This is a genomic window from Streptomyces monomycini, assembly GCF_022271435.1.
Taxonomy (GTDB): domain Bacteria; phylum Actinomycetota; class Actinomycetes; order Streptomycetales; family Streptomycetaceae; genus Streptomyces; species Streptomyces monomycini.
Genome location: NZ_JAFIQY010000004.1, coordinates 1 through 113,391 on the forward strand (window position 1 = coordinate 1; position 113,391 = coordinate 113,391).

At 72.7% G+C, this 113,391-nt stretch carries 98 protein-coding genes and 4 pseudogenes; 54 read left to right on the forward strand and 48 right to left on the reverse strand.

The window, feature by feature from the left end:
- A pseudogene (locus JXZ78_RS06430) lies at positions 1–167 on the forward strand (2-hydroxy-3-oxopropionate reductase); the annotation flags it as partial.
- 319 nt (positions 168–486) lie between these two features.
- Positions 487–1,956, forward strand: coding sequence for a catalase (locus tag JXZ78_RS06435; RefSeq protein WP_030018769.1), 1,470 nt, complete (start codon positions 487–489; stop codon positions 1,954–1,956).
- A gap of 347 nt (positions 1,957–2,303) precedes the next feature.
- Here the strand turns inward: JXZ78_RS06435 and JXZ78_RS06440 are convergent, their stop codons facing one another.
- Positions 2,304–5,918, reverse strand: a complete 3,615-nt coding sequence (locus JXZ78_RS06440) for an nSTAND1 domain-containing NTPase (protein ID WP_078624075.1) — start codon at positions 5,916–5,918, stop codon at positions 2,304–2,306.
- A 293-nt stretch (positions 5,919–6,211) separates the two neighbouring features.
- Between JXZ78_RS06440 and JXZ78_RS06445 the strand changes: the two genes are divergently transcribed.
- On the forward strand, positions 6,212–6,946 hold the full coding sequence (locus JXZ78_RS06445; protein WP_030018771.1) for a hypothetical protein: 735 nt from the start codon (positions 6,212–6,214) through the stop codon (positions 6,944–6,946).
- A gap of 102 nt (positions 6,947–7,048) precedes the next feature.
- On the opposite strand, the gene JXZ78_RS06450 is transcribed toward JXZ78_RS06445, so the two are convergent.
- The 7 genes from JXZ78_RS06450 to JXZ78_RS06480 form a co-directional block, all read right to left on the reverse strand.
- Positions 7,049–7,282, reverse strand: a complete 234-nt coding sequence (locus JXZ78_RS06450; RefSeq protein ID WP_063726042.1) for a ferredoxin — start codon at positions 7,280–7,282, stop codon at positions 7,049–7,051.
- Positions 7,283–7,286: 4 nt separating this feature from the next.
- Positions 7,287–8,579 carry a cytochrome P450 gene (locus JXZ78_RS06455; protein WP_078624063.1) on the reverse strand — a complete coding sequence of 431 codons (1,293 nt, stop codon included), beginning with the start codon at positions 8,577–8,579 and terminating at the stop codon, positions 7,287–7,289.
- Between the two features lie 86 nt (positions 8,580–8,665).
- Positions 8,666–9,457 (reverse strand): ABC transporter permease, encoded by a 792-nt coding sequence (locus JXZ78_RS06460; protein ID WP_030018774.1) that lies wholly within the window; start codon positions 9,455–9,457, stop codon positions 8,666–8,668.
- On the reverse strand, positions 9,457–10,461 hold the full coding sequence (locus JXZ78_RS06465) for an ATP-binding cassette domain-containing protein (protein ID WP_030018775.1): 1,005 nt from the start codon (positions 10,459–10,461) through the stop codon (positions 9,457–9,459). The genes JXZ78_RS06460 and JXZ78_RS06465 overlap by 1 nt, the downstream gene beginning before the upstream one ends.
- Before the next feature lie 42 nt (positions 10,462–10,503).
- Positions 10,504–11,394: a DUF4097 family beta strand repeat-containing protein gene (locus JXZ78_RS06470; RefSeq protein WP_030018776.1), complete on the reverse strand. Its 891-nt coding sequence runs from the start codon at positions 11,392–11,394 to the stop codon at positions 10,504–10,506.
- Positions 11,395–11,500: 106 nt separating this feature from the next.
- Positions 11,501–12,034 (reverse strand): type II toxin-antitoxin system HicB family antitoxin, encoded by a 534-nt coding sequence (locus tag JXZ78_RS06475; RefSeq protein WP_030018777.1) that lies wholly within the window; start codon positions 12,032–12,034, stop codon positions 11,501–11,503.
- 267 nt (positions 12,035–12,301) lie between these two features.
- Positions 12,302–14,293 (reverse strand): endo-beta-N-acetylglucosaminidase, encoded by a 1,992-nt coding sequence (locus JXZ78_RS06480; RefSeq protein WP_050502216.1) that lies wholly within the window; start codon positions 14,291–14,293, stop codon positions 12,302–12,304.
- Positions 14,294–14,733: 440 nt separating this feature from the next.
- On the opposite strand from JXZ78_RS06480, the gene JXZ78_RS06485 reads away from it, so the two are divergent.
- Entirely contained in the window at positions 14,734–15,438 is a 705-nt protein-coding gene (locus JXZ78_RS06485) for an ABC transporter ATP-binding protein (protein ID WP_030018779.1), read from the forward strand.
- Positions 15,435–17,117, forward strand: coding sequence for a DUF6297 family protein (locus JXZ78_RS06490; protein ID WP_030018780.1), 1,683 nt, complete (start codon positions 15,435–15,437; stop codon positions 17,115–17,117). Before JXZ78_RS06485 ends, JXZ78_RS06490 begins: the two co-directional genes overlap by 4 nt.
- A gap of 137 nt (positions 17,118–17,254) precedes the next feature.
- Here the strand turns inward: JXZ78_RS06490 and JXZ78_RS06495 are convergent.
- Positions 17,255–17,632, reverse strand: a pseudogene (locus JXZ78_RS06495) (aminoglycoside phosphotransferase family protein); the annotation flags it as partial.
- A gap of 367 nt (positions 17,633–17,999) precedes the next feature.
- Here JXZ78_RS06495 and JXZ78_RS06500 point away from each other — a divergent pair.
- The 4 genes from JXZ78_RS06500 to JXZ78_RS06515 all read left to right on the forward strand — a co-directional run bounded on the left by JXZ78_RS06500 (position 18,000) and on the right by JXZ78_RS06515 (position 20,449).
- Positions 18,000–18,173, forward strand: a complete 174-nt coding sequence (locus JXZ78_RS06500) for a hypothetical protein (protein ID WP_238782713.1) — start codon at positions 18,000–18,002, stop codon at positions 18,171–18,173.
- Positions 18,174–18,253: 80 nt separating this feature from the next.
- Positions 18,254–18,778, forward strand: a complete 525-nt coding sequence (locus tag JXZ78_RS06505) for a GNAT family N-acetyltransferase (RefSeq protein ID WP_030018783.1) — start codon at positions 18,254–18,256, stop codon at positions 18,776–18,778.
- A 196-nt stretch (positions 18,779–18,974) separates the two neighbouring features.
- Positions 18,975–20,018 carry a CopD family protein gene (locus JXZ78_RS06510; RefSeq protein WP_078624064.1) on the forward strand — a complete coding sequence of 348 codons (1,044 nt, stop codon included), beginning with the start codon at positions 18,975–18,977 and terminating at the stop codon, positions 20,016–20,018.
- Between the two features lie 56 nt (positions 20,019–20,074).
- Positions 20,075–20,449 (forward strand): MmcQ/YjbR family DNA-binding protein, encoded by a 375-nt coding sequence (locus JXZ78_RS06515; RefSeq protein ID WP_030018785.1) that lies wholly within the window; start codon positions 20,075–20,077, stop codon positions 20,447–20,449.
- A gap of 71 nt (positions 20,450–20,520) precedes the next feature.
- Here JXZ78_RS06515 and JXZ78_RS06520 read toward each other — a convergent pair whose 3' ends face one another.
- Both JXZ78_RS06520 and JXZ78_RS06525 read right to left on the reverse strand, forming a co-directional pair.
- Entirely contained in the window at positions 20,521–22,269 is a 1,749-nt protein-coding gene (locus JXZ78_RS06520; protein ID WP_030018786.1) for an AMP-binding protein, read from the reverse strand.
- Positions 22,266–24,005, reverse strand: a complete 1,740-nt coding sequence (locus JXZ78_RS06525; RefSeq protein WP_050502217.1) for an AMP-binding protein — start codon at positions 24,003–24,005, stop codon at positions 22,266–22,268. Before JXZ78_RS06525 ends, JXZ78_RS06520 begins: the two co-directional genes overlap by 4 nt.
- Before the next feature lie 177 nt (positions 24,006–24,182).
- Here JXZ78_RS06525 and JXZ78_RS06530 point away from each other — a divergent pair, with 177 nt between their 5' ends.
- Positions 24,183–25,067, forward strand: coding sequence for a helix-turn-helix transcriptional regulator (locus tag JXZ78_RS06530; protein WP_030018788.1), 885 nt, complete (start codon positions 24,183–24,185; stop codon positions 25,065–25,067).
- Between the two features lie 19 nt (positions 25,068–25,086).
- Here JXZ78_RS06530 and JXZ78_RS06535 read toward each other — a convergent pair whose 3' ends face one another.
- Positions 25,087–25,482, reverse strand: a complete 396-nt coding sequence (locus JXZ78_RS06535) for a MerR family transcriptional regulator (RefSeq protein ID WP_033037297.1) — start codon at positions 25,480–25,482, stop codon at positions 25,087–25,089.
- 124 nt (positions 25,483–25,606) lie between these two features.
- On the opposite strand from JXZ78_RS06535, the gene JXZ78_RS06540 reads away from it, so the two are divergent.
- The gene (locus JXZ78_RS06540; RefSeq protein WP_078624065.1) at positions 25,607–26,530 is read left to right on the forward strand and encodes an alpha/beta hydrolase; all 924 of its coding nucleotides are present in this window, start codon (positions 25,607–25,609) and stop codon (positions 26,528–26,530) included.
- A 97-nt stretch (positions 26,531–26,627) separates the two neighbouring features.
- Here JXZ78_RS06540 and JXZ78_RS06545 read toward each other — a convergent pair whose 3' ends face one another.
- The 4 genes from JXZ78_RS06545 to mgtA form a co-directional block, all read right to left on the reverse strand.
- A complete protein-coding gene (locus tag JXZ78_RS06545) occupies positions 26,628–26,975 on the reverse strand; it encodes a PRC-barrel domain-containing protein (protein WP_030018791.1) in 348 nt (115 codons plus the stop codon).
- A gap of 149 nt (positions 26,976–27,124) precedes the next feature.
- Positions 27,125–28,336: a GNAT family N-acetyltransferase gene (locus JXZ78_RS06550; RefSeq protein ID WP_030018792.1), complete on the reverse strand. Its 1,212-nt coding sequence runs from the start codon at positions 28,334–28,336 to the stop codon at positions 27,125–27,127.
- A 33-nt stretch (positions 28,337–28,369) separates the two neighbouring features.
- Complete coding sequence (locus tag JXZ78_RS06555; RefSeq protein WP_050502218.1) at positions 28,370–29,248, reverse strand: MgtC/SapB family protein; 879 nt, start codon at positions 29,246–29,248, stop codon at positions 28,370–28,372.
- A gap of 69 nt (positions 29,249–29,317) precedes the next feature.
- Positions 29,318–32,053 carry a magnesium-translocating P-type ATPase gene (gene mgtA / locus JXZ78_RS06560; RefSeq protein WP_030018794.1) on the reverse strand — a complete coding sequence of 912 codons (2,736 nt, stop codon included), beginning with the start codon at positions 32,051–32,053 and terminating at the stop codon, positions 29,318–29,320.
- A 631-nt stretch (positions 32,054–32,684) separates the two neighbouring features.
- Here mgtA and JXZ78_RS06565 point away from each other — a divergent pair.
- A complete protein-coding gene (locus tag JXZ78_RS06565; protein ID WP_030018795.1) occupies positions 32,685–33,683 on the forward strand; it encodes an endonuclease/exonuclease/phosphatase family protein in 999 nt (332 codons plus the stop codon).
- Positions 33,684–33,785: 102 nt separating this feature from the next.
- On the opposite strand, the gene JXZ78_RS06570 is transcribed toward JXZ78_RS06565, so the two are convergent.
- The 5 genes from JXZ78_RS06570 to JXZ78_RS06590 form a co-directional block, all read right to left on the reverse strand.
- Positions 33,786–35,060 carry an XdhC family protein gene (locus JXZ78_RS06570; protein WP_030018796.1) on the reverse strand — a complete coding sequence of 425 codons (1,275 nt, stop codon included), beginning with the start codon at positions 35,058–35,060 and terminating at the stop codon, positions 33,786–33,788.
- Between the two features lie 34 nt (positions 35,061–35,094).
- The gene (locus JXZ78_RS06575; protein WP_030018797.1) at positions 35,095–36,552 is read right to left on the reverse strand and encodes an NCS2 family permease; all 1,458 of its coding nucleotides are present in this window, start codon (positions 36,550–36,552) and stop codon (positions 35,095–35,097) included.
- A 168-nt stretch (positions 36,553–36,720) separates the two neighbouring features.
- Positions 36,721–39,105 (reverse strand): xanthine dehydrogenase family protein molybdopterin-binding subunit, encoded by a 2,385-nt coding sequence (locus tag JXZ78_RS06580; RefSeq protein WP_030018798.1) that lies wholly within the window; start codon positions 39,103–39,105, stop codon positions 36,721–36,723.
- A 2-nt stretch (positions 39,106–39,107) separates the two neighbouring features.
- The gene (locus JXZ78_RS06585) at positions 39,108–39,764 is read right to left on the reverse strand and encodes a (2Fe-2S)-binding protein (protein WP_030018799.1); all 657 of its coding nucleotides are present in this window, start codon (positions 39,762–39,764) and stop codon (positions 39,108–39,110) included.
- Positions 39,755–40,642: an FAD binding domain-containing protein gene (locus tag JXZ78_RS06590; RefSeq protein WP_030018800.1), complete on the reverse strand. Its 888-nt coding sequence runs from the start codon at positions 40,640–40,642 to the stop codon at positions 39,755–39,757. The genes JXZ78_RS06585 and JXZ78_RS06590 overlap by 10 nt, the downstream gene beginning before the upstream one ends.
- A 316-nt stretch (positions 40,643–40,958) precedes the next feature.
- On the opposite strand from JXZ78_RS06590, the gene JXZ78_RS06595 reads away from it, so the two are divergent.
- The 3 genes from JXZ78_RS06595 (at position 40,959) to JXZ78_RS06605 (ending at position 45,018) form a co-directional block, all read left to right on the forward strand.
- Entirely contained in the window at positions 40,959–42,638 is a 1,680-nt protein-coding gene (locus tag JXZ78_RS06595; RefSeq protein ID WP_030018801.1) for a PucR family transcriptional regulator, read from the forward strand.
- Positions 42,639–43,105: 467 nt separating this feature from the next.
- A complete protein-coding gene (locus tag JXZ78_RS06600) occupies positions 43,106–43,975 on the forward strand; it encodes a hypothetical protein (protein WP_275127542.1) in 870 nt (289 codons plus the stop codon).
- Positions 43,976–44,142: 167 nt separating this feature from the next.
- A complete protein-coding gene (locus tag JXZ78_RS06605) occupies positions 44,143–45,018 on the forward strand; it encodes a hypothetical protein (protein ID WP_030018802.1) in 876 nt (291 codons plus the stop codon).
- A gap of 67 nt (positions 45,019–45,085) precedes the next feature.
- On the opposite strand, the gene JXZ78_RS06610 is transcribed toward JXZ78_RS06605, so the two are convergent.
- Complete coding sequence (locus JXZ78_RS06610) at positions 45,086–46,003, reverse strand: GntR family transcriptional regulator (RefSeq protein WP_030018803.1); 918 nt, start codon at positions 46,001–46,003, stop codon at positions 45,086–45,088.
- A gap of 130 nt (positions 46,004–46,133) precedes the next feature.
- Here JXZ78_RS06610 and JXZ78_RS06615 point away from each other — a divergent pair, with 130 nt between their 5' ends.
- The gene (locus JXZ78_RS06615) at positions 46,134–46,973 is read left to right on the forward strand and encodes a (2Fe-2S)-binding protein (protein ID WP_050502228.1); all 840 of its coding nucleotides are present in this window, start codon (positions 46,134–46,136) and stop codon (positions 46,971–46,973) included.
- A gap of 196 nt (positions 46,974–47,169) precedes the next feature.
- Positions 47,170–48,294 (forward strand): DUF2637 domain-containing protein, encoded by a 1,125-nt coding sequence (locus JXZ78_RS06620; RefSeq protein WP_030018805.1) that lies wholly within the window; start codon positions 47,170–47,172, stop codon positions 48,292–48,294.
- A 126-nt stretch (positions 48,295–48,420) separates the two neighbouring features.
- Here JXZ78_RS06620 and JXZ78_RS06625 read toward each other — a convergent pair whose 3' ends face one another.
- From JXZ78_RS06625 to JXZ78_RS06635, 3 genes are all read right to left on the reverse strand, one after another.
- Positions 48,421–48,879, reverse strand: coding sequence for an ATP-binding protein (locus JXZ78_RS06625; RefSeq protein ID WP_372498402.1), 459 nt, complete (start codon positions 48,877–48,879; stop codon positions 48,421–48,423).
- A 196-nt stretch (positions 48,880–49,075) separates the two neighbouring features.
- On the reverse strand, positions 49,076–50,818 hold the full coding sequence (locus tag JXZ78_RS06630) for a pyruvate dehydrogenase (protein WP_030018807.1): 1,743 nt from the start codon (positions 50,816–50,818) through the stop codon (positions 49,076–49,078).
- A gap of 212 nt (positions 50,819–51,030) precedes the next feature.
- Positions 51,031–52,554 carry a protein phosphatase 2C domain-containing protein gene (locus JXZ78_RS06635; protein ID WP_238782715.1) on the reverse strand — a complete coding sequence of 508 codons (1,524 nt, stop codon included), beginning with the start codon at positions 52,552–52,554 and terminating at the stop codon, positions 51,031–51,033.
- Positions 52,555–52,849: 295 nt separating this feature from the next.
- Here JXZ78_RS06635 and JXZ78_RS06640 point away from each other — a divergent pair.
- Positions 52,850–53,326 (forward strand): annotated as a pseudogene (locus JXZ78_RS06640) (DUF456 domain-containing protein); the annotation flags it as partial.
- Here JXZ78_RS06640 and JXZ78_RS06645 read toward each other — a convergent pair.
- The 3 genes from JXZ78_RS06645 to rsgA all read right to left on the reverse strand — a co-directional run bounded on the left by JXZ78_RS06645 (position 53,209) and on the right by rsgA (position 56,630).
- Positions 53,209–54,801 (reverse strand): DNA-3-methyladenine glycosylase 2 family protein, encoded by a 1,593-nt coding sequence (locus tag JXZ78_RS06645; RefSeq protein WP_050502219.1) that lies wholly within the window; start codon positions 54,799–54,801, stop codon positions 53,209–53,211. The pseudogene JXZ78_RS06640 and the gene JXZ78_RS06645 overlap by 118 nt on opposite strands.
- A 103-nt stretch (positions 54,802–54,904) precedes the next feature.
- The gene (locus tag JXZ78_RS06650) at positions 54,905–55,102 is read right to left on the reverse strand and encodes a hypothetical protein (protein WP_030018811.1); all 198 of its coding nucleotides are present in this window, start codon (positions 55,100–55,102) and stop codon (positions 54,905–54,907) included.
- A 394-nt stretch (positions 55,103–55,496) separates the two neighbouring features.
- Positions 55,497–56,630, reverse strand: a complete 1,134-nt coding sequence (rsgA, locus tag JXZ78_RS06655; protein ID WP_030018812.1) for a ribosome small subunit-dependent GTPase A — start codon at positions 56,628–56,630, stop codon at positions 55,497–55,499.
- A gap of 345 nt (positions 56,631–56,975) precedes the next feature.
- On the opposite strand from rsgA, the gene JXZ78_RS06660 reads away from it, so the two are divergent.
- The gene (locus tag JXZ78_RS06660; RefSeq protein ID WP_030018813.1) at positions 56,976–58,022 is read left to right on the forward strand and encodes an LLM class flavin-dependent oxidoreductase; all 1,047 of its coding nucleotides are present in this window, start codon (positions 56,976–56,978) and stop codon (positions 58,020–58,022) included.
- A 48-nt stretch (positions 58,023–58,070) separates the two neighbouring features.
- Here the strand turns inward: JXZ78_RS06660 and JXZ78_RS06665 are convergent, their stop codons facing one another.
- Positions 58,071–59,417, reverse strand: coding sequence for a nucleotidyl transferase AbiEii/AbiGii toxin family protein (locus JXZ78_RS06665; RefSeq protein ID WP_030018814.1), 1,347 nt, complete (start codon positions 59,415–59,417; stop codon positions 58,071–58,073).
- A gap of 8 nt (positions 59,418–59,425) precedes the next feature.
- Entirely contained in the window at positions 59,426–60,214 is a 789-nt protein-coding gene (locus JXZ78_RS06670) for a hypothetical protein (protein ID WP_030018815.1), read from the reverse strand.
- 198 nt (positions 60,215–60,412) lie between these two features.
- On the opposite strand from JXZ78_RS06670, the gene JXZ78_RS06675 reads away from it, so the two are divergent.
- Both JXZ78_RS06675 and JXZ78_RS06680 read left to right on the forward strand, forming a co-directional pair.
- Entirely contained in the window at positions 60,413–60,814 is a 402-nt protein-coding gene (locus JXZ78_RS06675; protein WP_050502220.1) for an STAS domain-containing protein, read from the forward strand.
- Positions 60,811–61,212, forward strand: coding sequence for an ANTAR domain-containing response regulator (locus JXZ78_RS06680; protein WP_078624068.1), 402 nt, complete (start codon positions 60,811–60,813; stop codon positions 61,210–61,212). The genes JXZ78_RS06675 and JXZ78_RS06680 overlap by 4 nt, the downstream gene beginning before the upstream one ends.
- A gap of 105 nt (positions 61,213–61,317) precedes the next feature.
- Here JXZ78_RS06680 and JXZ78_RS06685 read toward each other — a convergent pair whose 3' ends face one another.
- Positions 61,318–62,274, reverse strand: coding sequence for an LLM class F420-dependent oxidoreductase (locus JXZ78_RS06685; RefSeq protein WP_030018818.1), 957 nt, complete (start codon positions 62,272–62,274; stop codon positions 61,318–61,320).
- Between the two features lie 324 nt (positions 62,275–62,598).
- Between JXZ78_RS06685 and JXZ78_RS06690 the strand changes: the two genes are divergently transcribed.
- The 8 genes from JXZ78_RS06690 (at position 62,599) to JXZ78_RS06725 (ending at position 72,495) form a co-directional block, all read left to right on the forward strand.
- On the forward strand, positions 62,599–63,789 hold the full coding sequence (locus JXZ78_RS06690; RefSeq protein ID WP_030018819.1) for a zinc-dependent alcohol dehydrogenase: 1,191 nt from the start codon (positions 62,599–62,601) through the stop codon (positions 63,787–63,789).
- A gap of 55 nt (positions 63,790–63,844) precedes the next feature.
- Positions 63,845–64,843: an SDR family NAD(P)-dependent oxidoreductase gene (locus JXZ78_RS06695; RefSeq protein WP_030018820.1), complete on the forward strand. Its 999-nt coding sequence runs from the start codon at positions 63,845–63,847 to the stop codon at positions 64,841–64,843.
- Positions 64,844–64,941: 98 nt separating this feature from the next.
- Positions 64,942–65,619, forward strand: a complete 678-nt coding sequence (locus JXZ78_RS06700; protein ID WP_030018821.1) for an HAD family hydrolase — start codon at positions 64,942–64,944, stop codon at positions 65,617–65,619.
- Positions 65,616–68,708, forward strand: coding sequence for an FAD-binding and (Fe-S)-binding domain-containing protein (locus tag JXZ78_RS06705; RefSeq protein ID WP_050502222.1), 3,093 nt, complete (start codon positions 65,616–65,618; stop codon positions 68,706–68,708). The genes JXZ78_RS06700 and JXZ78_RS06705 overlap by 4 nt, the downstream gene beginning before the upstream one ends.
- Before the next feature lie 147 nt (positions 68,709–68,855).
- Positions 68,856–70,661 carry a thiamine pyrophosphate-requiring protein gene (locus tag JXZ78_RS06710; RefSeq protein WP_030018823.1) on the forward strand — a complete coding sequence of 602 codons (1,806 nt, stop codon included), beginning with the start codon at positions 68,856–68,858 and terminating at the stop codon, positions 70,659–70,661.
- A 78-nt stretch (positions 70,662–70,739) separates the two neighbouring features.
- Complete coding sequence (locus tag JXZ78_RS06715; RefSeq protein WP_030018824.1) at positions 70,740–71,372, forward strand: hypothetical protein; 633 nt, start codon at positions 70,740–70,742, stop codon at positions 71,370–71,372.
- 127 nt (positions 71,373–71,499) lie between these two features.
- Positions 71,500–71,832: a hypothetical protein gene (locus JXZ78_RS06720; protein WP_030018825.1), complete on the forward strand. Its 333-nt coding sequence runs from the start codon at positions 71,500–71,502 to the stop codon at positions 71,830–71,832.
- 15 nt (positions 71,833–71,847) lie between these two features.
- Positions 71,848–72,495, forward strand: coding sequence for a DNA polymerase ligase N-terminal domain-containing protein (locus tag JXZ78_RS06725; protein ID WP_030018826.1), 648 nt, complete (start codon positions 71,848–71,850; stop codon positions 72,493–72,495).
- On the opposite strand, the gene JXZ78_RS06730 is transcribed toward JXZ78_RS06725, so the two are convergent.
- The 7 genes from JXZ78_RS06730 to JXZ78_RS06760 form a co-directional block, all read right to left on the reverse strand.
- Complete coding sequence (locus JXZ78_RS06730; protein WP_238782716.1) at positions 72,492–73,772, reverse strand: 4-hydroxybenzoate 3-monooxygenase; 1,281 nt, start codon at positions 73,770–73,772, stop codon at positions 72,492–72,494. The genes JXZ78_RS06725 and JXZ78_RS06730 overlap by 4 nt on opposite strands.
- Before the next feature lie 5 nt (positions 73,773–73,777).
- Complete coding sequence (gene pcaDC / locus JXZ78_RS06735; protein WP_030018828.1) at positions 73,778–75,028, reverse strand: bifunctional 3-oxoadipate enol-lactonase/4-carboxymuconolactone decarboxylase PcaDC; 1,251 nt, start codon at positions 75,026–75,028, stop codon at positions 73,778–73,780.
- On the reverse strand, positions 75,025–76,464 hold the full coding sequence (gene pcaB / locus JXZ78_RS06740) for a 3-carboxy-cis,cis-muconate cycloisomerase (RefSeq protein WP_050502223.1): 1,440 nt from the start codon (positions 76,462–76,464) through the stop codon (positions 75,025–75,027). The genes pcaDC and pcaB overlap by 4 nt, the downstream gene beginning before the upstream one ends.
- Positions 76,451–77,188, reverse strand: a complete 738-nt coding sequence (gene pcaG / locus JXZ78_RS06745; protein ID WP_078624069.1) for a protocatechuate 3,4-dioxygenase subunit alpha — start codon at positions 77,186–77,188, stop codon at positions 76,451–76,453. Before pcaG ends, pcaB begins: the two co-directional genes overlap by 14 nt.
- Positions 77,188–78,051, reverse strand: a complete 864-nt coding sequence (gene pcaH, locus JXZ78_RS06750; protein ID WP_078624070.1) for a protocatechuate 3,4-dioxygenase subunit beta — start codon at positions 78,049–78,051, stop codon at positions 77,188–77,190. Before pcaH ends, pcaG begins: the two co-directional genes overlap by 1 nt.
- Positions 78,052–78,123: 72 nt before the next feature.
- Positions 78,124–78,906 (reverse strand): CoA-transferase subunit beta, encoded by a 783-nt coding sequence (locus JXZ78_RS06755; protein ID WP_030018832.1) that lies wholly within the window; start codon positions 78,904–78,906, stop codon positions 78,124–78,126.
- The gene (locus tag JXZ78_RS06760) at positions 78,906–79,736 is read right to left on the reverse strand and encodes a CoA transferase subunit A (RefSeq protein ID WP_030018833.1); all 831 of its coding nucleotides are present in this window, start codon (positions 79,734–79,736) and stop codon (positions 78,906–78,908) included. Before JXZ78_RS06760 ends, JXZ78_RS06755 begins: the two co-directional genes overlap by 1 nt.
- Before the next feature lie 190 nt (positions 79,737–79,926).
- Here JXZ78_RS06760 and JXZ78_RS06765 point away from each other — a divergent pair, with 190 nt between their 5' ends.
- Both JXZ78_RS06765 and JXZ78_RS06770 read left to right on the forward strand, forming a co-directional pair.
- Entirely contained in the window at positions 79,927–81,642 is a 1,716-nt protein-coding gene (locus tag JXZ78_RS06765) for an IclR family transcriptional regulator domain-containing protein (protein WP_030018834.1), read from the forward strand.
- Between the two features lie 165 nt (positions 81,643–81,807).
- Positions 81,808–82,617 (forward strand): bestrophin-like domain, encoded by an 810-nt coding sequence (locus JXZ78_RS06770; protein WP_030018835.1) that lies wholly within the window; start codon positions 81,808–81,810, stop codon positions 82,615–82,617.
- Positions 82,618–82,657: 40 nt separating this feature from the next.
- Here JXZ78_RS06770 and JXZ78_RS06775 read toward each other — a convergent pair whose 3' ends face one another.
- Both JXZ78_RS06775 and JXZ78_RS06780 read right to left on the reverse strand, forming a co-directional pair.
- Positions 82,658–82,858 (reverse strand): DUF397 domain-containing protein, encoded by a 201-nt coding sequence (locus tag JXZ78_RS06775; RefSeq protein WP_078624071.1) that lies wholly within the window; start codon positions 82,856–82,858, stop codon positions 82,658–82,660.
- Complete coding sequence (locus JXZ78_RS06780; protein WP_030018836.1) at positions 82,855–83,691, reverse strand: helix-turn-helix domain-containing protein; 837 nt, start codon at positions 83,689–83,691, stop codon at positions 82,855–82,857. Before JXZ78_RS06780 ends, JXZ78_RS06775 begins: the two co-directional genes overlap by 4 nt.
- A gap of 450 nt (positions 83,692–84,141) precedes the next feature.
- On the opposite strand from JXZ78_RS06780, the gene JXZ78_RS06785 reads away from it, so the two are divergent.
- Positions 84,142–84,558: a hypothetical protein gene (locus tag JXZ78_RS06785; protein WP_030018838.1), complete on the forward strand. Its 417-nt coding sequence runs from the start codon at positions 84,142–84,144 to the stop codon at positions 84,556–84,558.
- Positions 84,559–84,708: 150 nt separating this feature from the next.
- On the opposite strand, the gene JXZ78_RS06790 is transcribed toward JXZ78_RS06785, so the two are convergent.
- The 3 genes from JXZ78_RS06790 to JXZ78_RS40665 form a co-directional block, all read right to left on the reverse strand.
- Positions 84,709–85,473 carry a restriction endonuclease gene (locus JXZ78_RS06790; protein WP_208870120.1) on the reverse strand — a complete coding sequence of 255 codons (765 nt, stop codon included), beginning with the start codon at positions 85,471–85,473 and terminating at the stop codon, positions 84,709–84,711.
- A gap of 42 nt (positions 85,474–85,515) precedes the next feature.
- The gene (locus tag JXZ78_RS06795) at positions 85,516–85,683 is read right to left on the reverse strand and encodes a hypothetical protein (protein WP_157851502.1); all 168 of its coding nucleotides are present in this window, start codon (positions 85,681–85,683) and stop codon (positions 85,516–85,518) included.
- A gap of 167 nt (positions 85,684–85,850) precedes the next feature.
- Positions 85,851–86,054, reverse strand: a complete 204-nt coding sequence (locus JXZ78_RS40665; RefSeq protein WP_308280986.1) for a hypothetical protein — start codon at positions 86,052–86,054, stop codon at positions 85,851–85,853.
- A gap of 301 nt (positions 86,055–86,355) precedes the next feature.
- Here JXZ78_RS40665 and JXZ78_RS41235 point away from each other — a divergent pair, with 301 nt between their 5' ends.
- The 3 genes from JXZ78_RS41235 (at position 86,356) to JXZ78_RS06810 (ending at position 87,420) form a co-directional block, all read left to right on the forward strand.
- Entirely contained in the window at positions 86,356–86,421 is a 66-nt protein-coding gene (locus JXZ78_RS41235; protein WP_443735634.1) for a hypothetical protein, read from the forward strand.
- Between the two features lie 110 nt (positions 86,422–86,531).
- The gene (locus JXZ78_RS06805) at positions 86,532–87,071 is read left to right on the forward strand and encodes a YcxB family protein (RefSeq protein WP_063726043.1); all 540 of its coding nucleotides are present in this window, start codon (positions 86,532–86,534) and stop codon (positions 87,069–87,071) included.
- A 16-nt stretch (positions 87,072–87,087) separates the two neighbouring features.
- Positions 87,088–87,420, forward strand: a complete 333-nt coding sequence (locus JXZ78_RS06810; protein WP_030018842.1) for a hypothetical protein — start codon at positions 87,088–87,090, stop codon at positions 87,418–87,420.
- Positions 87,421–87,466: 46 nt separating this feature from the next.
- Here JXZ78_RS06810 and JXZ78_RS06815 read toward each other — a convergent pair whose 3' ends face one another.
- A complete protein-coding gene (locus tag JXZ78_RS06815; protein ID WP_030018843.1) occupies positions 87,467–88,666 on the reverse strand; it encodes a YihY/virulence factor BrkB family protein in 1,200 nt (399 codons plus the stop codon).
- 18 nt (positions 88,667–88,684) lie between these two features.
- Between JXZ78_RS06815 and JXZ78_RS06820 the strand changes: the two genes are divergently transcribed.
- The 18 genes and pseudogenes from JXZ78_RS06820 to JXZ78_RS06900 all read left to right on the forward strand — a co-directional run bounded on the left by JXZ78_RS06820 (position 88,685) and on the right by JXZ78_RS06900 (position 106,871).
- A complete protein-coding gene (locus JXZ78_RS06820) occupies positions 88,685–90,355 on the forward strand; it encodes an acyl-CoA dehydrogenase family protein (RefSeq protein WP_030018844.1) in 1,671 nt (556 codons plus the stop codon).
- 441 nt (positions 90,356–90,796) lie between these two features.
- Positions 90,797–92,077 carry a GAF domain-containing protein gene (locus JXZ78_RS06825; protein ID WP_106968715.1) on the forward strand — a complete coding sequence of 427 codons (1,281 nt, stop codon included), beginning with the start codon at positions 90,797–90,799 and terminating at the stop codon, positions 92,075–92,077.
- Between the two features lie 217 nt (positions 92,078–92,294).
- Positions 92,295–92,540: pseudogene (locus JXZ78_RS06830) on the forward strand (LLM class flavin-dependent oxidoreductase); the annotation flags it as partial.
- Positions 92,541–92,670: 130 nt separating this feature from the next.
- Positions 92,671–93,237, forward strand: coding sequence for a GNAT family N-acetyltransferase (locus JXZ78_RS06835; protein ID WP_030018847.1), 567 nt, complete (start codon positions 92,671–92,673; stop codon positions 93,235–93,237).
- Between the two features lie 183 nt (positions 93,238–93,420).
- The gene (locus JXZ78_RS41010; RefSeq protein WP_331785330.1) at positions 93,421–93,504 is read left to right on the forward strand and encodes a putative leader peptide; all 84 of its coding nucleotides are present in this window, start codon (positions 93,421–93,423) and stop codon (positions 93,502–93,504) included.
- A 204-nt stretch (positions 93,505–93,708) separates the two neighbouring features.
- Positions 93,709–95,406 carry a nitrite/sulfite reductase gene (locus tag JXZ78_RS06840; RefSeq protein WP_238782717.1) on the forward strand — a complete coding sequence of 566 codons (1,698 nt, stop codon included), beginning with the start codon at positions 93,709–93,711 and terminating at the stop codon, positions 95,404–95,406.
- Positions 95,403–95,615 (forward strand): hypothetical protein, encoded by a 213-nt coding sequence (locus tag JXZ78_RS06845; protein WP_030018849.1) that lies wholly within the window; start codon positions 95,403–95,405, stop codon positions 95,613–95,615. Before JXZ78_RS06840 ends, JXZ78_RS06845 begins: the two co-directional genes overlap by 4 nt.
- Positions 95,612–96,316 carry a phosphoadenylyl-sulfate reductase gene (locus JXZ78_RS06850; protein WP_030018850.1) on the forward strand — a complete coding sequence of 235 codons (705 nt, stop codon included), beginning with the start codon at positions 95,612–95,614 and terminating at the stop codon, positions 96,314–96,316. Before JXZ78_RS06845 ends, JXZ78_RS06850 begins: the two co-directional genes overlap by 4 nt.
- A gap of 71 nt (positions 96,317–96,387) precedes the next feature.
- Positions 96,388–96,921, forward strand: coding sequence for an adenylyl-sulfate kinase (gene cysC / locus JXZ78_RS06855; protein WP_030018851.1), 534 nt, complete (start codon positions 96,388–96,390; stop codon positions 96,919–96,921).
- The gene (cysD, locus tag JXZ78_RS06860; protein WP_030018852.1) at positions 96,918–97,889 is read left to right on the forward strand and encodes a sulfate adenylyltransferase subunit CysD; all 972 of its coding nucleotides are present in this window, start codon (positions 96,918–96,920) and stop codon (positions 97,887–97,889) included. Before cysC ends, cysD begins: the two co-directional genes overlap by 4 nt.
- A complete protein-coding gene (locus JXZ78_RS06865; protein WP_030018853.1) occupies positions 97,889–99,256 on the forward strand; it encodes a sulfate adenylyltransferase subunit 1 in 1,368 nt (455 codons plus the stop codon). Before cysD ends, JXZ78_RS06865 begins: the two co-directional genes overlap by 1 nt.
- Before the next feature lies 1 nt (position 99,257).
- A complete protein-coding gene (locus JXZ78_RS06870) occupies positions 99,258–99,395 on the forward strand; it encodes a hypothetical protein (protein WP_106968716.1) in 138 nt (45 codons plus the stop codon).
- Positions 99,396–99,497: 102 nt separating this feature from the next.
- Positions 99,498–100,601: an ABC transporter substrate-binding protein gene (locus tag JXZ78_RS06875; RefSeq protein ID WP_030018855.1), complete on the forward strand. Its 1,104-nt coding sequence runs from the start codon at positions 99,498–99,500 to the stop codon at positions 100,599–100,601.
- Between the two features lie 30 nt (positions 100,602–100,631).
- Positions 100,632–101,474, forward strand: coding sequence for an ABC transporter ATP-binding protein (locus JXZ78_RS06880; RefSeq protein WP_030018856.1), 843 nt, complete (start codon positions 100,632–100,634; stop codon positions 101,472–101,474).
- The gene (locus tag JXZ78_RS06885; protein ID WP_030018857.1) at positions 101,461–102,501 is read left to right on the forward strand and encodes an ABC transporter permease; all 1,041 of its coding nucleotides are present in this window, start codon (positions 101,461–101,463) and stop codon (positions 102,499–102,501) included. The genes JXZ78_RS06880 and JXZ78_RS06885 overlap by 14 nt, the downstream gene beginning before the upstream one ends.
- A 3-nt stretch (positions 102,502–102,504) precedes the next feature.
- The gene (locus JXZ78_RS06890; RefSeq protein WP_030018858.1) at positions 102,505–103,272 is read left to right on the forward strand and encodes a sirohydrochlorin chelatase; all 768 of its coding nucleotides are present in this window, start codon (positions 102,505–102,507) and stop codon (positions 103,270–103,272) included.
- Positions 103,273–103,398: 126 nt separating this feature from the next.
- The gene (locus JXZ78_RS06895; protein WP_238782718.1) at positions 103,399–103,728 is read left to right on the forward strand and encodes a trypco2 family protein; all 330 of its coding nucleotides are present in this window, start codon (positions 103,399–103,401) and stop codon (positions 103,726–103,728) included.
- Between the two features lie 26 nt (positions 103,729–103,754).
- Positions 103,755–106,871 carry a tetratricopeptide repeat protein gene (locus JXZ78_RS06900; protein ID WP_238782719.1) on the forward strand — a complete coding sequence of 1,039 codons (3,117 nt, stop codon included), beginning with the start codon at positions 103,755–103,757 and terminating at the stop codon, positions 106,869–106,871.
- Here JXZ78_RS06900 and JXZ78_RS06905 read toward each other — a convergent pair.
- The 3 genes from JXZ78_RS06905 to JXZ78_RS06915 all read right to left on the reverse strand — a co-directional run bounded on the left by JXZ78_RS06905 (position 106,839) and on the right by JXZ78_RS06915 (position 110,865).
- The gene (locus JXZ78_RS06905; protein ID WP_030018861.1) at positions 106,839–107,381 is read right to left on the reverse strand and encodes a metallophosphoesterase family protein; all 543 of its coding nucleotides are present in this window, start codon (positions 107,379–107,381) and stop codon (positions 106,839–106,841) included. The two genes, JXZ78_RS06900 and JXZ78_RS06905, sit on opposite strands and share 33 nt — an antisense overlap.
- A 91-nt stretch (positions 107,382–107,472) precedes the next feature.
- Positions 107,473–109,506, reverse strand: a complete 2,034-nt coding sequence (locus JXZ78_RS06910; protein WP_030018862.1) for a CocE/NonD family hydrolase — start codon at positions 109,504–109,506, stop codon at positions 107,473–107,475.
- A 60-nt stretch (positions 109,507–109,566) separates the two neighbouring features.
- Positions 109,567–110,865: an ATP-grasp domain-containing protein gene (locus JXZ78_RS06915; RefSeq protein ID WP_030018863.1), complete on the reverse strand. Its 1,299-nt coding sequence runs from the start codon at positions 110,863–110,865 to the stop codon at positions 109,567–109,569.
- 246 nt (positions 110,866–111,111) lie between these two features.
- Here JXZ78_RS06915 and JXZ78_RS06920 point away from each other — a divergent pair, with 246 nt between their 5' ends.
- Positions 111,112–111,306, forward strand: coding sequence for a DUF2795 domain-containing protein (locus tag JXZ78_RS06920; RefSeq protein WP_030018864.1), 195 nt, complete (start codon positions 111,112–111,114; stop codon positions 111,304–111,306).
- Positions 111,307–111,396: 90 nt separating this feature from the next.
- Here JXZ78_RS06920 and JXZ78_RS06925 read toward each other — a convergent pair whose 3' ends face one another.
- The gene (locus JXZ78_RS06925) at positions 111,397–112,665 is read right to left on the reverse strand and encodes an MFS transporter (protein ID WP_050502232.1); all 1,269 of its coding nucleotides are present in this window, start codon (positions 112,663–112,665) and stop codon (positions 111,397–111,399) included.
- Between the last annotated feature and the right edge of the window lie 726 nt (positions 112,666–113,391).

Below are 113,391 nucleotides of genomic sequence, written 5' to 3' on the forward strand. Positions count from 1 at the left end.
ACATGGGCATCGTCACCGACGCCGCCCGCACCGTCGGCGCCGCCCTGCCCACCGGCACCCTCGTCGCCTCCCTGGTCGCCGCCCTGCGCGCCCAGGGCGACGGCGCCCTCGACCACTCCGCCCTCCTGCGCGGCGTCGAACGCCTCTCCGGCCACACCACCGGCTGACACCGCGCCCCTCCACGGTGCTTCGGCGCCCCCGGCGCCGCTGCACCTACGCAGGCACTCCTCACGCACGCCCCGCAATCGCGCGTCCCACCCGAGGCGTAAGCCTCCCCGAGACTTCCCGGCGGCGGCGCCGACACCTGTCCTGTCGCGCCCAGGCGCCACCGCCGGGAACACCACCCGAGCGCGCCCAAAAGCCGCTCCCGCGCCCCCTCCGAGCACCGCCCGGCAACTTTTCAACAAAGTGTTGACGGAGGTGGGGGTGCTCCCTACGCTCCAACCTGCGGAAGCCGACTTCCGCGCTCTCGTACGGAAGGTCACCATGCCGAAGCCCACGACGACGCGCCGCCTCACCACGGAAGCCGGCGCTCCGATCGCCGACAACCAGAACTCCGCCACCGCCGGCGTCGGCGGCCCGCTGCTCCTCCAGGACCAGCACCTCCTGGAGAAGCTCGCCCGGTTCAACCGCGAGCGCATCCCGGAGCGCGTCGTGCACGCCCGCGGCTCCGGCGCGTACGGACACTTCGAAGTGACCGACGACGTCACCGGGTTCACCCGCGCCGACTTCCTGGGCGCGGTCGGCCGGCGTACCGACCTGTTCATCCGCTTCTCGACCGTGGCCGACAACCTCGGCGGCCCGGACGCCGCCCGCGACCCGCGTGGCTTCGCCGTCAAGTTCTACACCGAGGAGGGCAATTACGACCTCGTCGGCAACAACACCCCGGTCTTCTTCATCAAGGACCCGCTGAAGTTCCCGGACTTCATCCACTCGCAGAAGCGCGACCCGTTCACCGGCAAGCAGGAGCCGGACAACGTCTGGGACTTCTGGGCCCACTCCCCCGAGGCCACCCACCAGATCACCTGGCTGATGGGCGACCGCGGCATCCCGGCCTCCTACCGGCACATGAACGGCTACGGCTCGCACACCTACCAGTGGACGAACGCCGCCGGTGAGGCCTTCTTCGTCAAGTACCACTTCAAGACCAACCAGGGCATCCGCTGCCTGGACGCCGCCCAGGGCGCCGAGCTGTCGGGCAAGGACCCCAACAGCCACCAGACCGACCTGCTCCAGTCCATCGAGCGCGGCGTGTACCCCTCCTGGACGCTGTACGTGCAGATCATGCCGGCGGCCGAGGCGGCGGACTACCGCTTCAACCCGTTCGACCTGACCAAGGTGTGGCCGCACGCCGACTACCCGCTCCAGCGGGTCGGCCGCCTCGTCCTGGACCGCAACCCCGACAACGTCTTCGCCGAGGTCGAGCAGTCCGCGTTCTCGCCCAACAACTTCGTCCCCGGCATCGGCCCGTCCCCGGACAAGATGCTCCAGGGCCGGCTCTTCGCCTACGCCGACGCGCACCGCTACCGCCTGGGCGTCAACCACACCCAGCTGCCGGTCAACGCGCCGAAGGCGACCGTCGTGGACAACTACGGCCGGGACGGCCTGATGGCGTCCAACGCCTACGACCGGCACGCCAAGAACTACGAGCCCAACTCCTACTCCGGTCCCGCGCAGTCGGACCAGCCGCTGTCCGCGCCGTTCGCCCTCACCGGCCACACCGGCACCCACGCGGCCCCGGCGCACACCAAGGACGACGACTTCTTCCAGGCCGGCGAGCTGTACCGGCTGATGTCCGAGGACGAGAAGAACCGTCTGGTGGCCAACATCGCCGGGGGCCTCGCGCAGGTCTCCCGCGACGACGTGATCGAGAAGAACCTCGCCCACTTCCACGCGGCCGACCCGGAGTACGGCAAGCGCGTCGAGGCCCGGCTGCACGAGCTGCGCGAGGACTGACCCCAGGTCAGCGCGAGGGGCCGACGGGAGGTCTGCCCCTCGCGCGTCCGTACCGGCCGGTCCGCTGAGGGGTGGCCGGCCGGTACGGAACGGCGGCGCGGAGCTCCGCGGCGCGGAGTCAGGGGACCGACAGCCCGCACGGCCCGGTTCCCGGGAGACACCGGTGCGGTGGTCGTGCCCGTCCGAAGGAAGGACAGGCCGTCTCCCCGACAACGCCTCGGAGCCCGCGTCCCGCCCCCTCCGGCCCTACCTGAACTCCGCCCGGCGGTGCGATTGTCCTGTCGCGCCCAACTCCCGTGCCGCCGGGCGGTACCCCTGCCTGGCCTCCAGTGGAACGGACCGGCTGCCTACGCCGGGCACAGGCCCCGCACCGGCTGGTCCAGGAGGAGTTGTGCCCAGTGGTGCTCCGCGACGAGGCGGCAGAGACGCGTGGTGATGTGGTCGCTGTCGGTACTCCAGACGTTCAGGGCTGCTCGGGGGCCGAAGAGGGTCAGGGCCTGACCGTCGGGGGAGAAACGAAGGGTCTGCGTGTCCACCTCGTGGGACATTTTGAGAATGGCGCGCACGCTGCCGTCACGGGAGTCCCACAGTCGTACGCTCTGGTCGTTGCTGGCCGTGGCCAGGGTGGAGCCGTCAGGGCTGAACATCATCCCGCTGACGACGCGGGTGTGACCGGTGAGGACGGCGGTGACACGGCGGGCGGCGACGTCCCACAGCTGCACGGCGCCGTCGTTGCCGCTGACGGCGATGGTACGGCCGTCGGGGCTGAAGGTGAGGGACCCCCAGGGGTTCTGCGGGCCGGACAGGGAGGTGACGGCCCGTCCGGATCCGGTGCTCCGCACACGGGTGATGCCGTCGGCACTGGTGGACGCCAGTGCGCGGCCGTCGGGTCGCAGGGCCAGAGCGTTCACCGCGCGGGATCCGCGCACGACGGTGGTGGTACGGCGGGTGGCGACGTCCCACACGCGGATGGTGCGGTCGCTGTCGGCGGCGGCCAGGGTCTGCCCGTCCGCGGTGATGGACAGACGCTGAACCGTGCCGGTGGCTCCGGAGAGGGTGGCGGTGAGTCTGCCGGTCGCCAGGTTCCACACGCGTACGGCACGGTCGTCGGGACCGGCCGTGGCCAGCACGCGACCGTCGCTGCTGGTCACCGACGCGGTGACGGGTCGCGGCAGGTGGAGGGGGGCCGGGCGGGTGCGTGGCACGACAGGGGACCAGCGGGCCACCGCGTTGTCGTGGTCGACGGTCAGGACGGCACGGCGGTCGGCGAAGGACGTCTGCTCGGTGACGGTGCCGGAACGCCCGCTCAGTGTGGCGACCAGGCGGCGCGAGGCCACGTCCCACAGACAGACGGTGGAGTCCTTGCCCGTGGAGGCAAGGGTGCGGCCGTCGGGAGAGAACGCCACGGCATAGGCAGGCTTTCCCGCGCTCAGCGTGGTCAGAAGCACTCGGTTCCGCGGCTGCCACAGACGGACGGTGCCGTCGAAGCTCGCGCTGGCCAGCATGCCGCCGTCCGGTGAGAACGTCACCTGCTGCACCACGTCGGTGTGGCCGCTCAGGGTCGCGAGCAGACGGTGGGAGCGTACGTCCCACAGCCTCACGCCGTTGAGGTTACCCGTGGTGGCCAGGGTGCGGCCGTCCGGAGAGAACGCCACGGTCCGGACGGCGCCGGTGCGGTCGGTCAGGACGGCAATGGGCTGGTGGGAGGACACGTCCCACAGGCGGGTCGTGCGACCGGTGTCCGCGCTGGCCAGCATGCGGCCGTCCGGCGAGAACGCCAGGCGCGCCACCCTATCGGTGTGCCCGGTCAGGACCGCGCGTCCCCGGTATGTGCGTACGTCCCACAGCCGCACCGTGCGATCACCGGAGGAGCTGGCCAGGGTACGGCCGTCGGGAGAGAAGGCGACTCCTTCCGCCATGTCGGTGTGGCCGGTCAGGGTCGCCAGCAGACGGTGGGAGCGGGCGTCCCACAGCTTCACGCTGCGGTCGTTGCTCGCGGTGGCCAGGGTGTGGCCGTCGGGGGAGAACGCCACCGTGTTGACCATCTCGGTGTGCCCGGTCAGGGTCGCCAGGAGACCGTGGGAGCGGACGTCCCACAGCTTCACGCTGTGGTCCGCGCTGGCCGTGGCCAGCGTCTGGCCGTCCGGTGCGAAGGCCAGGCTTGAGACCGGGCTGCTGTGGCCGGTGAGCTGATTGGCGTAGAAGCGGGAGTAGGCGTTCAGCAGGCTGCTGCGCGCTTCCGCGGTGGGTGCCTGCCGGTACGCCCGCAGCGCGAGAACCATGGCTGCCTCGGGTCGCCGCTCGGTCATCTGGTCGGCGCGCACTGCCTGTTCACGGGACACGGCCAGGCGTTGCTGCGTCTCGGCAGCGGTCGTCTTCCGGACAGCGATGGCCGTCGCGGTCAGAGCCAGCACCAGCAGCACACCGAGAGCCGCCATGAACTGACGCCTGCGACGGGACCGCCGCGCCTCGGCACGTACGGACTGCTGGAGGAACTCTTCCTCCAGTGCGGTGAGTTCGCCTGGTTGGCCGGGGGCGTGGAAGGACTCGCGGGCTTCGATGAGTTCGACGCCGCGCAGCAGCGCGCCGGTGTCGCGGGCGCGGTCGTGCCAGTTGCGCGCGGCGTCGGTCAGGCGCCGGTGACGGCGTAAGCGCTCGCGGTCGCCCTCGATCCACCCGAGCAGGCGGGGCCACGCGGTGATCAGGGCTTCGTGGGCCAGCTCGGCGGTGTCGCCGTCCAACGTGACCAGTCGGGCGTCGGCCAGCCGGTACAGCACGGTGTCCGGGTCAGCGGCGGCCCTCGGGCCGGCGCCGGTGGTGGCAAGTTCGGCCCGGTCGACCGGGCGGCGGGTGTCGGGGGTGGTGCCCTCGCCCGGGGTGATCAGGCGCAGCAGGATGCGGCGGGCCGCTTCGGCATGGGGCGGTGCGAGCCGGGAGTAGAAGTGCTCGGCCGTCTGGGCGATGGCGCCGTGGATGCCGCCGGTGGCTTCGTAGCCTTCCAGGGTGAGGGTCCGGCCGCGGCGTCGGCGCCAGGTCTCCAGCAGCGTGTGCGAGACCAGGGGCAGCCCGCCCGGCTCCTGACCGGCCGCTTCGATGAGGCGGGCGGTCAGCGCCCGTTCCACGATGAGCCCTTCGGCGGCCGCGGGCTTGACGATCGCCTCCCGCAGTTCGTCCGGTGTCATCGGCCCGACCGGCAGGCTCGCCTCCCCGAGAACCGCCGCCAGGCCGGCGTGTTCGAGACAGCGGGCGTAGAAGTCGGCGCGCAGGCCCACCACCACCCGCAGTCCGCTGTCCGGGTCCTGGGCCGAGAGCAGCAGGCCGATGAACGCCCGCCGCTCCCCCGGGTCCTGGCAGAGGGTGAACACCTCCTCGAACTGATCGACGATCAGCCAGGTGTCGCCCCTCCCCTCGGCCGGGGTGAAGCGCTCCCGATGCTCGTGCGCCGGCCGGGGACCGGGGGTGAGGATCCGGATCGCCGCCGGACGCAGGGCCGGATCCGCGGTGTCCCGCAGCCGGGGGACGAGGCCGGCGCGCAGGAGGGAGGACTTCCCGCTGCCGGAGGGACCGAGCACCATGACGCACCGGTGGGACGAGGCCAGCGCGGTGAGGGTGTCCGTGAGGCGGGCGCGACCGAAGAACCGGGCGTGGTCGCCGGGTTCGAAACGGGCCAGGCCACGGTAGGGCGGGTCCGTCGCCTCCGCGTCCAGAGCCTGCTGCTGGTGTACCGCGTCTTCCTCGTGGACCGCGTTCCAACGCCGTTCCCACTCCGCAGGGTCCGCGCCGCAGGCTCTCACGTAGGCGAGTGTCAGATTCAGGGACGGCAGCGTTTCCCCGGCTGCCGCCCGGGACAGAGCGACACTCGAATAGCCCGCTCCTTGCGCCATCACCCGGTACGTGGGGCTGCCCGCCTCCTGGCGCAGCTTGCGCAACTCAAGGGCGAAGCGCTGCGCCGGCCCTGCCATGGGATCGATCGGTTTCTCACGGCGCCCCACCGCGGCTCAGCCCCTTCCCTTCGGATCCGACCGCCCACCTCAACACGGTCGTCACGAGATCGACAAGACAGGCTCCGGCCAACCCCCGGCCTCCGACGATCTTCTGGAGAAGCTGGTCGACGGCATTTCGGGAAACCCGGGCCCGCGCGCATATGTCCACGGTAAAGTCAGCCTCGTATGGGGAAATCCCCCGGCGTGAAGCCGCTGGAGGGACCATGGACGGCGGGGGAAACCACCTGCCGACCTACCTGCCAGGAGCCGCCATGGCCGACAGCGTGCCGGTGCGCTGCCCGACGTGCCGCCGCGAGAACGCGTTCACCCCGCCCACCTTCCCGTGCGCGTGCGGCGCCCCGCTGACCCTGCCGGTGCTGCGCGGCGGCATACCCGTGGAGATCCTGCACCGCACCTGGCAGAGCTCCTGGGTGGAAGTGCGCTGCGAGACCTGCGGCCGGCTCGACGAGTGGCCCGCGCCGGAGTCCGGCTGCGCGTGCGGGACGGTGGTACGCGTCCCCGTCGTACCGGTACCGACCCCGCCGCCGCCCAACCTCCCGGCCCCCGGCAGCACGGCGGCGGCACCGCCCAACGGGCCGCCCCGCCGGCCGCCGGTGCTGCGTCCCGCCTTCCGGCCGGTCACCATCCGTACGGCCGGCGACTGCGTCACCGCCGCCGCCCAGTACCTGAAGTGGCTGGGCTTCACCGACATCGCGCGGGTGCCGGAACGCACCGCGTCGGGCGTGGACCTGCGCGGCTCCGGGGTGGTGGCCCAGGTCGACCCGACGACCCGCGCGACCAAGCTGCGGGAGATCGAGTGCCTGTGGCTCAACGCGCTCAACGACTCCGCGGTCGCCGTCTGCTTCTCCCTGGCGGGCTACTCCCGCGACGCCCGCGCCCGCGCCGACGCCCTGCACATACCGCTGTTCGTCATGGACCTCACGGGCACCCCGCAGCCGGTCAACGACCCGGCCGACGAGCTGATCAGGGACGGTACGGGGCGATAGGGCGGCCGCCGGCCCGGTGTCCGTGGCGACGGCCGTCGCACACACGAGAGCCCCCCACCGGCGCGCGGTGCGGGGTTCTCGGTCCGGGACGCGCCCCGGTCACTACGCGCCCGTGCCCTCCGCCGAGGTGAGGGCGACGGCTCCGGCGGGGCAGAGGCCGACGGCCATCCGGGCGGCGGCTCGGTGCTCGGCGGCCGGTGCGGCGTCCAGGACGACCACCAGGCCCTCGTCGTCGTCCTGGTCGAAGACTCCGGGCGCCGTCAGGGCGCACATGCCGGCGCCCACGCAGCGGTCACGGTCGGCGCTCAGGCGCAGCGGTTCGCGGGGGTCGCTCATCGGGCTACTCCTTGTCCCAGGTGACGGGCAGGCTGACCACGCCGTAGATGTTGGCGCGGTCGCGCAGCGGGACCTCGTGCGGCGGCACCGCGAGACGCAGGGTGGGGAAGCGGGCGAGGAGCGCCGGGAACGCGACGGTCATCTCGACGCGGGCGAGCTGCTGGCCGAGGCACTGGTGGGCGCCGTGGCCGAAGGCGAGGTGCCCGGTGGCCTTGCGGTGGATGTCGAGCCGGTCGGGGCCGGGGAACTTGCGCGGGTCGCGGTTGGCCGCCTGGACGGAGACCGTCACCGTTTCGCCGGCCTTGATCAACTGGCCTTCGATCTCGACGTCTTCGAGGGCGGAGCGCAGGATGGGGTCGGCCACGCTGAGGTAGCGCAGCAGCTCCTCGACGGTCTGCTCCGCGAGGCCCGGATCGGCGCGCAGGGCGGCCAGTTGGCCGGGGTTTTGGAGCAGGGCGAAGGTACCGAGGCCGAGCATGTTCGCGGTGGTGTCGAGTCCCGCGGCCAGGAGCACCCCGCCGACCCCGATCAGCTCCTCCTCCGTGAGGTCGGAGGTGGTCAGGTCGCTGAGCAGGTCGTCGGTGGGCGCGGCGCGCTTGGCGGCCACGAGTTCCGCCATGAGCCGGCCGACGGCCTCGAACGCCTCGCCCTTCGCCGCCACGTCCGCGGCCTGGTCGAAGAGGGTCGCCACATGCTCCTGGAAGCGGTCCCGGTCGGTGTAGGGCACGCCGAGCAGTTCGCAGATCATGAGCGCGGGTATCGGCCGCGCGAACGCCTCCACCAGGTCGACGGTGGGTCCGGCCTGCTCCATGGCGTCCAGGCACTCGCCCGTGAACTGTTCGACGCGCTCGGCGAGTTGCCGCATCCGGCGGACCGTGAACTTGCCGGTGAGCAGCCGCCGGAAGCGGGTGTGCTCGGGGGCGTCGAGGCCGAGGAAGTCGCCGACCGGTGCCGGTGACATCTCCGTCACCCCCTCCAGCCCGGCCAGTGGCATCGGCAGGTGCAGATGTTCGTAACGGGCGCTGAAGCGCGGGTCGGACAGGACCGCGCGGGCCGCGGCGTGTCCGGTGACCAGCCGGCCGGTGTGCCCGTCGACGTAGCGCAGGCGGCGCAGCGGCTCGTCGCTCAGCGCGGTGAGTTCGGCGGGCGGGTCGAAGGGGCAGCCGGTGCGGCGGTCGGTGGGCAGGGTGGGCAGCTCTTCGGCGGCGGTGGTGATGGTGGTTTCGGTGGTTGTTTCGGCGGTTGTTTCGGCGGTGCCGTCGGACAGGGTTCCGGCGGTCGTCGGGTCGTGCGGCATGGAGTTCTCCAGTCATGGTCGGTTCTGGTGAACGTGCTGATGGCTGCGGCAGGTCACCGCTCAGTTCCGGTGGTGCGGGGGCCGCGTCACCGCTTGGCCCCGGTCTTGAAGGTGCGGCGCGCCCAGACGTAACCGACCAGGGTGAGGCCGACGCACCAGGCGAGGCCGACGACCGCGCTGCTGCCGATCTCCGTACCGAGCCACAGGCCGCGCAGCGTGTCGATGATCGGCGTGAACGGCTGGTACTCGGCGAACCAGCGCAGGGCGGTCGGCATCGACTCGGTCGGCACGATGGCGCTGCCGAGGAACGGCAGGAACGTCAGCGGCATCGGGATGTTGCTGGCCGTCTCGGGGTTCTTGGCGACCAGGCCGATACCGGCGGCGAGCCAGGTCAGGGCCAGGGTGAGCAGGGCGAGCAGGCCGACGGCGGCGAGCCATTCGACAAGGGTGGCGTCGGGGCGGAAGCCCACCAGGAGCGCGACGGCGACGACGAGGGCGATGCTGGCCATCGTCTGGATCAGGCTGCCGACGACATGGCCGGTCAGGAAGGAGGCGCGGGAGACCGGCATCGTACGGAAGCGGTTGACGATGCCTTCGGTCTTGTCCATGCAGACGCTGATCGCGGTGGTCAGGGCGCCGGACGTGGCGGCCATCAGGATGATGCCTGGCGCGAGGTAGTCGATGTACGCGCCGCCCCCGGCGGCCGACGCCCCGATGCCGCTGCCCAGGGCGGTGCCGAAGGCGTAGTTGAACAGCAGCAGCATCATGACGGGCATGATGACGACGGTGAGGGTCAGGGACGGGTAGCGCAGCGCCTTCTTGAGGTTGCGCCGCAGCATCGTCCTGGAGTCCCGGGCCGCGTAGGACAGGGTGGCCATCAGACGTTCTCCTCGGTCGGTGCGGCGGTGCCGGCGGGGCGGGGCTGACCGGTGAGGGTCAGGAAGACGTCGTCCAGGTCGGGGGTGTGCACGGTGAGCGACTCGGCCCGTACGGCAGTGGTCTCCAGGGTGTCCAGGACGGCTCGCAGGGTGCTGACGGAGCTGTCGCCGGGGATTTGCAGAGTGAGGGCTTCCTCGTCCCGCGTGGCGAGGCCGAAGAGGCCCGCGGCGGTGTCCAGGTCCCGGGCGTCGGCGAACCGCAGCCGGATGTGGCCGCCGGGGATGCGCTGCTTCAGCTCGTCGGCGGTGCCCTCGGCGATCAGTCTGCCGTGGTCCAGTACGGCGATGCGGTCCGCGAGCTGATCGGCCTCCTCCAGGTACTGGGTGGTGAGGAAGATGGTCACGCCGTCGTCGGCGACCAGGTTGCGGATGATCTCCCACATGGTGCGGCGGCTGCGCGGGTCGAGCCCGGTGGTGGGCTCGTCGAGGAAGATGATCCGCGGATCGCCGACCAGGGTCATCGCCAGGTCCAGCTTGCGCCGCATGCCGCCGGAGAAGGTGGCGGCAGTCTTGCCCGCCACCTCGGACAGGTCGAAACGGCGCAGCAGGTCCCTGGCCCGCCGTTTGCCCTCGCGCCGGTCGAGGTGGTGCAGGTCCGCCATGAGCAGGAGGTTCTCCTCGGCGGTCAGCAGGTTGTCGACGGCCGAGAACTGGCCGGTCACACCGATCGCGGAACGCACCGCGTCGGCGGCCCGGGTCAGGTGGCGGCCCGCGACCCAGGCGTCGCCCGCGTCGGCGTCGATGAGCGTGGAGAGGATCTCCACGGTGGTGGTCTTGCCGGCGCCGTTGGGCCCGAGCAGGGCGAAGACGGTGCCTTCGGCGATGTTCAGGTCGATGCCGTCGAGCACGAGCTTGTCGCCGTAGGACTTGCGCAGTCCGGTGGCGGCGATCGCCGGCGCCGTGGTGTCCACGGCGCTCGGCGGGGCGGTCCGGGTGACGGTCATGCCGCTGTCCCTTCGGGTGCGGTGCGGTGGGGGTACGGCCGGTCAGGCACGGCGGACGACGACATCGCCGGTCGCGGTGCGGGCGTGCACCTCGACGGTCTCGTCGGAGTCCTCGGGGCCGGCGGCCGCGCCGAGTTCGTTGCGCACCACGCCGTACTTGGTGTTCAGGTCGAGCCAGGCCGCGGTGCCCTCGTGGATGCCCACGTCGAGGTCGCCGACGGAGGTGCGCAGGTCGATCCGGCCGCGGACGACGTCACCGATGCGGATGCCGCCGTTGGAGGAGGCGGCGTCGACCCCGGCCAGGGCGACGTCGATGTCGATGCGGCCGTTGGCGCACTTGGCGCCGACGCTGCCGCGCGCGGTGCCGACGGAGATGTCGCCGTTGGCCGCGCCGGCCTTCAGGTCTCCGGCGACCTCGGCGATCCGGGTCGCGCCGTTGCCGTTCTTCACGGTCGCCGTACCGGCGACGGCTCCGACCTCGATCCGGCCCGCGCCGGTGATCTCGACGTCCCCGGCCGAGCGGTCCAGGCGGATGTCGCCGAGGTCGGTCTTGAGGTCGCCGCCGGCCATCTCGCCGATCTGGAGGTCGCCGAGCGAGGTCTTGAGCGTGACGTTCCCGAAGCGGCCTTCGCACTGGAAGTGGCCCAGACCCGTGGAGCCCCGGACGTCCGACCCCGCGGGCAGTTCGACGCTCACCTCGACGGCGCCCGGCTTTCCGAACAGGGACCGCTTCTTGGGCGTCTTGACCGAGAGGCGGCCTCCCGAGCAGGTGACCTGGGTCTGCTGCACGGCGCGCATGTCGTTGTCGTCGGCGCCGTTGCGCGGCAGCACCTCCACGACCGTGTCGGTGCGCTTGCCCGCGGTGATGCGGGCGGTGCCGCACTCCAGCTCCAGGGTGGCGATGATCGGGTCCGGGGTCTCGAACGTAGGCATGGCTGTCCTGTCCTCTTGGCGTGGGTGGTTGTTCCCGCTGGTGAGGCGGGTGGTGAGCAGGGTCGGCGGGGCCGGTGGCCCGCCGGTGGAAGTGGGGTGGGGCGGGCTAGCGGACCCATCCGACGAGGCCCCGGCCGCCCGGGTCCGGGTCGCGGACCGGCGGACCGGCGCGCTCACCGCCGTCGAGAGCGGCGGACACGGCCCGCACCAGCCAGGCATTGACCGACAGCCCCTCCGCGGTCGCGGCGCCCTCGGCGCGGGCCTTGAGGTGGGCGGGGAGACGGAAGTTGATCCGCGCCACGGTGCCGTCGTCGCCGTCCGCGGACGGCGGTGCCGGTACGGCCCCCGCGCCGGGACCCGCGACCGGCTCCCCCGCCGCCCGGAACGGCTCGGCGACGGGTGGCGCCGTCACCACGAACTCCGGGTCGATCCCGCGCAGCCGTACGTCGACCGAGCCCGGCGCCAGTTCCCGCGTGACCTCGCCCATGGCTGCGGACAGCGCGTCGAGGAGGGTCAGACGGGCAGCGGACTCCAGGGGCGCGGCGAGCCGCTCGGCGAGAGCACGGGCATCGTCGTCACCGGTTTCCGCGGCGACTGCCAGCTCCTGCCGGAGGTTTTCGACGTAGGGCGTCAGATCCATGGCGTCATCATGGCACATCAATGGCGCCACGGCGAGCCAGATTGGCATTCCTTCTTCGCGCAGGCCCTTCACCAGCAGGTTCACCCGTAAAATCGCTACGCCATGACGCCGCGCCGGAGGAGTGCGGCAAGCGGTGGCGCCACAGCGATGGCGCAGTGACACCACTTGGGCAGAGGGGGATACGGCAGCGCGCCACGACTACGCACCACGGAAGCGCCACCATGGCGCCACCCCGACATCCCGACGGCGGGGCAGCGGTCGGCGAGGTCACCAGGTGATGTCGGCAGTGGCCGTGGGGGAATGGGCACCGTCGTGGCCGACGGCAGTGACGGCGATGCGGGCGGCGGCCCGGTCGCGCGGGGCCAGCTGGGGGAGGTAGAAGACAGGGTTGAGGCCGGCTCCCAGGAAGGTCTCGTCCGTGCCGGCGGTCGTCTCGTAGATCTCGTAGTGGTGCACGGCGGACTCATCACTCGGAGGCTGCCAGGCCAGGCGTACGGAGAACCCGCCGGTGATGGTGCGCTCGGGTGCCTGGAATGCCAGACCTGTGGGGGCCGGCGGCGTGCCGAAGACCGCGTCGTGCACGGTGATCTGTCCGACGGCGAGCGGGCCGCGCACCGGCAGGTCGCCGGCGGTCAGGCGCAGCCCGAGCTGCGCCAGCGTGCGGACGTGGTCGGGCAGGTAGGCGGTGTAGGTGACCCAGCCGGCCGGGGACTGGCTGCCCCGGGTCAGGGCGACGGCGCCGAGTGTCTCGGGGTCGTGGGCGTCGGCGATCAGCATCTGCACCGTGCAGTCACTGTTGTCCTGGTAGGGCGTCTTGGCGCGCACGGTGATCTGGGTACCGGGTGTGACCGGCAGGTCGAGCTGGTACAGCCGTACCCACGCCGAGCCGCCCGGCAGCAGGCGGGTGTCCAGCATCAGGCAGGAGCCCCCTTCCCAGGCGTCGCGGAAGGACAGGCCGGCCTTCACGGCGCAGCCCGGGTCGGCGCCGGTGAGCCACCGGTAGGTCGGCAGGACGTCCTGCAAGGAGAGGTTGGCCCACCCGCCGCGGCGTACCACGGTTCCGGCGTGGTGGTAGGCGTGCCCGTGGCCGGTGTTGAAGTGGGTGACGAACGGCAGGGTGCCTTGGGGGCAGGCTTCGGCGACGTAGTGGGCGATGCCGGGGAATTCATCGACTGGACCGGTGGAGACGTGGTCGGGAGCGGGACCGGTCCAGAAGGCCGCTTCCTTGACGTAGAGGTGATCGGTCCAGGTGGTGTCGTCGACTCCCTTGGGCGGGGTGGAGACGGTGTGGGCCTTGTACAGGGCCAGGGAGCCGCGGTGGGCGTCCTCCTTGAGGAACAGAAGGTCCAGACGCTCTTTCCAGTTCTCCTCCAGGACCAGTTCCAGTCCGAAGTACAGGTCGTGGACCGGGCGTTTGATCTGGTCGGCCTTGGTCTTGGAGTTGGTCAGACCGGAGTCGTCCCAGTAGTAGTCCACGAAGAGCGAGTCGCACACACGCTGGTTGTCGTGTTGCAGAAACTGAGCGTTGTGGTCGTTCAGACTCCGTTGCTGCATCTCGTACCAGGTGAAGTCGACAGAGCCCGGCTCGCCGGGTACGGAGAGCGAGCGGCCGTGGGCCAGGGCGGCACGGACGGCCGCGTCCCCTTCGCGGATCGTCTCGTAGTTGATGAACCAGCCGTCGAAGCCGAAGTACCGGGCGACGCTGACCAGCTTGTCCACGACCGGGTAGGTGGTGCCCTTCTTGGTGGTGAAGTCGCGCACCCAGGCCTCTCGGCCGCCCCAGCCCGTGGGGGGAAAGAAGACGCTGCCGTACACCTTGACGCCGTTGCGGTGCGCGGCGTCGGTCACGTGCCCGTTGGGCGGGCAGATCAGACCGGTGCCGGCCACCCCGGCCCAGAAGACGAGGATCTGCACGTACTGCCAGTACCCGAAGGCGTAGTAACGCGAGGAGGCCAGGCCCTGAGGCGGATTGTCCCCGGTGCCCCAGAACTCGGCGCACGACATCACCTGACCCTGATCGGCCCGCGCCTGCGGATGGGACTTCAGGCGATCGTTCTGCTGCCGCTTTCGCAGCGGAACGCGCGACCGGTGGAAGACGCCGTCCCGGTCCTGGTCCTTGGCCGGGTCCCAGTCCAGCAGGGGGCGGCCTCCGGAGGGCAGCTCACTGTGGCCGGGATGCCAGTACGGCACATACGGCGCCCCGTACAGTTGCAGTACCTCTTTGGCCTCCCCTGATGATTGCGTACGGTCCGTGGCCATCGTCTGCTCCCTTCACGAGCAGGTGCTGAGCTTGACCGGCACCACGCCGACGGCTCCGGTGGCGGCCAGGACCGCACCCGGGAACACGAGCGACACGTACGGGCAGCGCACTCCCGGCGCTCGCGGCGCGAGCGCCTCTGTGCGCTGATGCGCTGCCGGCCCAGCCACGCGCTCTGTCCGGCGGACGGCCCCGGCTCCGGGTGCCAGGCCTCGAAGAGGCTGCCTGTTCTCATCGTCGTGCATCGGCGCGGCCCCAGCATCTTGCGTCCGGTCCGGGCCCCGCCCGCGTCGGCAGCAGGCTCTCCTCCTCGAAGCTTGCGCAACCGTGATGGCGGCCGGTCCCGACCGCGTACACCGGTCCTCCGGCAGGCGCCCGCCGGAGGACCGGACGCGGGCTCTAAGGTCGGACCCGACCCATCCTGCGGACGGAAAGCACTCCCATGAAGGCCAGGACCGGCGCGAACGCGCTGCTGCAACTGCGCGGTGTCAGCCGTCGCTACGGCGACCGGCAGGCGCTGCACCCGATCGACCTCGACCTGGCCGCCGGCAGTTGCACGGCCCTGTTCGGCCACAACGGGTCCGGCAAGTCCACCCTGCTGCGCATCGCGTGCGGCCGGGACGCGCCGACCACCGGCACGGCACGGTTCGCGGGCCGCAAGGTCGCCGAGGACGACCCGGAGGTACGGGCGCGGGTCGCGGTGGTCGGCGACAGCGTCGCCTGCTACCCGGACCTGACCGTCCGCGAGCACCTGGAGCTCGTCACCGTCGCCCACGCCGTGGACGACGCCGAGGCCTGGATCGACCAGGTGCTCGCCGACCGCCGGCTGGCCGGGCACGCCCACGCGCTGCCGGGTTCCCTCTCCTCCGGCCAGTTGCAGTCGCTGTTGCTGGCCGCCGCGCTGGTACGACCGCGTGACCTGCTGGTCCTCGACGAACCCGAGCAGCGGCTGGACCCCGATGCCCGCGCGCGCCTGGCCGACCTGCTGGTCGCCGAGAAGGCGGACGGCGTGGCCGTGCTGCTCGCCACGCACCAGGCGGAGCTGGCCCTGGAGGTCGCCGACCGCATGATCGCGCTGGAGGACGGCGAGGTCGTCGAGACCGGCAGCCCGGCCGCGGTACTGGCGAAGCTGGGCGTCCGCTCATGACCGCGCGCGATGTCGAGGAGGAGGCCGGGGAACAGGCCGCCTGGAGCGAGGCCGACGACGACCGCACCGCCGAGACGCTGCACTGGCTGCGCGCCAAGCGCCGCGCCCACCACCGGCAGCGCCGCCGCGACCGGGCCGTCCTCGTCTACTGCGTCGTCCTGGCGGCCCTGGGATACGGCAGCGGCTACGCCCACCGCTTCCTGCGCGAACTGAAGCTCGGCGCGGACCACGGCAGCCTCGGCGCCGACCTCCAGCGCACCCTGCCGGCCGCCTTCGTCGCCGTCACCCTCGGGCTGGCCGTGCTCGCCGCGCGCGACGCGCTGTGGCGCGGGCCGGTCGTGGTGCCCGGGCCTTCCGTCGGGTGGCTCCTCGCCCAGCCCGTACGGCGCGGAGCGGTGCTGCGCCCGGCCTTCCTCCGTTCCGCCGGGCTGGCCGTGGCGGCGGGGCTGCTGGTGGCGGCGGCCGTGGCCGTGGTCCTCCAGGTCACCGGTCAGGCCTCGTTGGGCGGCGGGTTCCCGGCTCTGCTCCCGGCGGCGGTCTGTCTGCCGCTGCTGGCCGTCTCACTCGGCATGGCGGTGGAGCGCAGGCCACACCTGGCACGGTACGTACGGCGTGCGACCGCGCCCGCGGCCCTGCTGCTCGCCCTCGGCGCGGGCCAGGCAGCCCTGGCGGGTGCCGGTCACCGCTGGGCGCCCCTGGAGCTGGTCGAACTGTGGTCCGGCCCATGGGGCTGGGCAGCGCAGCCGGTCGTGTCCGTGACGGGCGGGCCGGCGCACGGATGGCCGGTTGCGACCGTACTCCTCGTTGCCGTCACCGCTGCCGCCGCCCTGTACGCCCACCGGGACGCCGCGCACGTACCCAACACCCAGCTGCGCAGCCGCGCGGCGACGGCCACGGCCGTCACGTCCGGGGTGTTCGCCCTGGAACTGCGGGCCGCGAAACTGGCGGTCCTGGAGGCCGGCGGCGACGAACCGAAGCGCTGGGTCCGACTGCCGTCCCCGCCGAACCGGCACCTGATCGTCGTGTGGCGCGATGCGCTGGCCCTGCTGCGCGCGCCCGGCCGGCTGGGCCGCGCCGTCGCCTGGACGGCCGCTGCCGCCGCGTCGGCGGGACTCGGGGCGGCGACGGCGGGCGAGAAGCGCGTCCTCGGCCTGGCCGTGGGGCTGTTGTGCGGGTACGCGGCGGTCGGCGCCCTCGCCGAACCGGCCCGCCTGGAGACCGACAACATACGGCGGGCGGCCTGGTCGCCGTTCCGGCTGCGGACGCTGATGCTGCATCACACGATCGTGCCCGCGGTGCTCGGCGCGCTGCTGGGCCTGCTCGCGGCCGTACCGTACGCGCTGGCCGGCGCGGCGTGGACGCTCCTGCTCATGCCGCTGTGCGCGGTGCCGTTCGCGGCGGCGGCGGTCTTCGGCGCGTGCCGCGGACCGGCCCGTACCGACCTGCTGTTCGTCGGTGGCGCCACTCCGATGGGCGGGCCGGGGCCGTTCGTGTTCGCCGCGTGGTACGCCGCCGGACCGCTGGTGTCGGTCACCGGACTCGTCCTCGTACTGAACGCGGCCCTCGGCCATGGCCTCGACGCACGGGCCGTGACCTCCGTGGCCGCCGTGGCCGCCCTGCTCACGGCCGGTCTGCTGTTCTTCGTGACCCGCTCGGCGGACCGCCTCGTCAGACACTGACCCGGCGGGAGACAGCGACCCGGCGGGCTCGGCTGACCCGGCGGGCTCGCTGACTCGGCGGGCTCGGCTGATTCCGGCGCCTCGCTGGCCGCACTGGCCCACTGGCTCCACCGGGCCTACTGGTTCCACCGGCTTCGGTAACCGACGACGACGTCACCGAGGTGCTCCCCGCGTCCGAGCGTCAGGGTGGCGGGGGCGAACAGGGCATCTCCCCGGCCCTCCTCGGACCGGTCGATGATGCCCGTGATCTCGTCGCCGTCGGTGAAGACGCGGGTGATCTGCAGATCGCCGTGTGGGAACACCGGAGTCCGCGGCCGGAGCGCGGCCTCGGCGACCTGGCGGTTGCGTTCGACCAGGCCGGCGGGCAGGACGCCCTGCGTCACGAGCCACACACACTCGCCGTCGAGTTCCGCCGCCAACGCGTGGAGGTCCCGGCCGGCCCAGCCGGCCCAGGGCGGCAACGGCGCGTCGTGCACCTTCCGGACGGCCGCGCCCGCCACCGCCCACGCCGCCGGGATCATCGCGTGCACGGCGAGCCCCGAGTCCGTTTCTCGGAGCCGACGCGGACGGTAGAGTCGCGTACGTGAGCAGCGAACGCGCGACCGGGCCGGCGGGCTTCAAGTAGCCCGCCAGGAAACACCTGGCGGTCGTTACCGACGGAGTCCCGTGGCACGTACCGCTCATCACTTTCCCCGTACCCGAAGCCGTCATACGGACGCCCGCCTGCCGGACGGCGCCTGGCATTCCGTGGTCGTCCGCGATCTCCGGTACAGCGCCCGCAGCTTGGTCGCATCGGCGCGCGAGCCCGGGAAACCTCGGCCGTTCGCCGTGCGCCGCCAGGTGGACGTCTATGCGTTCCCCCGGCATCAGCGGGACCGTTCCGTGGCCCGGTGGTCCGCCGTGGAGGAACGCCGGGCGCGTCAGCGTCTGCGGGCTCAGACCGGAATGCTGCTGCGCCGGGTGAACTCCGCCGGCGAGGAAAGCGCGCTCGACCTCGCGGACACGGTGGACGTGCTGCCGGCGCGCCATCGGCGGAGTTCGCTCTGGCTCGCCTAGGGAAGCCCCAGGGCGTTACTGAGCGGCCGAGCACCCGGAATTGGGCTGCCCTGCGCCAAGGCATCTGCGACGGTACTCCCATGAACGTCATCGAGACCCGCCCCGTCATCCGCGCGGCCCTACCCCGCGATCTTCCCGGGCTGCGGGACGTCGAGCGTGCGGCCGGGGAGGCGTTCCGTGCCGTGGGCATGGGCCCGATCGCCGACGACGAGCCGCCGTCGCTGCCGGAGTTGGCGCGCTACCAGGAGGCGGGGCGGGCGCTGGTCGCCTGTGCCGGGGCTGCACCGGGCGACGCGCCGCTCGCGTATCTGCTCTGGGAGCCGGTCGACGGCTGCGCGCACATCGAGCAGGTGTCGGTCCACCCGGACGGCGCGCGTCGCGGGCTCGGCCGGGCGCTCATCGAGCGCGCCCAGCAGGACAGCGGGCTGCCGGTCACCCTGACCACCTTCGCGGACGTGCCGTGGAACGCCCCGTACTACGCCCGGCTCGGCTTCCGCGTCCTGGACGACGCCGACCTCACCCGGGGCCTGCGCGAGATCCGTCGCCGGGAGGCGGAGCTGGGACTGGACCGGTGGGAGCGGGTCTGTATGCGGCGGGACGGCTGACGCGGACGGCGGGGCGGACGGCGGAGGGGGACGGACTGCGGGGGACGGCGGGACGGACGGCGGGGGGCGGCGTAACAGCTGGCACGGACGGCCCGCGCGGGCCCCGCACTGCCGGGGAAGCGCCGGTGGCCTGGTTGCGTGACCCGCCGGCGCCCTCCTGTTGCCCGGCGCTTCGGCCGCCGGGGACCATCGCGGGATGCATCCACGTCAACCGGCCTCTCCGCCCACCCCCGAGCCCGTCGCGACGGGCGTCGGCAACGGCGATGCGTCCAGCGCGGACCGGACGGTCACGCACCTCTCCCCCGCGCGGCGGGTCTGTGCCCTCGCCGCGGCCGGCTGCGTCGTCGTTCTCGTGCCGCTGCTCGGTACGGGACTCGTGGTCGACGAGTCGTACGAGATCCGATTACCCGGGGACGGGGCCACCGCCCTGCTGCGGGCGGTGCTGCTGGCCGCGCTGTGCGTGCAGGTCGGCGAGCTGGCCGGGGCGCGGCTCGCGCGGGGTGTGCGGGGCGTGCCGGCCGGGTTGCCGCGGGGCTGGTCGAAGCGGGCCGCGTGGGTGGGAGTGGCGGCGGCCGTGGGGCAGTTGCTGCTGGTCGCGGGGAGCGGGTCGCCTTTGGCGGGGTTGTCGGGGCCGGCTCTGGTCGACGCGTACGCCACGCGTCCCGGCCTGCTGGCCCTCCTGGAGGCCAACGCCTTTCTGCTCGCCGCCCTGTGTGCCGCTTCCAGCCGCCCGGGGTGGGCCGGCGTTCCGCTGGCCGCCGTCGTCTTCGGCGAGGCGCTGCGGGCCCACCCCGAGACGGACACGCCGGAGATCGGCGTCGCGCTCACCCTCGTCCACCTGACGTCGACGGCGCTGTGGGCGGGCGGCCTGCTGCACGTACTGCGGACCCGGTGGCGCTGGCGGCACGACGCGGCGGCGGGGCGGGAGCTGCTGCTGCGGTATGCCCGGCCGGCGGCGCTGCTGTTCGCCGCGATCACGGTGACCGGCGTGTGCAGCACCCTGCGCCGGCTGCCGCTCGCGGAGACGTTCAGCACGGCGTACGGGCGTGTCCTGCTGGCCAAACTCGTGCTCGTCCTGGTGGTGAGCGGGCTGGCGCTGGTCGCCCGCAGGCGGTTGCGGCGGGAGGTGGCGCTGCCGGGGGCGGCGACCGGACCGGCCCGCGCGGAGGTGGCGGCGCTGGCCGCGGTGGTGCTGGTTTCCGCCGTTCTGACCGCCGTACCGCTGCCGCCCGCGCCGTGAGGCCGTGTCGGCACCGCACCGGAACCGCCGTGCCCCTCACGCGCGATAATGGCCGCATGTTCGATGCGAAGCGGCTACGGGCCGTCTGCCTGGGCTTCAACGGGGCGGTCGAGGAGTTTCCGTTCCCCGGGAACCAGGAGGTGTGCACCTTCAAGGTCGGCGGGAAGATCTTCGCGTTGAGCAGCCTGGACGCCGGGCCGCTGAGTGTGAGCCTGAAGTGCGACCCGGACCTGGCGGAGCGACTGCGGGCCGCGCACCCCGAGATCGTGCCGGGCTACCACCTCAACAAGCGGCACTGGAACACCGTCTCGCTGACGGGTGCGCTGGAGGACCGGCTGGTCCTGGACATGGTCGAGGACTCGTACGACCTCGTCGTCTCGCGGCTGCCGCGTGCGCAGCAGCTCGTACTGGACTGGCCGGGCCGCGCCTGATCCCGGGGCGCGCGGCCCGGCCGTGCCCATCGCTGCGTCTGACCGCAGCGTCTGAGCGCTGCGTCTGACCGCTACGTCTGAGCCGCTTCGACGGGACCGGACGGTTCCGGAGCGGCGGCCCGTCCGGCCGCGCCTTCCGGTTCCGGCGTCAGCCGCGCCGCCAGCCGCTCCCGCAGTTCGACCTTCCTGACCTTGCCGCTGACGGTCATCGGGAAGGCGTCGAGGACGTGCACGTACCGCGGCACCTTGTAGTGCGCCAGGCGGGAGCGGCAGAAGCGGGCCAGCTCGTCACGGGTGAGCCCGTCCGCGGTGTCGCGCAGGATGACGCAGGCGGCGATCTCCTCGCCGTACTTGGCGTCCGGGACGCCGACCACCTGTACGTCCGCGATCTTGGGGTGGGTGTAGAGGAACTCCTCGATCTCGCGCGGGTAGACGTTCTCCCCGCCCCGGATGATCATGTCCTTGATCCGGCCGACGATCCGCAGGTACCCGTCGTCGTTCATCACCGCGAGATCGCCGGTGTGCATCCAGCGCTCCGCGTCGATCGCCTCGTCGGTGCGCTCCGGCTCCTCCCAGTAGCCCAGCATCACGCTGTAGCCGCGGGTGCACAGTTCGCCCGGCTCACCGCGCCGTACGGTCGCGCCGGTCGCCGGGTCCACCACCTTGACCTCGATGTGCGGCAGCACCCGCCCCACCGTGCCGGTCCGGTGCGCCAGGTCGTCGTCGCGCCGGGTCTGGGTGGAGACCGGGGAGGTCTCGGTCATGCCGTAGCAGATGGAGACCTCGGCCATGTGCATCTCGGAGACGACCCGCCGCATCACCTCCTCGGGGCACGGCGAGCCCGCCATGATGCCGGTGCGCAGCGACGACAGGTCGTACGTGGCGAAGTCCGGGTGGTCCAGCTCGGCGATGAACATCGTCGGTACGCCGTACAGGGAGGTGCAGCGTTCCTCCTGGACGGCCCGCAGGGTGGCCGCCGCGTCGAAGGCGGGGGCCGGGATGACGATGCAGGCGCCGTGCGTGGTGGCGCCGAGGTTGCCCATGACCATGCCGAAGCAGTGGTAGAAGGGCACCGGCAGGCAGACCCGGTCGTGCTCGGTGTAGCCGACCGTCTCACCCACCCAGAAGCCGTTGTTGAGGATGTTGTGGTGGGAGAGGGTGGCGCCCTTGGGGAAGCCGGTCGTGCCGGAGGTGTACTGGATGTTGACCGGGTCGTGCGGCGACAGCTCCTTGGCGCAGGCGGCCAGCTTCGCCTGCGGCACCGCGGCGCCGGCCGCCAGCAGGCCGTCCCAGGTAGGGTCGTCGATGTAGACCACGTCGCGCAGGGCCCGGCTCTCGGCCCGTACCTGCTCGATCATCCGCCGGTAGTCGCTGCTCTTGTGGGCGACGGCGGAGACCAGCACGCTCATCCCGGCCTGCTTGAGCACATACGCCAGTTCGTGCACACGGTAGGCGGGATTGATGTTGACCATGACGGCGCCGATGCGGGCGGTGGCGTACTGCACCAGCACCCACTCGGGACAGTTGGGTGCCCAGATGCCGACCCGGTCGCCCTTGCGGACGCCCTTGGCCAGCAGTCCGAGCGCGACCTCGTCCACCGCCCGGCCCAGCTCCGCGTAGGTCCAGCGGCGCCCGCCCGCCACGTCGACCAGCGCCTCGCGGTCGCCGAACCGGCCGATCGCGCGGTCCAGGTCGGCGCCGATGGTGCGGTCGAGCAGCGGCCGGCCGGTCTCGCCCCGTGTGTACGCCTCCCGGCGGTGCTCCGCGCCGCTCTCCCGTGGTCCCGGCGGGTGGCTCGGCGGCCTGCTCATGTCGGTCATCGGTGGTCTTCCTCTCGGTACTCGGCGGCGCCGCCGCCCTCTTCGGCGGTGCGCTCGCGCAGTTCCACACGGCGGATCTTGCCCGAGACCGTCTTGGGCAGGTCGGCGAACTCCAGCCGCCGCACCCGCTTGTACGGGGCGAGCACCGCGCGGGAGTGCGCGAAGAGCTCCGCCGCGGTCTCCGGGCCAGGCTCCCAGCCGGCCGCCAGCACCACGTACGCCTTGGGCACGGCCAGCCGTACGGGGTCGGGCGCGGGCACCACGGCGGCCTCGGCGACCGCTTCGTGCTCCAGCAGTGCGCTCTCCAGCTCGAAGGGTGAGACCTTGTAGTCACTGCATTTGAAGACGTCGTCCCGCCGGCCGACATAAGTGACATAACCGTCGGCGTCGCGCGAACCGATGTCGCCGGTGCGGTAGTAGCCGCCGGCCATCGCCTCGGCGGTGCGCTCCGGGTCGCCGTGGTAGCCGGTGGTCAGGCCGACCGGCCGGGCCGACAGGTCCAGGGCGATCTCGCCCTCGTCGGCGGGCCGGCCGGTGACCGGGTCCAGCAGGACGACCTCGAAACCGGGGGTGGGGCGGCCCATGGAGCCCGGTTTGAGGGGCTGGCCCGGGGTGTTGGCGACCTGGACGGCGGTCTCGGTCTGTCCGAAGCCGTCGCGGATGGTGACGCCCCAGGCCTCCCGTACCCGTTCGATGATCTCCGGATTGAGCGGTTCGCCGGCCGCGACGATCTCGCGCGGCGGGTTCTTCAGCGCCGTCAGGTCGGCCTGGATGAGCATCCGCCACACGGTCGGCGGTGCGCAGAAGCTGGTGACGCCGGCCCGGTCCATCTCGGCCATCAGCCGGGCCGCGTCGAAGCGGGTGTAGTTGTGCAGGAAGACGGTGGCTTCGGCGTTCCAGGGGGCGAAGAGATTGGACCAGGCGTGCTTGGCCCAACCGGGTGAGGAGATGTTCAGGTGGACGTCGCCGGGCTTCAGGCCGATCCAGTACATCGTCGCCAAGTGGCCGACGGGGTAGGACGTGTGGGTGTGCTCGACGAGCTTGGGGCGGGCCGTGGTGCCGGAGGTGAAGTAGAGCATCAGGGGGTCGTCGGCGCGGGTGGGCCCTGTGGGCTCGTACGTCTCGGGGGCGCTGTACGCGTCCTCGTAGGCGAGCCAGCCCGCGGCGGCCGTCGCGGCGTCCCCGCCGACCGCGATGCGGGTGTAGTCGCCGGGTACGGCCGCGAACTTGCCGGTGTCCGCCGCCCGTACGAGAACGTGCCGGGCCCGGCCGCGTCCGACGCGGTCGGCCAGGTCGAGCGGGCCGAGCAGCGGGGTGGCGGGGATGACGACGGCCCGCAGCTTCATCGCGGCGAGGGCGGTCTCCCACAGCTCGGCCTGGTTGCCGAGCATGACCACGATCCGGTCGCCGGCGCGTACGCCCTGTGCGGCCAGCCAGTTGGCGGCCCGGTTGGAGACGCGGCGCAGCTCGTCGAAGGTGCGGCGGGTGTGGGTGCCGTCCTCCTCGACGAGGTGCAGGGCGGTACGGCCGTTGCCGTCGGCGATCCGGTCGAACCAGTCCAGCGCCCAGTTGAAGTGCGCGGGGCGGGGCCAGGTGAAGCCCCCGCGGGCGGCGTCGTAGTCCTCGCGGTGGCGGAGGAGGAAGTCCCGCGCCGCGCGGAACTCCGCGGTGGGGTCGGGGGCGCCGCCGGGGCCGGGGGTGGGGGCGCCGGCGCCCGTGCGGCTCGCCGCATCCACCGCTTTCGTCACTTCCGTATCAGGAGCAACCTCCCCCATACCGTCCGTACCACCCGTCGCACCTGTCGTTCCCGTGTCCGCCATGTGTCCTCCTCATTGCCGCACCGCCTACCGCCATCGTGTAATCAGTGACGCAGGTCTCACCACCCCCGAACGGGGGGAAGCGGAGGTTTCGGCGTGCGGGTCGAATCGGAGTGCGGCGGGTCCGCCGACGTACGGGCGGCGCTGTCGCGGCTGCGGCGGACGAGCGGGCTGCCGGTGGCGTTCGGCGGACTGCGGTACGGCACCGGCCGCTACCGCATCAGCGAGCTGACGGGCGCCAGGACCGCCGCACTGCACGGCCTGGCCGTCCGGCACGGCAACGGCCTCGGCGGCAAGGCGGCCGTGCTCACCCGCCCCTTCGCGGTGACCGACTACCACGCGTCCGCCGTCATCAGCCACGAGTACGACGCCGCCGTGGCGGCCGAGGGGCTGTGTTCCGTGCTCGCGGTGCCGGTCGTCGTACGGCGGCGGGTGCGCGGGGTGCTGTACGGGGCGCTGCGCCGTCCCGTACAGCTCGGCGACCGCTCGCTGTCCGCCGCGATGGAAGCCGCCCGCGAACTGGAACAGGCCCTGCTGCTCCAGGACGAGGCGCAGCGGCTGCTGTCGGTCGCCCGGCAGCCCGCGGCGGCCGACCCGGCGGCCTGGGAGGAGGTCCGGGAGGCACACGGCGACCTGCGGGCCCTGGCGCAGCGCGTCGCGGACCCGGTGCTGCGGCACGAGATGCTGGCGGCGTGCGGTCGGCTGGCGGCGGCGTCCGCTCCCGGGCGGGGCCGGACGGACGACGGACACGGCCGGACGGACGACGGGCGCGGCCGGGCGGACGGCACGGTGCTGGCTCCGCGCGAGGTGGACGTCCTGGCGTGCGTGGCTTCCGGCGCGACCAACGCGATGACGGCGGAACGCCTGGGCCTGCGCCCGGAGACGGTCAAGAGCTACCTCCGGTCCGCGATGCGCAAGCTGGGCGTGCACTCGCGGCTCCAGGCGGTGGTGGCGGCACGGCGGGCGGGGCTGCTGCCGTGAGCCGGGTGGGCCGGGCCGTTCAGCCTCGCCCCCGCGCGGCCTCGGACCGGCGGACCCGCATGCCCCGTACCGTCTCCAGATAGCCGGCGATCGCGTCCCGGTTGCGGGTCAGGCAGTCGATGCGCCGGGTCAGCTGATCGTGCTCATGTTCCAGAACGTCCGTCATCTCCGGCGTCAGATCGTCGAAGTGGATGCTTGGGGGCCCGTCCAGGCAGGGCAGGATCTGCCGGATGATCCGGGTCGGCAGCCCGGCGTCGAGCAGTCCCTTGATCTGTAGCACGCGGCCCACGTGCGCCTCCTCGTACGCACGGTAGCCGTTGCCGCACCGTCCGGGCGTGAGCAGCCGCTGTTCCTCGTAGTAGCGCAGCAGACGCCGGGAGGTGCCGGTGCGCTCTGCCAACTCTCCGATCCGCATGCGCTTGAGCCTACGACTCCGCTTCCGGCCCCTCCGCTTGACCTTCCCATCAATGTGAAGGCCGGAGACTCGCGGGGCGGCCGGGACGCGGCCGCGGTGCGACTGCGCAGGAGGAGGACCAGTCATGGTCACGATCGATGTTCCCGCCTTCTACCGGGATTGGGCGGCTCGCAGCGGCGACGTCATCGACGCCGCCGCCGGGCGGGGGCCCGACAGCCTGGACGACGCCCGGCTCGCCTACCGGCGGTTCTTCCAGGACTGCTTTCCGGCGCCGGACGGAGTGACGTTCACCCCGGTGGACGCCGACGGGGTGGCCGCCGAGTCGGCGGTCCCCGCGGCCGCCGTCCCCGGACGGCACCTGGTCTACCTACACGGCGGTGCCTACCTCGTCGGCGACCCGCGGGGCTACCGTGGCCTGACCGGCGAACTCGCCCGGCGGCTGCGCGCCCGCGTCCTGGTGCCGGACTACCGGCCGGCGCCCGAGGCGGTCTTCCCCGCCGCCGTCGACGACGCCGTCACGGCCTACCGCTGGCTGCTGGAACAGGGTGCCGCGCCCGAGAACGTGGTGTTCGCCGGCGACTCGGCCGGCGGTGCGATGGCGGTCAGCGTCCTGGTCGCGGCCCGCGACCAGGGGCTTCCCCTCCCGGCCGCCTCGATCGCCGTCTCGCCCTGGGCCAACCTCGAACACACGGGGGCGACGATGTTCACCCTCGACGGCGTCGATCCGTCCGTCAGCCGCGCGGGGCTGCGCCGTGCCGCGGACGTCTTCCTGGGCAGCGCCCCGCCGAGCAGCCCGCTGGCCTCCCCCGTCTTCGCCGACACCCGCGGGCTGCCGCCGGTCCTGATCCAGGTCGGCGGTCACGAGGTCATGCTCAGCGATGCCGTCCGGCTGGCCGCCAAGCTGGCCGAGGACGCGGTGGCCGTCCGTCTGGACGTCGCGCCGGGGATGGGACACGTGTGGCATCTGCTCGCCGGTCACCTGCCCGCCGCGGACCGGGCCGTCGCCGATGCCGTGGCCTTCGCCGAGGCACATCTGCCGGCCGCTTGAGCGTGTCACGGCAGGCGGGAAGGGGGCAGGGCACGACACGGCCGAGGACGGGCCCGGGAGCCCCGTCCTCGGCCGCGGAAGGTCAGGCCGCGCCGGTCTACTTGTGGTGCGGCTGGTAGTACGAGCCGAGCTGCTGGTGGTAGTCCGGGTTGTTCAGGTGCTTCTCCTTGTCGAACTCCGGCGAGTTCTTGATCTCTTCCTTGGTGCGGGAGACGTAGATCTTGCGCTCGGCGGTGTCCACGGACGCGATGACGCCGGCCGGCAGCAGGACGTGCTTGCCGAAGATCCAGACTCCGGTGTCGACCACGATCCAGGCGGAGCCCACCTCGTCGGAGTGCTTGTCGACCTTGCCGATACCGCCGTCCGTGGCCTCGACCTTGTAGCCCGCGAGGTCCGTGCCGGCCGTGTGGCCGGCGCCGGCCGGGTAGCCCCAGATGTCGGTCATGGAACGCTCCTTCGCACGATCGGGACTCGGAACACGGCGCCGGGTGCCCGGCCGCGCGGCACCCAAACGGCGGAGTGCGGCACGGTGCTCCGCTTCCGGCCACCGCGCGCCCCCAGCGGTCCTCAGCGGTCCTCAGCCGTCCTCGCCCCTCAGGTGCCTTCCCCGGCGAGCGGCAGGTGCTCCGTCTCCAGCGCGGCGTCCAGCATCCGGGCCGCGCCGGGCGTGTGCTCCTCGGCCAGCCCGGCCTGGACCAATCGCCGCACCAGGACGCCGCCGAGGTAGCAGGCCGACAGGTCCCGTACGTCCAGGGCCAGGTCGGCCGGGTCGCCGGTGGGCCCGTAGGCGGCGCCGGACGGGCCCGCCGTCAGCCGGAAGCGGCCGGCGTTGGCGGGCAGGGTGGCGTCGCGCACGTCCAGTACGAGATCGACGGGCGCGGCCCAGGAGCGGGCGGTCAGCGCCCGTTCCGCGTCCACCAGCCGGAGCCACATCGCGGGCCACTGGCCGGTGACGCGCACCTGGTCGCGGTCGGCGGCGAAGTGCAGCAGCGGATCGTCGGGGGCGACCGCCCAGGCCTGCACCTTGCGCGTCAGGTCGATGGAGGCGAGGTAGGACCAGAGGGCGGCGGCCGCCGGCGCGTCGTCCGCCTCCAGTTCGTCCACGGTGACGGTGCCCTTCTCCCCCACCCGGTAGACGACGTATCCGGCGGCGGGAGCGTCCTTGTCGCCGAGGACGACGACGCGCGGCGGACCGTCCTTCGCGTCGTCACCGGCCTCGTCGTCGGTGCGCGCCGCGCGCCGCCACCACGCCTCGTCGCGGGAGAGCCGTCCGCCGCGCCGCGCCCGGCCCGTCTCGTACAGCGGCGCGAGGACGGTGAAGGTGTCCGCCGGGGCGATCAGCCGCAGCGGGCGCGGGTCGGGCGTGACGCGCAGGGCCAGGGGCCGGGTGGTGTTGATCTCGACGGCGTACGCCTCGGTGGCGGGGCCGAAGCCGAAGCGGCCGTAAATCGCCTCCTCCGACGCCCACAGGCAGGCCAGCGGCCGGTGGCCGGCGGCGCAGCGGCCCAGCAGCTCCCCCATCATGGCTGTCAGCACACCGCGCCGCCGGTGGGTGGGCGCGACCGAGACGAAGTCCAGCTCGGCCACGGGCAGTTCGCCGCCCGGCACGGAGAGGCCCAGGCGGTGCGCCGCGGCGAAGCCGACGATCTCCTCGTGGTCGTAGGCGCCCACCCGCTCGCAGTTCAGCAGCAGTTCACGCTGGCGCTTGCGGGTGGCGTCGCCGGCCGTCACATGGAAGGCGAGGTGCGCGAGGTCGAGTGCCCGGTCGACGTGAGCTTCAGGGATGTCCCGTATGTCCGTGGTCACCTGAGGGACGGTAACGCCGGGCCCCGCGCGCCGTCACCCGCTTTTACGCGACGGGCCGCCGGGCCCGGCCGGTCCGCCCGGCCCCGAGAAGAAGTCCCGCACCCGGTGGCGGCGCCCGTGCTGCCCGCGGTCGCCGTAGTCCGCACCGTACGGCTCGCCGTAGTCGCCCTCGCCGCCGTCCGGGTTGTTCAGCACGGTCCAGCTCACGGCCGACACCGCGGGCTCCAGCGACAGCCGGCTGACCGCCTCTTCGAGGAGGCTGTCGTCGCGCCGCTCGGTGGTCAGCTCGGCGGCGACGGTGACCTTCGGCGGCGTCCCGTCGTCCGGCCGGGCGGCGCCGTCGTCGCGGCTGTGCACCGCCCGCAGCCGGAAGCCGGACCGGGTGACGGCCTGCACGACCAGCGTCCTGATGTGCGCCTCCTCGGTTTCCAGGCACACCGCCTCGAAGTAGTAGTCGGTCGCGACCTCCGCGCCGCCGCCCGGCTCCCGGTCCATCCGCCGGCCGAGCGGCCGCAGCACCAGGTTCGCGCCGACCACCCCGGCCGTGCCGAGCGCCGCGACCACGTACAGGCCGGTGCCCGCCAGAGCGCCGACCGCGGCCGAGCACCACAGCGTGGCCGCGGTGTTCAGGCCGCGTACGTTCAGTCCGTCGCGCATGATGACACCGGCGCCGAGGAAGCCGATGCCGGAGACGATCTGCGCGGCGACCCGCGATCCGTCGTAGCCGGTGGTGCTGGTCGCGGCCGCGAAGCCGTACTGGGACAGCAGGACGAACAGCGCGGCACCGGCGGCGACCAGCGCGTTGGTGCGCAGCCCCGCCATCCGGGCGCGCCACTGCCGTTCCAGGCCGATGACCGCGCCGAACCCCAGGCCGGCGGCGATGTTGCCGGCCAGCTGCCACTCGTTCACCATGATCCGCGCTCCTCCTCGATGCGCCGGTGCGGGGCCGCCCGGAGACGGCCCCCTTTCTCCATCGGCGGCTCACAGCCAGGTGTTGAACCGGCGGATGTACCAGGCCTTCACGCCCTGGGTCAGCAGGCAGTACGCCAGCAGCGTCCCGGCCAGCCACGGGAAGTAGCCCAGCGGCAGCGCCGTCAGGCCGAGCGCCGGGGCCAGCGGCGAGAACGGCAGGCCGATGCCGAACGCCATGACCAGGGCCGTCATCATCAGCACCGGCCAGGTGGCCCGGGACCGCACGAACGGGATCTTGCGGGTGCGCAGCATGTGCACCACGAGCGTCTGCGTCAGCAGCCCCTCGACGAACCACCCGGACTGGAACAGCGCCTGGTGCGCCGCGCTGTCCGCCCCGAAGACGTGCCACATCAGCAGGAAGGTGGTGATGTCGAAGACCGAGCTGGTCGGGCCGAGGACGAGCATGAACCGCCCGATGCCCCGGGCGTCCCAGGTCCGCGGCTTGCGCACGTACTCCTCGTCCATCCGGTCCCAGGGCGTGGCGAGCTGCGAGATGTCGTAGCAGAGGTTCTGTACGAGCAGCTGGGTGGCGAGCATCGGCTGGAACGGCAGGAAGGCGGAGGCGGCCAGTACCGAGAAGACGTTCCCGAAGTTGGAGGAAGCCGTCATCTTGATGTACTTGATGGTGTTGCCGAAGGTCCGGCGGCCCTGGAGGACGCCCTGTCCGAGGACGGTCAGGTCCTTCTCCAGCAGGATGATGTCGGCGGACTCCTTGGCGATGTCCACGGCGGTGTCCACCGAGACGCCGACGTCCGCCTCGCGCAGCGCCGCGGCGTCGTTGATGCCGTCGCCGAGGAAGCCGACGGTGTGCCCGGCGCCCTGGAGCGCGCGGACGATCCGGGCCTTCTGTACGGGGTTGACCTTGGCGAACACGGTCGTCGTGCGGACCAGGGCGGCCAGCTCCGGCTCGTCGAGCAGATCGAGGTAGGGGCCGGTGACGACGGTGCCCGCCTCGATACCGACGTCGGCGCACACCCGCGCCGCGACCAGCTCGTTGTCGCCGGTGACGACCTTGACGGCGATACCGCTGCCGGCCAGGGCCCGCAGGGCCTCGGCGGCGTCCCGCTTCGGCGGGTCGAGGAAGGCGAGGAAGCCGCGCAGGGTCAGCCCTTTCTCATCGGCGACGCCGTACGTCTCGCGGGTGGCGGGCAGCGTGCGGGTCGCCACCGCCAGGACCCGCAGGCCCTGCCGGTTGTGGTTCTCGGCGGTCAGGGCGACCTGCCGGCGCAGTACGTCCGTCAGCTCCACCCGCCGGCCGCCGTCGCCGAGATGGGTGCACAGCGCCAGGACCTCCTCCACGGCGCCCTTGGTGACGAGGAGGTGTTCGGTGGCCGGCCCGTCGAGGCCGTCGCGCCGCAGCACCACCGACATCCGGCGCCGCGCGAAGTCGAAGGGGACCTCGTCGACCAGCGTGAACCGCGCGTCGACGACCACCTCCTCGGCCTCGTGCATCCGGTCGACAACGGCCTGGTCCATGAGATTGCGCAGCCCCGTCTGGAAGTGGCTGTTGAGGTAGGCGTACTCCAGCACCTCGCCGTCCTCGTGGCCGTGTACGTCGAGGTAGCGGTCCAGGACGACACGGTCCTCGGTCAGCGTGCCGGTCTTGTCCGTGCACAGCACGTCCATCGCGCCGAGGTTCTGGATGGCGTTCAGGCGCTTGACGACGACCTTGCGCTTCGCCATGGCGACCGCGCCGCGCGCCAGGTTGGTGGTGACCACCATCGGCAGCATCTCGGGCGTCAGGCCCACCGCGACCGCCACCGCGAAGGTGACCGCCTCGGCCCAGTCGCCCTTGGTGAGGCCATTGACGGCGAACACCAGCGGCACCATCACCAGCATGAAACGGATCAGCAGGAAGCTGACCTTCTTCACCCCGGCGTCGAAGCTGGTCTCCGGGCGCTCGCCCGCCAGCGAACCGGCCATCGACCCGAAGTAGGTGTCCCGCCCGGTGGCGACAACCACGCCGGTCGCGGTGCCGGAGGTGACGGAGGTGCCCGCCAGCGCCAGGTTGTCCGCCTCCACCGGGTCGGCGGTCGCATGCTGACCACGGTCCTCGGCCCGGGTGTCGGCCTTGGCGACGGGCAGCGACTCGCCGGTGAGCGCGGCCTGGGCGACCATGAGGTCCTTGGCCGACAGCAGCCGCAGGTCGGCCGGTACGAGGTCACCGGCGGCCAGCACGACGACATCGCCGCGCACGACGTCCGCCACCGGTACCTCCACGGTGGCCGGAGCCTGCGTACGGGCGGCCCTGCGCTGTACGGCGGTGGTCGTGGTGACCAGGGCGCGCAGCGCGGCGGCCTCGCTGCCCGAGCGGTACTCCTGCCAGAACCGCAGCAGTGCACTGATCAGCACCATCGCGCCGAGGATCGGGATCTTGGGGTCGAAGGGCTCCTCGTCGGCGGCCTGGAGCCACTGCACGTACATGACGGCGGCCAGGCCCGTGAGCACGAGGATGAACGGGTTCCAGAACGCCTTCGCCAGCTGCACGTACCAGCGCGGCGGACGCTCGTGCGCGACGACGTTGGGGCCGTCGCGCTCCAGGCGGGCCTCGGCGTTCTCCTGGAGCAGACCGTCGCGTCCGGCGCGCAGGTCCTGGAGGACCCGGGACGCCGGGCGCGTGCTGATCGCGGCCAGGTTCTCGCCGACGGCGCGGGTACGGGCCGCCAGCTCGGCGGCCTTCCGCTCCCGGCGGCGCGGGCGGTGGCCCGGCGGAGCGAGCTTCTCGGGGGTGAGCAGGTCGGTCATGGCAGAACCTCCCTCCGTACAGGGGCGCGGCGGCATCGGGTCAGGACGGCATGAAGGCATGACGGCATGACCCGGTGGCGCGGGGCCCCGGCACAGGGAATTTCGGTTATCGGTGAAGTGACATCACGGGAAAGGGAAAAGAACGCACGCTGAAAAGCACCTCGGCGCAGTCGTCCGCATTTCCGCATGGCGCGTTGCGTGCGGCACACGGAAAAGGGCACGGAAATGCGGGAAGCGGAGAAGAAACGGCCGGGGGGCAACGCACGCCGGCAGCCGCCGTCATCGCCGCGCACGGCGGTTCCGGGGCGGGCGCCCGGCAGTTCTCAGCGGTAGGGGCACACAGCGTGGCGGCGCACCGGGCCCCTGCGGGGCGCCGGTGTCAGCTCACGGGAAGTCAGGCGAAATCAGCAGTCAGCACACTGCAACGCTGCGGCAAGGACTTCCTTCGGGACTCATCCCGATCACCTCCTTGCTCGCGCGGACACAAACCCGGGCGCCGTGCGTTCCGGCACCCTCACCACCGCATAATGCCATACCCGGCCCGCCGGCCTCTCCCCCTTTCGGCCAAGAATTCTTCAAGCGCCGGTGTGATTCACCTCGCACCCGCCCTCCGGTACGGCATCATCGTCCTATGGCGACGGGAAATGCCACGGCCGCTGCGACCGGCACGGCACCGCGACGGCGGCGGGCGGCCACGGTCGTCGCGGGCGCCCTCCTCCTCGTCGCCACCGTCCCCCTCGTCTTCCGCGCCGCCGGTTCGGACGGCGTGACGCCCGTACCGCAGCTGCTCGCCTTCCTGCCCTGGCTGCTGGTGCCCGCCGGGCTCGCCCTGGCGCTGTCCTTCGCGGCGCGCTGGCGGCCGGGCCTGTTCTGGGCCGCCGCCGTGCTGATCGGCCTGACGGCGTTCGTCCGGCCGTACGGCGACGACGCCCACGCGTCACACGGTGCGCCCCTCACCCGCCTCCGCGTCCTCACCGCGAACCTCGAATTCGGCCGCGCCACGGACGGGCTGCTGGCCGCGCTGCGGCGGGAGCGCCCCGACCTCGTAGCGGTCCAGGAGTGCGATCCGGAGCGCTGCACCACGGCCCTGGACTCCCCCGCCGTCCGCGCGGCCTACCCTTTCCGCCTGCTCGCCGGGTACGGCGCGTCCGAGGGTTCCGCCGTACTGAGCCGGTTCCCGTTGCGACCGGACGGCGCGGTGGCGGGCGAACTCGCCATGCCCCGCGCGGCCGTCACCGTCTCCGGCCACCGCCTGCGCTTCCAGGTGGCCCACCCCATGCCTCCGCTGCCCGCTTCCCTGGCTACCTGGCGCACCGAACTCGGCCGTCTCCGCGACCTGGCGTCCGCCCGCGGCCCCGAACCTCTCCTCATCGCGGGCGACTTCAACTCCTCCCAGGACCACGCCGCCTTCCGGGCCGTCCTGGACACCGGCCTGCACGACAGCGCCCGGCGGGCCGGCCGCCCCCGCACCCCGTCCTGGCCCGCCCGCACCACTCCCGTACTGGGCGCCCAGATCGACCACGTCCTGGTCAGCGAAGCCCTGTGCCCCCGCGCGGCCCGCTTCCTGGACCTGCCGGACACGGACCACCGGGCGCTGGTGGTGGACCTGGAGCTGCACGCGACGCGCTGAGGTCTCTCCCCCTCAGCCCTCCACCACGTCCCACTGCCGGGCGTCATAGTCGCACTCGGCTCCGGGAACCGTGCCGTGCGCGCCGTCGTCCGCTCCGCCCCCTCACGCCACCGAAGCCGGCCCTATGCGGTCCAGGGGCGCGGGGTGGTCGTGATGGATAGGCGTGTGGGCGCCCGTCAGAGGGGTGCCGGTGCCGCCGCGGCGGTTGGCGACGATCTCGGCGGCGATGGACAGCGCCGTCTCCTCGGGGGTGCGGGCGCCCAGGTCGAGGCCGATGGGTGAGCGCAGGCGGTTGAGTTCGAGTTCGGTCAGGCCGATGGCGCGGAGGCGGGCGAGGCGGTCCAGGTGGGTGCGGCGGGAGCCCATGGCGCCGACGTAGGCGACGGGCAGGCGCAGGGCGCGTTCCAGGAGGGGGACGTCGAACTTGGCGTCGTGGGTGAGGACGCACAGGGCCGCGCGGGCGTCGAGTTCCTGGGTTTCGAGGTAGCGGTGCGGCCAGTCGACGACGATCTCGTCCGCGTCGGGGAAGCGGGCGCGGGTGGCGAAGACGGGGCGGGCGTCGCAGACGGTCACGTGGTGTCCGAGGAACTTCCCGGCCCGTACGAGGGCGGCGGCGAAGTCGATGGCGCCGAAGACGATCATGCGGGGGGCGGGGACGGAGGCCTCCACGAGGAGGCGGACGGGTTCGCCGCAGCGGGAGCCGTCGGCGCCGATCTCGACGGTGGCGGTGCGGCCCGCGTCCAGCAGGGCGCGGGTCTCGTGGGCGGCGGTGCGGTCCAGGTCCGGGTGGCCGCCAAGGGTGCCGGTCACGCTGCCGTCGGGGCGTACGAGCAGGGCGCCGCCCAGGAGGCGGGTCGGGCCGCCGGCAACCCGGGCCACCGCCGCCGCTTCGCCCGCGGCCGCGGCGGCCAGGGCTGCGGTGAGGGTGGCGGTCCGGCCCGTACCGTCCTCCGTACGGGCCGGACCGCCGTCCTCCGGCGCGCCCGGTGCACCCGGTGCGCCCGGTGCGCCCGGTGCACCCGGCGCGCCCAGTACACCCGGTGCACCCGGTGCCTCCGCGTCGTACGGCCGTACCGGAGTGACGAGGATGTCGAGGACGCCGCCGCAGGTCAGGCCGACCGCGAAGGCGTCCTCGTCGCTGTAGCCGAAGCGCTCCACCACCGTTTCCCCGGTGCGCAGCGCTTCCTGGCACAACGCGTAGACCGCCCCCTCCACACATCCGCCGGAGACCGACCCGATCGCCGTGCCGTCGCGGTCGACGGCCAGTGCGGCGCCGGGCTGGCGGGGTGCGCTGCCGCTGGTGGCCACGACGGTGGCCACGGCGAAGGGGCGTCCCTGCCGGGCCCACCGGTGCAGCTCGTCGGCGATGTCCAGCATGTCGGTCTCCTTACGGGTGGGTGCTGAGCAGGCGTTACTTGACGCCCAGCCAGTTCTCGATCGGGTGCAGCGAGAAGTAGACGAGGAAGATCACAGCGAGTACCCACATGAAGGCGCCGACCTCCCGCCACTTGCCCTGCGCGGTCTTGATGGCGGTGTAGGCGACGACGCCCGCGCCGACGCCCGCGGTGATGTTGTACGTGAAGGGCATCAGCGCCACGGTGAGGAACACCGGGACGGCCACCGATCGGTCGCTCCAGTCCACGTGCTTGGCGGCGCCCATCATCATCGAGCCGATGACGACCAGGGCGGCCGCGGCGACCTGGGCGGGCACGAGCTGGGTGAGCGGGGTGAAGAAGAGGCAGGCCGCGAAGAACAGGCCGGTGACGACCGAGGACAGGCCGGTACGGGCGCCTTCGCCGACGCCGCTGGCCGACTCGATGAACACGGTCTGGCCGGACGCGCCCGCGACACCGCCGATCGCGCCGCCCGCGCCGTCGACGAACAGCGCCTTGGACAGGCCCGGCATCCGGCCCTTGTCGTCGGCGAGCCGGGCCTCCGTACCGACGCCGATGATGGTGGCCATGGCGTCGAAGAAGCCGGCCAGCACCAGGGTGAAGACGATCATGCCGACGGTGATCGCGCCGATCTGGTCCCAGCCGCCGAACTCGACGTGCCCGAAGAGCCCGAAGTCGGGCGCGGCCACCGCGCTGCCGTGCAGCTCGGGCGAGGTGCCGCCCCAGTCCTTGTCGGTCAGGCCGCCGAGGCTGGTGGCGAGCACGGACAGGATCGTGCCGACGACGATGCCGATGAGGATGGCGCCGGGGACGTGGCGGGCCTGGAGCATGAAGATCAGCAGCAGCGTGACGGCGAAGAAGAGGACCGGCCAGCCGGAGAGTTCGCCGGTCAGGCCGAGCTGTACGGGGCCGCCGGTGCCCTTGCCGACGAAGCCGGCCTTCACCAGGCCGAGCAGGGCCACGAACATCCCGATGCCCATGGTGATGGCGTGCTTGAGGGCCAGCGGGATGGCGTTCATGATCATCTCGCGGAGGCCGGTGACCACCAGGAGCATGATCACGACGCCGTACAGCACACACATGCCCATGGCCTGCGGCCACGTCATGTACGGGACGACCTGCGAGGTCAGCGCCGCGGAAACGTTCAGCCCGGCAGCGAGGGCCAGCGGCACCTTGCCGACGAAGCCCATCAGCAGGGTGCAGGCCGCCGCGGCGAGCGCCGTGGCGGTGACCACCCCGGCGCCGGACAGGGTGGTCTTCTCGACGTCCGGCGTCGCCAGGATGAGGGGGTTGAGCAGGAGGATGTAACACATCGCCATGAAGGTGGTGATGCCGCCGCGCACCTCGCGCGCGACCGTCGACCCTCTGTCGGATATGTGGAAGTAACGGTCGAGCCAGGACCGGCCGGCGGGCTGCCGCGAGCCGGCGCCCGCGTCTTCCGCCGTGGTCGGTGGCTCCAGGAACTGCTGGGTCATGGTGCCTTACTCCCAAGGTTCATAGGGGCCCTCGCGTCACGCGCGCACCGCGCCGCGAGATTTGGGATGGAACATCGGCTGCACGACCCGGGGGACGGCCCAGGCGCCTGCGGCGGGGCAGCCGTACGGCGGTGACCGGCACCGCGTACGGCTGTCCCGCCGGAGCGGCTATGTACCGGTGAGGTGCTCCGGACGGACCGGAGTCCTGTTCAGTTCGAGCCCGGTCGCGTTCCGGATCGCCGCGAGGACGGCCGGGGTGGACGACAGGGTGGGGGCCTCGCCGATGCCGCGCAGCCCGTACGGGGCGTGCTCGTCGGCGAGTTCGAGCACGTCGACCGGGATGGTCGGCGTGTCGAGGATGGTGGGGATCAGATAGTCCGTGAAGGAGGGGTTGCGCACCTTGGCAGTCTTCGGGTCGACGATGATCTCCTCCATCACCGCCACGCCGAGGCCCTGCGTCGTACCGCCCTGGATCTGGCCGACGACGGAGAGCGGGTTGAGCGCCTTGCCGACGTCCTGGGCGCAGGCCAGTTCGATGACCTTGACCAGGCCGAGTCCGGTGTCCACCTCGACGACCGCGCGGTGCGCGGCGAAGGAGTACTGGACGTGGCCGTTGCCCTGGCCGGTGCGCAGGTCGAACGGCTCGGTGGGGCGGTGCCGCCATTCGCGTTCGAGGTCGATGGCCTCGTCCTCCAGGACGTCCACGAGGTCGGCGAGCACCTCGCCGCCGTCGGTGACGACCTTGCCGCCCTCCAGGACGAGTTCGGCGGTGGCCCACGCCGGGTGGTGGGTGCCGAACTTGCGGCGGCCCAGCTCCAGGACCTGCTCGCGCACGTTCTCGCAGGTGTTCTTCACCGCGCCGCCGGTGACATAGGTCTGCCGGGAGGCGGAGGTGGAGCCCGCCGAGCCGACCTGGGTGTCCGCCGGATGGATGGTGACCTGCTCGACGCCCAGCTCGGTACGGGCGATCTGCGCGTGGACGGTGATGCCGCCCTGGCCGACCTCCGCCATCGCGGTGTGCACGGTCGCGACCGGTTCGCCGCCGACGACCTCCATCCGGACGCGGGCGGTGGAGTAGTCGTCGAAGCCCTCGGAGAAGCCGACGTTCTTGATGCCGACGGCGTAGCCGACGCCGCGTACGACGTCCTCGCCGTGCGTGGTGTTGGACAGTCCGCCGGGCAGCGCGCGGACGTCGGCGCCCTCGGTGGTCTCCCACTGGTGCTCCGGCGGCAGCGGCATCGCCTTGACGCGGCGGAGCAGCTCGGCGACCGGCGCCGGGGAGTCGACCTCCTGGCCCGTCGGCAGCAGGCTGCCCTGTTCCATGGCGTTGAGCTGCCGGAACTCGACCGGGTCCAGGCCCAGCTTCGCGGCGAGCTTGTCCATCTGCGCCTCGTACGCGAAGCACGCCTGGACGGCGCCGAAGCCGCGCATGGCGCCGCAGGGCGGGTTGTTCGAGTACAGGGCGATGGCCTCGATGTCCACGTCCTCGACGACGTACGGGCCGACGGCGAGGGAGGAGGCGTTGCCGACGACGGCCGGGGAGGCGGACGCGTAGGCGCCGCCGTCCAGCACGATGCGGCACTTGAGGTGGGTGAGCTTGCCGTCCTTGGTGGCGCCGTGCTCGTACCAGAGCTTGGCGGGGTGCCGGTGGACGTGCCCGAAGAACGACTCGAACCGGTTGTAGACGATCTTCACGGGCTTGCCGGTGCGCAGCGCGAGCAGGCAGGCGTGGATCTGCATCGACAGGTCCTCGCGGCCGCCGAACGCGCCGCCGACGCCGGAGAGCGTCATCCGGACCTTGTCCTCGGGCAGGCCGAGGACCGGCGCGATCTGGCGCAGGTCGGAGTGGAGCCACTGGGTGGCCACGTACAGGTCGACGCCGCCGTCCTCGCCGGGCACCGCGAGGCCGGACTCCGGGCCGAGGAACGCCTGGTCCTGCATGCCGAAGACGTACTCGCCGGTGACGATCACGTCGGCGCGGCGGGCCGCGGCCTCCGCGTCGCCGCGCACGATCGGCTGGCGGTGCACGATGTTCGGGTGCGGTACGTGTTCGACGTGGTGATCGTCGCGGTGCTCGTGGACCAGTGGGGCGCCCTCGCGGGTCGCCGACTCCTCGTCGGTGACCAGCGGCAGCTCGGCGTACTCGATCCGGATCTTGGCGGCGGCGCGGCGGGCGGTCTCCGGGTGGTCGGCCGCGACCAGCGCGACCGGCTCGCCGTGGTGGCGGACCTTGCCGTGCGCCAGGACGGGCGTGTCCTGGATCTCCAGGCCGTAGTTCTTCACGTCCGTGGGCAGGTCGTCGTAGGTGAGGACCGCGTAGACGCCGGACTGGGCGAGCGCCTCGGAGGTGTCGATGGAGACGATCTCGGCGTGCGCGACGGTGGAGCGCAGGGTGAAGCCCCACAGCATGTCCTCGTGCCACATGTCCGAGGAGTACGCGAACTCGCCGGTCACCTTGAGGGTGCCGTCCGGGCGGAGCGTGGAGGCGCCGATGCCCGCGTCGGTCGTGCCGCCCTGGGTGAGGTGGGTGGGTGTGCGGGTGACTCCGCTCATGGTCAGGCCCTCGTTCCGGTGGTCCGCGCGTCGCCGCGGGCGGCGGCGAGCCGGACCGCGTCGAGGATCTTCTCGTAGCCCGTGCAGCGGCACAGGTTGCCGGACAGCGCCTCGCGGATGTCCGCGTCGGACGGCTGGGCGTTGCGCTCCAGCAGTTCGTCGGCGGCGACCAGCAGGCCGGGTGTGCAGAAGCCGCACTGCACGGCGCCCGCGTCGATGAACGCCTGCTGGATCGGCGCGAGCCCGGCCTGCTCCCCCGTCCGGCCGCCGGCGCCGGGCGGCTTGGCCTGCCAGCGCCGCGCCGCGTCCAGGCTCGTACCGGCCGCCGTGCCGGACGCCGCCGTAGCTGCCGCCGAACCGGCCGCCGTGCCGCAGGCGCCGGTGGCGCATCCGCCGTGCCGCACGCGCTGCTCGGCGAAGTCCGCCAGCCCTTCGACGGTGACGACCTCGCGGCCCTCGGCCTGACCGGCCGCGACCAGGCAGGAGCACACCGGCACGCCGTCCAGACGGACCGTGCAGGAGCCGCATTCGCCCTGCTCACAGGCGTTCTTCGAGCCGGGCAGGCCCATCCGCTCGCGCAGCACGTACAGCAGGCTCTCGCCCTCCCATACGTCGTCGGCCTGCTGCTCGCGGCCGTTGACGGTGAACTTCACGCGCACTGGGCGCTCCTCTCGTTGCCGCGGTAGGACTCCCAGGTCCAGCCGAGGGTGCGGCGCGCCATGATCCCCACCGCGTGGCGCCGGTATTTCGCGCTGCCGCGCACGTCGTCGATCGGATTGCAGGCGCCGGCCGCCAGCTCGGCGAACTGTTTCGCCACGGACGGCGGTACGGGCCGTCCCGACTCCCAGCAGCCGCCCTCCTCCAGCGCCGCCGCCAGGAACTCCTCGGCGGCCCTGGCACGTACGGGGGTGGGCGCGGCCGAGCCGATGCCGGTCCGTACCGTCCGGGTGCGCGGGTGCAGCGCGAGGCCGAAGGCGCACACCGCGATGACCATCGCGTTGCGCGTGCCGACCTTGGAGAACTGCTGCGGGCCGTCCGCCTTCGGCAGGTGCACCGCGCGGATCAGCTCGTCCGGCTCCAGCGCGTTGCGCTTGACGCCGAGGTAGAAGGCGTCGATGGGGATCATGCGGCGGCCGCGGACCGACTCGGCCTCGACCTCGCCGCCGGAGGCGAGCAGCGCCGGGTGCGCGTCGCCCGCCGGTGAGGCGGTGCCCAGGTTGCCGCCGACGCCGCCGCGGTTGCGGATCTGCGGGGAGGCCACGGTGTGCGAGGCGAGCGCCAGGCCGGGCAGCTCGGTGCGCAGGTGCTCCATGATCTGCGTGTACGGCACGGACGCGCCCAGCCGTACGGTCTCCTCGCCCACCTCCCACTCCCGCAGGTCGTCCACGCGGTTCAGGTCGAGCAGGTACTCCGGGCGGCGGTGGTCGAAGTTGATCTCGACCATCACGTCGGTGCCGCCCGCGATCGGCACAGCGGTGGGGTGCTCGGCCTTGGCGGCGAGCGCCTCCTCCCAGCTGGCGGGCCGAAGGAAGTCCATACGGGGCTCTCTTCCACGAAACTTCGGTGCGGCGGGGCGCCGGGCCGTCCAGGCACCGGCTCCGCTCGCAAATCAGGTCGTCCGCTGCCCGGGGCGAGGACGTTCGGCCCTCGCGTCCGCCGGGCTGTTCATGTCGTGTTCACGCGGTGGGGCCCAGTGAACGCGCCGGGCACCCGCCGGGTGCAGTCACCGAAACCATGAAGCGGTTGGCTGGCCACGGCGCATGTCTTGTAGATTCGAACGAAAGGCGAGGCGCAGAAACCTCGCGGCATTCCACCGGCAACACCGGACAGAAAAGAACGGCGGGCGAGAGACCATGCGGCTCCGCGCACTCCTGGACACCGGCACCCTCGGCCTGCGGCTGCTGGGCGGCGAGGAGGAACTGGACCGGACCGTGCGCGGCGTGATGACCACCGACCTGCGCGACCCCAGCCGCTACCTGTCCGGCGGCGAACTGGTGCTCACCGGGCTGGCCTGGCGCCGCGAGCCGGCCGACTCCGAGCGGTTCGTACGCATCCTGGCCGCGGCCGGGGTCGCCGGGCTGGCCGCGGGCGAGGCCGAGCTGGGTTCGGTCCCCGACGACCTGGTGGCGGCCTGCGCCCGGCACCGCCTGCCGCTGTTCTCCGTCGTCGAGGCCGTCTCGTTCGCGTCGATCACCGAGTACGTCGTACGGCAGGTCTCCGGCGAGCGGGCGGGCGACCTGGCCGCCGTGGTGGACCGGCACCGCCGGCTGATGACGTCCGGGCCCGCCGGCGGCGGGCCCGAGGTCGTCCTGGACCTGCTCGGCTCCGACCTGGACCTGCGTGCCTGGGTACTGTCCCCCACCGGCCGGCAGATCGCCGGGTCCACCCTGGCCGGATCCGGCCCCGAGCTGCCCGCCGAGGTGGGCGCACGGCTGGCCGGCGAGCACCTGGCCGCGTCCCGCACCGGCCGCCGCGGCCCCTGCCGCCTCCCGCTCGGCGGCACCACGTACTCCCTCTTCCCCATCCGCGGCACCGGCCGGGACCTGCGCGAGACGGTGCTGTCCGACTGGCTGCTGGCCGTCGAGGCGGACGCGGGCGACTGGGCCGAGGAGCGTCTGGACCTGCTGAACGGCGTCACCCAGCTGATCGCCGTCGAACGCGACCGCCGCGACGCGGCCCGTACGGTCCGCAGACGCCTCGCCCAGGAGGTCCTCGAACTGGTCCAGACGGGCGCCGCGCCCGCCGAGATCGCCGCCCGGCTGCGGGTGGCCGCCCCGGTGTTGCTGCCCGGCCTGGGCGCCGCCCCGCACTGGCAGGTCGTCGTCGCCCGCGTCGAGTGGGAGGGCGGGGACGTGCCCGGCGGGCCGGTCGCCCAGACGCTCCTGGAAGAGGTGCTGGTCGACCCCGGCACGTTCGGGCCCGACCCGTCCGACCGGATCGCCGTCGCGCACCTCGGCGACGAGGCGGTGGCGCTGGTACCGCTGCCGGCCGTACCGGACGACGGGGACGCACGGGACGGCCGGGACGCGTCCACCGCCGGTCTCCAGGCCGGCACCCTGCTGTCCGTCGTCCAGGAGCCGCTGACCCGCGGGCTGGCGGACGACGGGCGGCTGACCATCGGCGTCAGCGCCTCCGTCCACTCGGCGGAGGGCCTGCGCGGCGCCCTGGAGGAGGCCCGGCACGCCCGCCGGGTCGCCGCCGCCCGCCCCGGCCGGGTCTGCGCGGCGGGCCACGAGGAGCTGGCCTCGCACGTCCTGCTGCTGCCCTTCGTCCCCGACGACGTACGCCGCGCCTTCACGGCCCGCCTCCTGGACCCGCTGCGCGACTACGACCGCCGCCACCGCGCCGAACTGATCCCCACCCTGGAGGCGTTCCTCGACTGCGACGGCTCCTGGACCCGCTGCGCCACCCGCCTCCACCTGCACGTCAACACCCTCCGCTACCGGGTCGGCCGCATCGAGCAGCTGACGGGACGCGATCTGGCGCGCCTGGAGGACAAGCTGGACTTCTTCCTGGCGCTGCGGATGAGCTGAGGCGGGTACGTACGCGGGTGGGGCGCGACGCGTCTGCGGACGTCCGGCCCACCGCCTGCGCGTCTCCCCTCCGGCACCGGCTCGTCGGCGTCCGAGGGCAGGGCGCACATCCGGCCATAACGGAATGGCCCGTATGCGCCGCTCCGGCGGCCGATACGCAACTGATCGCCGCGCGCCGTTAGTTGACTCCGTGTCAGCAGCGGTGAACCGTACCGGCGCGGCGTCACCCGTTCGGGGGTATCGCCGCAGCCCGGCTGAACAGCACGTCCTGCGCGCACCGGCCCATGGGGCGCCGGGCCCCGCCCGCTTCCCGCGCGGGCCGTCAACCCCGTAGAGCGTCCAAGAGATTGTGAAATCATTCACCTTCCCCCTTGGCCGGGCGGCGGAATCCGTGCTGAGATGCGCCCACTGCTTCTCAGGTCCAGCTCAACGGTGCGCTCGGGGAGGGCAATGTGGCGGACACCGCCATGTCAGGAGCCGCAGGATCCGCGGAAACGGCGGGAACCGCGGAACCGGCGAGATCCGCGGAAACCGCGGCGACCGCGGGACCGGAGCCGGGGATTCCGGCAGCCAGGTCGGCGGCCGGGGCGGACGCCCTGGACCGTGCCGTGTGGCGGCTGCGGTCACGGGGCTGCTGGGACGACGCGGCGGCGCTGCTGGAGCCCCACGCGGCGGGATTCCCCCCGTACGCGATCCGCCGCGCCGCGCTCCTCGTGGAGCGCTGCATGTTCACCGCCACCGGGTGGGCGGCGGCCGAGGACGCGCTGCGCGCCGCCGAGGCGCTGGCCGGCGACAACGACGAGCGCGGCGCCGCGGCCTGCGAGCGCGGCCAGCTGGCGTACGCCGCCACGGTCCTCGGCGTGCGCGACCGCGCCGACGAGGCCCGCTCCGCGCTCGGCCGCGCCGCGGCGCTGCTGGCACCGGCGGCGCCCGGCCGCCCGATGCTGGACTTCCGGCGCGGCCTGATGGCCGAACACGTCGCCGACAGCCCGGAGTCCGCCCGCGCCGCCTACCGCCGCGCCCACGCGGGCGCCACCGCGCACGGCGACACCCTGCTGCTGTCCTTCACCTGGCGCCACCTCGCCGGGCTGGCCCTGCGCGACGGCGAGCTGGCGGAGGCCCGGCACGGCTTCGGCGAATCGCTGCGCATCCGCGAGGAGCTGGGCTTCCTGGTCGGTACGGCGCCGGCGCTGGTCGCCCTCGCCGACGCGGCCCCGCCGGAGGAGGCGGCGGGGCTGCGTGCCGAGGCCGCCCGCCTGTTCCGGCTCATGGGCGGCGTACCGACCTGGCTCGCCGAGCACCTCGCCGACGTGCCGGCGGCGCCCGCGCCGTCGTAGGGCACGGCATGCCACGCTGTCGGAGGCGCGACAGGGGCATATGTCACTCCGCGCGTCCCACGGACCCCGAATTTGGCCTCAAGTCGCACTGTCCGTAGGGGACTTGGCACTGGATGCTGGTGCGGTCGACTCCCGACCTTCGGCAGCGCCTTTCAGGAGGCCACACCTTGGCAGCAGGAGCACCGCACCCATCGGCCGGCCCGGACTGGGGAAAGGCGGATTTCGAGGCCATCTACGACCGTCCCGACCCGCGTACGTACTTCCGGACGCTGCGTCCGCTCGACTATCAGATCCCGCACCACGGCCAGGGCGTCTTCCGCGCCCTGGCCGAGTCCCTGCAACGGCGCCGCCCCGGCCGCCCGTCGCTCCAGGTCGTCGACCTGTGCTGTTCCTACGGCGTCAACGCCGCGCTGCTGAACCACAAGCTGAGCCTCGCCGACCTGTACGACCGGTACACCGACGCCCAGGAGACCGGCGGTCTGGCGCCGGGCCGGCTGGCCGCCGAGGACCGGACGTTCTTCGACGAGCTGCGCCGTCCGGAAGCGGTACGGATCCTCGGCATCGACGCGGCCCGGCACGCGGTCGGCTACGCCGAGCGGGTGGGCCTGCTGGACGCCGGGTTCGCCGAGAACCTGGAGGCCGCCGAGCCCACCGCGCGGCTGCGCGCCGCCATGGCCGGTACCGACCTGATCACCGTGACGGGCGGCGTGGGCTACATCTCCGCCACCACCTTCGGCCGGCTGCTCGCCTGTACGCCCGCCCCGCCCTGGGTAGCCGCGTTCGTCCTGCGGACGGTGTCGTACGCGCCGGTCGCCGCGCTGCTCGCGGACGCGGGCCTGGTGACCGAGCAGCTGCCCGTACGCACCTTCCGCCAGCGCCGGTTCGCCGACCTCGCGGAGCGCCGGGCCGCCTTCGGCGCGCTCCAGGACCGGGACCTGGACACCGCCGGCAAGGAGTCGGACGGCTTCTACCACGCGGACCTCTATCTCTCCCGGCCCGCGGCGGACGTGGCGGCGCTGCCGCTGGAGCGGCTGATCCCCTGAGGCGCGCCGCCGGTCCGTGGCGTGCGGCCGCCCGGACGCGCGCCTCCGCCCGGACCCGCCCCGCCGCTCAGTGCGCGCGGCGGGCGGACGCCAGGTGTTCGCGGGCGATCCGCTCGACGATCGCGTACTCCCTGGCCATCAGGGCGTCGAGCAGCGCCGTGTGCTCGGACGCGGCGGCGAGCAGGTCGGCCGTGCGGGGCGGAGCGCCCCCGGGCGCCGGCCACTGCGTACGGCGGTGCAGGTCGTCGGCGACCAGGAGGAGCTGGCGGTTGCCGGTGAGCGCGAGCAGCGCGTGGTGGAAGGCGTGGTCGGCCTCCGCGTAACCGGCGCGGTCGCCGCGGGCGGCGGCCGCGACACCGGCGGCGGCCAGCGGGCGCAGCTCCTCCCAGCGTTCGGCGGGCAGCGCCCGCGCCAGCCGCAGCAGCGCCGGTATCTCCAGCATGGCGCGCACCTCCGCCAGCTCCGCGAGGTCGCGGTGGGTGCGTTCGGCGATGCGGAAGCCGCGGTTCGGGGCGACTTCGACCGCGCCCTCCCCGGCCAGCGTCTGCATGGCCTCCCGGACGGGCGTGGCGGAGACGCCGTAGCGGACGGCGAGCGCGGGGGCCGAATAGACCTCGCCGGGGCGCAGTTCGCCGGACATCAGGGCTTCGCGGAGGGCGGCGAGCACCTGGCCGCGCACGGAGTGCCGTTGCGGCTGCTTGCGCGGTACGGCATCGGCGGTGGAAGCGGGGGCCGGGACCGCCGCGCCTCCCCGTACGCCGCCGTGGGCCGCCCTGGAGGGAGCGGTAAGAGGGGACAGCGGCACGGGCACGAACGCCGTGGCGGGGTCGGGCACGCCGGGGTCGTGCTCGTACGCGGTGTCCGGCGCGCAGGGGCCGGCGGGCGCGGCGCGTCCGGTGTGCTCGCCCCGCGCGGGCAGCGAGCCGCCCTGCGCGGGCACCTGGGCGCGCAGCCGCGGCGCCGGTTCCGCTCTGCCCTGCTCCATACGGGTTCCTCCTCACGTCCTCCAGCACCATAGGCGCCCCCTGTGACAGTTCAAACCCGGCTCAAAACCGCTGAAGATCGGGTAAGGTAAGCCTTACCTGCCAACGGACGTGATATCGGTGGTGTCCCGCATGGCCTCTCTGCTCGCCGCCCGGCCGCGCATCGAGCCCTTCGCCGGGGCGTACGCCCGGCTGACCGAGGTGTTCCCCACACTGAAGGTGACCGACTGGGAGACGGCGGCACCGCACGGCGAGGGCTGGGTGACGGCCGCCGGGCTGGCCACCGACCCCGCGACCCTGGACGCCTTCCTGGCCTGGGACGACGCGCAGGTGGTGGCGGACTACGGACAGCGGGCCCGCCCGGACGTCGTCGCGACCTTCGCGCTGCACCGTTACGCCTGGCCCGCCTGCCTGCTGATCACCATCCCCTGGTTCCTGCACCGGCGGGTGCCGCGGCTGCCCGTCGGGGCCGTCGCCCACCACCGCGAGCAGGGCCGGATGGCCGTACAGGTGCGCTCGTTCGCGTGCCTGCCCGGCGACCCGGCCGCGGAGCTGCCCGGCGCCCGGGTCGTCCCGGACGAGGAGGCCCTGCGCGCCGAGGTGCGGGAAGCGGTCGCCGAGCACCTCGGGCCGGTCCTGGAGGCCTTCCGGCCCCGGATGCGGCGCGGCCCCCGGGCCCTGTGGGGCATGGTGTCCGACGAGATCGCCGAGGGCCTGTGGTACTTGGGGCACCTGCTGGGCGAGGAGCCGCGGGCGGTGGCCGAGCTGAAGCGGCTGCTGCCGGGCGGCACGGCCCCGTACCCGGGCGGCGCCGCCTTCCGCGAGCTGACCGGCCCGGACGGCGCGGCGCTGCCCACCCGGGACCGGGCGAGCTGCTGCATGTTCTACACGCTGCGCCCCGAGGACACCTGTGTGACCTGCCCGCGTACGTGCGACGCGGATCGCATCAGCCGCCTCATCGCAACCACCTGACACCCACACCACCCGATCGAGTCGTCGAATTCGAACTCAACCCTGTCTTCTTCCAAGGGAGTTCGAGCCGGACACACCCATCCGTAGGTCCCCGCACTCCCTTGCGGTGCTCTTGCCCCGAAACCCTTCGGAGCGACGGACGGATTCCGCCAGGATGTCGCGCGAAACCGCGTACGCCGAGGCAAGGGGCCCCTGGATGAGAATGACCGATATATCGCTTAATTGGCTGGCTCCGGGGGTGCTGCTGCTCGTCGGCATCCTCTCCGCCGTGTTCGTGGTCCTGCGCGGCAAGCGCTCGTCCGAAACGGCGGCCGGGGGCGAGGACTCCTGGGAGCGCAGCGAGGAACGCAAGCGCCGCAAGGAGGCGGTCTACGGCACCGCCTCGTACCTGCTGCTGTTCTGCTGCGCCGCGGTGGCGGCGGCCCTCTCCTTCCACGGGCTGGTCGGCTTCGGCGTGACCAACCTCAACCTCTCCGGAGGCTGGGAGTACCTGGTGCCGTTCGGGCTCGACGGCGCGGCGATGTTCTGCTCTGTGCTCGCCGTGCGCGAGGCCAGCCACGGTGACGCGGCGCTCGGCTCGCGCCTGCTCGTCTGGCTGTTCGCCGGGGCCGCCGCCTGGTTCAACTGGGTGCACGCGCCCCGCGGCTTCGGCCACGACGGCGCGCCCCAGTTCTTCGCCGGGATGTCCCTGTCGGCGGCGGTCCTCTTCGACCGGGCGCTCAAGCAGACCCGGCGGGCCGCGCTGCGCGAACAGGGCCTGGTACCGCGACCGCTGCCGCAGATCCGCGTCGTACGGTGGCTGCGGGCCCCCCGGGAGACCTTCGGCGCCTGGTCGCTGATGCTGCTGGAAGGCGTACGGACGCTGGACGAGGCGGTCGAAGAGGTACGCGAGGACCGGCGGCAGAAGGAGCAGAACCGTCACCGCAGGCGGGAGCGGGACAAGCTGGACCGCGCCCGCATCAAGGCGATCAACCGCCAGCACCGGCACTGGAGCCGCGGCCGCGGCGGCCGGCAGGTCCCGCTGACGGCGGGCGTCCCGACGGCCCACGGCTCCCCCGCCGCCGCGCAGCAGGCCGGCGCGGAACCTGCGATAGCCGGCGACCCGGAAACCCTGCCGCCCGGAGCGTTGTCCACGGGGTCCGACCCACTGCATCCGGCCGGTTCCCGCCCGGCGCTGAAGGCCGTGCACGGCCCCGGCGGCGACCCGGCGGGCCCGTACCGGCGGACCGTGGACCTGACCGCCGAGGACGACACCCAGGCACTGCCCCGGCTGGACTCCCTGGAGGAGAAACTGGCCCAGATCGAGAAGCAGTTCGGCTGACCCGCGGCGGACCGTGCCCGCACCCCCGGCCTTTTGTCAGGCCGGTCCGCCGCCCAGCTCAGCCCGCCAGAGCGCTCCGCCGCTCGACTCGACCCGCCAGGCCGCTCCGCCGCCGGACTCGACCCGTCAGGCCGGTCCGCCGCCCAGCTCGAACCAGACGCACTTGCCCACGCCGTGGGCCTTGACCCCCCACGCGTCCGCGAGGGAGTGCACCAGCATCAGCCCCCTCCCCGAGGTGCCGTCCGTCGTCGGCGGGCGCAGCCTGGGCCGCCGCCCGACGAAGTCCCGTACCTCCACCCGCAGCCGGTCGGTGACCGTGGCGGTCACGACGGCGCCCCCGTTCGTGTGCACGAGAGCGTTGGTGACCAGCTCGCTGATGAGCAGTTCCGCTATGTCGGCGTCCCCGCACTCCCCCCACTGGCGCAGCAGCTGACGCAGCTCGGCGCGTACGCCCGCCACCGCCGTCAGGTCCGCACGCCGCAGTGTGCGTTCCATCGTCCCCGGCAGCCGGGTACCGTTGCGGACGCCGGCGCGTCCGTCCACCGGTCCGGCTCTGTCCTCACGCCGCACAGACTGACGCTTCATCCTCCCCGCTCCGTACGCATTTCCGTGCCGTGGTCTCGAACAGCTTCACGGTCATGCATTCCCACCCGGCCCGTCGCCATGCTTCGGCCCGCCGGACGGCGCGACAGCAGACCGCAGGCATGTGCCCGCGGCTCACCTCGGGGAACGTCCGGTCAGCGGCCGTACTCGATCTCCGCCGGGGGCCGGGCCCGCCCGCTCAAGGGCGCGGAATGTTGCGGAGGTTGGAACGGGCCATCTGGAGCATCCGGCCGACCCCGCCGTCCAGCACGATCTTGCCGGCCGAGAGCGCGAAGCCCTGGACCATGTCCTTGCTGATCTTCGGCGGCATGGAGAGCGCGTTGGGGTCGGTGACGATGTCGACCAGGGCCGGGCCCTTGTGCTTGAAGGCGTCGCGCAGCGCGCCGCGCAGCTCCTTGGGCTTCTCCACCCGTACGCCGTGCGCCCCGGCGGCCCGCGCGATGGCGGCGAAGTCCGGGTTGTGGTTGTCGGTCCCGTAGGCGGGCAGGCCGGCGACCATCATCTCCAGCTCGACCATGCCGAGCGAGGAGTTGTTGAAGAGGATCACCTTCACCGGCAGGTCGTGCTGGACGAGGGTCAGGAAGTCGCCCATCAGCATGGAGAAGCCGCCGTCGCCGGACATCGAGACGACCTGGCGGCGCCGGTCGGTGAACTGCGCGCCGATCGCCTGTGGCAGGGCGTTGGCCATCGATCCGTGGGTGAAGGAACCGATCACACGGCGGCGGCCGTTGGGACTGATGTAGCGCGCCGCCCAGACATTGCACATCCCCGTGTCGACCGTGAAGATCGCATCCGCCGCCGCCTCCTCGTCCAGCACGGACGCGACGTACTCGGGGTGGATCGGCGTGTGCTTGTCGACCTTGCGGGTGTAGGCCTTGACGACGCCTTCCAGGGCGTCGGCGTGCTTCTTGAGCATCCGGTCGAGGAACTTGCGGCTCTTCTTGGGCGTGACGCGCGGGTTGAGGCAGCGCAGCGTCTCGCGTACGTCACCCCAGACGGCGAGGTCCAGCTTGGAGCGCCGGCCCAGCCGCTCCGGGCGCACATCGACCTGCACGATCTTCACGTCGTCCGGCAGGAAGGCGTTGTACGGGAAGTCCGTGCCGAGCAGGATCAGCAGGTCGCACTCGTGCGTGGCCTCGTAGGCCGCGCCGTAGCCGAGCAGGCCGCTCATACCGACGTCGTACGGATTGTCGTACTGGATCCACTCCTTGCCGCGCAGCGCGTGCCCCACCGGGGCCTTGAGGCGCTCGGCGAACTCCATCACCTCGGCGTGCGCCCCCGCGGTGCCGCTGCCGCAGAAGAGGGTGACCTTGCCGGCGTCCTCGATCATCCGGACCAATTGGTCGATCTCCGCGTCACCGGGGCGTACGGAGGGGCGCGAGGTGACCAGTGCGGTCTCGATGGAGCGCTCGGGCGCCTCCTCGTCGGCGATGTCGCCGGGCAGCGAGACGACCGCGACGCCACTGAGCCCGATGGCGTTCTGCACGGCGGTCTGCAGCACCCGCGGCATCTGATCGCGGGTGGAGATCATCTCGCTGTAGTGGCTGCATTCGGTGAACAGCCGGTCGGGGTGGGTCTCCTGGAAGAAGCCGGTGCCGATCTCGCTGGAGGGGATGTGCGAGGCGAGCGCGAGCACCGGGGCCATCGAGCGGTGGGCGTCGAAGAGGCCGTTGATCAGGTGCAGGTTGCCGGGGCCGCAGGAGCCCGCGCAGGCCGCCAGCCGCCCGGTGATCTGCGCCTCGGCGCCCGCCGCGAAGGCGGCGACCTCTTCGTGGCGGACCTGCACCCAGTCGATCGCGGCGTTGCGGCGGATCGCGTCGACGACGGGGTTGAGGCTGTCGCCGACGACCCCGTAGAGCCGCCGCACGCCGGCGCGCACCAGAATGTCGACGAACTGCCCGGCCACGGTCTGTTTCGCCATGTCGCCTCGCTCCTCCGGTGCTGGACCGAGGGGCAGACGCGCGCCCGACCATGGCCCTTTTGCGGCATTCCTCTCGGTTCTACCACTCCCCCCGGGCCGTGTCCGGCCGGACTACGCCTGCCGCGTCACTCGGGCGCCGCCACGCCTGCCGCGTCACTCCGGTGCCGCCGTGACGGGCGCGTCACCACCACCGCCGCGCCGCGCCCGTCACATCACTCCGGCTCCTCCGCGCCCGCTCCGTCGCGCCCTTCCCAGACCGCCACGGCCGTACGGTCCTGGCCGTACCCCTCCGCGTGCAGCCGGACGTCGGCCAGGAAGGACGCGAGGTCCGGTGCCCCGCCGCCCGACCAGCGGGCCGCCAGCCGGCCCGCGAAACCGGCCGCCTCGGTCAGCGGGCCGGCGAACCCGGCGCTGCACAGCAGCAGGGCGTCGCCGGGCCGGGTCACACAGGCCCGGAAGCGGAACGGCTCCGGCCATGTCTGCGGCACGGACTCGTACGGCGGACGCCAGTGCTGCCCGGACGGCGCGCGCGGCAGGCCGGGGAGGGTGCCGCCCGGGACTGGGCTGGACGGAGTGGGGCCGGGGCCCGGCCCCGGCCCTTCGGACAGCAGGCGCAGGTCAGGGCGGGTGTCGGACGGCAGGCGGAGGTCGGCCCCCGCGTCGGACGGCAGGCGCGCGTCGGAACCGGCGTCGGACGGCAGGCGCAGGTCGGGCCGGATGTCGGAAGGCCGCTGGACGCCCCGGTGGAACGCGTCCGTGGCGGGGTCGCCGGGAACCGGCCAGGGCGGCGTGTCGCCCGACGCCTCCGGCGCGCGAGGCTCGCCGCCCGCGGAGCCGTCGTCCGGTTGCCCGGCAGCCGCCGCATCGGCCCCGGCGGCCGCCTCGTCGTCCCGGGGCGGCGCGGGCTCCAGGTCCTGCCAGGCGCCGTTGCGCAGCCGGAGGAACCCGCCCGCGCCGACGCCGAAGAACACCCGGGTGCGGCAGGCCGGATCGGCGGGCAGCAGCAGGCAGCGCAGCGCCGCCGTGTACTGCTCGGGGTCCATGCCGTGCTCGCCCGCGTACGCGCGGAGCCTGCCGTAACTGCGGTCGGTGAGGCGGTGCAGGCCGGACTTCAGGGCGCAGCGGTCTCCCGTACGGATGTCCTCGGCCAGCCGGGGACAGCTGCGGCCGACGGCGCCGCCGATCCAGCGGCAGACGTCGCGGGCGGCGCGGTGGGCACCCGCCGCGTACGCGTACGCACCGCCGTCGCCGCCGGCCGCGGTGGCCACCGCGACCAGGATCAGGGCGTGCTGCCCGGCGCCGAACCGGGCGGTGAGCAGGGCGTCCCCGCGTGGCTCGGCCCGGCGGCGGGCCGCTTCGCCGCGCAGCGAGGCGGCGCGCAGGGTGAGCGGGCCGTATCCGGCGCCGTCCAGTTCCGTGTCGGGCACGAGGTCGTCGAGCGCGGCCGGGTCCGCGGTGGGCAGGGCCATCGGCTCGGGGCCGGGGGCAGGGGCTGCGGGCGGTCCGGGGGCGGGCCCGGACTCCGTCTCCCGGGCCGGGCCCGCCCCTGTGGTGTCCTCGGTGGCCGTCCCGGCCCCGGGTGCCCGGCTCACCGCGCGGAAGGCGGAGTCCACACGGTCGTCGAGCGTGTCCGGGGCCGTCGCGGGGCCGGTGTCCCGCGCCGCTTCGCCGTGGTCCTCGTACAACTCCCGCCACCAGGAGTTCTCGTGGTGGCGCCGATCCCCCTGTGGGTTCATGCGGCGTATTGTCCACCGGCCGGCGGCCCGGAGACAGGGGCGCGGAAGGCACCCGGCGGGCTGCCCGGCGGGTACGCGCCACGGAGGGCGCCCGACCGGTTCGGGCCACGGCGGTCAGCGCGTCCCGGCCCCGGCGGCGCGATCACAGCGCCCGGTGCCGGCGGTCCGGCCACGGATACCCCTGACCGGACGCCCGGTCCCGGCTCCCGGCCCCAGCTCTCGGCCCCGGGTCTCGGCCCCGGCTCCCGGCCCCGGCCGAGGAGCGCGCCGGGCCCGCTTCCGGCACGCTGGGGCCATGGGCGTGTGGCAGTTGCTCGCGGTCGGTCTCGTCTTCCTGCTCGGCCTGCTCGGCGTGCTGGTCCCCGGGGTGCCGGGACCGCCGATCGTCTGGGCGGGCGTGCTGTGGTGGGCGATGACCGAGCAGTCCGCCCTGGCCTGGTACGTCCTGTTCGGCGCGAGCGCCGTGCTGCTGGTCGACCAGGTCCTGAAGTGGCTGCTGCCGCCGCGTGACCCGAAGGCCGCGGGCGCGCCGTACCGCACGCTGTTCCTGGCGGGCGTCGCGGGGATCGCCGGATTCTTCCTCGTGCCCGTGGTGGGGGCCGTGCTGGGCTCGGTCGGTGTGCTGTACCTGCTGGAGCGGCAACGGCTGGGCAGTCACGGTGACGCGTGGGCCGCCACCCGTACGGCCATGCGGTCCATCGGGCTCGCCGTGCTGACCGAGCTCCTCGCCTGCCTGCTGGTGGTGGGCGCCTGGACGGGCGCGGTCATCGCGAGCTGATCCGCCCGGGGGCCGGTGCCCGTCTCCTGCCACAGGTGGTGCAGGGCGTACGACCGCCACGGCCGCCACGCCTCCCGGGCCGCCCCGTCGCTGTCGCCGTTCACCGGCCCCACGTCCGGATCGCCCAGCGCCCGCATCCTGATGTACGCGGCGGCCGCCGGGCTCACCCCGGGCAGATCGCGCAGCGCCCGCTCAGCGGCTTCCCGGTCCGCGCCCGCGTCCAGCGTGACCGTGCCGTCCGCGAGGGCGACGCACAGCGCGCGCACCGCCTCCGGCACTCCGCCACCGGTCAGCGCGGCAGGCTCCGGGAAGAGGTGGGTCAGCCCGCCGTCCGCCGCGTCCAGCGGCTTCCCGTACGCCCGTACCAGCTCGGTGGCGCGCTCGGGCGCCCCGCCGAGGACGGTCCGTACGGCCAGTTCCTCCGGGTCGGCGGCGCCCGGCGACCGCAGGCCGGGGCGGGCCGCGACGAGCGGGCCGAGCAGCGGATCGGCACCCAGCCGCTCGGCGACGGCGAACGGGTCGGCGTCCAGATCGAACAGGCGGCGCATCCGCTGGACGGCGGTGGACAGGTCCCGCAGATCGGTCAGGTGCAGCCGGCATTCCAGCCAGCCGCCGTCCGCGCCCCGGGCGGCCGGGCACACCAGTCCGGCGCGCGGCCGGCGCGGTTGCCGGGCCCCGGTGTGCTCGTCGACCTCGGCGACACCACTGCCGTGCGCCAGGCGCAGCGTACGGCGGTACGTACGGGCGCCCCGGCCGCCGCGTACTTCCTCCACGCCGGGCACCGCGCGCGCCTGGAGGAAGTCGAAGATCTCGGCGGCCGCGTACGGCCCTCGGTGGGCGAGCCGCAGCGGCACCCCGGTCGGCTGCGCCTGCCGCCCGGCATCGGAACCGCCCCTACCCCTGCTGACGCGGGTCCCCGCCGCCGCACGCAGCTCGCTCGGCGTACTGGCATAAATCTCCCGCATGGTGTCGTTGAACTGCCGGATGCTGGCGAATCCGGCGGCGAAGGCCAGGTCGGTGACCGGCAGGCCGGTGGTCTGGAGCAGCAGGCGGGCGGTGTGCGCACGCCGGGCCCGCGCCAGGGCCACCGGCCCGGCACCCAGCTCGGCGGTGAGCTGCCGCTGCACCTGCCGCGCGCTGTACCCCAGCCGCCGCGCGAGCCCGCCGACGCCCTCCCGGTCGACCACCCCGTCACCGATGAAGCGCACGGCACGGCCGACCAGGTCCGCCCGGACGTTCCACTCCGCCGACCCCGGCACGGCATCCGGCCGACACCGGCGACAGGCCCGGAACCCGGCACCCTGCGCGGCCGCCGCGGACGGGTAGAACCGCACGTTGGCGCGCTTGGGAGTGACGGCCGGGCAGCTCGGGCGGCAGTAGATCCCGGTCGTCACGACGGCGAAGAAGAACTCCCCGTCGAAGCGCGCGTCCCGGCTGGACACCGCCTCGTACCTGGTCTCGTCATCCATCACACGATCCAGTGTGCGCCACACCCCGCACAGCCTCTGGCGGAAAACGGACACCACGCTGGGCAGAGCCCCGGTCCGGTTCCCCCGCCAAGACCCGGGAAACCTATTCCTCAGCAGGCGGCTCCCGGCCCTCCCGCACCGGAGGCGAAGACACACGCCGGAAGCCGGCCCAGGCGTCGCGGGCCCTGGCGGCCGACGCGATCACCTCGGGGATCTGGTCCAGAAGCCCCTTCAGCGCGAAGAGCAGCACGGATGCCACGCCAGCGATGGCGAGAACGATGATGATGACGGTGCCGTCCACCGATCCTTACCTTCCCTGTCATGGGCGGGATCGGTGGCATAGGCAGCCTCGATCCGTCCCTTTCGGTCGGGACCGAGACACCTACGCCGATGCGGGACGTCGATGATCTCGGGTGGGCCGATACGTCACTTCCGGCCCGGGTGTTGCAGTTTTGTGGTGGTGCCCTGCCTGTCAGCCAGGAGACCCTGACTCGCACCGATCGGGTACGGCTGCCCCATGACCACACCGCGCCCAGTCATTCAGGCTGACGTTGCCTGCCCTCCCATGTCACCGGGGCGTGCAGACCCGCGGGGCCGACGGCCCACTGCCGCTGATAGTACTCCTCATGGGGCGAACGCACGCCACAACAGCGCCCCACCATCGGCTAGTTGATGGCGGGGCGCTGCTGGGTGCCTCACCTCCGCGCGCCACCCCGCTTCCTCTCCCCCAGGTGGCGGCCCAACGCCTGCTTCTGCTTCCAGTCCCTGCGCATCTCCGCGCGCAGCCGGGCGTCCGTCTTGGCCACGATGCGTTCGTTCTCGCGCAGGAGCTTGCGGTAACTGTCCAGCCGCCGCTCCGGCAGTGCTCCGCTGTCGACGGCCGACAGCACCTCGCAGCCTGGTTCCGTAGCGTGCGCGCAGTCGTGGAAGCGGCAGCGCGCGGCCAGTGCCTCGACGTCCGAGAAAGCGCGCGCGAGGCCCGCGTCGGCGTCCCACATGCCGACGCCGCGCAGCCCCGGGGTGTCGATGAGCACGCCGCCGCCGGGCAGCACCAGCAGATCCCGGGTGGTCGTGGTGTGCCGGCCCTTGCCGTCCCGGTCGCGGGCGGCCCGTACGTCCTGGACGTCCTCGCCCAGCAGGGCGTTGGCGAGCGTGGACTTGCCCGCGCCGGACTGCCCGAGCAGGACGGACGTGCCTCCGGCCAGTACGGCGGCGAGTACGTCGAGCCCTTCGCCGGCGGCCGAACTGACCGCCAGCACCCGCACCCCGGGCGCGGCGGTCTCCGCGTCCGCGATCAGGTGGGCCAGCACGTCCGGGGCGCCGGCCAGGTCGGCCTTGGTCAGGACGACCAGCGGCTGCGCCCCGCTCTCCCAGGCCAGGGAGACGAAGCGTTCGATGCGCCCGAGGTCCAGCTCGACGGCGAGCGAGACCGCGACCACGGCGTGGTCCACGTTCGCCGCCAGCACCTGTCCTTCGGACCGCTTGGAGGAGGTGGACCGCACGAACGCGGTACGCCGCGGCAGCAGCGCCCGCACCGCACCGTCCCGGCCCGCGCCGACCTCGCCGAGGTCGATCACCGCCCAGTCACCGGTGCACGGCACCCGCATGGGGTCGCCGGTCGCCACCAGCGCGGTGTCCGCCAGTACGGTCCGTACGCCGTCGCCGTCGGGCACCACGGCGTCCACGCGTCCGCGGTCGACGCGGACGACACGGCCGGGCACGTACCCCTGCCCGGCGAAGGGAGCGAAACTGTCCGCGAAGCCGTCGTCCCAGCCGAAATCGGTCAGCGGGCGCGGCGAAGCGGAGGATGAAACGGAAGACGATTGCAAGGGAAACCCTTCACAAGGGTGGCCCCGGCTCCACGCGCGCGGCGCGCGGCGGAAAGTGAGGAAGGGTCAGCCGGAGACCACGGAGGTGGAGTGGATGATCTTCTGGTTGCGGACAGGGCCCGTCACAGAGACAGCCATCGGTCACACCTCCCTTTCTCACTCAGCCAGACATGGCGGCCGCGCGCAGCCGCGGCGAACACCATCACCGTAGAGGTGCACGCGTTGCGACGCCAACGGTTTTTTCACCGGTTCGCTGCGCGGGCACCCGATGTGCACGAAGCTGAGCGGCACCGAACGGCAACGGGAACGGTTCAGCCATCTCACTGGACGGCGAGGAGAGTCGCCATGCGGACCGGCATCGTCACGACAGCAGGGCCGGGTGCGGAACACCTGGCCGCCCGCGCGGAGGAACTCGGCTTCGACAGTTTCTGGGTGTACGACACGCCGATGCTCCACGGCGATCCGTTCGTGAGCCTCGCCCTCTGCGCCAAGGCCACCCACCGGATCAGGCTCGGCATCGGTGTCACCTCCCCGGCACTGCGTTCCGCGCCCGCCGCGGCGGCGGCCGTCGGCAGCCTCAACGCCCTCGCTCCCGGCCGCATCGTCTGCGGGGTCGGCACCGGCAACACGGCGCGCCGTACGCTCGGCATGCGGCCGACGAAGCTGGCGGAGCTGGAATCCTTCACGGCCGCCCTTCAAGATCTGACCGCAGGCCGCGAGGCGGACTACCGCGAGGGAACCCGGTCCAGCAGAGTGCGCTTCCTGCACGCCGGACCGTACGTCGACACCGAGGCTCCCGTGGAGTTCGTCGTGGCCGCGTTCGGCCTGAAGGCCGCCGCGGTCGCCGGCCGGCTCGGCGCGGGAGTGATCTCCTTCGGGATGCACGACCCCGCGGCCTGGACCGCCCTCGGCCAGGCCCGGCGGACAGCGGCGCGGGACGCGGGCGACGCCGGGCGGACCCGCTCGTACCTCATGTCCTCCCTCCATGTCCTGGCCGACGGCGAGGACCGCTACGGCGACCGGGTCAAGGACTCGATGGGGCACATCGCACTGAGCGCACTGATCCTCGGCGCGGAGAACCCCGCCTTCCGCGCGGCCCTCCCTCCGGAGGAGGCCGCCGCTGTCGGCCGCCTGCTCCGGCTGCGCGGCACCACCCCCACCGACCCCAAGCGTCACCAGACGCTCTACCGCAACTACCTGGGCCGACTGTCCCCCGAGGACCGCGAGCTCGTCGTGCCTTCCCTGGTGGACAGATTCGGTCTGGTCGGCACCAGGGGCGAGGTCGTCGAGCGGATCGACGCGCTGGAGAAGGCGGGGGTCGACGAGCTGGTGATCCAGCCCGTCGTGGACCCGGAGAACGAAATGGCCGAGTTCGCGCGGCTGCTGGCCTGACACCCGGCGAAGGACGGCCGTCGGGCCGTCCGGGCACACCGCGTCCGGCTAATCCTCCTCGGTGGGGGTGAGCACGTTCAACGCCTCGTGCAGGCGGTCCAGCACGCGCTCCGCCTCCCCGGGTTTCGCTTCGGCCAACCGGTACGACATGACGGCGTGGGCCGCCGTCGCGAGCCGGCTGTCCAGCGGGCCGTTGAACAGTTCGGCCGTGACGACCATGGCGCTGACGTCGGGGGTGTACGGCTTCGCCAGGTGTTCCTGCACCGCGTCCATGCCCTGCCGCACCAGGATGCCGCGGCACTCGTGTGTCAAGGACGCCAGCCAGGCGGCCCGCTGCTGGTAGGCAGGGGAGGCGCCGCTGCCGTCGTCGAAGGCGAAGGTCGGTGCGAGGGCGGTGACGAGGCGGTCGACGTACGCGTGCTCGGCGAGCGCGTCGTGCTGCGGGTGGTCCTTGCGGAACTCGTCCCAGTCCTGCTCGGTCCACGCGAGATTCTCCAGGAGCACCGGGTAACGGTCGTGATAGCCGCCCTCCACGTCCCGGAAGACGGTCCTGAGCAGGTCGAAGGGCAACTCGGCCGACTCGGCGAGCAGGACCGCGTCGTACAGGTCCTTGCCCTCCGGGTACCGGTCGGTGACCAGCCACAGGATTTTCCAGGCGAGGGAGAGCGCCGGGGTGGCGGCACCGATCCGGACGGGTTCCGTGCCGTCGGGGCCGGGCACTTCGGTGAGGGCGGCCGGGGCGGGCAGCTCCTCGTTGAAGACGAAGTCGAGCTGGACGGTGCCGGGCGGCACGCCGTCGTCGTGCGCCGTCCACGGGATGACCAGCCGCTGCCCGGGAACCCGGTCGTACGTCCAGATCTCGTCGCCGGACGCGCCGCTCGCGTCCAGCCGCACCGGGCCGCCGCGCAGGGACAGTTCCTCGGCCGTGCGGGTGATGTCGTCGAGCATGCGGGGCGTCCGGCCGTCCCCCTGGTTCCAGGTCGGCGGCACGACGACGAAATCCAGGTCTCCGGGCTCCCGGGCCTCGGCGCCGAACCATGCCTTGAGCAGGACGCTGCCGCGCAGGACGAGGTGGTCGGCCCACGGCGACCGGGCGACGGCCGTCAGGGCGTGGTGCAGGGCGTGCCGGCGAGCGGCGTACCACCGGTCACCGGTCGCCGCGTCGGCGAAGTGTGGATCACCGAGCCGCATGGCACGGCTGTAGTGCCGGACCGAAGGGTCGAACACCGGCGGCTGGACGACCCCGTCGCCCTGGACGGGCAGCAGGGTGGCCGGGAGGTCCATCGCGGAGCGGGTCGCCTCGTCGGGGGGTGTCGTGGGGACGGCGGCCGACCCGGGCCAGGGCCCGTGTCCGAAGGCCCGCCAGCCGGTGTTCCGTCGGTCTGGTGACGTCATGTGTCCGCTCACACCCCGTGCTTCTCGTCGATCCAGCCGTCGTCCAGCGACTCGTCACTGTCCAGGACGACGAACTCCCGTTCGGTCGAGGCTATGTCGTACCCGGCGTCACGGAGTCCGGCCAGCAGGGCGGCGAGACGCCGTTCCGCGGTGACCCGGCCGACCGAGCGGCAGCGCTGGGTCACGAAACGTTCCTCGCGCCCGTCGGCGCGGGTCCGCCGCGCGTTGCGGGAGAGATGGGCGGCATGCCGACGCGAGAGGTCCGTGAGGTCCGTGAGATCTGTGAGAGCCGGGCAGGGGTGCGCGGCGGCCCCGCCGGCGCGGTCCAGCAGGAGTTTGACGTGATGCTCGAAGTAGTAACCCGGGCCGAGGGCCGCCGCGGCTCCGTCGGTGACCGGTACGCCGTCCGTCCACGGCGTCGCCTCGATCTTCGTACGGACCACCTCGAAGCCGGCGGCCCGCAGTTGCGCGGCCTCGGCCGCCGCCCGCGCGCGAACCCGCCGCACCGGCCCGCTGTCGCGCAGGGTGAGCATGGGCTGGGAGGGCGTCGTGCCGCGCTCCAGGACGATGTGCACCCATTTCAGGCCGCGCGCCGCCGCGTACTCCTCCAGGCCGGCGGCCGCACCCGGCGCCATGCCCGCGCCCGCACCCGTGCCGGGCCCCGGGTCCGTCCCGGTGCCGGGCCCCGGTTCCGTCCCCGTGTCCCGTACGGTCAGGTGCGTCTCGAATTCCCCGTGGAAGGCCGGAGCTTCGGACGTGCTGCTCCGCCGCACCGTCCGGTGGCCGTTTTTGATCATTCGGAGATGCTCCCAGACCGGGGCCGGAGCCTTCTGTTCCCCCTCGGGAACTCCCGGTGCGCCCCGGCCCGTTCCGCAGGCCCCCGGGCAGCCCCGGCGTGCGGTACCGGTGGCACTTCCGGCGGCGTGCTCTCGGCCGTCGGGGCGGCTCCGGTGCGGGCGTGGACAGACCGGTTTGACTCCTGCCACGATGGGGCCATGTCCCTACAGACAGACCGGTCTTCTCTGGCCGGTCCGGATGCCCTGGGGGTCCGTACCCGGCTGTTCGGCTCCTGTGCCGTGCTGACCGTACGGGGCGAGATCGACTACGGCACCGTGCCGGTTCTGGACGAGGTCGTCGAAGCGTTGCCGTGCGGCCTGAAGAGCGTGGTCCTGGAGATGACCGGAGTCACGTTCATGGATGCGGCCGGACTGCACTTCCTGCGGCGCCTGGACGCCTACGGGCAGCGGCGGGGCATTCCGGTGCGTGCGCTCAACCTGCGCCGTCAGCCACAGCGGGTGATGGAACTGGCCCGCAAGTGGCCCGGCACGCCGCGACTGGGCACCGTCCCCGGCCGTGCGGCCCCGACCGGGGTGCCGACGGTCCAGGAGCCGCAGTGAGACGGCGCACCCTGGCGGCCCTGCGGCTCGCCACCTATCCGGGGGCGCGGCGCACGAAGACGGAGGCGGCGTCCGGCGGTCCGGACGGCGCCGCGCGCGGCGGCGACGAGGCGGTGGTGGAGCAGCTGCGGGCGGAGAACGCGCAGTTGCGGCAGGCGCTCGACAGCCGGCCGGTGATCGACCAGGCCCGCGGCATCCTCATGGCCCACGCGTCCTGCACCGCCGAGCAGGCGTGGGACATCCTGCGGCAGACGTCCCAGCGCACGAACACCAAGGTGTACGAGGTCGCCGGCGAGGTGGTCGCGAGTGCCACGGGGGCCGTCGCGCCGGGGCCGGTGCGGGCGCAGTTGCAGGCCGCGGTGGAACGGCACCGGGCCGCCCGGCGTACGAGTGGGTGACGGGTAGGCGGGTGGCCGGCGGGCTGCCGTTGCGGGTGTGCCTGGTGAGTGGTGCGTGGCGTGTGGTGCGTGGTGCGTGGGCAGCCGCCGTGCCGGTCCCGGTGCTCAGTCCGCCAGTTGCGGCAGCACCTTCGTACGGTAGAAGTCGAAGAATCCCCGCTGTTCCGGGCCGATCTGGTTGACATAGACGGTGTCGAACCCGGCCTCGGCGTACGCGTGCAGCGCGGACACGTGCGCGTCCACGTCGTCGCCGCAGGTGACCGCCTCCGCGACGCGTTCGGGGGTGACCAGTTGGGACGCCTGCTCGAAGTGGCGGGGTGTGGGGAGGATCTGCGGCAGTTCGCCGGGGAGCTGTTCGTTGGCCCACAGGCGGTGCGCGGTGCGCACGGCCTCGTCGCGGTCCGGGTTCCAGCAGACCTTCACGCCGCCCAGTACGGGTTTGTTGCCGCCGCCACCGCGCCGGAAGCGTTCGACGGCGTCCGCGTCGGGAGTCATGGTCACGAAGCCGTCGCCGACGCGGGCGGCCAGTTCGGTGGCGTTGGGGCCGAACGCGGAGACGTCGATGGGCACCGGTTCGTCGGGCACGGTGTAGAGCCGGGCGTTCTCCACGGTGTAGTGCTTGCCGTGGTGGCTGACCTCGCCGCCCTCGAAGAGCTGCCGCATCACCTGGACGGCCTCCTCCAGCATCTCCAGGCGCACCGAGGCCTGCGGCCAGTGATCGCCGAGGATATGCTCGTTGAGGGCCTCGCCGCTGCCCACGCCGAGCCGGAAACGGCCGTCGAGGAGCACTCCGCTGGTGGCCGCCGCCTGCGCCGTGACCACGGGGTGCAGCCGCATGACGGGGCAGGTCACCGCGGTCTCCACGGGCAGCGAGGTGACCTGGGACAGTGCCCCGATCACCGACCAGACGAAGGGGCTCTGGCCCTGGGCGTCGTTCCACGGGTGGAAGTGGTCGGAGATCCACAGTCTGGTGAAGCCGGCCTGCTCCGCCATGCGGGCCTGTTCGACCAGTTCCGCCGGGCTGTGCTCCTCGCAGGAGAGGAAGTATCCGTAGTCGGTCATCGGGGCTCCGTGCGGTCTCGACGGCCCGCGGAGGGCCGGGGTGGGTGGCTGGTGGATCGCCCCCGTGGGTGCTGCGCCGGGTAACCCTTTCGCGGCCGGGAAAACCCGCGCCGGGGCCGCCGGGGACGTGCCAGTGCCGTAGCGCTGCCGTACGCGGGCGGTACGCCGGTGGTGCATCGGCGTACCGCCCGCGTACGGAAACGATTCGGCTCGGGTGATCCGGGTACTGGAGCTGCCACGACAAGGAACACCGCTTTAGACTTGAAAGCGGCTTTTGGGTGGATGGGAACGGTGCTTCCGGCCGCCAGAACTAGGAGATCCGCGATGCGAGCGAACGTCTGGCACGGCAAGCGTGACGTCCGCGTGGAGAACGTCCCCGACCCGCAGATCAAGAAGCCGACCGACGCGGTCATCAAGGTCACGTCCAGCGGCCTGTGCGGATCGGACCTGCATCTGTACGAGGTCCTCACGCCGTTCATGACACCCGGCGACATCCTGGGGCACGAGCCGATGGGCATCGTGGAGGAGGTCGGCCCGGAGGTCACGAACCTCAGTCCCGGCGACCGGGTGGTGATCCCCTTCCAGATCGCCTGCGGCTCCTGCCGGATGTGCGCCGACGGCCTGCAGACGCAGTGCGAGACCACGCAGGTACGCGAGCACGGCTCGGGCGCCGCGTTGTTCGGGTACACCAAGCTTTACGGTTCGGTGCCGGGCGCGCAGGCCGAGTTCCTGCGGGTGCCGCAGGCCCAGTACGGGCCGATCAAGGTGCCGCACGGCCCCGCCGACGACCGCTTCGTCTACCTGTCGGACGTACTGCCCACCGCCTGGCAGGCGGTGCGGTACGCCGGCGTCGCCAAGGGCAGCAGCGTCGCCGTCCTCGGGCTGGGGCCGATCGGCGCGATGGCCTGCCGGATCGCCCGGCACCTCGGGGCCGAGCAGGTGATCGGAGTCGACCATGTGCCGGAACGGCTGGCGCGGGCGCGCCGCGACGGGGTGACCGTCTTCGACCTGGACGCCTTCGACGGCGAGGACGGGCTGCTGGAGGCCGTCAAGGACGTCACCGACGGCCGCGGCCCGGACGCCGTGGTCGACGCGGTGGGCACCGAGGCGCACGGCAGCCCCGCCGGAAAGCTGGCGCAGCAGGCCGCCGGGCTGATGCCGTCCCGCTGGGCCGAGAAGCTGATGAGCAAGGCGGGGGTGGACCGGCTGGGCGCCCTGCACCTGGCGATCTCGATGGCGCGGCGCGGCGGCACGATCTCGATCAGCGGTGTGTACGGCGGGATGAGCGACCCGATGCCCATGCTGGTCATGTTCGACAAGCAGCTCACGTTCCGGATGGGCCAGGCCAACGTGCGGCGCTGGGCGGACGACATCCTTCCGCTGCTGACCGACGAGGACCCGCTCGGCGTGGACGACTTCGCCACGCACCGGCTGCCGCTGGACCGTGCGCCCGAGGCGTACGAGATGTTCCAGAAGAAGACGGACGGCGCGATCAAGGTGCTGTTCACCCCGTGACGGGGCGGCACCTGACACGTCCGCGTACTCACGGGGCGAGGTGAAAGGACCGGTCATGCCGCATTTCGCTGCCGCACCGCCGATCGCGGGGCTGACGGCCCTGGTGACGGGCGGATCGCGCGGCCTGGGCCTGCTGATGGCGCGTCGGCTCGTGGCGCGTGGCTGCCGGGTGACGATCCTGGCGCGCGACGGGAAGGAGCTGGCGGAGGCCGCCCGGTCGCTGTCCCGTCCCGGCGGGCCGCCGGTCGGTACGGCGGTCTGCGACGTCCGCGACCGGGCGGCGGTCGAGGCCGTCGTCGAGGACGTGGCGGCGCGGGAGGGCGGGCTGGACATCGTCATCGGCAACGCCGGGGTCATCCAGGTGGGGCCGTCCGCGTCCGTGGGCCACGAGGCGTTCCACGACGCCATGCAGACGATCTTCGACGGGGCGCTCAACACGTCCCTGGCCGCCCTCCCCCATCTGCGCCGCAGTCCGGCCGGCGGGCGGCTGGCGCTGATCGGTTCGGTCGGTGGCCTGCTGGCCGTACCGCATCTGCTGCCGTACTCCTGCGCCAAGTTCGCGGTCGCCGCGCTGGCCGAGGGGCTGCACGCGGAGGAGAGCGGGTACGGGGTGTCGGTGACGGCGGTGCATCCGGGGCTGATGCGGACCGGTTCGCATCTGCACGCGCAGTTCGGGGGCGACGCCCCTCGGGAGTACGCCTGGTTCTCGGCGCTGGCGGGCACGCCCGTCCTGTCGATGAACGCCGCGCGCGCCGCCGAGCGCATCGTCTCCGGCGTACAGCGCCGCCGCCCCCGTGTGGTCCTGACCCCGGCCGCCCACCTGGCCGCGAAGGCGCACGGCCTGGCGCCCGTCACCACCACCCGCCTGTCGTCGGTCCTGGCGAGAGTCCTGCCGCGGGACGCGGTGGGCGCACCGGGCGTGACCGAGGGCATCGCGGTGGAGAACGGCGGCCAGGCCCCCGCCTCGCGGCTGCGCAAGGTGTTCAGCGCCCTCAACGACCGGGCCGCCGGGCGGTTGAACCAGTACGGGCGGGCGGCGCCGCCCGCCCGCTGACCGGCGGTCCGGCCCGGCGCACCGGGGGCCGGGCCCCGGCGACAAGGCACCACGGCCGGATCCGTACGTGACCGGCCCACGCGGAAGGATGGACACGGGTGAGCCCACGCGGAGCCGCACTCTTCGACGTCGACGGAACGCTGGTCGACAGCACCTATCTGCACGCCGTCACCTGGTGGGAGGCGTTCCGGCAGTCCGGGCACCGGGTGCCCATGGCGGAGATCCACCGGACCATCGGCATGGGGTCCGACCACCTGATCGGCCGGCTGCTCGGCGAGGACCGGGACAGCGACGAGGACGAGACGATCCGGACGGCGCACGGCACGCTCTTCGCCCAGTACTGGGAGCGGCTGGCCCCGCTCGACGGCGCCGCCGAGCTGCTGCGGGCGTGCGCGAAGCGCGGCTGGACGGTGGTGCTGGCCAGTTCGGCGCACGGCCCCGAGCTGGAGGCGATGCGCCGGGCGCTGGACGCGGAGGACGCCATCACCGCGGTCACCGGCTCCGACGACGTGTCGGCGAGCAAACCGGCCCCCGACCTGGTGCAGAGCGCCCTGGAACAGAGCGGCGTGGCCGCGGACTCCGCCGTGTTCATCGGTGACACCGTCTGGGACGTACAGGCCAGCCGCCGCGCCGGTGTGCCGTGTCTGGCGGTGCTCAGCGGCGGCTTTCCGGAGCGTGACCTGCGGGAGGCGGGCGCGCACGAGGTGTACGAGGGTCCGACGGACCTGGTCGAGCGGCTGGACAGCAGCCTGCTCGTGGCGCCGGGAAGGCGATGACGGCGGGGCCGGTCCGCGACGGGGACCGCCCCGCACCGTGGCCGGAGGAGCGCACCGCCGCGCTGGAGGCGGCGCTCCGCGCCCGCGTGGACGGCGAGGTGCGGTTCGACGCGGGCAGCCGGGGCGCGTACGCCACCGACGGGTCGAACTACCGGCAGGTGCCGATCGGCGTGGTGGTGCCGCGGACGACCGGCGCGGGCGCGGAAGCCGTCGCGGTGTGCGCGGAGTTCGGCGCGCCGGTGCTGTCGCGGGGCGGGGGTACGAGCCTGGGCGGCCAGTGCACCAACACCGCCGTGATCATCGACTGGACCAAGTACTGCGACGCGCTGCTGTCCGTGGACCCCGGCGCCCGTACGTGCGTGGTGGAGCCCGGCATCGTGCTGGACGAGCTGAACCGGCAGCTGGCGCCGCACGGGCTGAAGTTCGGGCCCAAGCCGTCGACGCACAGCCACTGTGCGCTGGGCGGCATGATCGGCAACAACTCGTGCGGCGCGTCCGCGCAGGCGTACGGCAAGACGGCGGACAACGTACGGCGGCTGGAGATCCTGACGTACGACGGGCTGCGCTGCTGGGTGGGTCCGACGTCCGAGGACGCATACAAGGAGGCGGTCGCCGGGGGCGGTCGCAAGGGGCAGCTCTACGAGGGGCTGCGGAGCATCGCCACGCGCTACATGGCCGACGTCCGCCGCGACTTCCCGGACATCCCCCGGCGGGTCTCCGGCTACAACCTGGACGCGCTGCTGCCGGAGCACGGCTTCAACTTGGCCCGCGCGCTGGTGGGCAGCGAAGGCACGCTGGTCACCGTGTTGCGCGCGGAGCTGGAGCTGGTCCCCGTACTGCCTTACGAGGCGATGCTGGTCCTCGGCTACCCGGACATCTGCACGGCCGCCGACGACGTACCGCACCTCCTCCAGCACGGCGACCCGACACAGCTGGAGGCCATAGACGGCCGGATGGCGCAGCTGATGCGGGAGGAAGGCGCCTACCTGGACTCGCTGGAGAACTTCCCTGAGGGCGACAGCTGGCTGCTGTTGCAGTTCAGCGGTGACAGCCGGGAGGAGGTGGACTCCCAGTGCCAGGCACTGCTCGACGGTATCAGCCGGTCCCAGGACGACGCGTCGGTGGCCTTCTCCGACGATCCGGGGCGGGAGCAGAAGATGCTCAAGGCGCGGGAGGCAGGGCTCGGCGTGACCGCCAGGCCGCCGGACGACCGGGAGACCTGGGAAGGCTGGGAGGACTCCGCGGTGCCGCCGGACCGGCTCGGCGACTACCTGCGGGACCTGGGTGACCTGTTCCACGAGTTCGGCTACGACCACGCGGCGCTGTACGGGCACTTCGGGCAGGGCTGTGTGCACACCCGCATCCCGTTCGACCTCAAGAGCGCCGAGGGCGTCGCGGACTTCCGCGCGTTCCTCTTCCGCGCCGCCGACCTGGTCGCCTCGTACGGCGGGTCGCTGTCCGGCGAGCACGGTGACGGGCAGGCCCGCGGGGAGCTGCTGCCGCGGATGTTCGGCGAGCGGCTGATGACGGCGTTCGCGGAGCTCAAGGGGCTGTTCGACCCGGACGACCGGATGAACCCCGACAAGGTCGTGCACCCGGCCGGAGTCGACGAGCACCTGCGCCTGGGCGCCGGGTGGCGGCCGCGGAGCCCGGACACCCGCTTCGCCTACCCGGATGACGACCACAGCTTCACCCAGGCCGTGATGCGCTGTGTCGGCGTCGGCAACTGCCGTACGCACGAGGGCGGCGTGATGTGCCCCTCGTACCGGGCGACGGGCGAGGAGGAGCACTCCACGCGCGGCCGGGCCCGGCTGCTGTTCGAGATGCTGGGCGGGCACGCGGACTCCCCGGTCACCGACGGCTGGCGCTCCACGGAGGTACGGGACGCGCTGGACCTCTGTCTGGCGTGCAAGGGCTGCAAGTCGGACTGCCCGGTCGGTGTCGACATGGCGACGTACAAGGCGGAGTTCCTCTCCCACCACTACGCGGGGCGGCTGCGGCCCGCCGCGCACTACTCGATGGGCTGGCTGCCGCTGTGGGCCCGGCTCTCCCGGCTCGCTCCCGGGCTGGTCAACGCCGCGCTGAACGCGCCGGGACTGGCCCGGCTCGGCAAGCGCCTGGCCGGGGTGGCCGCCGAGCGGGACGCGCCGGTCTTCGCGAGCGAATCGTTTGTGCAGTGGTGGCGGGCGCGCGGCACCCCCGAGCCGGACCCGGCGGACCCGCGGACGGTCGTGCTGTGGCCCGACACGTTCAGTACGTACTTCCATCCGGGCGTCGCGAAGGCGGCGGTGCGGGTGCTGGAGGACGCCGGGTTCCGGGTCGCCGTGCCGGAGCGGGCGGTGTGCTGCGGGCTGACATGGATCTCCACCGGCCAGCTGGACACCGCCGGACGGGTGCTGCGGCGGACCCTGGACGTGCTGCGGCCGTGGATCGAGGCCGGCACCCCCGTCATCGGGCTGGAGCCGTCCTGCACCGCCGTCTTCCGCGCCGACGCGCCCGAGCTGATGCCGGACGACGAGGACGTACAGCGGCTGGCGCGGCAGTTCCGTACCTTCTCCGAGCAGCTGGTCAACCATGCCCCCGAGGGCTGGCGGCCACCGTCGCTGGGCCGGTCGGCGACCGTGCAGACGCACTGTCACCAGCACGCGGTGCTGGCGTTCGACGCCGACCGGGAGCTGATGCGCAGGGCCGGGGTGGCCGCCGACGTGCTGGACGCCGGGTGCTGCGGGCTCGCCGGGAACTTCGGTTTCGAGCGCGGGCACCACGGGCTGTCGACGGCCATCGCGGAGCAGGGTGTGCTGCCTGCCGTACGGGACACGCCGCCCGGCTCGCTCGTACTGGCCGACGGCTTCAGCTGCCGTACGCAGATCGAACAGGGCGGCACCGGGCGGCAGCCCGTGCACCTGGCCGAGGCGCTGGCCCTGGCGCTCGACCGGCGGCTGCCCGCCGACCGTCCGGAGCGGACCGCCGACCGCCCGGTGCCGCCCGCGGCCGGCACCGGCCGCCTGCTGACCGCCGCCGCGGCCGCGGCCACCGGCAGCGCGCTGGCCGCCGTCACCCGTTTGCTGGTGCGCAGGCTGCGCCGCTGATCCCCGGGCCGGGAATCGTGCAACCGTTTGAGGCAGGTACGTCCGTTTGAGAACGGTCCGGTCAGCCGTGCATCCGTGGAGCCGGGGCGGGCACACGGAACACCGGGCCGGCACCCGCCGTCGCGATTTGTGAGAGGAAAGAACCGCATGACCACCAAAGTTTCCGACCACATCCTCCAGCGCCTGCGCGAATGGGACGTCGACCATGTCTTCTCCTACGCGGGAGACGGCATCAACGGCCTCCTCGCGGCCTGGGGGCGGGCGGACAACCAGCCGAAGTTCGTGCAGGCCCGGCACGAGGAGATGGCCGCGTTCGAGGCCGTCGGGTACGCCAAGTTCTCCGGCAAGGTGGGCGTGTGCGCGGCGACCTCGGGCCCCGGTGCGATCCACCTGCTGAACGGGCTCTACGACGCGAAGCTGGACCACGTCCCCGTGGTCGCCATCGTGGGCCAGACCGCGCGCAGCGCGATGGGCGGCTCCTACCAGCAGGAAGTCGACCTGATGGCCCTGTACAAGGACGTCGCGTCGGAATTCTGCGAGATGGTGACCGTCCCCGAGCAGTTGCCGAACGTCATCGACCGGGCGATGCGGACCGCGTACGCCAAGCGGACCGTCACCGCGGTCATCATCCCCGGTGACGTGCAGGAGCTGGAGTACAGCGCGCCGACGCACGAGTTCAAGATGGTGCCGTCCAGCCTGGGCGTCTCGCAGTACGCGCCGGTGCCGGCCGACGAGGAGCTGCGGCGCGCCGCCGAGGTGCTGAACGCGGGCGAGAAGGTGGCGATCCTGGTCGGGCAGGGGGCCCGGGGCGCCCGCGAGCGGGTCGAGGAGATCGCCGAGCTGCTGGGCGCGGGCGTGGCCAAGGCGCTGCTCGGCAAGGACGCGCTGTCCGACGAGCTGCCGTACGTGACCGGCGCCATCGGGCTGCTGGGCACCCGGCCCAGTTACGAGCTGATGCAGGACTGCGACACGCTGCTGGTCATCGGCTCCAGCTTCCCGTACTCGCAGTTCCTGCCCGAGTACGGGCAGGCCCGCGCCGTGCAGATCGACATCGACCCGTTCATGGTCGGCCTGCGCTACCCCTTCGAGGTCAACCTCGTCGGCGACGCGTCCAGGACGCTGGAACGGCTGACGCCGCTGCTCAAGCGCAAGAAGGCGCGCAAGTGGCGGGAGCAGATCGAGTCGAACGTCGAGCGCTGGTGGAAGGTCATGGAGCGGCGCGCCGCCGTGCAGGCCGACCCGGTCAACCCGGAGTACGTGGTGCACGCGCTCGACGCGCTGCTGCCCGACGACGTGATCCTGGCCGCGGACTCCGGCTCGGCCGCCAACTGGTACGCGCGCCACCTGCGGCTGCGCGGCTCGATGCGCGGCTCGCTGTCCGGGACGCTGGCCACCATGGGGCCGGGCGTGCCGTACGTCATCGGCGCCAAGTTCGCCCACCCGGAGCGGCCCGCGCTGGCCATCGTCGGTGACGGGGCGATGCAGATGAACGGCATGGCGGAGCTGATCACCGCGTCCAAGTACTGGCGGGAGTGGAGCGATCCGCGGCTGATCGTGGCCGTCCTGAACAACGAGGACCTCAACCAGGTGACGTGGGAGATGCGGGCCATGTCCGGGGCCCCGCAGTTCGAGGAGTCGCAGCGCATCCCGGACGTGCCGTACGCCGACTTCGCGCGCTCCATCGGGCTCGGGGGCGTCCGGGTCGAACGGCCCGAGGAGGTGGAGGGCGCCTGGCGGCAGGCGCTCGCCGCCGACCGGCCGTTCGTCATCGACTTCCGTACCGACCCCAACGTGCCGCCGATCCCGCCGCACGCCACGCTGGACCAGATCGAGGCGGCGGCGAGCGCGATCCTCAAGGGCGACCCGGAGACGGCCGGGGTGCTCAAGCAGGGCGTCAAGGCGAAGATCCAGGAGTTCCTGCCGGGCAAGGGCCACGGGGACAGCGACAAGTGACCGGCCGGTCCGGGCCCGGCGCCACCGCCGGGCCCGGGCCGCGGCCGGACCGAACGATGTGCATCACAAGGAGGACCCGTGGCCAGGTTGACGGCGTTGAAGGACTGGCGGCACTGGCGGCGGGGGCGGGCTCTGCGCCCCGCCCCCGGCGCGGACGATGTGGAGAACGCGACCCAGCGCGTGCTGATGTACGGCGTACTGCCCATGTGGTTCGTGCCCGCCGTCGCCGACTGGGTGATGCACCGGCGTACGAACATCGAGAAGACTACCGGCGTCAAGGAGTCGGCGATCCACGCGCTGATGATGGCGGAGGCCGGCGTGCCGGTGCTGGCCGGGCTGGTCGCGCGCGTCAACCCGCTGGTGCTGTCGATGATGGGCGGAGCCGCCGCCGTGCACAGCGCGACCGCCATTTGGGACGTGACGGTGGCCACCGAGGACCGCGAGGTACGCCCGGTGGAGCAGCACATCCACAGTTTCCTGGAGGTGCTGCCGCTGGCCGCCGTGGTCATCACGTCCTGCCTGCACTGGGAGTCCGTACGGGACCTCGCGCGCGGCGGAAAGCGGCCGGACGCCTGGAAACTGCTGCCCAAGGAGCGGCCGCTGCCCAAGAAGTACCTGGCCGGCATCGCGGCCGGGGTGGGCGCCTGCGTCGCCCTGCCGTACGCGGAGGAATTCACCCGGTGCGTCCGGGCCCGCAAGTCCGGCGCGTGAATGCCGGGCGGAGGTGTTCCCCGCGTTCGGCCCGTCGGGGCAGTCGCGGGGGCCGTTCGTTAGAGGCTTCCCTTCACGGGTAACCGTAGGTGTCGGGAATCGGTGTGTGAGACGAAGGAGGATCACCATGCCCGCAGGATCGAACTCCAAGCGTGAGCGCCAGTACGAGCACATCAAGGAAGGCGCCGAGAAGCGCGGTACGTCCAAGGGCCGGGCCAAGGAGATCGCGGCCCGTACCGTCAACAAGGAACGCGCCCGCTCCGGCGAGTCCAAGACCGCCAGCAAGTCCTCGACCAAGGACAGCAAGTCGGCTCCCGAGCGCGGCGGCCAGCGCTCCGGCAACCGCACCGGCTCCAAGGGCCCCACGCGCGACCAGCTCTACAACGAGGCCAGGCAGCGCGGCGTGGAAGGCCGGTCGAACATGAACAAGGACCAGCTGGCCAAGGCCCTGGGCCGCTGAGCCGGCGGACCGGCCATGGGCAAGGAACCGCTGCGGACCTACCAGTCCAAACGGCATTTCGACCGGACGTCGGAACCGCGGGGCGGCGATGCGGCGGACTCTTCGGATTCCGCCGAGGAGCCGCGTTTCGTGGTGCAGATCCATGACGCGAGCACCATGCACTTCGATTTCCGGCTGGAGGTCGACGGGGTGCTCAAGTCGTGGTCCGTACCGAAAGGGCCGTCCACCGATCCGAAGGACAAACGGCTGGCGATGCCGACCGAGGACCACCCGTTGGACTACCGCGATTTCGAGGGCGTCATCCCGAAGGGCGAATACGGGGGCGGCACGGTCATCGTGTGGGACCAGGGCCGTTATCGTCCGATGTCGCACGACAAGAAGGGCCGCGCGGTCCCCTTCGCCGAGTCGCTGGAAAAGGGCCATGCGACGTTCTGGATGGAGGGGAAGAAACTGCACGGCGGTTATGCCCTCACCCGGTTCCGCGGCGGCCCCGGCAGCGACGAGCGGGAATCGTGGCTGCTGGTGAAGTCCGACGACGCCCACGCGGACGGACAGGGCACGCCCGACCCCCGCCGGGCGCGCTCGGCGCTGAGCGGGCACACGCTCAAGCAGGTGGCCGAGGACGTGGCGGCGGAGTCCGGCGAGGACGGCCAGGACGGCTAGGCGACAGGCACGGGCACCTGCGGGATGCCCGTGTAGTTCTCGGCCAGTTCGGCGGCGGCGTGCGGGGACGTGGCGATGCGGTCGAGCTGGGAGAGCTGGAGGCGCGTGTCGAACGCGCTCTGGCCCGGGGTCGTGTGCAGCAGCGTCGTCATGAAGTACGAGAAGTGCTCGGCCCGCCAGACGCGGCGCAGGCAGGCGTCGGACCAGCCGTCCAGCAGCTCGGACGAACCGGTGTCCTTCAGGTGCGCGAAGGCGCGGGCCAGTTCCCCGACGTCGGAGACGGCGAGGTTGAGCCCCTTCGCGCCGGCCGGCGGGACGATGTGTGCCGCGTCCCCGGCGAGCAGCACCCGCCCGTACCGCAGGGGCTCGGTGACCACGCTGCGCATCGGCAGGACGGACTTGGCGCTGATCGGGCCGCGCGCCAGTTCCCAGAGGCCGTCGGTGGCGGAGCGGGCGTCGAGTTCGTCCCAGATCCGCTCGTCGGGCCAGTCGGCCGGGTCGGTGCCGTTGGGCACCTGGAGGTAGAGGCGGCTGACGGTGGGTGAGCGCATGCTGAACAGGGCGAAGCCGCGCTCGGAGTGGGCGTAGACCAGCTCGTCGCAGGACGGTGGCACGTCGGCGAGGACGCCGAGCCAGGAGTACGGGTACGCGCGCTCGTACGTACGGCGCGCGCCGGTCGGCACCGCGTCCCGGGTCACGCCGTGGAAGCCGTCGCAGCCCACAACGTAATCGCAGGTCAGGGTGTGTTCGCGGCCTGCGTGCGCATAGTGGATCACGGGTCGTGCGGTGGCCGCGCCGGTCACGGCGAGCGCCCGGGCCCCGAAGACCAGCGGTCCACCGTCGGCGAGTTGGAGACCGATGAGGTCCTTGACCACCTCGGTCTGTGCGTAGACGACGACGTTGCGGCCGCCGGTCAGGGCCGGGAGGTCGATACGGTGCGAGCGCCCGTCGTAGCGCAGCCGGATGCCGTGGTGGACGAGTCCGTACCGGTCCAGGCGCTCCCCCGCGCCGCAGGCGCGCAGCGTGTCGACGGTGCCCTGTTCCAGGACTCCGGCGCGCTGACGGCGTTCGACGTAGGCGCGGTCGCGGCTCTCCAGGACAACACTGTCGATGCCGGAGCGGTGCAGCAGCCGCGCCAGGAGCAGTCCCGCCGGGCCGCCGCCGACGATTCCGACCGTGGTCGTGGCCGGGGCGGGAGCGGCGGTACGTGGGCGGGGTGTGGCGGACGTGGGGGTGGCCCTCGGGGGCGTGGGGTGCATCGGGGGCGTGGGGTGCATCGGGATCAGCTCTCTTCGCGGTGCTCGGCGAGGACTTCGCGGTGCTCGGCGAGGACGCGGTCGGCCAGCGCGAACGCGGAGTTCGCTGCCGGGACGCCGCAGTAGACGGCCGACTGGAGCAGTACTTCGCGGATGTCCTCGGGGGTCAGCCCGTTGCGCAGGGCCGCGCGCAGGTGCAGGGCCAGTTCGTCGTGGTGGCCGCGTGCCACCAGGGCGGTGATCGTGACGCAGCTTCGGGTGTGCCGGGACAGTCCGGGGCGGGTCCAGATCTCGCCCCAGGCGTAGCGGGTGATGAAGTCCTGGAAGACGGCGGTGAAGGCGGTGGTGCGGGCGGCCGCGCGGTCGACGTGGTCGTCCCCCAGGACCGCGCGGCGGACGGCGGTACCGGCGGCGTGCCGGGCGCGGTCGTCGGTGGGGTGTTCCGGCGACGGGGAGGCCGTGAGGTGTCCGAGGAGGGCGGCGAGGACGGGTACGGGCTGCTCGGCGTTGGCCAGGTGGGCGGCCCCGGCGATCTCGGTCAGGCTCGCGGCGGGCATGCCGTCGGCGAGTTGGCGGGCGTCGGCGGGTGGCGTCGCGGGATCGTTTCGGCCCGCGACGACGAGGGTGGGCGCGCCGATCCGGGCCAGGTCGCCGCGCAGGTCGTAGGTGGCGAGCGCGTCGCAGCAGGCCGCGTATCCCTCGGGGACCACGGTCCGTAGCCCGGCCAGGAGTGCGTCCGCTGCCCGTGATCCGGCGAAGGCCGGGGTGAACCAGCGGCCGGCGGCCGTGGCGGCGACCGGCGCGAGGCCCTGTTCCCGTACGAGAGCGGCCCGTTCGTGCCACGCCGCGGGCTCGCCGAAGCGGGCGGCGGAGCAGACCAGGGCGAGGGACGCGATCCGGTCGGGGTGGTGCACGGCGAGCCAGGCGCCGACCGCGCCGCCCAGGGAGATGCCCGCGTACGCGAACCGGTCGATGCCGAGGGAGTCGGCGAGGGCGAGGACGAGGCCGCCGAGGTCGGCGACCGTGCAGGACGCGTCCGTACGGCTGGTGCCTGTGCCTGTGCCCGCGCCCGTGCCTGCGCCCGTGTTCGTGAGGACGTCGTACGGTGTCCCGCCGTGCCCCGGCAGGTCCCACCGCACCACGCGGAACCGGCGTGCCAGCGCCTCCACCTGGGGCTCCCACACCTGGAGCGAGGTGCCGAGGGACGGCCCCAGGAAGAGCGGAGGCGCGTCGGCGGGTCCGTCCTCACGGTGGTAGGGGGGAACGGGGGATGTCATACGTTCTCCTGAGCGGTCGGTGCGGCGCGGCGGGTGCCGGAGCGGCGCAGGGCACGGTCCACGAGCGCGCCCGCCGACCCCGTGTACGCGGCCGGGTCGGCCAGTTCGCGCAGCCGCGCCGCGGGAAAGGCCTCGGAGACTGCGGGATGCCGGGCGCGCAGGGCGCGGTCCAGTTCCTCGGCCAGGCCGGTGCCCTCCTCGGCCGTCCGGCGCGCCACGTCGGTGAGCAGCCGTTTCGCGGTGTCCCGCCCGAGGCGGGCGCCGAGTACGGCCGCCAGGCGCTCGGCGACGACCAGTCCGCCGGTCGCGGCGAGGTTCGCGCGCATCCTCTCGGGGCGCACCCGTAGGCCCGCGGTCAGTTCGGCGGCGTCCCGGGCCGCGCCGCCCACCAGGCGCAGGGCGTCGCGCAGCGGCTGCCACTCCGCGTGCCAGGCCCCGGCCGACCGTTCGTCCTCGGCGGCCAGCGACCCGTACAGCACCCCGGCCAGGGCCGGGACCTGCCGGGCAGCGGCGGCGATCAGGGTGGCCCGTACCGGGTTGGACTTGTGCGGCATGGCGGACGAGCCGCCGCCGCTGCCTTCGGCCAGTTCCGCGGTCTCCGTGCGGGACAGTGCCAGCACATCGGCGGCGACCTTGCCGAGGGCGCCGGCGGTGTGGGCCAGTGCGCCCGCGAGGTCGGCTACGGGGGTGCGCAGCGTGTGCCAGGGCAGGTCGGGCTCGGCGAGGCCGGTCTCGGCCGCGTACGCGGTGAGCAGCCGCAGCCCGAGGTCCGTGCCGGGGCCGGAGTCCGGCTGCAAGCCGTCGGCCTCCGCGAACGCGTGGAATGCCGCGAGGGTGCCCGCTGCGCCGCCCAACTGGGCGGGCAGCGCGGACCGTACGGCGGTGAGCCGGTCCCGGGCGTCCAGGACCAGCCCGCGCCAGCCCGCCGCCTTGAGGCCGAAGGTGACCGGTACCGCGTGCTGAGTGAGCGTACGGCCCGCCATCGGAGTGTCGCGGTGTTCGGCCGCCAGCCGTCCCAGGGCCGCGGCGGTCTCGTCCAGATCCGCGAGCACGGCTTCCAGCGCGCGCGAACAGACCAGCATCGTGGCGGTGTCGAGGATGTCCTGGCTGGTGGCGCCGCGGTGGACGTACGCGGCGGCCCCGGCGTCACGCGCGGCCACGGCGGTGGTGAGCGCGGCGACGAGCGGGATGACCGGGTTGCCGCCGGAGCGTGCCCGTACCGCGAGGTCGCGGGGATCGTAACGGTCGGCTTCGCCTGCCGCGGCGGTGACGGCCTCGGCCGCCGCGGGCGGTGCCAGACCGACCGTCGCCTGCGCCCGGGCCAGGGCCGCTTCCGCGTCCAGCAGGGCCCGTACGTACGCGGCGTCGCCGGTGGCGGCCTCGACGGCGGAGTCCGCCCGGCCCGGCGCCAGCAGACCGTAGTCAGCGGAACTCAAGAAAAACCGTCTCCTCGCACTCCTCGCCGCCTGCCGCTGCACCGTTTCCGGCGTCGGCCGCCTGGAGGCGGATGTCGAAGCGGTACCGGCGCTCCCCGTCGGCCCGCGCGACCAGCGTGCGCGCCCGGTGCGCGGGCAGCCGGGAGAGCAACGGGTCGGTCGCGTGGGCCGCCGCGTCCTCGGGGAAGTAGATCCGGGTGAACAGATGGTGCAGCAGGCCGCGGGCGAAGACGCACACCGCGATGTACGGCGCCGCGTCCGGGCGGCTCGCGGGAGCCGTGGCGGGCAGGGTGCGCAGGACGTAGCGGCCGTCCACGCCGGTGGGCACCCGGCCGAAGCCGGTGAAGTCCACGCCGTCACGGCCGACGACCGCGCCGGTCGCCGGGTCGCGGCGCAGTGAGCCGGGCGCGCCGCGCAGGCTCCCGTCCGGGCCCGCCTGCCAGAACTCCAGCAGCGCGTCCGGCACCGGCTCCCCCGCGCCGTCCACGACCCGGCCGTACAGGGTGACGGTGTCGGGGTGCCCGGCAGGGGCCATGTCGCCGCCGCCAGGGAACGGCAGCGCGTAGCCGTAGAAGGGGCCGATGGTCTGGGAGGGGGTGGGGGCGAGCTGCCCGGGCGCTTCCGGATTCTCCGGCTGGTCCTGGACGGCGCCGGGCTGCTGCGGTACGCCTTCGCGGCAGGGCGTGGACCCGTGCGGCGTGGCCTCGTGCGGGCTCGCGGACATCAGCGGTCCTCCTCGGTCCAGGTGACGGCCGGTCCGTCCAGCACGATGTCCCAGCGGTAACCGAGGGACCACTCCGCGCGGGCGAGCTCCGGGTCGTACGCGCAGACCAGCCGCGCGCGGGCCCGCGGGTCGGTGCACGAGGCGAGGATCGGGTCGTACGGGAACAGCGGGTCGCCGGGGAAGTACATCTGGGTGACCAGCCGCTGGGTGAAGGCGGTGCCGAAGAGCGAGAAGTGGATATGGGCCGGGCGCCAGGCGTTGTGGTGGTTGCGCCACGGGTAGGCGCCGGGCCGGACGGTGGTGAACGTGTACCGGCCCGCGTCGTCCGTCAGGCAGCGGCCGACGCCGGTGAAGTTCGGGTCGAGCGGCGCCGGGTGCCGGTCGCTCCGGTGGGCGTACCGGCCGGCGGCGTTGGCCTGCCAGATCTCGACGAGCTGGCCGCGCACCGGGCGTCCGGCGCGGTCCCGTACCCGGCCGGTGACGGTGATCCGCTCGCCGAGCGGCTCGCCGGCGTGCTGCCGGGTGAGGTCGGCGTCCAGGGCGGTGACGTCGGTGCCGCCGAAGACGGGCCCGGCCAGTTCGACGGCCTCCGGGTCGCGCAGCGCTTCGATCGTCGCCAGGGGCTGGACGGGGTGGCGCAGCCGGGTGCTGCGGTACGGGGCGAAGTCGCGGCCGGGGTGTGCGGGTACGGGGCCGCCCGCCGTGCGGGCGTGGGCGGCGGCCGTGTGCAGTGCGGCGATCTCACGGTCGATGGCGGACTGCGGTTCAGGGCCGGGAGGTGATGTCGCCGGTGCTGCGGCCGGGTCCGCGTGGGCGGTGGCGGCCGGGGGTGCCGGGGCGACGGATGCGCTGGGTGGAGTCATCGCGTGTTCTCCAGGGGTAGAGCCTGTGGTGGCTGCGTACCGGCGATCCGGGCACCGGAGGCGCCCAGTGGGTCATGATGCCCGCCCGCCGGCTGCTTTGAGGGCGCGCAGGGCGGACAGTTCGGCGTCGGTGGGCGCCTGGGTGACCGTCAGGTCCGGTGCGACGCGCAGGTCCCAGCCGGTCGCCTCCCGCGCCTGCTCCGTCGTCACCCCGGGGTGCAGCGCGCTCAGGACGAGTTCGGCGGTGTCCGGGTCGGGGCGCAGGACGCCGAGGTCGGTGATGACGGCGGTGGGCCCGGCGCCGCGCATGCCGAGGGCGGCGCGGTCGCCCGGTCCGGCGCCGTGCCCGACGGTGGTGACGAAGTCGAGTGCGGGCACCAGGTTGCGGCGGGTGTGCCGCAGCACGATGAGCACCGCACCGCAGTTCGCGGCGATCTCGGGGGCGCCGCCCGCGCCGGGCAGCCGGCCTTCGGGCCGGTCCGGGCCGCGGTCCACGACGGTGGTGTTGATGTTGGCGAACCGGTCGAGCTGGGCGGCGCCGAGGAAGCCCACGTCGATCCGGCCGCCCTGGAGCCAGTAGTTGAACATCTCCGGCACCGACACCACCGCGTCGGCGGTGTCGGCCAGTTCGCCGTCGCCGATCGACAGCGGCAGCCGGGTCGGCCGGGAGCCGATGGTGCCCGACTCGTACACCAGGACCAGGTCCGGATTGACGGTGCGGCGCGCCAGGTTGGCGGCCGTGCTGGGCAGCCCGATGCCGACGAAGCAGTTCCGCGCGCCGGCCAGCGCGCGGGCCGCGTTGACCTCCATCAGCTCGTCGCGGCCGCAGCGCGCGGCGCCGTCCGTACCGCTCATCAGGACCCCTCCCGTACGTTCCGCACGTTCCACACGTTCTCGTCGAGCCACCGCAGGAACGTGTCCCGGTCGCGGGAGACGGCGTCCCACCGCTGGTAGAAGTCGTTGTCCCGGACCGAGTACCCGGCCGCGTACGAGGGGTGGGCGCCGCCGGGCACGAGCGCGACGGCGTCGATCACCCAGCCGGGCAGCACCACCGAGCCGGGCCGGGGCTCCAGGGCGCCCTCGACGATCTCCTCGACGGTGACCAGCACCCGCCCGGCGGCCAGCACCGCTTCCTTCTGCACCCCGGTCAGGCCCCAGAACTGCACGTTGCCGTGCCGGTCGGCCTGCTGGGCGTGGACGACCGTGACGTCCGGGTTGAGGGCGGCCACGGCGGCCAGTTGCTCGCCGGTGAAGGGGCAGGTGACGGTGGCGACCGTGTCCGTACGGCCGGGGATGCCGCTGCCGCGGTAGCCGCGCAGGACCGCGAACGGCAGCTTCGAGGCGCCTGCGACATAGCGGTTGGCCATTCCCGCGTGGCTGTGTTCGTCCAGCTCCAGCGGGTGCGGCCAGCCGTTCTCGACCGCGTCGCGGAAGCGGTGCAGCGAGCCGACACCCGGGTTGCCGCCCCAGGAGAAGACCAGTTTGCGCGCCGCGCCCGCGCCGATCAGCTGGTCGTGGACCACGTCCGGCGTCATACGGGCCAGGGTCAGGCCGGTGACGCCCTGCCGGATGATCTCGTGCGCCGCGGCGAAGGGGATCAGGTGGGTGAAGCCTTCCAGCGCGACGGTGTCCCCGTCGTGGACCAGGTCCCGCACGGCGTCGTGCAGGGAACGGATGTCGGCCATGTCCTCGCCCTCGCGTCGTCCCGGGTGCCGGCGCCCGGCGGGCCTCCCCACCGCCTCGCCGCACCCCCCTTGTTCGCCACGTGAACTTCCGTTCATAATCGGCGTGCCCCGAGTGTGATCCCCGCCCCCAGCCCTGTCAACGGGGCTGCGAGTACGGTTCCGGCGAGACGTCCGCACCGTGGAGAGCCCCATGACGCACCCCGCCACCGACACGCCACCGCCGCCGCCAGCGCCGCCCCAGGCGGCGGTGGGTCCGCTGATGCGCGGCCTGTCCGTGCTGCGCGCGCTCTCCGCCGACAGCGGCGGGCGGCAGGCCGTCGGCGACCTGGTCCGCGCGACCGGGCTGGCGCGCTCCACCGTCGACCGCGTCCTGAGCACCCTCGCCCGCCTGGGCCACGTACGCCTCGAAGGCCGGGACGCGGTGCTCGCCCCCGGCCTGCTGGAGCTCGGCAACGCCTACCTGGCCGCCTCCGAACTGCCCGACCGGCTCGCCCCGGCCGCCGACCGGCTCGCCGACGCGCTCGACGAGTCGGTCTCGCTCGCCGTACCGGACGGTGACGGGGTGCGCTTCGTGCACCAGGCGACGCGGCGGCGGGCGATGTCGCTCGCGTTCCGCATCGGCGACCTGCTGCCCGCCGAACGGGGCGCCGTCGGCGCGCTGTTCGCCGTCGACTGGGACGAGGACGCCTGGCTGCGCTGGCGGCAGCGGCGCGCGGCGGACCCGACGGACGCCGGGTTCCCGGCCGTACCGCCGCGCCGGTACGAGGGTGACGGCACCGGACCGGCGGACGTCGCCGCGGACTTCACCTCCCGCGTCGAAGCGGCGCGGGCCGCCGGATGGTCACTGGACGACCAGCTCATCGAACCGGGCCTGGTCGCCGTCGCCATGCCCGTACGCGACCCCCGGGGCCGCCCGGCGTGCGTGGTGAGCGTCGTCAGCCACACCAGCCGGCTGACCGCCGGCGACCTCCCCGCCGCCGTCCTGCCCCGACTGCGCGAAACCGTCGCCGAGATGGAACGCTCGCTGGCCGCCCCGGCCCCGTCCGCCACCGCCTCCCCGCCCGGACCGTCCGCCGCCGCCACCCGGCACGCCTCCTGGACGCGCGCCTCCAAGCAGGAACTGGGCCCCGAGTTCGTCGAGTCCCTGGCCCGCGGCCTGCTCGCCCTCTCCGCGTTCGGCACCGGCCGGGCCGCTCTGCCCCTGACCGCCGTAGCGGAGGCCACCGGTCTGGCCCGTGCCACCGCGCGGCGCGCCCTGCTCACCCTCGAACACCTCGGCTACCTCGCCACGGACGGCCGCCTCTTCCGCCCCACACCGAAACTCCTCGAACTGGGTTTCGCCCCGCTCTCCGGGCTGGCCCTCTCCGACATCGCCCGGCCCCACCTCGCCCGGCTGGTGGAGCAGGTGCACGACTCCGCGTCGATGGCGGTGCTGTCCGGTACGGACATCCAGTACGTCGCCCGGGTCCCCACCGTACGGATCATGAGCATCAACATCACCGTGGGCACCCGCTTTTCCGCGTATCCGACCTCCATGGGCCGCGTCCTGCTCGCGGGCCTCGCCCCCGTGGCACGCGCGGCCCACCTCGCCCACGCCGACCTCGCCCCCCTCACCCGGCACACCGTCACCTCCCCCGAGCGCCTCGCCGCCCTCCTCGACCAGGTGCACGACGACGGGTACGCCTTGGTGGACGAGGAGTTGGAAGAGGGCCTGCGCTCGATCGCCGTCCCCGTACGCGACCGGCACGGCCGCGTCGTCGCCGCCGTCAACATCTCCACCCACGCGGGCCGCCGCTCCCCCGCCGAGGACCGCGACGCCTTCCTGCCTCCACTCCGCACGGCCGCCGCCCGCATCGAGACGGACCTGCACACGGCGGGACGGTATCTGCGGGTTCCGCTCGCCTGAGCGGGCCAAAGGTGCCGGCCCACTACCGCCGACGGGCCCAGGAGCGGGCACTCGTAAGAGTGACCGCCCGGGCGAGCCCGTATGCCCGTCGTCCCCGCCAGGCAAAGGCACCGGGGACAAAGACCACCGGCATCGAGCCCTGACCCCGCTCCCGGAGACTCCCCCATGCTCGTCACCATCGTGGTGGCCGTCGTCGCCCTGATCCTCGGCCTGATCGCCCACCACTTCCTGCGCCGCCACGACTCCGAGGCCGACGACGTGGGGCTGTCGGTCAAGGAACTGATCAGCCCGGTGCAGACCCTGACCGTACTGATCCTCGCCTTCGTCCTGGCCACGGCCGCCGGTTCCTACAACAGGGCGGAGGAGGCCGTGCACAGCGAGGCCAACGCGGCCGACCACCTCGCGGAGACGGCGGAGTTCCTCCCCGACGCCGCCCAGCGCCACCGGGTACAGGCCGATGTCGTCTGCTACACCCGCGCGGTGCACCACTACGAATGGCCGGCCATGAACGACGGGCACCCCGCCGCCGAGCCCAGTGTCTGGACCGCCGACCTGCGCAGCGCGTTCAAGGACATCGGCACGGACCAAGGAGCCTTCGGCATGCTCGTGGGGGCGGACGACAACCGGGCCAAGGCCCGCCAGGCCCGGCTGACGGAGTCGACCGCGGCGGTTCCCGCGGCGATCTACTGGTTCATGCTCGTCCTGCTCTCCATCACCGTCATCTCCCTGTGCCTGTGCATCCCCAGACGCCGCAACCAGCCCCAACTGGCCACCCTGGCCATGGCGACCGCCCTGCTCACCGCCACCCTGCTGCTCGTCCACGACGCCGAGCGGCCGTTCGGCGGAGCCATCTCCGTCGATGCCACCGCCATCACCGACGTCGAACAGCAAGCCACCCGCGACTTCCACGCGGACGCTCCCGGAGCCGCCTTGCCGTGCGACGACCGCGGGCACAAGAAGGACAGCGGCGCCTAGACGTACTGCGCGGGGCTCGCGGTCCGATCAGCCAGTTGATTCAGACGGCAGCCCGCCGAGCGAACTCGACCAACCCGGCGAAGGCAGCGGGATGCAGCATCAGGACCGGACCGTCCGGATCCTTGCTGTCACGAACGGGAACCACGCCGCGCGAGGGGACGAGGTTGGGGGCGACCTCTATGCAGTCGCCGCCGTTGTTGCTGTATGAGGATTTGGCCCAACGGGGGGATTCGGTGGTCACGGGGCGCCCTTTCGTACCTGCTTGATCATGGCCACAGATGCCGCCTGCGACAGCGCTTCGGCCTGCAACTGATGGTAGGCCGTCAGCACGGGCACCACGGAGGTACTCTCCCGGTCCAGGTTTCCCTGGGCCTGAGACTCGGCGTAGCAGATCAAGGACCGGTCCGGCAGCGTCAGGATGTTGACGGGCAGGTCAAACGTGCGGCGCTCCCCTATCTCGTACGGCGCGACCTGCAACAGCGTGTTCGGCAGGTCGGCGAACTCGACCAGTCGAGCCAACTGCGCGTCCATGACAGGGGAGCCGCCGACCTGACGACGGATACAGCTTTCGTCCATGGTCACAAACACCATGGGCGGCCGAGGTCGCTCCAGCATGGCCTGGCGCCCGGCCAGAAACGCGACTCGCTCATCCGCCTGTTCGGGCGTGATGGCGCCCCTCCGCACGGCGCTGTCCGCCAGCACACGTGCGTACTCCGGTGTCTGCAACAAACCCGGGATGATCCCGATGTTGTACAGCCGGATCTCCACTGCTCGGCCTTCAAGCCCGACGTACTCCGGAAACCCTTCCAGCAAACTGCCGTGTCTGATCTCGCGGAACTCGCGTTCGAATGTGTCCATGTTGTCTTCGAGCCCGAGCGCCCTGTCTGCACTACGCGAGAACGGGAGGGTCGGAGGTTTGCGACCAGTTTCGACCGCCGAAATATGCACGCTGGAGTAGCCCATGCGCCCGGCCAGCTCGTCCTGTGTCCAGCCGCGCCCCTCCCGCAACCCGCGTAAACGCGCCCCGAAGGCGGCTCGGGGGCTACTGTCCGGCTCCAACTCCTTGCGGTTCAAGGGGGAATCACCGACCTTTCATGCCGAATCGACAGGTTGAAGGGTGCCCGACACTGGGCCACGCTGACTCTTCCCGGTAGTGCAACCGCTACGAAGAGGAGCACAGTTGTCCCAGGACCACACGCGTCCGCCCCCGCCGCTCCGCAGTGATGCCGACCTGCGCACGGCTCCCGACAGTGGCCGGCCCATGGTCGAACTCGAACCGATCGTGCGCCCCGGCTGCTGCGTCTGCACTGCGGCGGAACGGATCCGGACGCGCGCCCGGCGCGACGGTCGCACGGGGGCGGTCGCCGACGCGAATCGGATCATGCGGCAGCACCCCCACCGGAGCGACACGTGACCCGGCTGCCGGAACTGCCGGGGCTGGACGGCGTACTGGTCCGGCCATACATCCGTACTGCCAAACGTCCGGAGACCGCCGAAGACACGGCCCAGGAACGGTGACCACCAGTGACCAACCCGAACCCCAGCCCCGGCCCGAACCGGGAAACCCTCGCCCGGCTCATGCGCTCAAGCGGGCACGACGGCATGCTCCTCATGCGCACCAGTGGCGGCGGTGACGCCGCCCTCAGCCTCTCCCGGCCCGAAGGTACGGCCACGGCAACCCCAGCCCCCGTGCCCACCCGCATGGAAATCCAGATCACCGGCATCCGGAAGCACTTCGCCGAGTGCGTCACCGAACAGGACGACGGCGAGATGTGCGACGCCCGCTCCGCCGACTGGGACAGCCCCATGCCGGCGAACGCATGGATCCGCGCCCATGCGGACGAGAAGGGGCACACGAAGTTCGTGAAGCTCATGGAAGAGTCCGTCAGCGCCTTCTCGAAGAGCGCCGGGGGACCGAGGGGAGAGCGAAGGGTGTGGTAGTGGCGAACGGACAAGGCGTCGTGGCCTGGGGGCCGGCCGCGTGCGGCTGGTAGGACTCCTCGGCCAGTTGGGCCCGGCCCGCTGCTCGATCCGGAGCGCCGTCGCCCTCGCGATCGAACACGACGCGGCGAAAGCAAGAGGCGCGCGCCGTCACCCCCAGGGCGTCCGCCCGGCGCCGTTCGACCACGCCACCAACTGGTCGCCGTCGAAGCAGCGGATGCCGCAGGTGTCGGCGTAGTCGGCGGCCGGTTCGGTGAAAGCGCTGGTGGTGACGACGGCCGCGACATCGGCCTCGTGCACCGTGTAGCAGGTGCCGCCGAAGCGCTGCATGTCCTGGGAGCCGACCTTGTTGTCCGCACAGTAGCGCTTGCACTGGATGATGATCCGCCGGCCGTCGGCCGTGGTGGCCAGGACGTCCGCGCCCAGGTCCCCCGCGCCGCCGACCACCTCGACGTTCCGGCAGCCGTCGCGTTCGCAGAGGTGGGCTATCGCCTGCTCGAAGGCGTACGCGTCCATGGCGAGGAAGTCCTCGACACTGCCCCACCGGGTGGCCGCGGGCTCGGGCTCGGCCACGGGAGCCACGACAGCCGGGGCAGCCGGGGCGGTTTCCTCCGCCACTGCCGCCAGGGCCACCTCCGCCTCGGCCTCCGCCTTCCCCGCCCGCGCGGCCCGCCGCAGTTCGCGCAGGCGCGGCATGCCCCGGATCGCCACGACGACCAGAGCCACGACGAACGGGAGGGCGACGACGCTCACCACGGTGGCCGGGCCCGGGTGCTCCGCCGCCCACCGGGCCGCTTCGCGGACGGCGAGGAAGCCGCCGCACAGGAGGACGCCGATCACGGCCAGGACGAACATCGTCCGCCGCATCGGGTACGTACGGCCCCGGGGCTCTGGTGATGCCCCGTCAACTTCCATGGGTGCGGCCACCGGCGCTGCTCCTTCACTTCCGCGGGACGGTTACGGATGCTCTTCCACCTCCTGCCCCGCGGCAGCCGATCCATGATCACCACGCCCCGCCCGCCGCGCCCGCCTCCGCCGGGCATTTTCCAGATCCCGCGCCACGGCCAGCACGACCGCCCCCACGACGAACACCACCGCCACCAGCGCGGCCGAAGAGGTCAGCATCGGATACATCGGATACACGGGTCTCCCAAGGGACAGGCGGTGAAAGACGGCGGAATTCCCGAGCCCCGGAAAACACCATGCGGCACCCGCCTGCCGTCCCGCCCCTCACCACCGCCACCCCGCGCGCCCTGTCACCCGAATTCAGCACACCGGGCCCTGCGCACGCCCTACGCGGGCACGTGCCTCCCCTGCCCCCACAATTCCTCGGCGTGTTCGGCGAACCTGTCGAACTTGCCGCCGGTGACCGTCAGCGTCACCTTTTCCGCGCGCTCGCGGTCCCGAGTGACGTGCCCCTCCGGCTCAGCGATCAGGAACCGCAACCGGCACCCCGCGCCGGCCTTCCGCCGCAGCGTCTCGGAGAATGCCGGCATTTGCGACCACAAGAAGTAGTTCGTGTATCCCGCGAAGAACAGCTCCCTGCCCGCACCCCGGATCAGCTCGCCCCATACATCGGAAGGGCAGGCGGACCGGTACGGACAGCTGTGCACCACTTCCCGGTCGTACCCACTCTTGACGCGGTCCTTGATCGCGCGAACGTAGCGCCCCGACGCCCCACTGTCCCCGACGCGGCATCTCCTACGAAGCCTTCCGCACCGCCGCCGAGGGCGACGCCGAGTCCGGCCCCGGGAGGACCAGGACCTTGTTCAGCGGTGGGCTCTGCGCCACAGGGGTCTGGCCGGCCACGGCCTATTCCGGCGTGTGGTGTCCGACCATGCCCGGGTCACCCGGGACGGCTGACCATCCGTTTCCCGCTCTCGCCCCCGCCCAGGACCGACCACCCGGCACATGATGCGCCCATATCCGGACGATAAGCTTTCATCCTGAATTTCCATGCACAAGGGGGGCACATGTCCGCTGAGCCACATAGCGGGGCCGGGGCCGGGACGCGGATCGAGTTCGCGTACCGGATGGCCGTAGAGGACTTTCGTGACGGGCTGCGGGCCCGGGCGCGGGTCTCGGTGGCCGCGCGGCGCTACAGGGTGCTGGTGATCGTGGGGGCGGTGCTGCTGCTCGGGGTCATGGTGTGGACCTGGGCGGCCCAGGGGACCGTGGACGTGCCTCTGGTGGTGATACCGGTGGCGCTGCTCGTGATGATGTTCGTGTCGCCCCGGATGCTGGCCCGGCAGTTCCACCGGCGGACCGAGGCGATGGGTGAGTTCCGGGCGGTGGTGGACGAGAGCGGGGTCACGGTCACGAACCGGCAGCGGACCAGCACCCTCACCTGGCGGGCGGTGAATCGTTACGCCGAGACGCCGCGCGCGTTCGTGCTGCTGAGCGGGGACCGGAACATCACGGACATGACGATCCTGCCCAAGCGCGGCGCGTCCCATCCCGCCGACGCCGAGCGGCTGCGGGCCCTGATCGAAGGGCGGCTGACCCGTGTCTGACGACCGGAGCGGGCCCATGTCCGCCTCATGGCCCCGGCATCCGTCGACACCGGCCGCCTCGTACGTCCCGGCCGTCCCGGATACAGCCCTGCGCAAGGCCGGCGCGACCAATCCCTTCGTCTACCTGTCCTGGCCGTTGTGCGGCCTGTCGCTGCTGTTCTGGTTCATCGTCCTGACGTGGCTGCTCGCCCCGGTGGTGGCGGCGGCCTCCGTGGTGACCGCGGTGGTCGGTTTCCGGGAGGCCCGGCGCACCGGCGTGGGGCGGACGGCCGCGTGGTGGGGGCTGGGCGCTGCCTTCGTCGCGGTGGGGACCGGGGCTGCCGGCGTCTACGGGTTGTGCACCCTGTAGGGCGAGGCAGCGTCGGGTGCGGCCCCACAGGGCCGGTGCTCGCCCCTCAGTGGCGCCAGTGGCGCTTCGTGTACGTGTTCAGGCGTGCCCGGATGTCGGCCGGGGGCAGGAAGTGGGCCCATCGTTCGGGGTATTCGGCCGGGGGCGGCATTCCCGGGTCGTCGTCCTCGTCGCCGTCGTCGTCCTCCTCGTCGTCCGGCTGTGGGTCGCCGGTGAGGGCGGCCTCCCCGGAGGCGGCCGTGGCGCCGAGGCCGACGGCGGCCAGGGCGGAGCGCTGGGCCGCGGCCACCTCGCGGGCCCGGCGCTCCTTCTCGGCGCGGCCGGCGGCGGTGGCGACCGAGGGCCACACCCGGTCGAGGGCGGCGTTCATGGCCGCGCCGACCAGGACCGCGAAGGCGGAGACGCCGATCCAGAGGAGGACGGCGACGGGTGCGGCCAGGGAGCCGTAGATGGTGGGGCCCTCGACGGTCTGGGTGAGGTAGACGCGCAGCAGGAGGCTGCCCAGGACCCACATGGCGAGGGCGACGACCGCGCCGGGGATGTCCTCGCGCCAGGGTGAGCGTACGGGGACGGACACGTGGTAAAGGGTCGTGAGGAAGGCGACGGAGAGGATGAGGACGACCGGCCAGTACAGGACGCGGATGGCGGTCTCGCTCGCCGGCATCCAGCTGACGACGGTGTCCGGGCCGACCACCATCAGCGGCAGCGCGACCGCGCCGACGACCAGTGCGGCCAGGTAGAGGACGAAGGCCAGCAGCCGGGTGCGGACGATGCCGCGCCGCCCGTCCAGCCCGTACATGATCGTGATGGTGTCGACGAAGACGTTGACCGCGCGGGAGCCGGACCACAGGGCGATGGCGAAGCCGAGGGAGATGACGTCCGGGCGGCGGCCGGTGAAGATGTCGTCGAGCAGCGGCCGGGCGATCTCGTTGACGCCCTTGCTGGACAGCAGCGTGTCGGACGCGCTGAGGATGTTCTCGCGGATGTGGTCGATGGTCTCCTGGCCGATCCACGGCTCCATGTAGCCCAGCAGGCCGATGAAGCCGAGGAGCAGCGGCGGCAGCGACAGCAGGCAGAAGAACGCCGCCTCGGCGGCGAGCCCGGTGACGCGGTACTCCATGCAGGAGTTGACGGTGTCCTTCAGCAGCAGCCAGGCGAGGCGGCGTTTGGAGACGTTCCGGTACAGGACCCGGGCCCTGTGCAGACGGCCGGACGGCCGCTGCGCTGCTTCTTTCACTGGCTGCACCTCCTTACCGTATCTGCCATGGCAGTCACCACTCATACGGTCACGAACCAGCCTCCGCCGCTGGTCGGGTACGACGTCTTCACGGCGGACGCGGCGCTCACCGAGGGCGTCGCGCGGCACGTCCCGGCCGCTCTCCGGGACGAGGTGCGAGAGGAACTGGGCGAGCTGGGCCGCGCGGCGGGTTCCGCCCACGCGCAGCGCTGGGGCGCGCAGGCCGACGGCAATCCACCCGTCCTGCGTACCCACGACCGTTACGGCCACCGGGTGGACGAGGTGGAATTCCACCCGGCGTGGCACCGGCTGCTGGGGCACGCCGTCTCCTCCGGGCTCACCGACGCCTGGTCACGGCCGGCCGGGCACGTCCGGCGTACGGCGGGGTTCCTGGTGTGGACGCAGGCCGAGTCGGGCCACGGCTGTCCGCTGTCGATGACCCACGCGGCGGTGCCGGCGCTGCGGGCCGACCCGGCGCTGGCGGCGGAGTGGGAGCCGCTGCTGACCTCGCGGGTGTACGAGGCGGGGCTGCGGCCGGTGGCGGAGAAGCCGGGCGCGCTGGCCGGGATGGCGATGACGGAGAAGCAGGGGGGTAGTGATGTGCGGGCGACCACGACGGTCGCGGAGCCCCTGTCCGGCGACGGGGAGTACGTGCTGACGGGGCACAAGTGGTTCTGCTCGGCGCCGATGTCGGACGCGTTCCTGGTGCTGGCGCGGACGTCGGGGGACGCGGCGCGGCGGGCGGACGGGGACGGGCTCTCCTGTTTCCTGCTGCCGCGGGTGCTGCCGGACGGCAGCCGCAACTCCTTCCGCATCCAGCGGCTCAAGGACAAGCTCGGCAACCGCGCGAACGCGTCGGCCGAGGTCGAGTTCGACGGCACGACCTGGGCGCGGCGGGTCGGCGAAGAGGGGCGCGGTGTCGCGACGATCATCGAGATGGTCGCGGCGACCCGGCTGGACTGCGTGACGGGCTCGGCGGCGGTGATGCGGCAGGCGGTGGCCCAGGCGCTGCACCACACCACGTACCGGGAGGCGTTCGGCAAGCCGCTCGCCGGGCAGCCGCTGATGCGCAACGTCCTCGCGGACCTGGCGCTGGAGTCGGAGGCGGCGACGGCGCTGGCGCTGCGGCTCGCCGCGGCGTACGACGCGGACACCGACCAGGAGCGGCATTTCCTGCGGCTGGCGGTGCCCGCGGCCAAGTTCTGGGTGACCAAGCGCTGCACTCCGGTGGCCGCCGAGGCGCTGGAGTGCCTGGGCGGCAACGGTTACGTGGAGGAGTCCGGCATGCCGCGGCTGCTGCGCGAGTCGCCGCTGAACTCCGTCTGGGAGGGATCGGGCAACGTCCAGGCCCTGGACCTGCTGCGGGCGCTGCGCCGCGAACCGGCGGCGCTGCACGCGTTCCTGACGGAGATCGGGACGGCCCGGGGCGCCGACCACCGGCTGGACGGCGCGATCAAGGGACTGCTGACCGAACTGGCCGACCTGGAGGGCATCGAGGCCCGCGCCCGGCGGCTGGCGGAGCGGCTGGCGCTGGTCCTCCAAGGCTCCCTGCTCGTACGGTACGCGCCGCCCGAGGTCGCCGACGCGTTCTGCGCCTCACGTCTGGGCACCGACCACGGCACGTCCTTCGGCACCCTGCCGCACACCCTCGCGCTGGGCGCGATCGTGGAGCGGGCGCGGCCGGTGGTGGAGCGGTGAGGTGTCCGGGGCGGGCGCGGTGAGGTACGCGGTGGCGGGCCCGGATCCCTCAGGAGGGGGGTCGGGGTCCGGGGCCCGCCACCGTGTGGGCGGGGAGCGGTGCCGCGCCGACCCGGCGCCGCTCCCCGGTCTCGGACCGGTCCTCAGGACCGGCCCGCGAGGTCTGTCGCCGCCCGTCGCCGCGGCGGCCCGTACGGGGCGGCCGCGGCGCGGCGGCTGCCGGCGGCGCGGGCGCCGGGAGCGGCGGCCGCGGCGGCACGAGGAGTTCCGCTCACCATGACGCTGCCCCCTCTCGCCCTGCCGGTCACCCTGCTCGCCGCCGTCATAGGCCACAACAGTTGCAGCCGGTTGCAACCAATTGACGCAATACCGCGTTCGGAGCGGCCCGGTGACGGCACCATGGGCGGCAACCCACGGACAGTGCACGACGGAGAGAAGAGCGTGAGCGACAGACCGAGCGACATGGGCATCTGGTCGGCCCAGGAGGTGCGCGAGACGACGCGGCGGCTCGCCTCGCTCCGTGAGGCCGCGCTCTGCGGCGGCCGGACGGCCGCCGCGCCCCGTGCCGTGATCTGCGAGTCCTGGCGCCGGGCGCTGGACCGCGGCGTCGACCCGGACCGGGACCGGCGCGAACGGCCGCTGACCGTCGAGGAGCTGGAGCACCGGCGGCACAGCTCCCGGCTCGCGTCGCTGCTGCCGCTGTTCAACAGCGGTCTGCTGCCGGCCGTCGAGGCCGCCCAGCAGATCATGGTCGTCACGGACGCCGAGGGCCGGGTGCTGTGGCGGGAGGGCTGCGCGCCGGTCCGGCGGATGGCCGACCGGCACGGCTTCGACAAGGGCGCGGACTGGACCGAGGAGGTCGTCGGCACCAACGCCATAGGCACCGCGCTGGTGGCCCGCCGCCCGGTCCTGGTGCACTCCGCCGAGCACTTCGTCCGTACCCACCACACGTGGACCTGCGCGGCGGCGCCGCTGCGCGATCCGCGCGACGGGCGGCTGCTGGGCATCGTGGACGTGAGCGGCCCGGCGTACACCTTCCACCCCAGCACGCTGTCGCTGGTCTCCGCGGTGGCCCAGCTCGCGGAGAGTGAGCTGCGCGAACGGCACCACGGGGCGCTGGACCGGCTGCGGGCGAGCGCCGCGCCCGTACTGGCCCGGCTCGGCGGACAGGCGCTGGCCGTCGACAAGGACGGCTGGACCGCGGCGGTCACCGGGCTGGCGCCACCGGACCGGGTCGCCCTGCCCAAGTCCCCGGAGGCCGGGCCGCTGTGGCTGCCGCGCTACGGGATGTGCACGCTGGAGCCGCTGCCCGGCGGCTGGCTGATCCGCGTCGGCGCGCCGCAGGGCGAGGAGCCACGGACCAGCCGGGTGCTGCTGGACCTCGGCAGCCGCACCCGGCCGGCGGTGACGGTCACCGGCCCGGCGGGCAGCTGGACGCACGAGCTGAGTCCGCGCCACGCGGAGGTGCTGTTCGTGCTGGCGCACCGGCCGGAGGGGCGCAGTGCGGCCGACCTGGCGCAGGATCTCTTCGGAGACCGCGCCCGGACGGTGACGGTACGGGCCGAGCTGTCCCGGTTGCGCCGTCACCTCGCGAGTGTGCTGGCGCACCGTCCGTACCGGTTCGCCGACGGGGTGGACGTGGAGCTGCGGCTGCCGCCGAGCCCGGTGGACCTGCTGCCGCACTCGACGGCTCCGGCGGTGATGGCGGCACGGCACGCGTGACGTGCCAGGGCGCGGGCGCTCACCACGCCCGCTCCGTACGCTTCGTGAATGCGGCGCGGTCCCACTCACCCCGCAGGTACCCTGGCACCGCTTCGAACCTCAGCTCCCCAGAAGAACGTCGCAGAACGGGAGCAGCCCACGCCACAGCGCGCGTGCGGCCAGGCGAGCGGGCGACACGACCTCTCGTGCCCGAACCCGCCCTCCTGGAGGACCTGTCGTGTCCACCGGCCTCGGCCTGCCTGTCGGCGACCCCGCATCCCTGCCGACCGGGGCCCGGCGTGCCGACGCCGTCCCGTTCCGCAGCATCGCGCTGCTCGACCGGCTGGCGTACGACACCCCGGAACCCCTGATCACCCTGGCCGGCGCCACCACCCGCGTACGGCTGCGGACCGAGGTGCTGCTCGCGCCGCTGCACCGCACCGCGCTGCTCGCCAAGCAGGCTGCCGCCCTCGACGTGCTCTCCGACTCGACGAAGCCTGGCGCGAGGCACGTGCGTACTACGGCCCGTTCGAGTACGCCGATCACGTCGTAACCGGCTGCTCACCACGGAACGCGGCAGCCGTACGGCCGCGGCCCTGTGATGTGCTGCCCCCATGACGCTCACCGTGACCACCTGGCACCTCGAACAGACCGCGCCCGACGACCTCACCCCCGCCACCGCTCCCCCGGCGGAGCAGCGGATACGGATTGCCCGTGCGGAGGTGGCCTCGCCGGAGTTCAGCCGGTTCCTCTACACGTCCGTCGGCGGGGACATCACCTGGACCGACCGGCTGGGCTGGTCGTACGGGCAGTGGGAGGAGTTCCTCGGGCGGCCCGGCGTGGAGACGTGGGTGGCGTACGAGCGGGACACGCCGGCCGGGTTCGTGGAGCTGGACGCACAGGCCGAAGGGGCCGTCGAGATCAGCTACTTCGGGCTGCTGCCGGCGTTCCGGGGGCGGCGGATCGGCGGGCACCTGCTGACGTACGGGACGGCGCGGGCCTGGGACCTGGACCGGCGGTGGCCGGAGCGGGAGAAGACGCGCCGGGTGTGGGTGCACACGTGCAGCAAGGACGGGCCGTACGCGCTGGACAACTACCGGCGCCGCGGGTTCCGGGTGTACGCGACCGAGGAGACCGAAGAGGCGGAGGTGCCCACTCCGGGGCCGTGGCCGGGCGCCTGACCGTGGGCAGCCGAGGACGGGCGGTCATTTCTGTCGATATGCCGTAAAACGGGAGGGCGGGGGCCACGGAACCCGCCCTTCCGTGGCGTGACCGGCACCACGGCTTCTCGGTATGCGGGACACTCTTGTCCATATTCTGGAAGACGGTGGACTGGCCCAAGAGCGCCATGACACGCTTCCGTCATGTCTACAGCTGGAATTGCCTTGGTGAGTCGGCGGCACGTCGACCTCGGCCGCCTGTCCAGCGCCATCTGTCCGGCGGGCTGACAGTCTCAGCAACATCGCAGTCACGTCGCCTTTTCGCCGTCCCCATCGTCGCGGACGCGCGGGCACCCTGATCCGATCTGCCCCGGGCATCCCTGTACCCAGCACCTCGCGCCACTCCGCGCCGAGGCGCGTCTTGGCAGGTCACGGCGGGGTTGCCGCTGCCCGCTCCCGCCCTCACCGAGCCGCCCAGAAGGACATACCGCCATGGCCGCCACCCCCGAACGCACCGGTTCCGCCACGACCCGCCGCAAGGCCGGACGCCATCGCGGTGAGGGCCAGTGGGCCGTAGGTCACTTCACTCCGCTGAACGGCAACGAGCAGTTCAAGAAGGACGACGACGGTCTCAATGTGCGGACACGCATTGAGACGATCTACGCCAAGCGCGGTTTCGACTCGATCGACCCCAGCGACCTGCGCGGCCGGATGCGCTGGTGGGGCCTGTACACCCAGCGCAAGCCCGGGATCGACGGCGGCAAGACCGCGGTCCTGGAGCCGGAGGAGCTGGACGACACCCACTTCATGCTGCGGGTCCGGGTCGACGGCGGACGGCTGAGCGTCGCGCAGCTGCGGGCCATCGGCGAGGTCTCCCAGGAGTACGCGCGCGGCACCGCGGACATCACCGACCGGCAGAACATCCAGCTGCACTGGATCCGTATCGAGGACGTCCCGGCGATCTGGGAGAAGCTGGAGTCCGTCGGCCTGTCGACGACCGAGGCGTGCGGCGACTGCCCCCGTGTCATCATCGGCTCGCCGGTCGCCGGCATCGCGGCCGACGAGATCATCGACGGCTCGCCCGCGATCGCGGAGATCGAACGGCGCTACATCGGCAGCAAGGAATTCTCCAACCTGCCGCGGAAGTTCAAGACCGCGATCTCCGGCTCGCCCGTGCAGGACGTGGTGCACGAGATCAACGACGTCGCGTTCGTGGGCGTCGAGCACCCCGAGCACGGCCCCGGCTTCGACCTGTGGGTGGGCGGCGGTCTGTCCACCAACCCGCGGCTCGGCGAACGGCTGGGCGCGTGGGTGCCGTTGGACGACGTGCCCGAGACATGGGCCGGTGTCGTGGGGATCTTCCGTGACTACGGCTACCGGCGGCTGCGCAACCGCGCCCGGCTGAAGTTCCTGATGGCGGACTGGGGCCCGGAGAAGTTCCGCGAGGTACTGGAGAACGAGTACCTGAAGCGGAAGCTGGCCGACGGCCCGGCGCCCGCCGAGCCCAGCTCGCGCTGGCGCGACCACGTGGGCGTGCACCGCCAGCAGGACGGCCGGTTCTACGTGGGCTTCGCGCCGCGCGTCGGCCGGGTGGACGGCGCCACCCTCGTCAAGGTCGCCGAACTGGCGGCGGCGCACGGCTCGGACCGGCTGAACACCACCGTCGAGCAGAAGATGATCATTCTCGATGTGACCGAGGACCAGGTCGAGCCGCTGGTCGCGGGGCTGGAGGCGCTGGACTTCCAGGTCCGGCCCTCGCCCTTCAGGCGCGGCACGATGGCCTGCACCGGCATCGAGTTCTGCAAGCTGGCGATCGTCGAGACCAAGGCGCGCGGCGCCTCGCTCATCGACGAGCTGGAGCGCCGGATGCCGGACTTCGAGGAGCCGCTCAGCATCAACATCAACGGCTGCCCGAACGCCTGCGCCCGCATCCAGACCGCGGACATCGGTCTCAAGGGCCAGCTGGTGCTGGACGCCGACGGCAACCAGGTCGAGGGCTACCAGGTGCACCTGGGCGGCGCGCTCGGCCTCCAGGCGGGTTTCGGCCGCAAGGTCCGTGGTCTGAAGGTCACGGCCGACGAGCTGCCCGACTACGTCGAGCGGGTGCTGACCCGGTTCCAGGAGCAGCGCGAGGAGGGCGAGCGGTTCGCCACCTGGGCCGCCCGCGCGGAAGAGGGTGCGCTGAAGTGAGCGGGCGGGCCGCGCCGTTCTACTGCCCGTACTGCGGGGACGAGGACCTGCGCCCGTCCGAGGAAGGGACCGCCGCGGGTGAAAGAGGGACTTGGGAATGCGGGGCGTGCAACCGGGCGTTCCGGCTCTCGTTCCTCGGACTGCTGGCCAAGGGCGTCACCGCCCCGGCCCGGCAGCACGACAACCGCCAAGGGGGCAGCAGCACATGACGGCAACTCAGGAACGTACGGAAGCCGAGCTGGCGGCGCTCGCCGAGCGGGCGGGCCGCGACCTGGAGGACGCCTCCCCGCTGGAGATCCTCACCTGGGCCGCGGGGGTCTTCGGCGAGCGCTTCTGCGTCACCTCCTCCATGGAGGACGCGGTCGTCGCGCACCTGGCCGCGCGCGCCTTCCCCGGCGTCGACGTGGTCTTCCTCGACACCGGCTACCACTTCCCGGAGACCCTCGGCACCCGGGACGCGGTGGCCGCGGTGATGGACGTCAACGTCATCACCCTCACGCCGCGGCGGACGGTGGCCGAGCAGGACGCCGAGTACGGGCCGAAGCTGCACGACCGCGACCCGGACCGGTGCTGCGCGCTGCGCAAGGTCGCACCGCTGGAAGAGGGCCTGGCCGGGTACGACGCCTGGGCGACCGGGCTGCGCCGCGACGAGTCGCCGACCCGCGCCGGCACCCCGGTCGTGGGCTGGGACGCGCGGCGCCACAAGGTGAAGGTCTCGCCGATCGCCCGCTGGACGCAGCAGGACGTGGACACCTACGTCGCCGAGCACGGCGTGCTCACCAACCCGCTGCTGCTGGACGGCTACGCCTCGGTGGGCTGCGCGCCCTGCACCCGCCGGGTGGCGGCGGGCGAGGACGCACGGGCCGGCCGCTGGGCCGACAGCAACAAGACCGAATGCGGGCTGCACTGATGAGCGGCCCCGGGGAGTCCGGCCAGCAGGAGCCGGACCACCAGGACATCCAGGATTCTCGGGAGCGAAAGATGACGGGCGCCACGGTGTGGCTGACCGGACTGCCCAGCGCCGGCAAGACCACGATCGCGTACGCGCTGGCGGAGCGGCTGCGGGGCGAGGGCCACCGCGTCGAGGTGCTGGACGGCGACGAGATCCGCGAGTTCCTCTCGGCGGGACTCGGCTTCAGCCGGGCGGACCGGGACACCAACGTGCAGCGCATCGGTTTCGTCGCCGAGCTGCTGGCCAGCAACGGCGTGACGGCACTGGTGCCGGTGATCGCTCCGTACGCGGACTCGCGGGAGGCGGTGCGCAAGCGCCACCAGCGCGAGGGCACGCCGTACCTGGAGATCCACGTGGCCACGCCGGTGGAGGTGTGCTCCGAGCGGGACGTGAAGGGCCTGTACGCGAAGCAGGCGGCGGGCGAGATATCCGGGCTGACCGGCGTCGACGACCCGTACGAGCAGCCCGAGTCGCCCGATCTGCGCATCGCGTCGCACACCCAGACCGTGCAGGAGTCCGCGGCGGCGCTGTACGCGCTGCTCACCGAGAGGGGACTGGCATGACGACCGCCGCTGCCGTGAGCACGGACGCCGGGAACTCCGGCGGGGCCGGGAAGGCCGGGGACGCCGACACCCCGTACGCGCTGAGCCACCTGGACGCGCTGGAGTCCGAGGCGGTGCACATCTTCCGCGAGGTGGCGGGCGAGTTCGAGCGGCCGGTGATCCTCTTCTCCGGCGGCAAGGACTCGATCCTCATGCTGCACCTGGCGCTGAAGGCGTTCGCGCCGGCGCCGGTGCCCTTCGCGCTGCTGCACGTGGACACCGGCCACAACTTCCCCGAGGTGCTCGACTACCGCGACCGCACGGTGGCCCGGCACGGACTGCGGCTGCACGTCGCCTCCGTACAGGACTTCATCGACCGCGGCGAACTGCGCGAGCGCCCGGACGGCACCCGCAATCCGCTCCAGACCGTGCCGCTGCTGCACGCCATCGAGTCGAACCGCTTCGACGCGGTGTTCGGCGGCGGGCGCCGGGACGAGGAGAAGGCACGCGCCAAGGAGCGGGTGTTCTCGCTGCGTGACGAGTTCGGCGGCTGGGACCCGCGCCGCCAGCGCCCCGAGCTGTGGCAGCTCTACAACGGCCGCCACTCCCCCGGCGAGCACGTCCGCGTCTTCCCGCTGTCGAACTGGACCGAGCTGGACGTGTGGCAGTACATCGCCCGCGAGAAGATCGAGCTGCCCGCCATCTACTACGCGCACGAGCGCGAGGTCTTCGCCCGCAGCGGCATGTGGCTGGCGCCCGGCGAGTGGGGCGGTCCCAAGGACGGCGAGACCGTCGAGACGCGGCGGGTGCGCTACCGCACCGTCGGCGACATGTCCTGCACCGGCGCCGTCGACTCCGACGCGGCCACCATCGAGGCCGTCATCGCGGAGATCGCCGCCTCCCGGCTCACCGAGCGGGGCGCCACCCGGGCCGACGACAAACTGTCCGAGGCCGCCATGGAGGACCGCAAGCGCGAGGGGTATTTCTAATGAGCACGATTGTCGATCCGGTGGACCCGGTCGATGCGACCGGTACGGCCGCCACCTCGCTGCTGCGCTTCGCCACCGCCGGTTCGGTGGACGACGGCAAGTCCACCCTGGTCGGACGGCTGCTGCACGATTCGAAGTCGGTACTGGCCGACCAGCTCGAAGCGGTCGAGCGGGCCTCGCTGGGCCGCGGCCAGGAGGCGCCGGACCTGGCCCTGCTGACGGACGGGCTGCGGGCCGAGCGGGAGCAGGGCATCACCATCGATGTCGCCTACCGCTACTTCGCCACGCCCCGGCGGCGGTTCATCCTCGCCGACACCCCGGGCCATGTGCAGTACACCCGCAACATGGTCACCGGCGCGTCCACCGCCGAGCTGGCCGTGGTGCTGGTCGACGCCCGCAACGGTGTGGTCGAGCAGACCCGCCGGCACGCCGCCGTCGCCGCGCTGCTGCGCGTCCCGCACGTCGTCCTGGCCGTCAACAAGATGGACCTGGTGGACTACACGGAGCCGGTCTTCGCGGCGATCGCCGCGGAGTTCACCACGTACGCCGCCTCGCTGGGCGTACCGGAGATCACCGCCATCCCGATCTCGGCGCTGGCCGGTGACAACGTCGTGACGCCGTCCACGAACATGGACTGGTACGGCGGCCCGACCGTCCTGGAGCACCTGGAGACCGTGCCGGTCGTCGCCGACCCGTCCGAGGACCCGGCGCGCTTCCCGGTGCAGTACGTCATCCGCCCGCAGACCCCCGAACTGCCCGACTACCGCGGCTACGCGGGGCAGATCGCCTCGGGTGTGCTGCGCGTCGGCGACGCGGTGACGGTGCTGCCGTCGGGCCGTACCAGCACCGTCGAGGCGCTGGACGTGCTGGGCGAGGCGGTGGACGTGGCGTGGGCGCCGCAGTCGGTGACCGTACGGCTCGCCGACGACCTGGACATCTCGCGCGGCGACCTGATCGCCCCGGCCGCCGCGCCGCCCGCCGTCACCCAGGACGTCGAGGCGACCGTCTGCCACGTCGCCGACCGGCCGCTGAAGGCCGGCCAGCGGGTACTGCTCAAGCACACCACCCGTACGGTCAAGGCGATCGTCAAGGACATCCCGTCCCGGCTGACGCTCGACGACCTCTCCCAGCACCCGGCGCCCGGCGAGCTGGCCGCCAACGACATCGGCCGCGTCGTGCTGCGCACCGCCGAGCCCCTGGCGCTGGACGCCTACGCCGACTCCCGGCGTACGGGATCGTTCCTGCTCATCGACCCGGCGGACGGCACCACGCTGACCGCGGGGATGGCCGGGTCCGCGTTCGCCGAGGCGGCCGAGGCCGCGGCGGCGGTCGCGGACGCGGACGACGACGGGGAATGGGACTTCTGACATGAGCGATGCCCTGGCCCCGGACACCCTGGTGACCTTCGCGGACGCGTTCTCGACGTTCGCGAAGGAGGGCGGCCGGATCGGCAGCGGAGCCCTGGGCAGCGGCCAGGGCGGCGTCGGGCGATGTGTGCGCCGATGACGTACCGCCGCGTATCCCCCACGCCCCCCTTCCGAAGATCCACCGCTCTGCCGGGCCCGCCGTAGGCGCTCGCCGCCCGGCCCTCCGAGAGGACCCCCTCCCGTGCCTGCCGTACGCCACCGCCTGCTGGCCGCCCTCGCCGTCGTCCCCCTGCTGACCGGCGCTCTGGGCGCGTGCGGGTACGGCTCCCGCGCCAAGCAGGACGGGCAGGGGGCGGTCGCGGCCAAGGGCCCCAGGATCGACGGCCTGGACCGGGTGAAGGTCGGCTACTTCGCCAACACCACGCATGCCACCGCGCTGGTCGGCGACCAGAAGGGCTTCTTCCAGAAGGAGCTGGGCGGTACGAAGTTCGCGCCGTCGGTGTTCAACGCGGGCCCGGCGGAGATCGAGGCGCTGAACTCCGGCGCCATCGACATCGGCTGGATCGGCCCGTCCCCCGCGATCAACGGCTGGACCACCTCCCAGGGCAAGAGCCTGAAGATCATCTCCGGTTCGGCGTCCGGCGGTGTCTCGCTGGTGGTCGACCCCGAGAAGATCAAGTCCCTGGACGACCTCAAGGGCAAGACGATCGCCACCCCGCAGCTGGGCAACACCCAGGACGTGGCGCTGCTCAACTACCTGGCCGAGAAGGGCTACAAGGTCGACGCCACCACCGGCAAGGGCGACGTGACCGTCCAGCGCACCGAGAACAAGGTCGCCCCGGTCGCCTTCCGGCAGGGCAGCATCGACGCCGCGTGGGTGCCCGAGCCGACCGCCTCCAAGCTGGTCGCCGAGGGCGGCAAGGTGCTGCTGGACGAGAAGAAGCTGTGGAAGGACGGCAAGTTCGTCATCACGAACGTGATCGTCTCGCAGAAGTTCCTCAAGGAGCACCCCAAAGCCGTCGAGGCGGTGCTGCGCGGCTCGGTGAAGACCAACACCTACATCCGGACCCACCCGGGCGAGGCCAAGCAGGCCCTCAACGACAAGCTGGCCGCCGCGGCCGGCAAGGCGCTGCCGCCCGACGTCATCGACCCGGCGTTCCGCAACACCGACGTCACCGACGACCCGCTGGCCGTCACCCTCCAGCTGGAGGCGGACCACGCGGTCCGGGCCGGCCTGCTGAAGAAGCCCGCGCTCCAGGGCATCTACGACCTCACGCTGCTCAACAAGGTGCTCAAGGCCGAGGGCAAGCCGGCGGTCGACGACGCCGGTCTCGGCAGCGAATAGCCCGCGCACGCATCCCAGGAGGTGACACCGATGACGACCACCACGCTCAGCAAGCCCGGCAGCCGGCCGTCCGCCCCGGCGGACGCGGGCGGCGCGGCCGCTCCGTACGCCGCTCGCATCGACCATGTCTCGAAGTCGTTCGGGCGCCCCGGCGCGCAGCAGCACGTGCTGGACGACATCAGCATCGATGTCGCGCCGGGCGAATTCGTCTGTCTGCTGGGGGCGTCGGGCTGCGGCAAGTCGACGCTGCTCAACCTGGTCGCCGGGCTCGACGGGCCCTCGGCGGGCCGCATCGAGACGCCCGGCGGCCGGCCGGCCCTGATGTTCCAGGAGCACGCGCTGTTCCCGTGGCTGACCGCGGGCCGCAACATCGAACTGGCGCTGCGGCTGCGCGGGGTGCCGCGCGCGGAGCGCCGGGGAGAGGCCGAGCGGCTGCTGGAACTCGTACGGCTCAAGGGCGCGTACGGCAAGCGGGTGCACGAGCTGTCCGGAGGGATGCGGCAGCGCGTCGCGATGGCCCGCGCGCTGGCCCAGGACAGTCAACTCCTGTTGATGGACGAGCCGTTCGCGGCGCTGGACGCCATCACGCGCGACGTGCTGCACGACGAGCTGACCCGCATCTGGCGGGACGCCAACGGCAGCGCCTCCGGCAGCGGCGGCCTGTCCGTCCTGTTCGTCACCCACAACGTCCGGGAGGCGGTGCGGCTCGCCGAGCGGGTGGTGCTGCTGTCCTCCCGGCCCGGCCGGATCGCCCGCGAGTGGACCGTGGACATCCCGCATCCGCGGCGCATCGAGGACGCGGCGGTCGCCGACCTTTCCGTAGAGATCACCGAACAGCTCCGTGGGGAGATCCGCCGCCATGGCCAGCACTGAGACCGGTACGGGCGCCGAGGCCGCCGGCACCACCGACGATCCCGCCGACGGCCCCGCGGCCGACGCGGCCACGGGGGCACCCGCCGCCGAGTCCGCCCTCGCCGGGGAAGCTCCCGCCGGGAAAGCTCCCGCCACCACGAAGCCGGACGGCGCGCAGCCGGACCGCTCCGGCGGCGACCTCGCCGGCCTGGAAGCGGGCCTGGACGCCCTGGACACCAAGGTCTCCGACCGCCAGCCCTGGCTGCGGGCCCTGACCGCCAAGGCCGTACCGCCGCTCGTCGCCGTCGCCCTCGTCCTCGGCCTGTGGCAGCTCGCGTACCACTTCGAGCTGAAGGACCACTACCTGCTGCCCAGCCCGGTCGACGTGGCCCGCTCGCTCCAGGACAAGTGGCTCGAAGGCACCCTGCTCGACTACGTGTGGACGAGTGTGTCGCGCGGCGCCCTCGGCTTCCTGGCCTCGGTGGCGATCGGTACGCCGCTCGGCCTGCTGGTCGCCCGCGTCAAGCCGGTACGGGCCGCGATCGGCCCGATCCTCAGCGGCCTCCAGTCGCTGCCGTCGGTGGCCTGGGTGCCCGCCGCGATCATCTGGTTCGGCCTGAGCGACGCCACGATCTACGCGGTCGTCCTGCTCGGCGCGGTCCCCTCCATCGCCAACGGCCTGGTCGCCGGCGTCGACCAGATCTCCCCGCTCTACCTCCGCGCGGGCCGCACCATCGGCGCGCGCGGCCTGACCGGCGTACGGCACATCCTGCTGCCCGCCGCGCTGCCCGGCTACCTCGCCGGGCTCAAGCAGGGCTGGGCGTTCTCCTGGCGCTCCCTGATGGCCGCCGAACTCATCGTCAACGCCGCCGACCTGGGCACCGGCCTCGGCCAGCTCCTGGAACAGGGCCGCGAGCTCCAGGACATGTCCTGGGTGCTCTCCGCGATCCTGCTCATCCTCATCGTCGGCATCGGCATCGAACTGCTGATCTTCGCGCCGCTCGAACGCCGGGTGCTGCGCAGCCGCGGCCTGCTGGTGAAGAGCTGACCCGTGGACAACCGCCCCGCCCGCCCCGCCCTTCTCGTAGTCGCCCACGGAAGCCGCGACCCGCGGCATGCCGCGACCGTCACCGCGCTCCGCACGCGGGTCCAGGCCCAGCGGCCCGGCCTCCGCGTCGAGGTGGCCTTCCTCGACTTCAACGCGCCGGGCGTGCCGCGAGCACTGGAGCGGCTGGCGTCGGACGGCGTACGGGAGGTGGTGGCCCTGCCGCTGCTGCTCACCCGCGCCTTCCACGCCAAGACGGACATCCCGGCGGTGCTGCGGGAGGCCGGCGCGCGGCTGCCCGGACTCGCCGTCCACCAGGCCGATGTCCTCGGCCCCTCCCCCCTCCTCACAGCCGCCCTGGAACGACGGCTGTACGAAGCCGGGCTGCGGCCCGGCGACCGGCGCTCGACCGGGGTCGTGCTGGCCTCGGCGGGCTCCTCCGACCCGGAGGCGATCGCAGTGATCGCTGAAATCGCGCGGGAGTGGCGGTGTACCACCGGTTGGTACGCCGTGCGGCCTGCGTTCGCCTCCGCCTCCCTCCCCCGCACGGCCGACGCCGTACGGGCCCTGCGCGCCGAGGGCGCCGAACGGGTGGCGGTGGCCCCGTACGTGATCGCCCCCGGCCGCCTCCCGGACCGCATCGCGGACGGCGCCGAGGAGGCGGGGGCCGACATCCTCGCCGGGGTCCTGGGTCCGGCGCCGGAGGTGGCGGGGCTGTTGGTGCGGCGGTACGACGAGGCGCTGGGAGGGGAGTTGCGGGCCCTGGCAGCATGACCTCCCGTACTGGCCGCGCCTGGCGGCTCCGAATGCTACGTTCGCTGCCACGGACTTGTGATGGCGACGGCCGCCCGGGCTGTCGGAGCGGGGGAAGGTATGGGCACAAAGGGCCCTCTGGAGAACGTGGAACTCACCGCGGCTGTGCAAGGGCTGAGGGATCAGCTCATGTCCGCCGTGGATGCGTCGGACGGGCAGCCCATCAGGTTCGAGGTCGAGGAAATTGACCTGGAGTTCGCCGTCGAACTGCGCCGCGACGCGCATGCCAAGGCCGGGTTCAAGGCTTGGGTCGTGTCCGGTGACGTGCAGGCGGGAGCGGCCCGCACCTCCACCCACAAGGTGGCCGTGAAACTGAAACCGAAGGACTCCCGGGACGGCAGACCGGTGGAGATCGGTCATCAGGACGACGTGAGCATGGAGGTTTTCAGCGCCCCGCTCGAAGGGCACCGTGCATGAGCGCCCGGTCCGCCGAGCGTGTCGCCATGGTGCAGGCGGCCCGGCAGGGCAGCGGATTCCTGCTCACCTCGCGGCTGGTTCTGACCTCGGCCCATCTTTTCGACGGGACGGAGGACGCCCGCGTCGCCGTTCCGGGCGGTACGGGCGTCCAGCACGGCCGGCTTTTGTGGCGCCGTCGGGACGCGTCGTGTGACGCCGCGTTACTGGAAACCGCCGACGACCTGGTGGCTGACCCGGCGACATGCCCGATATCCGGTGTCATGTGGGGCAGGGTTGCGGGCCTGGCTTCTTGGGAGAACTGTGAGGCGATCGGCTACCCCCGGATTTCCCTCGGGGAGGGAAAGCGGCCGGACACCGAGCAGATCGTCGGAACTTTGAAGCCCGGCTCCTCGCTCTTGCGTGGCCGTTACGTCTTGGACAGCGCCCATTCCCCTCCGCCCAGCGTGGATGGCTCCTCTTCGTCGCCGTGGCAAGGGATGTCGGGAGCCGGCCTCTTCGCCGGGGAGCACCTGATCGGCGTGGTGTGCGGCGACCCTGTGCAGTGGGGGCACGCCCGCGTCGAAGCGGTACCGGTCTCCGTCCTGGTCGGCGATCCCTCGTTCGAGCGGGCGGTGTGGGAAGCGGTCGGGGCGCGGCCGGAGTTGGTGGATGCCGTCAGACCGGTAGCGGAAGCTGCTCAACCACCGCCTGACTCTTTCGAATTCATCTGGCAGCCGGTCCGGGAAGCCGATCCGATGGGATTTGGAATTCACCCTGCACCAGAGGCTCCAGGCCATTCGCAAGTGGTCGAGTACGTAGGCCGCGCCGTCGACGCCCAGTTGGACGCGCATCTCGACGCACTGGCCGACTCCGGCGGCATGCTCCTGCTGACGGGCGATTCGGCGGCGGGGAAGACCCGCTCCCTTTTCGAGAGTATGTGCCGAAAGCTGGGGGAACGGCTGGTCTGCATGCCCGACCCCGATGCGGGGTTGTCCGCGCTCCCCTCCTTCACCGGCGGCGAAGACAGGATCGTATGGCTCGACGACCTGCAGGACTACCTGCGCTCCGACGGACTGACCCTGTCGCTGCTCGACAGGCTGGTCCGCCGCCGGGTCTTGGTCCTCGCCACACTGCGTACGGAGTTCTACGAGCACTACACCGATGACAAGGACACACCACTCCTGACCCGGGGCACCGACCCCCGGCTTCCCTCTTCTCCGGCCCGGATACTCCGCAGGGCACAGCGCCTCCCCCTTGAACGCATCTGGTGCGACAGCGAACGGCGGAGCGCTTCCCACAGCACTGATCCGCGTATCGTAGAGGCGTTGAGGTCCGACAGGGCCTATGGAGTGGCCGAATATCTCGCGGCAGGCCCACAGGTGCTCACGCTGTGGCGCTCCGCTTCCCGGGTGAGAGGCAACCCGCGAGGAGCCGCGCTCGTCGCCGCCGCGATCGACCTCGTACGCACCGGCGTTGACTCCGCCCTGCCGCCCGACGCTGTGGAGCGTCTGCACGAGCATTACCTCGACCAGGCGGGCGGTCCCGCGCTGCGGCCGGAAGGACTGGACGAGGCGTGGCGCTGGGCGGGGCGGGTCGTGCTGGGCGTGACCAGTCCGCTGGTACCCGGCCGGGGCGGGACGTGGAAGCCGTGCGACTACCTGGTGTCCCATGTCGCACGCCGGTCCCGGCCGAACGATCTGCCAGCGGAAGTGTGGGCCGAGGCCCTACGCATCGTGGAGGACGCACGTCGCGTAGTGGTGTCGACGGTGGCTAGGGTCGCCGGACATCCGAACACCGCGAAGGACGTGCTGCGTCCGCTCGTGGCCGTAGACGACCGTGAGGCCCTGGTCAACCTCGGGGCTCTCCTGACCGCGGAGAACGACCACGAGAAAGCTGCGACGTACTTCCGCCGCGCCTCGGAACTCGGTGATCCGACTGGAGCGCACAACATGGGTGCGCTGTATGTCATGCGGGGTGATCTGGCGAGTGCACGCGACTGGTACACACTGGCCATCGAGCGCGGTGAACTGTCGTCTATTGGCGCCCTCGGCCTGGTCCATGAAAAGCTGGGGAACCGAGAGGAAGCGACGAACCTGTGGAAACGCGGAACCGAGGCCGGTGACCCCGGGAGCGCACTGCTGTATTCCGACTGGCTGTCCTCGCAGTGGCAGTCGGAAGAAGCGGTGGCGGCCTTGCGTATCGCGGCCGACGGCGCGGCGGTTCCCTACGCGGCGTTGTCGTACGCCGGCGTCCTTTTGCGCAAGGAGAACCACGAAGCGGCGAATGCCTACGTGTCCAAGGCGTACAACGCGGCGGTCACGCAAGGCCGACTGGGGGAGCCAGTCGGCTATCTGATGGCCGGAGTGACCGCTTACTCTTTCGGTGACGTCCAGGCAGGCGAGGAGTGGTGGAACCAGGCCCGTTCCAAAGGCTGCTCGGTGGACTGGCACGTCGCCGACGCTCCGGCCGGTCACCCCGGTCTGCGGCATCTCGCCATGAGTCTGGATACTCGAAACAAGCTCGGCGACGAGGGCATTCACCACCTAATGCGGATCCTATGGGCCGGAGACTGTCTGGACTGCGGATACCCCCTGCAGGACGGTGTGCCCGCGCTGTACGTGGACGACCAGTACACAACTGCAGACGCAAGGCTGTTCCACTTCGGACTGTGCAGGTACCCGCGGTGGAATGAATCCGCCCTCGTGACCGTCGCGAAGGAAGCAGGAGTGAGTTGGGAGGCGTTCACCGCCGCGGTACCGGCGGATGGACAGCTGGTTCCAGCCCTAGTTGTGAACCCCGCTTTGGAGGCGGCTCATCTGATCCTGGAGGATCAGGTCTGGACGCCGACCGCCAGGTACGGCCCGCAGTCACCCCTGTGCGCCCCTCTTCGCCTTCGACCTCTTCAAGCCGGCTTTCCGGCTCGCACACCAGATTCCCCTGCACGGGCTTTCGTCAGAGAAGGCGAAGTGGCGGTATCGGTTGTATTCGAGGCCTGGTGGGCTCCTGCCCTCAAGGAACATGTCACGCTGGTGCAACGGCACGGCGGCCTGCTGCTCATCATGACCAGCGCCTTCGAGCCGAAGAGCTCTCCTACCGTGGAGACACTGATGACGGTTTTGCGGTCCCAGGAATCAACGGCGTGCTGGGTCTCCCTGGGAAAATGACGTCGCGCGACGCAACGGCAGCCGATGCAGCTCCACCTCGCTGAGCCGCCCCTCCGCCGCCCACGCCGTCATGTACGTGCAGTACGGCTGCCGTCGGCGATCGGTCGGTGAGCCCGGGTTGAGCAGGCGCAGGCGGCCGTCCTCCGTCGTGGTGTCCCAGGGGATGTGGCTGTGGCCGAAGACGAGCACGTCGAGGTCCGGGTACTGCTGGGCGCAGCGGCGTTCACGGCCCTGCTTCTGGCCGGTTTCGTGCACCACGCCCCAGCGGAGCCCGCCGAGTTCGGCGTACGCCACCTCCGGCAGGCGGGCGCGCAGGTCCGGGCCGTCGTTGTTGCCGTACACGCCGAGGAGTCTGCGGGAGCGTTCCTCCAGCAGGTCCAGGGTGGCGGTGTCCACCCAGTCCCCGGCGTGTACGACCACGTCGGCGCGCGCCACCTGCTCCAGCAGCTCCGGTGGCAGGGCCTTGGCGCGTTTGGGCAGGTGGGTGTCGGACGTCAGCAGCAGGCGCACGGGCCGACCGTAGCTCCTCTCCGTGGCAGTCGCGTCGCACGGCCGCGTGCGTGTCCGCGCGGGCAGTCGCGCCGCGCTGCCGTCCGTGTCCTCACAGGCAGTCGCGCGGCAGCGTCTCGTTCCAGGTGCGGGAGAAGACGCGGTGGTCGTTCTCGTAGCCGTCCAGGGTGGCGTCGATGTGGAACTCCTTCTCGGAGCAGCGCAGTTTCTGGTGGGTGACGACCCGGACGTCCCAGTCGCCGCGCCGGAAGCGCATGGTCCACAGGGTCTCGCCGGTGGCGGAGGTGAAGTCGTCGGCGACGGTGGTGTAGCGCTCGTAGGCGCGCCGCCCGACCTCCATGCCGGTGTCCTCCAGGCGCGCCAGCCCCCGGTCCTTGACGATCTCAAGCTCGGAGGTGTAGCCGACCAGGTCCCGCTTGACGTCCCAGCGCTCCTCCGGCGGGGTCAGCTGGGTGACAGTGAGCGGCCGGGCGCCCTCCGGCTCGCCGAACGGGCGCGGCGGCAGCCGGTCCGGTTCGGTGGTGGGCCGGACCGGCAGGGTCAGGGTGCTGCTGCCCTCGTGGACGCTGAGCGTGGCGGGCCGGGGCGGCGGCCAGGCCAGCGGCCAGTACGAGGTGGACAGCGACAGCCGGATGCGGTGGCCGGGCGGGAACGCCTGGGCGACGCCGTTGAGCTGGACGGTGGCGCGGTAGCGCCGGCCGGGCTCCAGGGGCTCGGGCTCGCCGACCGTCTCGTGGTGGGCGAGGTTGAGCACGCCGTAGGTGACGCGGGTGGCCCGGCCGTCGGGGGCCACGTCGGTCAGGCGGGCGGCGACCATGGCGACCGGTTCGCTGACCGACAGGTCGAGTTCGACGGTGGGCGAGCCGAGGATCTCGACGCGCTCGGTGAGCCGGTCGCTGTCGAAGACCAGCGAGCCGCCGTCCTCCTCGCGCTGGTCGTACGGCAGGTCCGGCGGCGCGTTGTAGGAGGCCCACTTGCCGGCGAACTGGCCGACGGACAGCGGTGACTGGACGGTCAGCGTGCCGCAGTTCCGGTCGCCGCACTCCTCGCCGTCGGCGCCGATGCGGTGCCGGAAGAGCGGGCGGGATACGGAGCGGACGTGCGGGGAAGGCCAGTCCGGCTCGCCGACCCAGCGGCCCGGCCGGGTCTCGTAGGACGTGGACGGCGGCACGCTGTCCTGCATCCAGGCGCTGAGCATCGGGCCGTCCATGACGCCGTTGTCGGCGCCCTTGAGCCAGTGGTCCCACCAGCGCACGACTTCCTGGAGGTAGCCGATCGCGGGCCCGGGCTCACCCAGATGGGGGAACTTGTGCGACCAGGGGCCGATCAGGCCCTTGCGCGGTACGTCGAGGTTGCCCAGCAGCCGGGTCACGGCGTTGGAGTAGCCGTCGGCCCAGCCGCTGGAGGCGAGGACCGGGCAGCGTACGGAGCGGTAGTCCTCGCAGACCGAGGCGTGCCGCCAGTAGTCGTCGCGGCGCTGGTGGCGCAGCCAGTTCAGGGCCCACGGTTCGGTGTGCTCCAGGCGTTCGCGCCACATCCCGCGCCAGCGGCCGCCGACCACGGCCGGGTCGGGCGGGCAGGTGGCGTAGGCGAACATGGTGCCCGCCTCGGCGAGGTTGTCGGAGAGCAGCTGGCCGCCCATGTAGTGCATGTCGTCGGCGTACCGGTCGTCGGTGAAGGACGCGATGACGATGGCGCGCAGGCTCTCGGGCTGCCGGGCGGCGACCTGGAGGGCGGCGAAGGCGCCCCAGGACAGGCCCATCATGCCGGTGTTCCCGTCGCACCAGGGCTGGTCGGCCAGCCAGGCGAGGACGTCCTCGGCGTCGGCCTGTTCCTGCTCCAGGTACTCGTCCTTCAGGACGCCCTCCGACTCGCCGGTGCCGCGCAGGTCGACGCGGACGCAGGCGTAGCCGTGGCCGGCGATGTAGGGGTGGTGGATGGAGTCGCGTACGGCGGTCAGGTCGCCTTTGCGGTACGGGATGTACTCCAGCACCGCCGGCACCGGTTCCTCGTCGGACGCCGTGGGACGCCAGATGCGCGCCGACAGGCGGGTGCCGTCGGAGACGGGGATCGTGACATGGTCCTCCTCCGTCGTCGCGCAGGGCAGATTGCTGACGAAACGCATGGGGCGACCTTCTCCTCGCTGTCGTGCGGTCGGCGCTGTCGTGCGGCCGGGCGGACCGGTTCAGCCGTCCCCGTCGGCGGGCCCGGCCTTCTCGAAGGCCAGGTTCAGGGCCGCCACGCAGTGGTCGTACTTCTCGCGCAGCTCCTCTTCACTGTCGCCCCCGGTGAAGACATGGGCCAGTTCGAAGCTGTAGCTGTCCTGCTGCTCCATGTCCGACAGGTGCTGGCCCGGCTCGGGAATCACGTGGATGCGCGTGCCCGGGATCTCGCGCTCGATGCGCTCGATCTCCTCCTGGGAGGGCACCGCGCAGGCGACGCCGTCGGCGAACCAGCGGTAGTACCACTTGGCGGCCGTCCGGTAGCGGCCCTCGCGGTGCGGCATCGACGGGTCCTCGCCGAGGGCGAGGCGCAGCATGGCGTGGTGGTTGGGGGCGCCGTCGACGTACTGGAAGAGTTCGGCGTGCGACTGGGAGTGCCGGGGGTTGACCTCCAGCACGTTGATGTCGTCGGTGTGCGGGTCGTAGAAGTACTCGATGCTGAACGTGGCCTCCTGCATCCCGATCTGCCGCATCACGCGGGTGGAGGCGTCGCGCAGCCGGTGCAGCACGGTCTCGGGCAGCGTCGAGGGGTACTGGTGGCGCAGGAAGGACGAACTGCCGGGGTAGTCGATGGAGTCCAGGACGCCGTAGACCGTGACCTCGCCGTCGTGCACGTAGCCCTCGACCGCGACCTGGATGCCGGACAGCGCCTCCTCCGCCAGGCAGACCTGCCCGCCGACGCCCGCCATCTCCGAGGGGAGGTCGAGGCGGTCGAGGATGTACTCGAAGGGCTGGCCGACGCGGCCGATGCCCTTGCGGATCTTCTCGACGGCCGCGTGGAACTCCGTCTCGTCCCGGACGCCGTAGGCCAGTTCCGAGGAGTAGGCGAGGGCGGGCTTGAGCCACATGGGGAATGCGACGCCCTCGGGCGGGTTCGGCGGGTCCGCGTGGAGGTCGACCCGGCCGAAGCGCGGGTGGGTGTCGACGGCCTTCTCCTGCTCCAGCCGGCTCCAGTACTTGTGCTCGCACTTGACGACCGATTCCAGGCTGGTGCTGCGGGTGCCGTAGCGCTCGCTCAGGATCGGTACGAGGGTGCTGACCGGGAAGTCCCAGTAACCGACGATGGCGTCGATGCTGCCGTCGAAGGAGTCCAGCAGCTGCTGGGCCTTGTCCAGGAGGCCGGGTACGGAGACCTCGCCGACCTGGAGTTCCTTGACGGTGAGCAGCGGGTGGAAGCGGTACCGGTCCGCGTCGGGAACGTCGTGCAGGGCGGGCAGGTTGGCCGCCTCCAGGCCGATCACAAAGATGTTCTTCTGACTCACCAGGGGATCCTCCTCGCCGCTCGCTGTCCGGCGAGGCACGCGAGTACCCGCCGGGATCACGGCAAACCCCGGGGAGCCGCCCGGGCGACGGCAAGAGGGCTGGTGGGCGGCGTGGCGCGGCGAGGGGACGGGGTTTCCCCACACAGGACACCTGTCCGATTAATCCACTAATGCCCGGGTACTGGAGGGGCGGCCGTCCGGCAGCCCGCCGGACGGCACACCCCACCCCCGTCAAGCGGAGGACCCATGAGCGACACCAACCCGATCGAGCTCCAGAAGGCGCTCAAGGGCGCGCACTACCCGGCGAGCAAGGACGACCTGGTCTCCTGCGCCGAGGGCAATCACGCGGGCAGCCAGATGAAGGACAAGATTTCCCACATCCCCAGCAAGAGCTACGAGAACCCTGCCGAGGTGGAGAAGGCCGTCTTCAAGGGCCGGTGAGCCGGGACCCGGCGAGCGGCGTCCCGCGGGACCGGTGAAAGCCTCCGGGGGCCGGCGGGGCATCCGTCCCGCCGGCCCCCGGAGCGTCCCTCAGGCCACCGACCGGTAGTCCGCCGCCACGGCGGGGGCGGGCGCCGGTGCCAGCCAGGCGATCTGCCGGCGGGAGCGCAGCAGGGCGCCGGCGCCGATCGCCACGGCGATGATCAGGCCGCCGGCCACCAGGGCGCCCCGGGCACCGGCCACCTCCATCAGGAGACCGAGCAGCGGCGGCGCCACCAGGCCCCACACCGTGCTCGCGCTGCGCCACACGCCCAGCACCCGGCCCCGCATGTTCGCGGGCGGGTCCGTCTGGAGCACCGTCGTACCGGCCGTGTCGGAGACCGACTCGACCACCGACATGGGCAGCACCAGGACGAGCAGGACGATCAGCGACGGCGACAGCCCGGCGAAGACCTGGAGCAGCGCACCGGCGGCGGCCAGCGCGCCGACGAGCTTGACCGACGGGTTGCGCAGCCGGGCCGCGAGGATCGCGCCGACGATGCCGCCCGCCGCCAGCACCGAGGAGACGGTGCCGAACGCTCCGGCGCCCGCCGCCAGCGGGCCGGTGACCAGGACGGCCAGGGTCAGCTGGTAGTTACGGCCGAAGATCGCGCTCAGCCCGGTGATGGCGGCCAGCGCGACCAGGCGCGGGCGGCGCATGAAGAACGCCAGCCCGTCCCTGGCCCGGTCGCCGATCTCCTCCTCCGGAGCGCCCACGGCCTCCACGGCCTTCTCGGTGGCCTGCGAGGGCTTCGCGGGCGCCCGCAACGCCTCGCTGACCGGCCGCAGGAACGGGATGACGGCCGCGACGAACAGGAAGGACACCCCGTTGGCCGCGTAGGCGGCACCGGTGCCCAGGAAGCCGACGGCGACACCGGCCAGGCCCGTACCGCCGAGGCGCCCGACACTGTGCACCAGCGAGCCGACCGCGATGGCGGAGGGCACGTCCTCCCGGCGCACGAGGTCGTTGCCGAGCAGGGCGGTGGCGGGTCCGTCGATCGTGGCGATCAGACCGGTGACGGCGGCGAGCACCATCAGCAGTCCGTAGTTGAGCTGGCCGGTCGCAACCAGGGCCGCGGTCGTGAAGGCGACCAGGCCCAGTACGGCCTGGCTCAGCCCGGCGGTGAGCTTGCGCGGCCAGCGGTCCACGGCGGCACCGCCGAACAGGCCCATGACCAGCCCGGGACCGGCCTGCACGGACAGCGACAGACCGGTGGCCGCCGCGGAGCCGGTGAGCTGGAGCACCAGCAGGTTCTGCACGGTGAGCTGCATCCAGGTGCCGACGTTGGACACCAGGTTCGCCACCGACCACCAGCGCATGCTGCGGTACCGCAGGGAGCGCCACGGCGCGTGGTCGCCGCCGTCGCCCTTGGCCTTGCGGCCCAGGAGGTACCGGAAGCCACCGGCACGCCGACGCACATTTTTTTCGGTTTCGACTGTTTCGGGAGTTTCCGGTGCGGGAATCGTTTCGTGGGAGTCCGCCTGCGCCGGGACACGGGCAGCGGAACGGACGGAAGAAGACGCAGAAGACACAGCGGCAGAAACTTCGTGAAGAGCCCAGCAGGCTCGGAGCGCGGCTCGGCGGGCACGGGGCACGACTGCGTGCGGCGTGGGCACCGATTCGGTCGGAATGCCGGCCTCTCCCGGTCCGTGGCGACGGACCCTCTCAGGCGCAGCAATGTGCCATCTTCACAGACGCTTCCCGACCGGGGGAACACCCGGCCGGGAAGCAGTCGCGCCGTGGACGCGCGCGAGACCCCTGGATCCCGTGTGCCGCAAGGGGTCCAGGGGGTGGGTGGGGTTGCTCACAGGGGAGGTCGGGGCGGGGGTGGTCTGGGCCGACGGGTCGGCGGGAGACCGGAGAGACGGGGAGGTCGGGGCCTACGGGTCGGCGAGACCGGAGCCGGGGAGGCCGGCGAAGCCGGGGCGGAGGGCGTCGCGCCCGGATGTTGGCCGGGCCGGGACCGGGACTCGCGCGCCCGAACCGAGCCGGGACCCGACCGGGGCCGGGGCTGAGCCGCTCGCCCTACGGGGCAAGCGCTCACA

Bases quoted from the DNA above. Each gene is read 5' to 3' on its own strand.
- JXZ78_RS06635 (WP_238782715.1), bottom strand. From the start codon at position 52,554: ATGAACCCACAGGGGGATCGGCGCCACCACGAGAACTCCTGGTGGCGG.
- JXZ78_RS06465 (WP_030018775.1), bottom strand. From the start codon at position 10,461: ATGACCGTCACCCGGACCGCCCCGCCGAGCGCCGTGGACACCACGGCG.
- JXZ78_RS06675 (WP_050502220.1), top strand. From the start codon at position 60,413: ATGTCCCTACAGACAGACCGGTCTTCTCTGGCCGGTCCGGATGCCCTG.
- JXZ78_RS06580 (WP_030018798.1), bottom strand. From the start codon at position 39,105: ATGAGCGGAGTCACCCGCACACCCACCCACCTCACCCAGGGCGGCACG.
- JXZ78_RS06755 (WP_030018832.1), bottom strand. From the start codon at position 78,906: ATGAGCGGTACGGACGGCGCCGCGCGCTGCGGCCGCGACGAGCTGATG.
- JXZ78_RS06765 (WP_030018834.1), top strand. From the start codon at position 79,927: ATGACGCACCCCGCCACCGACACGCCACCGCCGCCGCCAGCGCCGCCC.
- JXZ78_RS06710 (WP_030018823.1), top strand. From the start codon at position 68,856: ATGACCACCAAAGTTTCCGACCACATCCTCCAGCGCCTGCGCGAATGG.
- JXZ78_RS06880 (WP_030018856.1), top strand. From the start codon at position 100,632: ATGACGACCACCACGCTCAGCAAGCCCGGCAGCCGGCCGTCCGCCCCG.
- JXZ78_RS06720 (WP_030018825.1), top strand. From the start codon at position 71,500: ATGCCCGCAGGATCGAACTCCAAGCGTGAGCGCCAGTACGAGCACATC.
- JXZ78_RS06665 (WP_030018814.1), bottom strand. From the start codon at position 59,417: ATGACGTCACCAGACCGACGGAACACCGGCTGGCGGGCCTTCGGACAC.
- JXZ78_RS06835 (WP_030018847.1), top strand. From the start codon at position 92,671: ATGACGCTCACCGTGACCACCTGGCACCTCGAACAGACCGCGCCCGAC.
- cysD (WP_030018852.1), top strand. From the start codon at position 96,918: ATGACGACCGCCGCTGCCGTGAGCACGGACGCCGGGAACTCCGGCGGG.
- JXZ78_RS06645 (WP_050502219.1), bottom strand. From the start codon at position 54,801: ATGGATGACGAGACCAGGTACGAGGCGGTGTCCAGCCGGGACGCGCGC.
- JXZ78_RS06600 (WP_275127542.1), top strand. From the start codon at position 43,106: ATGTCAGGAGCCGCAGGATCCGCGGAAACGGCGGGAACCGCGGAACCG.
- JXZ78_RS06790 (WP_208870120.1), bottom strand. From the start codon at position 85,473: ATGGAAGTTGACGGGGCATCACCAGAGCCCCGGGGCCGTACGTACCCG.
- JXZ78_RS06615 (WP_050502228.1), top strand. From the start codon at position 46,134: ATGGCCTCTCTGCTCGCCGCCCGGCCGCGCATCGAGCCCTTCGCCGGG.
- JXZ78_RS06475 (WP_030018777.1), bottom strand. From the start codon at position 12,034: ATGGATCTGACGCCCTACGTCGAAAACCTCCGGCAGGAGCTGGCAGTC.
- cysC (WP_030018851.1), top strand. From the start codon at position 96,388: ATGACGGGCGCCACGGTGTGGCTGACCGGACTGCCCAGCGCCGGCAAG.
- JXZ78_RS06660 (WP_030018813.1), top strand. From the start codon at position 56,976: ATGCGGACCGGCATCGTCACGACAGCAGGGCCGGGTGCGGAACACCTG.
- pcaDC (WP_030018828.1), bottom strand. From the start codon at position 75,028: ATGACATCCCCCGTTCCCCCCTACCACCGTGAGGACGGACCCGCCGAC.
- JXZ78_RS06505 (WP_030018783.1), top strand. From the start codon at position 18,254: ATGAACGTCATCGAGACCCGCCCCGTCATCCGCGCGGCCCTACCCCGC.
- JXZ78_RS06450 (WP_063726042.1), bottom strand. From the start codon at position 7,282: ATGAGCGACCCCCGCGAACCGCTGCGCCTGAGCGCCGACCGTGACCGC.
- JXZ78_RS06865 (WP_030018853.1), top strand. From the start codon at position 97,889: ATGAGCACGATTGTCGATCCGGTGGACCCGGTCGATGCGACCGGTACG.
- JXZ78_RS06540 (WP_078624065.1), top strand. From the start codon at position 25,607: ATGGTCACGATCGATGTTCCCGCCTTCTACCGGGATTGGGCGGCTCGC.
- JXZ78_RS06470 (WP_030018776.1), bottom strand. From the start codon at position 11,394: ATGCCTACGTTCGAGACCCCGGACCCGATCATCGCCACCCTGGAGCTG.
- JXZ78_RS06445 (WP_030018771.1), top strand. From the start codon at position 6,212: ATGGCCGACAGCGTGCCGGTGCGCTGCCCGACGTGCCGCCGCGAGAAC.
- JXZ78_RS40665 (WP_308280986.1), bottom strand. From the start codon at position 86,054: ATGCCGGCATTCTCCGAGACGCTGCGGCGGAAGGCCGGCGCGGGGTGC.
- JXZ78_RS06670 (WP_030018815.1), bottom strand. From the start codon at position 60,214: ATGATCAAAAACGGCCACCGGACGGTGCGGCGGAGCAGCACGTCCGAA.
- JXZ78_RS06515 (WP_030018785.1), top strand. From the start codon at position 20,075: ATGTTCGATGCGAAGCGGCTACGGGCCGTCTGCCTGGGCTTCAACGGG.
- JXZ78_RS06535 (WP_033037297.1), bottom strand. From the start codon at position 25,482: ATGCGGATCGGAGAGTTGGCAGAGCGCACCGGCACCTCCCGGCGTCTG.
- JXZ78_RS06590 (WP_030018800.1), bottom strand. From the start codon at position 40,642: ATGGACTTCCTTCGGCCCGCCAGCTGGGAGGAGGCGCTCGCCGCCAAG.
- JXZ78_RS06545 (WP_030018791.1), bottom strand. From the start codon at position 26,975: ATGACCGACATCTGGGGCTACCCGGCCGGCGCCGGCCACACGGCCGGC.
- JXZ78_RS06840 (WP_238782717.1), top strand. From the start codon at position 93,709: ATGGCCGCCACCCCCGAACGCACCGGTTCCGCCACGACCCGCCGCAAG.
- JXZ78_RS06795 (WP_157851502.1), bottom strand. From the start codon at position 85,683: ATGCTGACCTCTTCGGCCGCGCTGGTGGCGGTGGTGTTCGTCGTGGGG.
- pcaH (WP_078624070.1), bottom strand. From the start codon at position 78,051: ATGACTCCACCCAGCGCATCCGTCGCCCCGGCACCCCCGGCCGCCACC.
- JXZ78_RS06760 (WP_030018833.1), bottom strand. From the start codon at position 79,736: ATGGCCGACATCCGTTCCCTGCACGACGCCGTGCGGGACCTGGTCCAC.
- JXZ78_RS06460 (WP_030018774.1), bottom strand. From the start codon at position 9,457: ATGGCCACCCTGTCCTACGCGGCCCGGGACTCCAGGACGATGCTGCGG.
- JXZ78_RS06695 (WP_030018820.1), top strand. From the start codon at position 63,845: ATGCCGCATTTCGCTGCCGCACCGCCGATCGCGGGGCTGACGGCCCTG.
- JXZ78_RS06770 (WP_030018835.1), top strand. From the start codon at position 81,808: ATGCTCGTCACCATCGTGGTGGCCGTCGTCGCCCTGATCCTCGGCCTG.
- mgtA (WP_030018794.1), bottom strand. From the start codon at position 32,053: ATGACCGACCTGCTCACCCCCGAGAAGCTCGCTCCGCCGGGCCACCGC.
- JXZ78_RS06810 (WP_030018842.1), top strand. From the start codon at position 87,088: ATGTCCGCCTCATGGCCCCGGCATCCGTCGACACCGGCCGCCTCGTAC.
- JXZ78_RS06685 (WP_030018818.1), bottom strand. From the start codon at position 62,274: ATGACCGACTACGGATACTTCCTCTCCTGCGAGGAGCACAGCCCGGCG.
- JXZ78_RS06885 (WP_030018857.1), top strand. From the start codon at position 101,461: ATGGCCAGCACTGAGACCGGTACGGGCGCCGAGGCCGCCGGCACCACC.
- JXZ78_RS06725 (WP_030018826.1), top strand. From the start codon at position 71,848: ATGGGCAAGGAACCGCTGCGGACCTACCAGTCCAAACGGCATTTCGAC.
- JXZ78_RS06435 (WP_030018769.1), top strand. From the start codon at position 487: ATGCCGAAGCCCACGACGACGCGCCGCCTCACCACGGAAGCCGGCGCT.
- JXZ78_RS06610 (WP_030018803.1), bottom strand. From the start codon at position 46,003: ATGGAGCAGGGCAGAGCGGAACCGGCGCCGCGGCTGCGCGCCCAGGTG.
- JXZ78_RS06510 (WP_078624064.1), top strand. From the start codon at position 18,975: ATGCATCCACGTCAACCGGCCTCTCCGCCCACCCCCGAGCCCGTCGCG.
- JXZ78_RS06480 (WP_050502216.1), bottom strand. From the start codon at position 14,293: ATGGCCACGGACCGTACGCAATCATCAGGGGAGGCCAAAGAGGTACTG.
- pcaG (WP_078624069.1), bottom strand. From the start codon at position 77,188: ATGTCCGCGAGCCCGCACGAGGCCACGCCGCACGGGTCCACGCCCTGC.
- JXZ78_RS06565 (WP_030018795.1), top strand. From the start codon at position 32,685: ATGGCGACGGGAAATGCCACGGCCGCTGCGACCGGCACGGCACCGCGA.
- JXZ78_RS06570 (WP_030018796.1), bottom strand. From the start codon at position 35,060: ATGCTGGACATCGCCGACGAGCTGCACCGGTGGGCCCGGCAGGGACGC.
- JXZ78_RS06595 (WP_030018801.1), top strand. From the start codon at position 40,959: ATGCGGCTCCGCGCACTCCTGGACACCGGCACCCTCGGCCTGCGGCTG.
- JXZ78_RS06440 (WP_078624075.1), bottom strand. From the start codon at position 5,918: ATGGCAGGGCCGGCGCAGCGCTTCGCCCTTGAGTTGCGCAAGCTGCGC.
- JXZ78_RS06870 (WP_106968716.1), top strand. From the start codon at position 99,258: ATGAGCGATGCCCTGGCCCCGGACACCCTGGTGACCTTCGCGGACGCG.
- JXZ78_RS06705 (WP_050502222.1), top strand. From the start codon at position 65,616: ATGACGGCGGGGCCGGTCCGCGACGGGGACCGCCCCGCACCGTGGCCG.
- JXZ78_RS06575 (WP_030018797.1), bottom strand. From the start codon at position 36,552: ATGACCCAGCAGTTCCTGGAGCCACCGACCACGGCGGAAGACGCGGGC.
- JXZ78_RS06625 (WP_372498402.1), bottom strand. From the start codon at position 48,879: ATGAAGCGTCAGTCTGTGCGGCGTGAGGACAGAGCCGGACCGGTGGAC.
- JXZ78_RS06910 (WP_030018862.1), bottom strand. From the start codon at position 109,506: ATGCGTTTCGTCAGCAATCTGCCCTGCGCGACGACGGAGGAGGACCAT.
- JXZ78_RS06805 (WP_063726043.1), top strand. From the start codon at position 86,532: ATGTCCGCTGAGCCACATAGCGGGGCCGGGGCCGGGACGCGGATCGAG.
- JXZ78_RS06485 (WP_030018779.1), top strand. From the start codon at position 14,734: ATGAAGGCCAGGACCGGCGCGAACGCGCTGCTGCAACTGCGCGGTGTC.
- JXZ78_RS06820 (WP_030018844.1), top strand. From the start codon at position 88,685: ATGGCAGTCACCACTCATACGGTCACGAACCAGCCTCCGCCGCTGGTC.
- JXZ78_RS06555 (WP_050502218.1), bottom strand. From the start codon at position 29,248: ATGGTGAACGAGTGGCAGCTGGCCGGCAACATCGCCGCCGGCCTGGGG.
- JXZ78_RS06690 (WP_030018819.1), top strand. From the start codon at position 62,599: ATGCGAGCGAACGTCTGGCACGGCAAGCGTGACGTCCGCGTGGAGAAC.
- JXZ78_RS41010 (WP_331785330.1), top strand. From the start codon at position 93,421: ATGTCTACAGCTGGAATTGCCTTGGTGAGTCGGCGGCACGTCGACCTC.
- JXZ78_RS06925 (WP_050502232.1), bottom strand. From the start codon at position 112,665: ATGCGCTGGTGGTCGGTGGCGAACCTGGTGTCCAACGTCGGCACCTGG.
- JXZ78_RS06620 (WP_030018805.1), top strand. From the start codon at position 47,170: ATGAGAATGACCGATATATCGCTTAATTGGCTGGCTCCGGGGGTGCTG.
- JXZ78_RS06900 (WP_238782719.1), top strand. From the start codon at position 103,755: ATGGTGCAGGCGGCCCGGCAGGGCAGCGGATTCCTGCTCACCTCGCGG.
- JXZ78_RS06455 (WP_078624063.1), bottom strand. From the start codon at position 8,579: ATGCCGCACGACCCGACGACCGCCGGAACCCTGTCCGACGGCACCGCC.
- JXZ78_RS06730 (WP_238782716.1), bottom strand. From the start codon at position 73,772: ATGCACCCCACGCCCCCGATGCACCCCACGCCCCCGAGGGCCACCCCC.
- JXZ78_RS06630 (WP_030018807.1), bottom strand. From the start codon at position 50,818: ATGGCGAAACAGACCGTGGCCGGGCAGTTCGTCGACATTCTGGTGCGC.
- JXZ78_RS06850 (WP_030018850.1), top strand. From the start codon at position 95,612: ATGACGGCAACTCAGGAACGTACGGAAGCCGAGCTGGCGGCGCTCGCC.
- JXZ78_RS06520 (WP_030018786.1), bottom strand. From the start codon at position 22,269: ATGACCGACATGAGCAGGCCGCCGAGCCACCCGCCGGGACCACGGGAG.
- JXZ78_RS06490 (WP_030018780.1), top strand. From the start codon at position 15,435: ATGACCGCGCGCGATGTCGAGGAGGAGGCCGGGGAACAGGCCGCCTGG.
- JXZ78_RS06920 (WP_030018864.1), top strand. From the start codon at position 111,112: ATGAGCGACACCAACCCGATCGAGCTCCAGAAGGCGCTCAAGGGCGCG.